The sequence below is a fragment of the Streptomyces sp. NPDC058665 genome, assembly GCF_042714995.1.
GTDB lineage: Bacteria > Actinomycetota > Actinomycetes > Streptomycetales > Streptomycetaceae > Streptomyces.
The window spans coordinates 1-110,147 of record NZ_JBHXRX010000014.1 but is presented as its reverse complement, the minus strand read 5'-3'; the positions used below and the strand labels follow the sequence as shown (position 1 = coordinate 110,147).

Sequence of the window (110,147 nt, the reverse complement as noted above, 5' to 3'; positions counted from 1 at the left end):
ACGATCCGACACGGCTTGCACTGGCCCACATAGATCCCCGAGTCCGCCCCGCCCGATGTGTGGGAGTCCTCGATGACACCGTTCTGCGCGGAGAACGCGTAGATGCCGTACAGACCGTTGCGGGTCGCGGTCACATGCGAGACCAGGAACGACTTCAGGAGCTTGACGGGTTCATCGCCGGTGTCGTAACCGCCGCTGCCCGGCAGCCCGGCGACCGCCGCCGCCGAACCGGTGACCAGCACCCCGTTCTGCGTGTTGCTCCGTACGGTCAGGTTCTCCACGGCCACGCCGGGCGCGGTGACGACCACCCCGTTCGGCCGCCGCAGCTGACCGTCGATGACCACCTTGGCCCGGGACTCGCCCCGCAGCGTGACGCGGGCCGTGTCGACTTTCACCGACTCGCGGTACACACCCGGAGCCACCAGCACCAGGTCACCGGGCTGGGCCAGGGACACCCCGGCCGAGATCGTCGGGGCGTCGCCGGGCACACGGATCGTCACTCGCGCACCGTCCGGCCGTCGGCCCTTGTCCGATCCGTCGTCGTCGCCACCGCTGCTACAGCCGGCCAGCAGAGTCTGTGCGCCCAGTAACGCCGCCATCACGCGAAGTGCTGATCGAGACATGATCCCAGTCTGGCACGACGGTGAATTCCCTGCCGGAACAAGGCGGTTGACCGGCGGACGCGAGGCGGGTGTGGCACTGTGCACATCATGGACCGCGCCGATCGCCCCCCGTCACGCCGCGCGTTCCTCGATGTCACCGGTGCCACGGTGGCCGCCGGTCTCGTCACCGCCGGGTGCTCATGGGACTCCGCCGAGCAGCCGGGTCGGCCCGCCCCTTCCGCGGCGGCCGTGTCCAAGGCGGTTCCGGCTACGGGCCGACATCAGGCGGGCGTCACGCTTCCCCGGTCGGCCCAGCGCAACCTGCTGGCCGTGGTGGCCGACCTTGGCGACGCGGTGTCGCCCGGCCCGTTACTGGCCGACCTCGGCGAGACCATCCGCACCCTCACCGCCGGGTCCGACCCGCGGCTGCTGGGCCTGTCTCCGGGTGACCTGACCGTGACTGTCGGCGTGGGTCCGCGGCTGGTTCGGACGGCGGGTGCCGCACTGCCCGGCGCGGTCGACCTTCCGCGCTTCTCCCGCGAGCGGATCGCTCCGCGGGCACGCGGCGGTGATCTGCTGTTACAGATCTGCGCCGACGACCCACTGCTCCTGCCGGTCACCGCCGCCGCGCTCCTGGACCAGGCCGGCGACCGCGTCCGCGAGCGGTGGCGGCAGTCCGGACGCCGCGGTACGGACGTGCCGGTCGCCAAGGGCCGCACCGCACCGCGCAACCTGCTCGGTTTCATCGACGGCATCGTGGGCCCGCACACGAACGCCGAGCGGGAACGCGACCTGTGGCTGTCCGGGCCCCGCGCGGTCGCCGGCGGCACCCTGGCGGTACTGCGTCGCATGGAACTCGACCTGACACGCTTCGCCGCCCTACCTGTCGCCGAGCAGGAGGCGGTCTTCGGACGCCGCCGGTCCAGCGGCGTACCCCTCTCCGGCGGCACGGTCGCCTCCGGCCCGGAACTGGGCGCCAAGACACCGGACGGGCGCTACCTCGTCCCCGTGGACGCCCACGTACGCAGGGCGAACCCCACCGCGGTAGGCGTCGGCCACATGCTCCGCCGCTCCTACAGCACCGACGAGCCGGCCCCCGGCCTGCTCTTCATCAGCTTCCAGAACGACCTGCGCACCTTCACCTCCACACTCACCCGCATGGACACCTCCGACGCCCTGCTCCCCTTCACCACCACGACGGCGAGCGCGACTTTCCTGATCCTCCCCGGCTTCACCGAACAACACCCACTAGGTTCCGCCCTGTTCACCTGACCCGCCCACGCCTTCCGCACACGCAAACGGCCCCGGACGAGAAGTCCGAGGCCGAGTGAAGCCCTTCCTGGGGTGGAAACCCCAGGCCAGAGAGGTAATACGGTGTGCCCCCGGCAGGATTCGAACCTGCGACACCCGCTTTAGGAGAGCGGCGCTATCCAGTAGGGGCGCACTTCCTAAACCGCCTCTGACCTGTTGCGATACCCCCGGCGGTTCCCGTTCCTGTCTTCCATGTAGATCAACTGGGAGCTGGATGGGAGCCGATCTTGGTTCTCGGGGTGTTTGACCAGGTCAACGCGTCCCCACAGGGTCGTCAGCCCGAGATTGCGCATCGCGCGCCCGAAGATCTCTTCCAGCCCATCGAGGCGTTCCTGCCGCATCTCCGGCGTCGGATGCTGGTACACGCCCTTGATGCCCGGCCGCTTATGGCCGGCCTGCTCGAACGCCAGCGAGGCCCTGACGCCGATCTGGTCCTGATACGAGTCTGCGGTGTGCCGCAGCGAACGCATCGTCATGCCCGGCGCCAGCGGTGCCCACGCCGCACGCGCAGACACGCCCTGCCGCTGCTCCCGCTCCTTCCGACCGTCCGCCGCCGGCCTCAAGACCTTCGTCCAGTTCGGTCGGCGCCACCACTTTCCGTTCACCGTGCTGAGCGGGAACTCATACGGCCAGTCGGCGAGGTGATAAGCCCAGAGCCGGGCGAGGAAAGGCGGGAGATCCAGATCGCGAACTCGCCATGCTGTCTTGACCGGTTCGAGCTGGAGGACAGTGCCGCGCTTCTTACCGTTCTCGTCGCGTTCCCGGTACTCCGATACCTCCTGCACCACACGCAGAACCGGGCATTCGAACCAGCCATTTCCCCAGCGCTGCTTACGCGTCAGCAGAGCATTGTCTTTATGAAGTCCCTGGCCCTCGCCCCAATTAATTCCCGTGACCCCCGCCGTGAGTATGTGCAGCCCATTCGCCGGGCCAAGACGGTTGGCCACCATAAGGATTTGCTCCGGCGTATGCGCGCGATCCTCTTCGCTTGTCCGAGGCACCACGACGGTAGGAGTGTGGACTACTGCCGTTGTGCGACGGCGCCCGTATAGCGGATTCACTTTCAGATAACGCGCATCGACCGCAGCCGTGAGCAGCGTCGACAAGAACGAAACTGTGTGTCCCTTGGTGACATCGTCGTACGGCAGCGTCATCTGCCACGAGTCGACATCGAACCAGCTGAGGCCTATCAGCGGGGTGTGCTCCCACTTCGGCAGGATCCGTTCTTCCAGGTGTTCCCACCGCTTATCCGCAGTCCGGCCCCGCTTCGGCCGCTCGGCCATGAACTTCCGGGCCCACACCCCGAGATGCGTGCGCATCAAGTCGGGGTCGATCCAGGTGCCGGCCCGGATCTCCGCCTCCTGGTCCTCGCCCCAGTCCTCAGCGGCCGACTTGAGGCGGAACCCCGGCTCCGAGCCGAGCGTGCCGTCAGGCTTTCTGTACCGCGACCTCCACGGCCGCTTGCCGGTGCCGCGCTTCTCGGCATAGGCCATCGGGTACCTCCGGTCAGCCGTGGCCCCTGCGCTGCTGTGCGGCGCGGGCACGCACGGCGTCGATGATCTCGATCCGATCCGACACCGAGAGATCTAGCGCCCAGACCGCCGCTTCCTTGGGGTCGTTCATGTCGGCGTACGGCGGCGCAAACGCTGGCCCCGTCGACTCGGCCGGTTCGAGGGGCGTGCCGTCTCGGTAAGCCGCGCTGATCGTGCCGGTCTTGAGCTGGAGAGCCCGCTCCCACAGCGCTCGTTTGCCGCGGCTGATGGTGGAGCGGCTGTTCTCGGCAGAGCTGATGCTCGTGACTGTGACGCCCACCAGGGACGCGAGTCCGCCCTGGGTCAGGTCCAGCGCTTCACGCCGCGCCTTGAGCTGTTCGCCGACGGGCATGGGGGTGTCCGGTGTCGGGCTCATGCGCAGACAGTTCCACAGCTTCTCTAAGAGGTCTACAAATTCGCTGTAAGAACAGTAGCGCAGAGAGGGCGCACAGGGGCGCATGAGACGTGCACAGCAGGATCTATTACACGTCACTTGTATAAGTCTTACACGTGTGCTTGTATCGAGCCATGCCACTCAGAAGCGATGGGGTGGAACTCCGCCGACGCCGTGAACTCCGGGGCCTGACTGCTACGGAGTTCGCCAAGAAGGCGGGCTACACCCTCACCCACGTAAGCCAGGTCGAACTCGGCAACAGCAACGCAGGGCCCCGCTACCTGCTGGCGGCGGCCAAGATCCTCGACTGCGAGATTGAAGAGATCACGGACGGCGCTATGCCGATCCGACCCCGAGTGGGGAGCGCGGCAGCGGCGGGTGCGGCGTGACTACGCCGTCTCTCGTCGGCATAGCGGGGCTGCCGCCGCTGCGCGATGACGTGCTCTATGACGCCGAGCAGGCGGGCCTCTACATCGGCCGTACTGCGATCTGGATGCAGCGTGCAGCTCGCGCGGACCAGATTCCCGCCCGTCGGGTCGGCCGCGTCTGGAAGTGGAGCGCCGCGAACATCCGTTCGATCGTCGCGGGTGAGCACGTCCCTCAGCGCCGTAAGCGCGCCCGCAGTTCCGCCTGATCCACCACGTAAGAGGGGCCGCCCGGTTGCGACCCGGAACGGCCCCGGCCCACCGAAAACCTCAGCGAAAGAGGCGAGCCATATGCCTGAGACTACCGATTCCCGTGCGGTGCCGGTGCCACCGGCGGCCGCGCTCCTGTCCCAGATGGAGCCCACCCCGACCGCCGTTCACCGAGTGCCGTCGGCCGAGCTGGACCAGCTCCGTAACGACAACACGGCGCTGGATGCCTTCCGCCAGGCTGTGATCGACCTGTGCGCCGGGCGCCCCGACACGCACCTGATGACCGTGGCCGAGCTGCGCGGCGCCGTGGGCGCTCCGCCCACCGCCTACGCCCTCCCGGTCACCTGGCCCGGGGACGTGATCGGTCCGGTCGGGAGCGGCCCGCGTGCGCGGACCATCCTTCCCCTCGCCACCAGCCACGGCACCCCCGCGATGCTGTCGCTCTCGGACGACGAGCGGGCACGCCTGGCCGGACGCCTGGCGGCGACCCTCCACCCGGCCGAGCCCTGCACCACCCCACGGTGCGGGGAGTCCGAGGGCGAGCTGGACCACTACGTCGACGACGACGCCCCGGCCAAGCTGGGCTGGATCGCCGTCCGCGTCTGCGGCGGGAGCGGTCCGATCCGCTGGTGGTGCTCTCCGGCCTGTGCGAACAGCGCGATCACGGCGGCCGGCGCGGACATCGCGGCCGCCGAGCGTACGGCCGCCGCCGTGCCGGTCCGGCCCGTGGCCGACCCTGGCCTGTGGCCGTCGGGTGCCGCGCCCGTGTATTACACGGACCGCATCACCGGCGGGGCTCTGACCCGGATGATGGCGACCGCCGCGGCGGCGGTCACGGCCGACGAGCCGATCCCGTACGACCTCGATGACCGGTTCGGGGATGGCGCCTCGGAGGAGTACGTCAGCCAGCTGGGCGAGGCCGCGGACGCGGCGGCCGCCGACGAGCGCGGCGACGTCGACGACGCTGCGGGCGGTGTGCGGTGACGACTGCTCTGGATACGTACCTGGGCTGGGACCTGCTCCAGCACGCCGACGGGTGCAAGCGCCCGAGCTGGGTGGTCGACATCAAGATGACCAACCAGTACGCCTCGCGCTCGTACTACCGAGACGAGGAGAAGCACTCGTGCCCGAACGAGGACTGCGGTCACCGCAGCTCGTTCGAGGAGACGACGGTCCGGGTCGTGTGCGGTTCCTGCAAGACGGCGTACGTGATCCGTGGCGAGGACGTCCGCCACCGCTCCGAGCCCCTGCGGCACCTCCGGTACGGGCTGCCGCCGCGCAAGCTGGCCGGGCTGTACCTGTGGCCGGCGCGTCCGTTCCTCGACTACGACCGCGTGGGGAGTGACGAGCCGGACGACTTCGTGGTGACCACGGCGAAGGTCGACCGGGTCACCGCCGCCGACGTCGTCGGAGTGATCCAGCAGGGGCGGGGCAAGCGCGGCGGCACCCTGTGGGCCGCCCTCGCGGTCCCGGACCCCAAGGGCCAGTACGGGCTCAGCTACACCGGCGTGAAGTTCGCCGCAGCTACGGATGCCCCGCGTACGGTCGCGGCGGCCGCGAAGTGGGTCGCCGCCCGTCTCGCCGACGCCCGGGGTGGTGAGGGCGCGTGAGCGCGACCACCAGCCCGCGCGCGGGCGCGCTGGCCGAGCAGCGTCACCTCCTGGACCCGCTGGACCGGATGATGCGGGCGCTGGCTCCGGGCGCCGAGAAGACCACCCCCGTTGGGGACTGCGGTCACTCGGCCACCGTGGCGCCGGCACTGGGGCGCGACGTGATCCGGGCGATCGCCCGTGACGGTCTGGTCCTGCCGCGTGCCCCGTACCCGGGGCAGAAGTGGCGGCCGACGACGTCGGCCGAGCGCCACTTGCTGGGCGAGGGTCGGCGGCTGGGCAGGAACTGTGAGCGGCTGCTGGCCGAGCTGGGGCGCATGCGGGAACAGCAGGCGGCGCGCCGGCGGCGCGCCGCGACCGAGGACCGTCCGGCCGGGGCGGCGGCGTTCCGTGAGTGTCTGACGGACTGCGACCTGGAGGCCCTGGCCGCCGCCGCGCTGGGTGAGACGGAGAGGCAGACGGCCGCGCGTCTGGGGCTGACGCTGTCTGCGGTGAAGGGCCGCCGCGAGTCAGCGGCCCACCGCGTCGGCGCCTCCACGTTCGCGCGGGCGCTCGTGATCGCCACGGCTGCCGGCGTCATCAGCCCCGGGGGTGCGTCGTGATCGCGCTGCTCCTGGTCCTCGTCGTCGCCGCTGTGGGGTGGGCCACCGTCTCGGGTGCTGATCCGGCGTGGGTGCTCGGCATCACCACGGTCCTCGCGGTCGCCGGCGTCGCCGCGATGGCGTGGATGGAGCTGGTCGATGAGCACCGCGACCGGGGCCGGGTGACGCAGGACGGACGCCCCGCCGCCCGTGTGCCGGAGCGCCTGAGCCTGACCCGGGCCCTGGCCTGGTGGCTGGCCGGCCGGTTGTGGTCCTCCGCCCGTACGCCCGCCCGCCCGGCGCCGGACCCGCTGGTCCGGCCTGAGGCGCCACCTTCCTGGGCGGTCACCCAGACCGCACCACACCACCATCGTGGGGACACACCACCGTGAGCGACACGTTCGACCTGATCGACGCCCTGTTCTCCTGGCTCGGGCTCTGGCTCGCCGTCACTCTCCTGATGGGCGTGGCCATGCAGCTGATCGCTCTGTGCGCGCTGGCCGTCGGGATCGGCCGTCGTACCGCCGGCATGGTCCGTACGGCGCGGGAGCTCCGCCGCGATCGCCTCGCGGCCGAGGCGGAGGCCTCCGACGACGGGGGCGAGTGGGCCATCGTCTCGCCGCCGGGCCAGTAACACGCCCGGCACCGACCCCCGGCGGGCGGGAGACCTCCGTGCCCCCGCCCGCCGGTGACAGACCGGCGGTCCGCCCGCCCACTTCCCCCCGGGGCGCCCCCGGGGCGGGCCGCCACCCCTTCCACGCACCCATCCCCTTTGAGGAGTTCATCCCGTGCGTCGTGACGTACAGCTCGGCATCATCACCTCGACCCTGACCAAGCTCATTCCCGGGGCCGTACCCGCGCACCTGTCGGTGTCGATCACCGAGCGCCTGCCCTCCGGCTATCCGGAGGGTGCCAAGCACACCTGGACCGGCGACGTCGACACTGTGGCGGAGCGGATCTTCACCGCCCTCTACGGCCGCCCCACCGCCCCGGGTGTCACGCCGCTGGCCGCGATCACTGAGGTCCTGCGCCGCCCGGTCGAGACGGCGGCCACCGCCGATTTCATCACCGGCGTCGACATCCGCCAGTGGGACCCCGATGCGACCGGCACGCCGAAGCCCTGGGCGATGCGGGCCGACACGCTCGCCCGTCTCGTCCACGACCGGCTGTTCGGCGCCCCGGGCACCGCGTCCGCGGAGTCGAGCCCGCTCGCCCGGGCCGAGGATGCCAAGCGCCGGCGCGACATCGGCGGTGAGATCGGCGCCCTCAGGAGCGGGGAGCGGGCGCTGAAGACGGCGCCCTGGTACCCCTCCCGCGCGGGGGACCTGGTCCACGTCCACTACGAGGGCATCGGTGACATCCGTGCGTGGGGTGAGACGTACGTGGTGGAGCCGGAGCCCGGGTTCGCCGACAGCCTGCGTCTGCGCCTGCTCCACCACACCGCGAAGGGCGACGCCGCCACGATGGCCGGCGTCTGGGCGACCAACAGCGGAGACCCGGACCCGCTGTTCGACATGTGGTTCGAGGCAGGCCCGGCCCGCATCACGGTCGTCCGTGACGGCCGCGTGATGCACCCCGTCCCCGCCGTACCCGGCCCGTGAACCCGGGCCGCCGCCGAGGGTGCGGAGTGGTGACCGGCCCGCACGCCTACGTCTACCCGCAGCCGTACCCCTGCGGCTGGCGCTGCCCCCTCCACACACCGAACGCGCTCGCCGGGCGGCCCGAGGCGCCGCCCGGCCCCGGCTGGCCCATCCACCGAATCGAACGTCTGACCGAAAGGGCTTCCGATGGAGTCCACGAACACGCCTGAGCCCGCATCCCGGCCGTCGCCGCGGCTGATGGCCGCACGCCCGCCGCGCCCCGGGCACACCGGGCTCCCGGCATCCGTCGCGCCGGCCCCGCCGGTCCGTGCGGCGCTGCGCCACGACCGCCCCGCCGTCCGGCCCGGCGGGTGGGACCGGGGCCGGTACGAACAGGCGCTGCGGCACAGCCAGTTGTCGCCGCCGGTCCGGCTCCTCGCCTGGACGCTGGCCCATTACGCGGCGAGGTCGAACGGGACCATCCCGCGTGATGACGTTCCCGGGACTCACCGCCTGGCCAAGGCCACCGGCCTCACGGAGCTGTCGGCCCGCAACAGCCTGCTGGTCCTGGAACGCGAAGGGTGGGTAACCCGCCAGGCGCCCCCTGAGGGGCAGGCCGGGCCGCCGCCGATGCAGCTCACGATCCCGGCCGGCACGCACCTGCCCCGCTGCCCCCGCCCCGGGCCCCACACCGGCGGCCACGACCACCACGCGCCATGACGGGCCATCAGTTATCGATCCTCCCCGGCGACGACGACGGCCAGGAGCCCGAGCCCCGGGCCGAGACCCGCCGCCGCTTCGGCCCGCCCAAGGTGCCCGTGACTCCGATCGCCACGTCCGGCCGGACCGAGTACACCGCGTCCTGCCCGCGCTGCTCCGCCGTCCACCGTCACACCCGCCCCGGCCCGCGTCAGGGGCCGTGCGGCGCCCGCTACACCGTCCCCGAGCACGACGAGACCGAGTAGGAGACCGCGCCCGTGCCGTACGCCGCAGACGCCGCGACTGCCCCCACGGGGGAGGCCGTTGGCGATCGCCGGCAGCGGCAGCGGGTGCGGTACCCGATGCGGATCGTCACCGGGGAGGCGTACGCGGACGTCGACACGAACGTGTACGGGAAGGTGGCTGCGCTCTCGCAGCGCGGCCGCGGTACCGCGTCGGTGGAGAAGATCGCCGCCTTCCTCGGACTCGGGACCTCGACGGTCAAGAAGGCGCTCGGCCGTCTCGCCCGCCCGGCGGGTGATGACGAGGTGGCCGAGGTCCTGGTGCGCCGCCGCACCCACCCGATATCCGGCACCGGGCAGACGGCCCAGCGCTGGGTGCGCCCCGTCGACGACCGCACGGAGCCGTGGGTGTGGGCGCCGATGCTCGCCGGCGACGTCCTGCGTCCCCGGCTGCACCGCCTCTACCTCGCGCTCCGGTACGCCGAGCGGACCCGGCACCAGGCGACGCTCGCCGAGCTCGGGCAGCTGCTGCGCCACCGCACCGGTGCGCGGGCCGGACAGCCCCTCCACGAGACCACCGTGTCCCGGCTCGTCGACGAGCTGGCGGCCGCCGGGTGGATCACCGTCGACCGGCGCGGCGGGTACCGCGGCCGCCACCTCATCGTCACGCACGATCACCCCGTCCACCCGTCCACCGCCCCCGAGTTGACCCCCTGCACTGAGGGTCCATCGGGTCCCGATCTTGAGGGCACATCCCCCGCGTATAAGGAACACCAAGAACTGACCGACCCTGAGAACACGAGCGCGCGTCTTCCTTCCCGCCGTAGGCGAGACACCAGTAGTAGAGCTGTGGATAACCCCGGCCGTGACACAGCGTCACCGGCATACACCGGGCCCGGACTTCAGCTCAGCCCCCGCGTCTGGGCCGTCCTCGCACCGGTCCGGCACCTGCTCCCCGCCATCAGCCCGTATCTGCTGCGCCGCGCCGTCCGGGAGATCGCGCAGCAGCTCGACACCTACGCCACCGTCGAACGCCTGTGCGCCCGCCTGATGGCCCGGAGCGCGGGCGTCATGACCGACGAGATCCGGACCCCCGGCGCGTGGCTCCTGGCGGCCGTCAGGCCCCGCCGCGAGTGCGGCCTCGTCGACTGCGAGGACGGCGTCCACTGGCTCACCCGCAAACGGTGCGAGACCTGCGACGAGCTGCGCGCCGACCGCCGCACCGGACACCCACCACATCCCGCCGTCCCGGCCTGGCCTCACGGCTACGCCCCACCCCCGCCCACCACCGCCCTGCCACCCACCGGCACCTGACCCGAGCAGAGCACCCGACACCAGAACCGAAAGGCCTTCCCGATGGCCAGTGAGCACCAGGTCGACCGGTGCGCGACGTGCGGCGCGCGGATCCGCTGGACCACCACCGCCCGAGGCGCCGCGCTGGCCGTCGACGCCGACCCCGACCCCACCGGCAACCAGGCCTGCTACACCGACGCCGCCGGCACCCTCCGCTCCCGAGGCATCAGCACCGAACGCCCGGTCGTCGAGCACGCCGAAGTGCTCTACCGGCCCCACGTCGCCTCTGGCCACACCCCCCGCGGTACCACCGGCGCACCCCAGCACCGGCGCACCGGCGTACGCCCCCCGCCATGGCGCCGTCCGTGACGCGCGCCCTCGGCCAGGTCCCCGCCGCCGCGGCCGCCGTCATCAAGGCCGAGCTCCTCGCCCACCTCAACGCCGACGACACGCCACGCCTCACCGAGGCCGACGCCACCGCCGCCGCGCGGGCCGTCGTCCTCGCCCTCCAAGCGGACGGCTGGCACATCACCGCCCCACCGCCCCGCCAGCGCCCATGAACCCCAGCCACCAACCACCCACGGAGACCCACCTCATGCGCAGGACCCTCATCACTCTCACCGCGCTCCTCGGCCTCGGCCTGGGCCTGGGCACCGCTGCCTGCACCGGCCCCGAGCCCGCCCCCAAGATCACCCTCGCTCCCGAGCCCACCCCGGCCGACACCCAGCCCACCACCGACGGCGGCACCGGCGAACAGCCCCCCGGCGACCGCGAGTTCACCAAGCAGTCGTTCGACATCGCCTGGGCCGCGTACACCGAGGACCAGCGCTACACCATGTGCACCGCGCTCATGCTCGGCACCGACGGCGCCACCGACTTCTACGCCGACGGCGTCCCCGACCAGGGCCTGGTCGACTGGCCGTACTTCACCGAGCTCGTCCAGGCCGAGTGCGACGCACGGTGACCCGTCCCACCCGCGCCCTCCAGGCCGCCTACGCCACCGGCGCACTCCTCGTCGGCGTCACCGCCCTCCGGTACGCCGCCGCCGGCCACTGGCCCCACGCCCTCGCGGCCGCCGCCCTCGCCACCCTCCTGTGCGAGGGCGCCGTACGCGAGGCCGAATACGCCCACACCCGCCGCCAGTTGCGCGAGGCCATCGAGGAGCAGACCCGCCGCGACACCCGCCTTGCCCACAGCACCGCCCTGAAAGGCCAGTTCGAGACCACCTGGCACGCCCTCCTCGCGACGTGCTGTCTCCGCGCCTGGGAGACACAGCACCGCGACCACGACCCCGCCACCTGCACCCGTAAGGAAACCCCGTGATCACCCCCGCGCGCCGCGCCGCCTCGTACCTCCCGGCCGCCGTCCTCGCCGCCGCCGCAACCGCCCTGAGCGCCTACGGCTGGTCACTGGCCGCCCTGATGTGCGCCGGCGTCTCCGGCATCACCTACGCCCACGCGCACCACCTCCGCACCACCCCCGTGCCCACACCCGTACCGGCGGCCGTCGACGGCCCCGGCCTGCGCGACACCGACGCCCGCACCCTCCACGCCCGCTACACCGACGCCATCGCCATCGAGCAGCACCGCCAGGCCGAAGCAGGCATCAGCCCCCAGAGCCCCGAGTCAGCCCAGTGCCTCGCCGCCGCGATCCTCGCCGACCGGGAAGCCGTCATGGAAACCCTCCTCAACGACCGCGCGGACGACGAAGCCCAGATCGACCGCCTCGCCGACGACCTCGCCAGCACCCGCAGCGCCATACGCCAGGCCCGGAACCACGCCGCCATGTGGGAGAACACGGTCGGCCCCGACGCCCCCGGCCTCAAACGCGCCAGCGCCGAACTCACCAAGGCCCTGGACACCAGCGCATGACCACCGCCGCCGACGCGTTCCCGCGAGCCTTCCGCCTCCACACCCGCGACGGCCGCATCATCCTCGGCGCCCAGTGGCCCGCCGGCCGCGTCGTCGTCGACGAGGACGGCCACGGCCTCATCACCGGCGCCCACAACCTCGGCGACCTCCACCACATCAACATCACCCGCATCGAATGGGCCGACACCCCCGCCACCTGCCAGGCATCCACCATCAGCGCCCTCGGCAACCCGCTCGGGCCCTGCGTGCTCCGCCCCCACACCGGCCCCGTCCACCAGGACGCCACCGGCGCCACCTGGTGGACCCGCACCGACCACCCGAAAGGCACCTGACCCCCATGGCACAGCGACTGAAAGCCCGCGCCGTCGACGACGTCCTCGGCGCCGCCGGGCACTCGTCCAGCGAGTTCGGCGCCGGCTACTGGGACCCCGGCTACCGCACTGCCCAGTCCGGCCCCCGCGTCGTCCACGTCTTCCACGACGGACCCGGCGAGAAACAGCAGATCAACGCCTACGCCACCACCCTCCAAACCCTCGGCTACGCCGTCCAGCACGAGCAGCAGACCGGCGGCCGCCGCCGACTCGTCATCACCCGCCCCTGACCCTCCCTACGCGTGCTCGCGCCTGCGGTTACCGCGCGCGCGAACGCAGGCGCGCGCGACACCCTCAACACCCCTTACCCGCCAGTACACATGGCGGCCCACCACCGTAGGGAGACCCCGATGGCCGACTACCCCGACCACCCCCGCATCGCCCAGACACTCCTCGACCAGCAAGCCCGGATCAACGACCTGGAGCAGCAACTCGCCCGCACCCGCGAGGAGATGCGCGCCGAACTCCGAGAGGCCCACGAAACGCTCAAGGACCTGCGCCGCGAGACCCGTGAGGCCCGCGAGCTGATCCCGCTCCTCACCGACGACCTGTTCAGCGCCGAGGTCAAGAAGCAGGTCGACGCTCTCGGCCGCGCGACAGAGGCGGCCATGGCTCAGAGCGTCGACCGGGTCACGCAGCAGTTCGACAAGCTCGCCGACACCTTCATGGGCCAGAGCCGCCAGCAGCGCCGCAAGGGCCAGCCGTCCATCCCCGAACTCATCGAGCAGGGCTTCGGCGCTACCGCCGCGGAAGCACGCGAGGCCGACCGTGAGTAGCTGCGCCGTCTGCCCGCGCGTGGCGCCGGACGAGGCGTACGCCTGCGCCACCTGCGTGCGCCAGCTGCGCCACTGGCTCAGCGACCTCCCCCACCAGATGAGCCACCTGCGCGCCGCTCTGGCCCCCGAGGGCCGCCCGCAGCAGGGCCGCGTCGGGGGAAGCGCCACCGCGCCGCTCCCGGTCAACCTGTCCGTGCTCAACCTCCTCGGCCCCGGGTGGCCGCTCCCGCCCGCCGACCCGTACGGCGACGCGACCGGCCCCGTCCCGATCGGCCCGCTCCTCGCCGGGTGGGCCGGCTACATCGCCTACGCCCACCCCGCCGTCTACCGCGACGGGCACGGCACGCAGCGCATCGTGCCGTGCTCCGGCGCGCACTCCCGCCACGGGACCAGCGTGGCGGGCTGGTGCCACTGGCTCACCGCCTACCTCCCCTACGCCGCCACCCGCCCCTGGATCCGCGACCTCCACCGCCAGATCGCCGACCTCATGTCGCGCGTGTACGACCTCACCCACGCCGAACCGCAGCGCCACCCCCAGGCCGCCCCCTGCCCCGCCTGCGCCGCGTTCGCCCTGGTCGCCGTCGACGGGCAGTGGGGCGTCGACTGCGGGGCCTGCGGCCATCACCTCGAACCCGAGCAGTACACCGCCCACGCCCAGACACTCATCGCCGCCCACCCGGCCCCCGGAGACACCCAGATGACCACCGACAAGACCACGGCCCGCCGCGCCGCCGTCCAGCGCCTCACCCAGCAGGACCCCACCCGCAGCGCCCGTTCCATCGCCGCCGACCTCGGCATCAGCAAAGACACCGTCCGCAGAGATCTCGCACACCTCACAGCCACCGAAACACCCGCAGCCCCGGAGCCCGAGCCGCCCGCCGAGCCGCCGGCCGCACCGGGGACCGCAGCCCATGCCCGCGCCGCCGTGCGCCAGCTCGCCCAAGCGGTCGCCGAGGTGGAGAACGCGCGCCCCGCCCACGTCAGCACCACCGACGAGGAAGCGAACCACTGGGCCGCACAGCTGCGCCAGCACACCGAGACACTGCGCCACGAGCGCCAGCTGCTCGCGGACCACTACCCCGGCGCGCTGATCGCGGGCGCCACCGTGAGCCACCGGCGCACACAGGACACGCCACCCGCGCCGCCGGTAAGCCCGCAGGACTCCATCGCACTCCTCACCACCGCCAACCCGCAACTCGCGGCAGACCTGGACACCCTCACACGCTGCGGCCGGCCGACCACCAGCGCGATCGCCCACGCCGTCAGCTTCATGGCCCGCGCCTACCGCAACGGCTGGAACGCAGGCCTCGTCCCCACCCACCTCGAACCCCTGATCGACGTCTACAAGATCGTCCCGTACACCGCCCCCGCCGACCGGAAGTCGACCGGTTCGCCTGCGCCCACCACACCGAAGACAGGACGATGACGAGGTCCGCACCCGGCTCGCCCCCTACGACAACACCTGAGTACGCCCCCCATCGGCCCCCTGTCGCACGCGCGTTCGGCAAGCCACTGGACAAGATCGTCGCTTAGCGTCACACTCTCAACAGCACCAGACGTGTGCCCAGACCACGTACCGGCCCCCGCCACGGCGGGGGCCGCACGCATGCCAGGGGGTGACCATGACCCTCTACACCGCCCCCGCGGCCGCCGCCCAGGCCACCCAGTGGCGCCGCCTCCTGTCCGCCGGCGCAGCAGAGGTCAAGCCGGCCACCATTCGCAAGTGGGCCAGCCGCGGCCACCTCGCACCCGTCGGCCTCGACGAGCACGACCGCCCGCTGTACGCCCTCACCGACCTCGCCGCCGCCGAGCTCGCCACCCGCGGCCGCGCGCTGCGCTTGGTGGGCTACAGCGCGACCGCACCGGACTGACTGAGGGTCACGAATCGGTCACCACCCGGCGAAGTCGCGTACGAATGGGACACGATGACCCCTTCATCCGTCCTTGGGGGGACCATGGCCGATCACAGCTACAGCGAGATCCAAAGCGCCGTGCGCGTCGAGAAGTTCAAGATCTGGGCCGCCTGGCTATGCGGCGGGATCCTCTGGCTCATGGTCACCAACGCAACCGCGAACATCGCCGTCGTCAGCGTCATCACCCAGGTACTCCTCATCGTGCTCGGAGTCCTCTCCACCATCGCCGCCGTCACCATGACCAACCGACTCAACCGCAAAGCGGACGCAGCACGCCGCGAGGTCCTCGGCGACCTGTGATAGGGGGTGGCGCCCTGTGTCCGGCATACGCAACGGGCGCCCCTACCGCCGCCTCTGCGCCACGCAACGGAGCTACCGGCTCCCGTGCTGGTGGTGCGGCCACGACATCCGGTACGACATCACCGGACCCGCGGCCAGCAAGCACCGCGACGCCTTCACCCTCGACCACCTGCTCCCCGTCAGCCTCCGCCCTGACCTCCTCCTCGACCCCGCCAACGCACGCAGCGCACACCGCCGCTGCAACAGCGCCCGCGGCAACCGGATCATCACCACGCCCATCACGACATCCCGGAGGTGGTGACCATGGCGCAAACGGACCGCGAGCGCATCGCCGACACCCTGCGCAACCTCGCACCCGGCCACCCCGTCGGGCGCATCTGGGGACGTCGCGAAGGCGCCGCACCCGACGAGGCCCAGGAGGGGAACGTCTGGGCCGCCGACGTAGACGACATTGCGACTCTCATTGCCGCAGTCCTCGCGGGGCAAGGCACAGTCGAAGAGATCATGGCCCGACGCAGGGGGTGACGCTGCGTGCTGTACGTCATCACCGGCCCGCCGGGTGCGGGCAAGAGCAGCTGGATCCGGGCGCACGCGGGCCCGGGGGACATCGTCATCGACCTGGACCTGATCGCCCTGGCCCTGGCCGGCCCGGGTGCTGACCACCACGCGCACAGTGACGCGCTGCTGAAGGTGGCTCACCGGGCACGTACCGCCGCCCTGCACCAGGCCGAGCAGCTGGTCGACCAGGCCGACGTCTACCTGATCCACACCATGCCGCAGGCCAAGGCACGCGCGCGCTACCGACGGCTCGGCGCCCGGATCGTGGTGGTCGATCCGGGCGAAGACGTGGTGAGGCAGCGCGTACGGGACATGAGGCAGCCCGGTATGGAGAGGGTGGTCACCCGGTGGTACCAGGAGCATCGGCGAGGTGGTTCGCGCCCCGTGACACCGCAGTCGTCCCGCGACTGGTGAACGAACCGATCAAGGATCGATTCGAGCTGAATCGATCATCGGCGAGACGCTGTCGCTCGTTCGACGGGGGTAGTGGGTCGAAAGTCGAGAGGTGAAGCGGGCGACCCAAACGCCCTTGGCTCCCGGCTCTCTCCCCGGCGCGAATCGCTAATCCCGAAACGCTGACATTCACCACATTAGTGACTCCCTGTCACCTCACCCTCTGTCACTGTTCGTGATCATTCACCTGTTACGGAGGGTGATGTCATGTTTGGTGACGATGTGTCACCACCTCGCAAGCTCCGGGCCGGTGCCGTCGCCAAGGCGACCAAGGCCGAGCTCAATCAGCTCGGGGTCGACCCCGCCGTCAACGCGGCGGCGGCCGCCGCTCTCCGGCTGGCGAAGGAGCTCGACTCGGCCCGCGACGCACGTGAAACGGCCCCGGCGGCACGCGAGCTGAGACAGGCGATGGGTGTTGTGCGGGCCCTGGCGCCGGTCAAGGAGCGGGGGGACACGGTCGATGAGCTTCTCAAGCGGCGTGAAGCCCGCGGTGCCTGAGTCGCTGCGCGGCTGCCAGACCCCCCGGATCATCTCCACCCCGCACTACCGGCGCATCCACACCGGCCGGTGGGACGGCATGGAGGACCTGGAGGCGCTCGACTTCCGTTCCCCGGCCGGCCAGGAGTGCATCGACCTGGCCCAGTCCTACGGCACGACCCTCGATCCCTGGCAGCGCCTCGCCTTCCATCACTCCCTCGCCGAGGACGACGCCGGCCTCTGGGCCGCGTTCGAAGTCGTGCTGGAGGTCTCCCGGCAGAACGGCAAGGGCGGCTACCTCGAATGGCGCCAGATCGGCGGCGTCCTGCTGTTCGGCGACAAGCTCGTCATCCACACCGCGCACCAGTTCAAGACCGCCGCCGAGTCCTTCATCCGCCTGGACGAGATCCTCGGCAGCTACGACGACCTCCGGCGCCGCGTCAGACGCATCATCAGGTCCCACGGGGACGAGGGATTCGAGTTCTTCAACGGCGCCCGTATCCGCTTCCTGGCCCGCTCGGACGCGTCCGGCCGTGGATTCAGCGGGGACACGGTGATCATGGATGAGGGGATGATGCTGCGGGCCGCGCCGATGGGAGCGCTGCTGCCGACCATGTCCGCCCGCCGTAACCCGCAGCTCATCTACACCGGGTCGTCGGGGGTGGGTGAGGAGTCCGAGCAGCTGGGCACGCTGCGCGCGCGGGCCCTGGCGGAGACCGAGGAGCCGGACCAGAGCCTGGTGTACCTGGGGTACGGGATCGACCCTCACGTCAAGGAGTGCCCGCGCGACGAGCGCGAGCGGATCGTCTGCCGGGACCACGACGACCGCGACGACCCGCGCAGCTTCGCCAGGGCCAACCCCGCCATGGGCATCCGGATCCGCGAGGCCCACATCTGGCGCGAGCACGCGACCATGCGCCCTGACCTCTTCGACCGCGAACGCCTCGGGGTGGGCACCTACCCGGTGGCCGTCGACGACGCGTGGAAGGTCGTCGCGAAGGAGACCTGGGAGGCCCTGACGGACACCTCGTCGGGCATGAAGGACCCGGTGGCGTTCGGGGTCGACGTGACTCCCGAGCGGTCGCACGCGGCGATCAGCGCGGCCGGTCACAACGGGCAGAGCACCGAGGCCGGCGACGTCACCCACCTGGAGGTCATCGACCACCGCCCCGGTACCGGCTGGACGGTCGACCGGCTGATGGAACTGGTGGAAAAGCACCGGCCGTGCGCGATCGTCATCGACACCTTCGGCCCGCCCGCCAGCCTGATCCCCGCGGTCAAGAAGCGGCTGGCCGCGCTCCTGGAGAAGACCCGCGACCTGTACTACGAGGACCTGCTCATCGAGGCCAAAGCGCGCGACGTCGCCAACGCGTACGGGCAGTTCATCGACCTCATCGAGGAGCAGCGCGCGGTGCACCTGGGCCAGGCGCCGCTCGCCACCGCCCTTGCCGGGGCCGACACGCGGCCGATCGGTGAGGGCAAGACGTGGGCGCGGCGTACGTCGTCGGTGGACATCAGCCCGCTGGTGGCCGCGACGAACGCGGCGTACGGCCATGCGGAGCGTAAGGACGTCGTACCGGAAGGGGCGCCGAACCTGTGGTGATGACCGTGCTGGAGATCCTGTTCGTCCTGGCCGCGCTCGTCGGTGTGGCGATGTGGTCGCTGCCGGCAGCGCTGATCCTGGCCGGTGTGCTCGGGGTCGTCGCCGTGGAACGGCACCAGGCCGAGCCCGCGCCCCCGAAGCCGAAGGAGGCGCGGGAGTGAAGGGACTGTTCGGGCTGTTCGACCGGCGGGGCCTGGAGGACCCGGGCGTTCCGCTTACCGATGCGTCACTGCTGAGCTGGCTGGGCGGCGCCGCGACCGACGCCGGCGTCTCCGTCAGCGAGCAGACGGCGCTCCGGATGCCGGCGGTGTGGCGCTCCGTGACCGTCATCGCCGGCGTCTCCTCCGCACTGCCGCTGCCCACCTTCAAGACGGGCACCCGGACACGGACAGTGAACGCCCTCTTGGAGGACCCGCACCCCGAGCTGACACGGCTGGAGGTCTGGCGCCTGGCGTACCTGTACCGGGTGCTGTGGGGCAACGCCTACATCCAGAAGATGCGGGCCCCCTCCGGGCAGGTCAAGGAGCTGTGGCCCGTCTCCTCCAGCCGCGTCCAGGTCGACCGCGAGCGCCCGACCCCGGACAACCCGACGGGCAAGTGGTTCTGGGCGACGGACGACTGGGGGGTGACGCACCGGCTCACTCCGCGCGACATCCTGCACATCCCCGGGATCGGGTACGACGGGCTGACCGGAGTGTCCCCGGTCCGCCTCGCCTCGCAGGGGATCGGCCTCGCACAGGCGGCGGAGAAGGGCGCGGCCCGCCTGTTCGGCTCGGGCAACATGGTCGGCGGCGTGCTCCAGACCGAGCAGCGCCTCAACGCCGAACAGGCCCTCCAGCTCAAGGAAGCCTGGCGAACGAAGATGGCCGGCGTCCACAACAGCCATGAGGTGGCCGTCCTCGACTCCGGAGCCAGCTTCGCGCCGGTGACGATGCCGAACGTCGACGCCCAGTTCCTGGAGTCCCGCGAGTTCCAGAACACCGAGATCGCGCGCATGTTCGGCGTGCCGCTGTTCCTCCTGATGGAGACGTCCAAGAGCACGTCTTGGGGGACGGGGCTGGAGCAACAGGCCACCGGGTGGGTCAAGTTCGACCTCGCCCCTACGTGGCTGGCACCGACCGAGCAGCGCATCACCAAGGAGCTGCTGCCCAAGACCGAGTACGCCAAGTACCAGGTGGCCGGTCTGCTGCGCGGCGACTCGGCCGCGCGGGCCACTTTCTACCGGGCGATGCGCGATACCGGCGTGATGTCCGCCAACGACATCAGGGAGCTGGAGGACCTGCCCCCGATCTCCGGGCCCGAGGGTGATGTCTACCTCCAGCCCACGTACATGGCCCCGCTCGGGTCCAACCCGCTGGCCCCCGACGACGCCGGGCCAGCCGCCGCGCGGGCCGCCTGGCACCTGGCCGAGGCCAAGCGTCTGCTCACCCCGACCGCTGCTGACACAGGAGGCGACGATGACCGTGATGATCGGGACTGAGGAGCGCCGGCGTCTGTCGCTGTCGGCGGCCGACGTGGTGATCCGCGCCGAAGGCACGGCCGCCAGGTTCGGCGGGTACGCCGCCAAGTTCAACTCCCGCACGTCCATCGGGAATCCGCTGCGCTGGGGGTTCTACGAGGAGATCGCCGACGGGGCGTTCACCAAGACCCTCACCGAGGGTGACGCTCGGATGCTGATCGACCACGACTCGTACTACGTCGTGTCACGGGTGTCCGCCGGATCGCTGCTGCTGGCCGAGGACGCGCACGGCCTGGCCGTCGACAGTGCGCTCGACAACGGCCTGTCCTACGTCTCCGACCTGCGGGCGAACGTCAACAACGGCAACATCACCGGGATGTCGTTCGGGTTCTACGTCATCAAGGACGAGTGGAACTCCGAGACCGTGGAGATCGAGGGCGCCGACCCGGTCCAGGTCGACGTCCGCATCATCCGGGAAGTCCGCCTGGTCGAAGTCAGCGCGGTCACCTTCCCCGCCTACACGGACACCGAGGCCGAACTCAAGGCCGTGGCCCGTGCCCTGGACCACCGCGGCGACCTCGCCGCCGTCGAAGCCCGCGCCGCCTACCGGCCCGAGCTCCTCGACCTGGTGCACATCGAGCGCGAGCCGGGAGAGTCCACTCGCGTCACACAGGAACCCGCTGAGCCGGCCGTGTCCACTCAGCCCCGGCACCTGGACGTCGATCTGCGCATGAGAGCGCTGGCTGCCCGCTACGGGCTCCCGCGCTGACCCACCTGACCATTGCCTTCCCCGGAGTCCCCGGGGCTGGCAGGCGTGCCGTGAAAGGACACAGACGCCATGCCCACACTGCTTGAGCGAGCGATCGAGACGCAGAACCGCACATGGTCGCGGATGAACGAGATCCGGGAGGCGGCCGAGCGCGACGGCCGCGACATGACCGAGGAGGAGCGGACCAACTGGGACGCCGCCGAGGCCGACCTCACCCGCGCGTCCAACGACATCGAGCGCCTCAACCGCATGGCCGCCCTGGACACCGTCGACCGGTCCGGCGCCGTCATCACCACCGGCGGGCAGGACGACCCCGCGGGCCGAGACCAGGAGGCCGACGCCCGCTACGCCGAGGCGTTCGGGCGGTACCTGCGCGGCGGTATGCGCCGCCTGAACGACGACCAGCGCTCGCTCCTGGAGCGCAGCTACAGCGAGATGTCCGACACCCGCGCCCAGGCCGCCGGGATCGACACCCTGGGCGGCTACCTGGTGCCCGATGGGTTCCTCACCACGATGACCGAGACCATGAAGGCGTACGGCGGGATCCTCGGTCTGGCGACGCCGATCAACACGGCCACCGGCAACGACCTGATGTGGCCGACGAACGACGACACCGGTAACGAGGGCGAGATCCTCGGGGAGAACGAGGAGGTCGGCGAGCGGGACGTCACCCTCGGGCAGCGCACCCTCAAGGCCCACATCTACAGCTCGCGCATGGTCAAGACCTCGCTCGCCCTGATCCAGGACTCCGCGTTCGACCTGGACACCTGGCTGCCCAGGAAGCTCGGTGAGCGCATCGGCCGGCGGGCGGCACGCTCCTTCACCACCGGCACCGGTGTGGACGAGCCGCAGGGCATCACCGTCGGCCTCGGCATCGGCAAGACCGGCGCCAACGGTCAGGTCACCTCGATCACGTACGACGACCTGATCGACCTTGAGCACTCCGTCGACCCGGCCTACCGCGAGGCCGGCCGCTGCCGGTTCGTCTACAACGACACCACGCTGGCCACGCTGCGCAAGCTCAAGGACGGCGAGGACCGCCCCCTGTGGGTCCCGGTCCCGGCCCCCGGCTTCGCGGCCACCATCAACGGCCAGCCGTACACGGTCGACAACAGCATGCCGGGCCCCGGCGCGAACAACGTCAGCATCGTGTTCGGGGACATCGCCGCCGGCTACATCGTGCGCCAGGTCCTCGCCGTGCAGACCATGCGCCTGACCGAGCGGTACGCCGAGAAGCTTCAGGTCGCGTTCCTGTCGTTCGCCCGCCTGGACGGGATGATCGACGACTACTCGGCGATCAAGGGCTACAAGCACCCCGCCGCCTGACCACCCCTCACCCGGGCGGTACGGCGGTGCCGCCCGGGTCCCGACCCCGGAAAGGGGACCCACGCCATGAACGACATCTACAGCAACTGCCTCGTCAAGGCCTCGCTGGTGCCGGCCGTACGGACCGCGACAGCGACCGGTACGGCCGTCGACCGCAACGAGGACGGCTCGATGTACCAGGACGCGCTCATCGTGGTCAGCACCGGTGTCATCACCGACGGCACCCACACGATCGAGGTCCAGGACTCCGCCGACAACAGCTCGTACGCCGCAGTGGCGAGCGAGTTCCTCCAGGGCACCGAGCCCGCCATCGTCGCGGCCAACGACAACACGACGTACGAGCTCGGCTACCTCGGGCGTAAGCGGTACCTGCGGGTCGTCAGCACCGTGGCCGGCGCCACGGACGGCGGCGCCCTGGCCGCGCTCGTCGTCCTCTCCGGCCCGCGCGTCGCCCCGGTGGTGCGCAACTGATGGCCCGCATCCTCATCCTGACCGGCATCAGCGGCCTCGGCTTCTCCTGGCGCAAGGGCGAGCTCGTCGACCTGGACGACGACGAGGCGGCCAAGTGGGCGGACGGCGTCCGGGCCGAGTACGCCGACACCCCGCCACCGCCCCCGCCCGCCGACGACGACCCGGCGGACCCTTTCGATCCGGTCCTCCATCCCAGCCGCGAGGTCTTCGCGTACCTGGACACCGTGGGCGAGAGCGAGGCGCTGCGCGTGTACGAGTTGGAGGCTGCCGGCGAGAACCGCGCCGGCATCAACAAGCAGAAGGAACGCGTTCTTGAGCGCGCTCGCGCACGCGACGCCGAGCTGGCTGCGGCGACCGGTCCGGCCGAGGTAGCGGCCGAGTCCTCGCGCGGCGGCGGCCGCGGCGACGGCCCGCCCGAAACCCGGTAGGGAGCCGCGCCGTGGGACTCCTCACGCTGGCCGAGGCGAAAGCCCAGCTGAACATCGTCACCGACACCAACGACACGGAGATCACCGCCTACATCGAGGCGGTCACCGAGGTCATCGAATGGCACGTCGGGCCGGTCGTCGAACGCATCGTGACCGAGGAGATCGACGGGAAGGGCCTGTACCTGCTCCTGCTGCATCCGCCGGTCCGGTCCCTCACCTCCCTGACCCCAGTCCTCGGAGGTACGGCCGTGGACGTGGCCGGGCTGCACGTGAACGGGGTGACCGGGGTGATCCGCCGCAAGGACGGCGGATCGTTCTCCGGCGGCCCATGGACAGCCGTCTACCCCGCCGGCCGTGACGCGGTGCCGCCGACGGTCAATCTGGCCGGACGGATCCTGCTTCAGCACCTGTGGCGCACCCAGCTCGGCCAGGCCCGCGGCGGCCTCGCCGGCGGCAACTCCGACTTCTCCGTAACCGAACCGGCCCCCGGCTTCGGCTACGCCGTGCCCAACCGCGTGCTCCAGCTCCTGGAGCCTTACAAGCAGCCCCCAGGAGTGGCGTGATGGCGTCTCGCGTACCTGAACTCATCGACGCTCTGGTCGCCCGGCTCACCCCGGACCCGGAGTTGACCGGCGTCGTGGTCGTCGACGGCCCGGAGATCAACGAGACGGACACGCCGGACTGGCTGATCGTCGGATGGTCCGGCGACCCTGACGGCGACTTCCAGGCCGCACAGACCCTGGGCGGCTGGTCCGATCTTGGCACTGGCCGTGAGGAACAGCTTCAGGTCACTGTCGCCGCGATCGCGGCCCGAGGCGACACCGATGTCCGGGCCGCCCGGGTCCGCGTGTTCGAGATCGCCGGCCGGGTCGAAGCCCTGTTGCGGGCGGACCCCAGCGTGGGGCTGAGCTCGCTGGAGGTCGCGATCGAGGCGACCCAGCTCGTGCAGGAACAGGACGACAACGGCGCACAAGCCACCCTGCTGCTAACCGTGGCCGGCCGCGCATTCACATAGATGAGGACCCCCGTGCGTACATCCATCCCGTTCGATCTGGTCGCAGCTTTTGTTCAACAACTCGGGGCCGACCTGAACGAGACCTCGTCTGTCGAGATCACCCATGACCGGGTGACCGTGACGCAGCACCGGCTCAACGAGCAAGGCGCGCGGTTCTCGGTCGGCAGCACCAGCGCGAAGGTCGTCACCGACATCCGTATCGAGAGGGAGAGCCGAGCATGGCTGCGTTGAGTACGTCTGTGGTGCCCCGGGGAGGTCTGGCCGTCGAACCGGTGGCGGCGGCCGGCGGCGGGGACACCTGCCAGACCGGCGCCGGTGTGGTGCTCCTGGTCCGCAACGGCGACGAGTCCAGCCACACGGTGACGCTGGTGACGCCGGGCACCGTCAACGGGCTGGCGATCGCCGACCGGGCGGTGACCGTCGCGGCAGGGGACGAGGTCCTCATCCCCGTAACGAGCGAGTACTACAACCCGTCGACCGGCCGGGCGAACATCACCTACGACGGGGTCACCGATCTGACCGTCGCGGTCATCCGGGTGCCGTCGTGAGCAGGGTGACGCTCAGTCATCCCGATCTTCCTGACCAGACGATCGAGGTGGACCAGGCGGCGGTGCCGCACTACCAGTCGTCCGGCTGGCAGCGCGTCGGGCCCGAGGCGGTCCCGGACCCGGAACCGAGCACGACTCCGAGCAGGGCGCCGCGGCGCCGGCAGAAGAAGGAAGGGGACCGCTGATGGCGACTCCGATCACTCCCAGCGTGCGGTACTACCGGCGCGGCACGACCAAGGTCCTGTGGATCCCGGCGATCGCGAACAAGAACGCGCCGACCCGGGACGAGATCAACGCCGGTACTGCCCTGGAGGGCGAGACCGGCGCGATGGCCGGGTGGCAGACCACCAGCGCCGTCCAGCCCGTAGCGGCACTCGGCAGCAGGTTCACACCCGTGGTCGGCGCCGAGATCACTGCCGCGGAAAGCTCGCTCACTTTCTGGGCGTCGAAGAACGGCGTGGACGTGCGGACGCTCCTCACCCGCGAGGCCGTGGGCTTCGTCGGCTGGATGGACGAGGGTGACGTCCCCGGTCAGACGATGGACGTCTACCCGGTGACCGTCACCTCCCAGGCCAAGGTGAGGGAGCTCGACAACGCCGCGCAGATCATGGCCCAGTTCGCCATCACCAGCGAGCCGGCCGAGAACGTCCTCATCCCGGCCGCCTGACATGGCGGGCTCGGTACAGATCCACGGCACCGGGCAGTTGCTGACGCTGTCCCGCCGTCTGCGGGCGGCGGGCGGCCCCCGCTTGCAGCAGAACTTCGCCCGCCGGATCCGGCGCACAGCGGAGCCGCTGCACCGCGACCTGACGTCCACGATCACGCGGCTGCCACTCCGGTCCGCCGGGCGCGGCGCGCGGCGGCGGGGCGGCCCCTCTCCGACACAGCGCCCCTTCCGGGCCACCCTTGCCGGCGCGGTACGGATCAGCGTCCGTACCGGCACCAACCCCGGCGCCAGGGTGTTCTTCGACCCGGCGCTGCTGCCGCCGGACATCTCGGCAGGCGTCCTGTACCAGCTGGACGCGGGCCGTCTCCGGCATCCGGTGTTCGGCAACCGGAAGCGCTGGGCGAACCAGACGACCCCCGCCGGCTGGTGGGGCCGGACCGTCAACCGTCACACGCCGCGCATGCGAGCAGAGGTCGAACGCGTCCTCACTGACGTGCGCCGCCAACTGGAATAGAGAGCCCCATGATCGTCACGCACACCCCGGCCGACGGCACGATAGAGCAGGTTTCCACGCTCGACCTCTCCGCGATCGAGTCGGCCGAGATCGAGGAGGTCCTGGGCGGCGTCGCATGGCGCGCGATCGAGGACCAGCTGAGGCAACAGAACCCCACCGCGATGCGCGCCGTCCTGTGGGCCGTACGCAAGCGCGCGGCTCCCGACCTGGCGTTCGCCTCGGTCGACGTGCCGAAATGGAAAATGCGGCTCAAGGCCCGTCTCGAACGCCACGAGATTGACGAGATCCTCACCAACATCATGAGCGAGGCGCTCGCCAAGTCCGAGGACGCAGCAATCGACGCGATGCTGCCGCACTTCCGCAAGCTCGCCCACGACCAGGGCGACATCGAGCCCGCGCTGGATGCGCTGGGAAAAGGCCACTTGGTTCCGGGCCGCCAGGCATCCGGGGACTGATTCTCGAATACCGGTGGCTCCTCGCGCACTACCTGCACATCCGCCCCTGGGAGATCCAGCGCATGAGCGCAGACGACCTGGAGTCGGCCGTCGCCTGGATCAACCGGCACATCTCATCGTGAGAGGGGTGACCGCGTGCCCCGCTTGACGTTCACCCTCGACGGCCGCGACGAACTGTCCCGTGTCCTCAACGGCACTGCGGACAGTGCCGATCACCTGCGGCTGCGTATGGCCGGCCTGACCACGGACGCCGACGGCAACCTGCGTGACCTGCAAGGCCGTTACGTGTCCGTCGCGGACGCGCAGCGCCGATTGGCGGGCGATACGGATGACACGGCCCGCCGGTTCCGTGGCCTGACGGACGCGTCGTCCAAGCTGGGCGACTCGCTCAAGTCGGGTCTGATCAGCCTGGCGCCGGCGGCGATCCCGCTGGTTGCCGGGCTCGGCGGCGCGGCGGCGGCCGTGGGAGCGCAGCTCGGCGCCGCAGGCGTGGCAGCCGGTGCTTTCGCGCTGGCGCTCGGCCCGCAGATCTCCGCCATCAGCAAGGCGCGCGACGCACAGAACAAGTACGAAGAGGCGGTCAAGACGTCCGGCCGGACGTCGCAGGCCGCCGCAGAGGCGGAGTCCGCCTACCGGCGGGAGCTGGCCCAGCTCCCGCCCGAGACGCGCAAGGCGGCCGTCGCTGTCGGCCTGCTGGCCGACGGCTTCAGCGAGTGGTCCGACAGCCTCAGCGGCGATGTGATGGCCCCGTTCATCAAGGGCGTAGGCGTCGCCAACACGTTGCTCCCGAAGACCACCGGCCTGGTCAAGGGCTCGTCCACCGAGCTGGACCGGCTGATCACGATGCTGGGCGGCGCGGTCGCCTCGCCCGGATTCGACGCGCTCAACGACAAGTTCACCGTCTTCGCGAACGACACGATGCGCAACGCGGTCGACGAGGTCGCGATGTTCTTCGACCGCCTCGAACGGGGCGAGGTCGACGACAGCGGGCTCCAGCGGTTCCTCGACTACTGCCGGGACAACGCACCTCTGGCCATCGAGACGCTGAACAACCTCGGTGACGCCGCCTTCAACCTGATCGAAGCCGGGTCCGGTGTCGGCGTAGGAATGCTGGATCTGATCAACTTCCTGGCCGGGGTCGCGTCCGCGGTTCCGCCGGGCGCGATCGCCACGCTGCTCCAGCTGGCGATCGCCGTCAAGGCCGTGAGGTTGGCAGCGGCCGGCAGCGCCGCCGCCGGGGCGGCCATGGCGGGCCTCGCCGGGCAGATCGCGCTCGCACGCGCGGCGGCGGCCGCCGCACCGGGGCCGCTCGCCGCCACCACGGCCGCGATCGGCGCCCTGTCCAGGACCGCGAAACTCGCGGTCGCGGGTACGGCGATCGGGCTGCTCCTGATCGGCCTGACCGAGCTGGCCTCCCGCGGGCAGAAGGCCGGCCCCGATGTGGACCGCCTGACCACCAGCCTCGGCCAGCTCGCCGTGAGCGGCAAAGTCTCCGGCGAAGCGGCGCGCGCGTACGGCAAGGATCTCGGAGGCCTCGCCGACAGCCTGCGTGAAGTGGCCCGTCCGTCGAACGTCGCGAGCTTCCAGCAGTGGGCCACGCAGCTCGTCGGCCTGGACTCGACCCCCGTCAAAGAAGCCAAGAAGGATCTCGACGGGATCGACAAGGCCCTGGCCAACATGGTGTCCAGCGGCAACGCGGACCAGGCGGAAGCAGCGTTCAATCACGTCGCCGCAGCGATGAAGAAGAAGGGCCTCACAACCGCTGAGCTGCGGGCCGAGCTGGGCGACTACAAGGCAGCCCTCGCCGGGGCCGCGTTCGAGGAGCAGCTCGCCGCAGAGAGCATGGGCCTGTTCGGCGCCCAGGCGATCGACGTCCAGGCCAAGCTCGACACCCAGAAGCAATCGGCGGACGGCTTGGCCCAGAGCATCCACGCCCTGAACAACTCCTACCTGACAGCCAGGGGCGGCGTACGCGGGATGGAGGCCGCGATCGACGCGGCGTCGGAGTCGCTCAAGAAGAACGGCGCCACCCTCGACAACAACACGGAGAAGGGCCGCGCGAACAACGCGGCGCTGGACGAGCTGGCGTCGGCAACGATGAAGGCCGCCGAGTCCTCGCGCGCCAACGGCGCGAGCTGGGACGAGGTCTCCGGGATCTACGACCGTGGCCGCGGGGCTTTCCTGCGGTCTGCCCAGGCCATGGGCCTGACGGAGACGCAGGCCCGGAAGCTCGCCGACCAGATCCTGAAGACCCCCAACAAGACGGCGTACTTGCGCGGTGACTTGGACGATCTGAGGGCGAAACTCGCCGACGCGAAGGAACGCCTGCGGAAAGCCCCCAGCTCGAAGACCGCCGCGATCAAGGGTGAGATCTCCGACCTGAAACGGAAGATCGCGGCGGCGGAGCGCGAGCTGGACCGACTGGACGGCAAGACGGCGTACACCTACGTCCGGACGGTCTACAGCCCGAAGGGCCACACCGGGCCGGGCGGTATCCCCGCCTTCGCGAGGGGCGGCCCGATCCAAGGTTTCCCGGGCGGCGGCCTCCTCCAGGGCCCCGGGACGTCGACGTCGGACAGCATCCTGCTGCGGGGTTCCAACGGCGAGTACATGGTCAACGCCATGTCGGTCCGGAAGTACGGCTTGGACTTCATGCACGCCATCAACGACGGCACCCTCCCCGCCGGCCGGGCCGCCGCCCCGGCCGGGCGCCCCGCGGCAGCGCTCACGCAGGCAGCGCCGGCAGGGGACCAGACCCGGGTGACGTACAACGTGTATCCCCGGCAGTCGGTGATCAGCGCGGAGGACCTGCTGCTGATCCAGCGGCAGGAAGAGGCACGGCAGCGTGTGGGGAGGCCCGGGTAAATGCCCTTGTTCACAGCGCCGTACGTGACGCCGGAGGAGCCGCCGGTTGTCCCGCCGGTCGACGTCCCCGGGGTTGGGTACGCGGCGATCACCTACATCTCACCGGACGGTGTCCGCTGGCCGATGACGGACCTGGCCGCGGACTGGTACGCGATGGCCGAGGGGGTGTCGGGTCTGGGGGCGGCGCCGTACACGCTGACGTCGGACCCGCACCCGCGCGGCGGCGCCCGGCTGCGGCACGTCCAGCCGCAGCCGCGGACCATCGTGTGGCCGGTCCACGTCAAGGGCGCCGACCACATGCGGTTCACGGAGAACTGGCGGGCCCTCGCTGACGCCTTCACCCGGACACTGCGACTCGGCCCGGACGGTCTCCGGACACCGGGGGTGCTGGAGGTCGCCCGGCCGAACGGCACCGTCCGGACGATCGAGGTGTACTACCAGTCCGGGTGGGACGGCCTGGGGCAGAAGGCGACCGGCATCACATGGGACAACGCTGTCGTCACCCTGTGGTGCGAGGACCCGTACTGGGTCGACACCGTCCCGGTGACCGTGCACCGGGAGACCGGCACCCAGGTCGACTACCTGGTGCCGTACCCCTCCGTCTCCAGCTCGCAGGTGCTGGGCGAGACCACCGTCAACAACCCAGGCGGCGTCGACGTCTGGCCGACGTGGACGGTGACCGGCCCCGCGACGGCGATCACCTTCACCCGCGACGACACCGGCGTCAGCTTCACCCTGACCATGGCCGACACCGTCCACGGTGACCTCCTGGCCGGCGAGACCGTGACGATCAGCACCGACCCGCCGCGCGTCCGCTCCGACACCGACGAGAACCTGCTCAAGGGGCTCGATTGGCCGGGCGCCGTCCTGTGGTCCCTGCCCCCCGGCGAGACACCGGTCACGTTCCAGCTCGACGGGGCCGAGGCCGGCAGCGCCGTCGACCTAACGTTCTACCCGAGGTACGAGACGGCATGATCCAACTGCTGGTCACCGACCGGAACCTGAACATCCTCGGCGACCCGCTTGACGGGTGGACCGCCCTCACATCCGAGCTGAACTTCATCGTCCCCGCCGCCGGATCGGTATCGCTGCCGGCGCACCCGGCCTACATGGAGCTGCTCCAGCCGGGCGCCCGCATGGTCGTGATCCGGGACGGTGAGGTCTGGTCCGCCGGTCCGCTGGAGCAGCCGCAGGACTACACCTGGGACCTGGCGGCCAACGCCGACGGCACGGTCAAGGTCACCTTCAGCGACGACCTGGCCCGGGTCGCGGGATACCTCACCTACCCCGAACCGGCGAAGGCCTTCAACGCGCAGACCACGACGTCCGACGTCACACGGAAGCTCACCGCGACGAACGCGGAGACGATCATCCGGACGCTGGTCAACGAGAACTGCGGGCCCGGCGCGATCACGGCCAGACGCATTGAGCGCCTGGTCCTCGACACCGTTGCCAGCGTCGGCAGCAACCGCACTGTGTCGACACGGTTCGAGCCGCTGCTCGACGCATGCCGTACGGCGGCCGCCGCGGACGGGCTCGGCTTCCACACCCGGCAGGTCGGTGACGAGATCCGCTTCGGGGTGTACGCCCCGGTCGACCGCTCGGGCACTGCGCGGTTCTCCGCAGGGCTCGGCAACCTGCGGTCCGTCAGCTTCACCATGGGGGCGCCGCTCGCCACCTCGGAGCTGGTGCAGGGCGGTGAGGACCCGGCGCAGCAGGTCGGGGAGGGAGATCCCGCGAACGAACGGGTGTACGTCGAGGTCGCCTCCGGTGCGGCAACGGACTGGTATCGGGTGGAGAAGCTGATCGAGCAGTCCGGCAAGGACGACGCTGACGGCGAACTCACCCAAGCCGGAGTGTTGGCGTTCGGCAACGACAACCCCCAAGCCAGCCTGGCGACGGTGACGGTCGACACCCCCGACCTGCGGGCCGGCCGTGACTACGGGCTGGGTGACCGGGTGACGGTGGAGCTCCCGACCGGACTGGAGGTCACCGACCTGGTGCGCACCATCCGGCTGGAGACGACGCCCGACGGCGGCGAGCTGGTCACCACGGTGATCGGCGACAGCGATAAGACCACGACCACGGCGACGGTTCGCGCGGTGCGCGACCTGGCCCGACGACTTGGCAGACTGGAGGCCAGATAGTGGCGCAGGACTCGTGGCCCAGCCCGGGGCACAACGACCGGGCGGTCACCGACTCGGAGTATGAGACGGTGGCCGCGCACTTCTCCGGTGACGGGGTGTACGGCGACCCCACCGAGACCGCGGTCGTCACCGCCGGCGTGGGTCTGACGGTCACCGTCGCGGCCAACGTGACCGGTTCCTTGCGTGGTCACGCCTGGACGTCGGGCACCAGCGACGTGACCCTCGCCGTCGCCGCCAACTCATCCGGCCAGACCCGCACTGACCGCGTGGTCCTGCGCCTCGACCGTGACGACTGGACGGTCCGCGCCGTCGTCAAGCAGGGCACCCCGGGCGCCGGCCCGCCGACACTGACGACGGGCGACGGCTTTACCAACTACGAGGCGCTCCTCGCGAACGTCACCATCCTGAATGGGGCGGGCTCCGTCACCGTGGCCCGCGGCGAGCGGTACGTCGGCTCCCGCATCCGGCCCTGCACATCAGCCTCGCTCACCGACCCCAACCCGCAGCTGGGGGACGTGACCTGGGAAGTTGATACCAAGCGGCTGCGCCTGTACGACGGGTCGACGAAGCACAGCATCTACTCCAACTCCGGCATCATCAGCGTCAACTCACCGCTGGCCGCATGGAGCAACGAGGTCCAGAGCGTGATCCAGGAACGCAACGGGGTCGTGTCGACCCGGTTCGGTTCCTTCCAGCGCACGGCGGGCACCTTGGCTGCGGGGAACGAGTCCCGGCTTCCGGTGCTGATCCCGGCCGCGTACCGGCACCCGAACCGTGACCAGTACGGCATCGCGATCGTGGGCACCGCCGCGTGCCGGTTCATCGTCCACGCCCAGTCGACCGACCGGGCTGGCCAGGTGTGGCTCGTCAACCACCCGAACATCGCTTCCGGCGCGTTCGTGCTGCCGATCTCCGGCATGAGTTGGGTGGTGGACTGACATGGCGCGCTTCCAGTTCGGCCGCGGTATCGCGGACTTCGTGGTCCGCCCGACGGACGGCCTGTGGGGAATCGGCGCCGGAACGGTCCTGACGTTCTGGTCCGCCGCCGACGCAGGCACCCAGTACACCGACCTCCTCAACGCCGCCAGTGAGCCGACCACCGAGATCGTCACCAACGAGCAGGGCGGCATCCCCACGTTCGCCGGGCCCGACGGCGTGACCGGCATGTGGGCCGACGCCGGTGGTACGGCCCGCGCGTGGATGGTGGCGCGCGACGCGGGCGACGACGACGTGGCCGCCGCCGGGTCGGTACGGGACTGGCTCAACGTGAAGGACTTCGGCGCAGCCGGGGACAACGTCACCGACGACACCGCGGCGATCCAGGCCGCGTTCGCCGCGTGCCCGATGGGCGGCGTCGTCTACCTCCCGGTCGGCGCGTACCGCACCAGCGTTCCCCTGACGATCCCGCCGGCCGTGACCCTGATGGGCACACACGCCAACCTGATGACCGTGGTCGGGCTCGTCGACCCGCCGTGCTACCTCAAGCCCCTCGCGAGCTTCGTGGGCGGCGCGGTGATCCTGTTCCTCGACGAGATCGACGGCGGCTACTCCACCATCTCGGCCGAGCACCGCATCCTGAACGTGATGATCGACGGGTCGGACCTTGAGGCCCCCGGCGTCGACGGGATCCGGGCCGCAGGCAACATCCAGAATGTCGGGCTCCGGGACGTGACGATCCGGCGGGTCACCGGCGCCGGCGTCCACACGGAGTTCAACGGCGGGTTCTTCCCGTACTCGTGGCGGCTGCACAGGGTGATGGTCGACAACGTTGGCTGGCACGGCTTCGCCGTTGAGGTGATGACCGACATCACCATGGTCGACTGCCAGGCCATCGGCAACGGAGCGAATGGTTTCGAGATCGCCAACGCGGCAAACAGCCACGCGATCGGCTGCCGTGCTGAGTGGAACGTGGGCAACGGCTTCCACCTGACCGGGGACTGGGCGACCGGCACCGGGTCCGGTGGCATGCTCCTCGGCGACTGCTCTACGGATCGCAACGGGAACAGCGGTGTCTTGATCGACGCGACCGGGAACCCGCCGATCCAGATCGAGAACCTCCTCACCAGGAGGGACGGCCGCAACGACGGTGCGGGCGGCGGCGGTTACGCGGGCCTCGCATGTGACGGCGCGGAACTGCCCGTCATCGTGGGCATGGTCACCTGCTACCCGGGCACCGACGATGACGGCACCCAGGAGAACTCCCCGCAGTACGGGGTGCGGGTCGCCGACTGCTCGTACGTCAGCGTGGCGGCCGGGTTCCTCCATGCGGACGAGGCTGGCTGGTCCGACGGCGGCGGCAACGCGGTTCTCCGGCGGGGACTGAACATCGCCGAACGCACCGGCACCACCGACGCCCCGGTCGATGTCTTCGCGGCCCCGTCCGCTGTGGGCGGGAACTTCACCGTCGGCGGCTACCTCGCCGCGGCCTCCGGTCAGTCCGATGGCCAGTGGAACATCTGGGCCAACCAGGCGAAGGCCCTCAACCTCGGGTCGGCCGGCGGCGGGATCGCGATCGCCGAAGGCGCCAACGCCCGCATGGGCGTGGCCACCCTGGCGACAGGCACGGTCACCGTCGCGAACACTTCCGTCACGGCCACCACCCGGGTCTTCCCCATCCGGCAGACGGCCGGCGGGACCCTTGGCCACCTCTCCGTCACGAAGGACCCCGGTGTCGGCTTCACGATCACGTCGAGCAGCAACACCGAGACGTCAACCGTCGTCTGGTTCTTGGTCGAGCCCGCATAGACGCAGACCCACCCGAGCCCCGCGCCGTTCCGGCCGAGGCTTCCTGCTTGCCCTGAGGAGGACGACATGGCTACACCCATGAGCGCCGCCCAGTTCGCCAAGTGCCTGCGCGACGAAGGCCTGACCGTGATTGAGGTCGGCGACTGGGAAACCCACAACCGCAACCACATGGGCCCGTGGGGCCCGGTGTACGGCGTGATGATGCACCACACCGTGACCAAGGGCACCGCGGCCACCGTCCGGATCTGCCAGCACGGGTACGCCGGTCTGCCGGGGCCGCTGTGCCACGGCGTGATCGCCAAGGACGGCAAGGTCCACCTCGTCGGCTACGGACGCGCGAACCACGCCGGCTCGGGGGACGACGACGTCCTTCGCGCGGTCATCGCAGAGAAGGCGCTGCCGGCGGACAACGAGACCAGCACGGACGGGAACCGGCACTTCTACGGATTCGAGTGCGAGAACCTGGGCGACGGCAAGGACCCGTGGCCGGCCGTCCAGGTGGCGGCCATGGAGAAGGCCGCCGCCGCCGTCTGCCGCGTCCACAAGTGGGGCGCCCCGTCGGTCATCCGCCACCTTGACTGGCAGCCCGGGAAGATCGACCCGCGCGGTGTCGACTGGCCCAAGATGCAGGCTGCGATCGGTGTACGGCTGAAGACCAAGCCCAAGCCCCCCGCGCCCGCGACGTACAAGGTCAAGGACGGCGACAGCCTGTGGGGCATCGCCGCCGCCAAGCTCGGGGACGGCTCCCGCTACATGGAGATCGCCGCCCTCAACCGGGCCGAGGTCCCCAACCCCAGCGAGCTGCGCATCGGCCTCGTGCTGACGCTCCCCAAAAAGTGAGGTAACTGCCATGGCTGCTGCACCCATAGAGAAGAAGGTCACCGCGGCGATCGCCGCAGCGTACGTCGGATCGACCGGACTCCTGGCGTCGCTCGCCGCCGTCCAGGACGACGCGCGCCTGATCAGCTCCCTGCCCGACGGGCTCACCCCGTTCGTGCTCGCCCTCATACCGGCCGCCATCACGGCCATCGCGGGCTGGAAGGCGAAGCACACCCCGAGGCCTCCGCGGTGACCACGCCACAGGATCCGGGTGTGTACATCAGCCCGGCACAGACCTACCAGGAGGTACAGAAGCTGGGGCGAGCCGTCGACCGGATCGAGCACAAGCTCGACACCGTCCTGGACGAGCAGAAGAACATCCGCGACGACGTCGCCGACCATGAAGAACGGCTCCGCACTCTGGAACGGGCCCGCTGGCCCCTGCCCACCGTCGCCGCCCTCGCCGGAGTAGCCGGCACCGCGACCGGCCTCATCGCCCTACTCCGCTGACGCAACGCCCCGCCGCCCCCGCCCCGACTTCGGTCGGAGCGGGGGCGGCTTCGTGCGTTCCGAACTCAGCCATACGTACGATCAGGTACATGATTCGAGCAGTCGTATTCGACGTCGGCGAGTGCCTGGTGGATGAGTCGAAGGAGTACGGGACCTGGGCCGACTGGCTCGGCGTCCCCCGACACACCTTCGCCGCGATGTTCGGCGCGGTCATCGCCCAGGGCCGCGACTATCGGGAGACGTTCCAGGAGTTCGCCCCCGGCTTTGACCTGTACGAGCAGCGCGAAGCCCGCGCAGCCGCCGGCCAGCCGGAGCACTTCGGCGAGGACGATCTGTATCCGGATGTCCGTCCCGCACTCGCCGAACTGCGCGCGGCAGGGCTGTGGCTGGGCATCGCGGGCAACCAGACCGTACGCGCCGGCGGCATCCTCCGAGAGCTGTTCACCAAGGACGTGGACCTGATCGGCACCTCGGACGACTGGGGCGCGAGCAAACCGGATCCGCTCTTCTTCGAGCGCGTCGCCGACGTCGTGCCCTACGGGCCGGGCGAGATCCTGTACGTCGGTGACCGGGTTGACAACGACCTCCGGCCCGGCGCCGCCGCCGGAATGCACACCGCGCTCGTCCGCCGAGGGCCGTGGGCGACCATCCAGTGGACAACGGAGGAGGCGGAGAAGCTCCCCACCTTTCGAGTGGAGAGCCTCCTCGAACTCCCCGGGGCAATCGCCAATTTCAACGCGTCAGAGCACTGACGGTCGTTGCCCACCCGTACAGCCGGTCGTCCAGCTCGCGCACGCACTGCTCGTGCTGGTGCGGCGCGAGCGCCCGCCGGACTTCCGTTACCCGATCCATGCCCATCGCGTACCAGGTGACCGCGAGCTGATCGAGCGCCAGAACCGCATAACGGCAAGCCGCTTCAGGGTCCCCGGCGGCGGCCTCGACTGCTGCGAGGTCGCCGAGGACCACAGACCGCTGCTTGTCCTCGGTGGCGGGCAACTCATCGAGGACGCCAAGGAGCGTGGTCCGCGCCTGCGGCAGATGCCCGGCCTTGACCTGCGTGTTGCCCTTGAACGCGGACAAGCGCACTGGGCTGAACCAGTCCAGCCAATCGGGGCTGTCGTACGGTCCACCTGCGGTGAGCAGATCCTCGCCGTGCCTGATCAGATGCAGCGCCGTTCTGGTATGCCCGCAACGCGTCTCACACTCGGCTTCCACCGCATCAAGCCACGCGAGGAGGCCGACGGGCGCCGCGCCGCGCCGCGCATAGGTTCGCGCAGCCACCATCCGCTCCACCGCAGCATCCCGTCGCCCTGCCCATGCCGGGACGAACGCCATGTGCGCGAGCACCGCCGACCCCAGCAGGGAGTCATCAGCCTCGCCCGCTGCCTGGAGCGCGCGCAGCAGGGTGGCCGTCGCACGGTCGGGTTCACGCATGTCGAAGAACTCGATGCGGGCCGCCAGTAGGTACGACTCCGCGACGGCTGCGGCCACGGCGCGGCGGGTCTGGCCGGCAGTCTCGGTGAGGAGGGCACAGCCGAGGGTGGCGTGCGCGAGTGCAGAAGGATGGAGGGTGGCCGGGGCGACCGACCAATAGAGTCGTCGGTGTGACCGGGTCACCGCTTCGAAGTCAGCCGCAACGGTGGCGGGTTGGACGACAGCCGGGGCCTGCGTGGGGATTGTGGCGTGCCCGGAAGGCGCGGAAAGAGCGGGGCGCCGCGAAGCACCGTCGGGGCGGTCGCGTCCGTCCGGGATGGTAAATCCGAGGTCGCCGAGATTCTGTCCGAGTGCTGTTGTGAGAGCCTGCTGAAGGTCGGGGTGGGGCCACGGCGGGGTGTCGGACTCCCACCGACGCACCTGCCGTACGCCGACCCCCAGCGCGGTCGCGAGTTCCTGCTGCGAGGCATACCCCGCCGCGATCCGGGCGGCCTTGAGACGTGGATTTCCTGTCGACTGCCTCACACTGCACCTCCATCGGTTCGAGATCAGTGTTGCAGCGGGCCCTCTCCTTGGCGAGCATTCACCCATACGACAGCGCAAAAGTCCGCATCTCGACCGGCAAAAGACCTCTGTAAGTCCTCGTGAACCACCTGCGATAGGGCCACTGTTGGTGGCTCAACCGACAGGTCGGTGCGCAGAGGAGCCGCGATGCCAGCCACACACACCCCCACGGACTGGGACGCGATCCGCGTACCTCGCTATCTGGGACTCACCGCCCTGGACATCCTGGGCTCCCGCTGCGGTGCCGTCGTCGATGACCCGGTCGAGATGGCGCTCTACTGGCTCATCCCCGTCGGCGCCGGGGAGAGTTGGGACGTCGCGACCACCCGTGTCGACACGGGGCATGTGACGATCCCGCCGCCACGTCGTACGCGGGGGCCGGGGCCGCACTGGCGGATGTGTCCTGGGGAAGATCGGTGGCTGACGGACGCGGATGCCCTGCGTGCCGCGCTCGAAGACGCGCTCGGACCGCAGCCGTCGGCGTCGGAGGTGGCCGTATGAGCGGCGAGCGCTGGGACCTTCACCCTGGCGGATCGGGTGCCGGCCGCATGCAGCGCGTCTCCGACCGGACCAGCACCGCGCGACGGATCAACGACGGGCCAGTCCAGGACGCGTACAACGCCTACCTCGACCACTTGGTGCGGGCCATCTGCGGCTGCCTCGAACTGCCGGAAGGCCGCTGTGAGAAGGGCCAAGCCCTGTGGGATACGTACAAGGAGACGATGCGCCCGTGATCTGCGCCCGATGCGACAAGCCCATTGCCGCTGGCCAGGGTGAAAGCCGCAGTGTCGAGCAGGGCTCCGGCGGAGGCGGCACGATCTGGCTCCACAAGGAGCTCTGCCAGAAGACACTGACCGGCCGCACCTACCCCCTGCCCCGCATCTGACCGCCCCCTGAGACTCCCTCGCCCGTGCCGCGGCGGCGCGGGCACGGGCGAGGGTCTTACGCCCCGGCCGGCGGCTGTCCCCCTGGCCGCCGGCCGGGGTCCCGACGGGCACGTCGAGCGCGGCCCGCGATGGGGAGCAGCTCGCCGAGCCGCAGTTCGCGTGCTTCGCTCACTCACGGCCGCCACCTCTGTCTGGAGGTGGCGGCTTCCGCCGTCACTTGGCGTGCGGAATATAACGGTCCAGGCGCAATATGCCTGTTGTTGCTGACACCACGCATATGCCGCGTCACGGTGAGCACATCGCCCTCACTCGCCCCACACACACCCCCCACCTCAAGAGCAAGCGCTTACCGAAGAGCGGAGAAGCGTTTCCGGTTGATCGCCGGGGCCGAGTCGGATGTCGGCACTGCGACGGCTGAACACCAGAAATCCCAGGCAATCGTACGAGGTTGGCAATGGACAGAAAGCGCACGCGGTTTCGGACGCTGGACCTTCAACTCGAAGCGATAGCTGACACCCTGGCAATGGCTCAGCGGGAGCCTTCACCGGAACGCCGCGCGCAACTCCTACTCGTGGTCGAGAGAGCTTTCGCCGTGTATCACCAGGAGCACAAGGCGGCGGTATCGGCACGGCCCCGTCTCCGTCTTTTACAAGGTGGAGCGGCGGTAGGCGCGCTGACCCACCCGGTGGATTGGTGGCGCGAGATGCATAGTGAGCAGCGGGCGGTCGCAATTGGCGTGGTCGCGGCGGCCATCGGAACGGGCGCCCTAGCGGTCGCAGTGTGGCCGGGCGGGGGCGGTGAGCGTCCGCCGCTGTCGGCCCCCACGGTGACCGTGTCGCAGACCGTTAGTCCGCCGCCGCGTGCGCCGTCGCCAGCGCCCCCGCATGTGCCGTCGCTAGCGCCGACGCGGGGCAGCGTCGCGCCTGCGCGCGGGCCGTCCGTATCTGAGGCGCCGTCGGCTACACCGCCGGCCCATAGCGAGGCCTCCATCTCGCCCTCCGGCGGACTCAGTTCCCAACCGCCGGAGGAGCCGTCCCCATCCGGGTCCCCGGATCCCGGGCCGAGTACGGGCCTTGAGTGGCCGCCAGGGGGCGGCGAGGACGGGGGTGACCAGGACCCGCCGGGGCAGCCCGAGCAGCCGGAGGAGCCGGACCGGTCGCGCTGTGTGCTGGACCTTGATGTGCCGCTGATCGACGTCAATGTCGGGCGCCTGCTGTGTCTGTAGGCACGGGAGTCCGCTCGCGCGTACGGCGGCGCTCACCAGGGATTACAGCAAGATCAAGTGGGAGCAGAATGGGAGCCGATCTTGGTTCCCGACCGTGCTCGAAGGTGCTCGAACGTCCCCCAACGTGCCTGAACGTTCGCGAGAACGTCCAGGTCGCGCGGGGGACAAGCGTGCCCCCGGCAGGATTCGAACCTGCGACACCCGCTTTAGGAGAGCGGTGCTCTATCCCCTGAGCTACGGAGGCGGGGATCTGCCGAAAGCTTGTGCAGAAGCTAGCCGACAGGCTGGCGGCGGCCTGGCCCACGAGGGGTGGACCACCGCGAACAGTGTAGCGGGTGAGCTGGCGCCGGTACCTCGGGTTCTTACGCGGGGCCCAGGGCACGCCTGTCCGTGTAACGGCGATATGCCGCCATTCCTGGTGGCATCGCGGCTGTGCCCGTCCTCAGACCGTGCCCGTGTCCACTCGGTAGACGATCTTCCCGTCGAACTCCGTGAACCCCAGCCTTTTGTAGAAGGCCCGTGCGCTCGGGTTGTCGTGATCCGTCATCCATTCGACGCGGCTGCACCCGGGCCGTGCTGCGGCCAAGGCGCGGAGTTCGGCCATGAGGCGTGCGCCGATGCCTTGGCGGCGAAGGGTGTCCCGGACGTAGAGCTCCTTCAGGAAGAGGGAGTGGGACGAGCCCGCAGCCGGCCAGAGGAACGAGTAGGCGGCGAGACCAACCAGATCGCCGTTCTCATCCTCCACCAGGAGTGCGGACGCCAGTGGTGGCGAGCCGAAGAGCGCTTCCTTCACCTGCGCGTGGCGTTCATCGAATGTCTGGATCTCGGCCGATCCGTAGAACCGTTCGATCTCCTCGATGAGTTGGGCCACGCCGATGACGTCTTGCTCTTCAGCGGGGCGGATCGACACGGTCATCAGCATCTCCAGTCGCTCCTTCAGCGCTTCATTCCTACGTTCCAACGCCTGATCCCGTCGCGGCGGCACGGCTCACGAGGGAGGGCCCGTCGGCGCGTGAGCGTCCCAGCCGTGCTGTGACAACGACCCCTGGACATGCCGGATGAGGAACTCCAGATCCGCGCAGTAGACCGAGGGGTTCCGATAGTTGCGAGCGGTGCTGAAGCGGTGCGGGAGGTAGCCACCTCCGCACACCTCCACCAGAGGGCAATTCTGGCACTGCTCGGCGAGTGCTGCCTTGCCGTACTGCCTGTGCAGGAGCTTCGGATGCCGAAGGACCTGATCGAAGGAGTGCTCGATGACGTCGAACCCCAGCCAGGACGCGCCCTCCTCGACAGACCGCAGAGTGTCCACGCCCTCGATCGATCCGTCGGACTCGATCACGACGCTTGTAGGCGGTGCAAGGCCGAGGGTTTCCACTGAGCCGCGCACGCCGGAACTCAGGGCCACGATGTCCTCCAGCATCCGCACGCTGTGCCGATGCTGCGGCCTGGTGAGCCAGGTGTCATAGACGCGGCTCATCCACAGCCCGTACTCGGGCACGGTCGGGTCGTCGCGCTGCGGCGGATCGTCGTGTGTCCCGTGCGGCAGGTTGAAATCGATCACCGGCGGCTCGAAAGACGCCAGGTAGTCGTGCACCACGACCGGGTCGTTGACCAGGTCCACCACCGCGAGAAGTCCGGCGAACAGGTGTGGCCGGGATCGAAGGAGTTCGATACCACGTACGGCCGACGCGACGCTCGATCGCGAGGTGTGGGTCAGCCGGTGCCGGTCGTTCGCATCCGGTGGTCCGTCGAGGCTGACGCCCACGACAACCTCGTACCGCTCGAAAAGGTCCAGCCAGGGATCCGTGAGAAGTGTGCCATTGGTCTGAAGCTCGAAGTGGATCTCCGTGCCGGCAGGCACTCCCTCTCGTACTGCGCAGAGCAACTCGCCCATGTGCCGAGGGCCGGCGAGCAGCGGTTCTCCACCATGCAGCACGACATGCACGCCGCGCAGGCCGTGCGCCGAGGCGTGCTCACCGATTCGCTGCCCCGCCTCCCGGGCCACACTCACACTCATCCGAGCGGGCAGGCCTCGCCACGCCTGGTCTGCGGAGTTGAAGACGTAGCAATAGTCGCAGTCGATATTGCAGCGGTTGGCGACTTTGAGAATGAATGTTCGGAAGGGGGTGTCGCCCTCGTGCGGCGTCATCGAGGAAGAGTGCTTACAGCGGCCAGGGCCAGATCAGCGACGCCGCGTGACCACCATCGCCGGTCTGGGTCGTCGCTGCCTGTTCGGCGGCCAGTCGCTGCCGTACACGCACGGCGATCCGGTCGAGGACAGCCGGCCCCTCTGTCGGTTGGATTCTGACGGGCGACGTGGCGTTCGGCGCGGTAAGTGATGTGTTCGACAGCATTCAACGCTCCTCGTGACATGGCGGCGGCGTTCGAAGCGAGAGGCCGGCCCCGCAACGTAGCAGTCTTACTACCCACGGTGGCCTGTGGAATCCGGCCATGTACGCGGTTCACGTATGCGGCTCACCCCACCCCTGTTGTCAACAGCCGCTCGACGGTGAGAGCCGCACTGTCCACACCCAATCGCCGGTAGATATCAAGTGATTCACGCAACGAGCTCTCCGCCCGCGCCCGCCCGCCGGCCATCCAGTCACAGCGGCCGATTCCCTCCAGCGCCCGCGCTTCCTCCAGCGGGCAGCTGATGACCCGAGCCAGTCCCAGTGCCTGCTCGAAGTGCCTGCGTGCGGCAGCCGGTTCGCCAGAGGAGCGCAGAAGGCTTCCCCAGTGGTTCAGGACCTCGGCCCTCCCGCATCGGTCTCCGAGCTCCGTCAGGATCTCCAGGCTTCGCCCGAACGCGTCGACCGCGCCTTCCCGCTCCCCGACGATCCCCCGGGCCACGCCCAACTCGCCCAGGCACACCGCCTCGCCACCGCGGCTGCCGAGCTCGCGATAAGAACTCAGTGCGTCCTCCAACACCGGGATCGCCTCGGCGGCGTTCCCTTCCACCCGGTCCAGCACCCCGAGGTGGCGGATGCTGTTCGTGCGGCCGAACCGTTCGCCGAGTTCGGTGTAGTGCTCCAGCGCCTGGGTGTACGCCTCGCGCGCGCCGGCGAGATCGCCGGTCAGGCGCTGTACGACTCCGAGCTCGTTCAGGGCGTAGGCCTGGTGGACCCGGTCGTCGAGTTCCTGGTAGATGTCGAACGCCGCGCGGTGTCGCCGCGTGGCCACGCCGTACTCACCTAAGAGGCAGTGCACGACGCCCAGATCTCGCAGAGAGTTTGCCTCTCCGTAGCGATCCCCCAGGCCACGGTAGATCGACAGGGCCTCGGTCTGCGTGTCCAAGGCCGCGTCCAGGCGGCTGGTCTGCCGGCGCACCATGCCGAGGTCCGCGAGCGCGTTCGCCTGGCCGAGCCTGTCGCCGAGTTCGCGGTAGAGGGAGAGAGCCTCGGTCTGGGCGCGGGCTGAGGCTTCGTTGTCCGCGACCATGTACCAGACAATGCCCGCCTGGTTCAACGCATCGGCCCTGCCACGCTTCTCGCCGACCGCTTCGTACTCCGCCGCCGCCTCGTTGAGCGCATCAATCGCCTCGGGGTAGGAGGCCATGAAGCGCCTCACCACTCCGAGTTCGGCAAGAGCACCGGCCAGCGCCCGCCGGTCGCCGGTGTGCCGGGCAGCCTCGACAGCCGTGCGGTGCAGCCCAACTGCCTGGTCCCAGGGGCCGGCCTGCCTCAGAAACGGAGCCATGGCCGCGGCCATGCGGATCACCAGTTCGTGTAGGGCGAGGCTGTTCGCCCGCCGGATGCAGGCCAGTACGTTGGCCCGCTCGTCCTCCAGCCAGCCCAGGGCCACCGTGCGCGATTCCATGGGTGGGACCTCCGCCGGGGGCACACCGTCGGGCGGTGCCGGTGCGAGGGCGCCACTGCGAAGGATATGCCTGTTCGCGACTGCCAGAGCGGTCAGGTAATAGGCGCACATACGCTGAACGGCTTGAAGGTGCTCCATGGTGCCTCCCTCGTCGGCGAGACCGCGGGCGTAGTCGCGGAGGAGGTCGTGAAGTCGGTAACGGCTTCCCGGATGTTCGTCGATCAGATGGGCGTCGTAGAGAGCGTCGAGGCGCTCACGCGCCGTCGCCACCGAGACGGAGGCGAGCGCGGCTCCGGCGTAGGAATCGAGATCGGTTCCAGGGTAGAAGCCGAGGCGTTGGAAGAATCGCCGCCGGTCCGGTTCGAGGTCGCGATAGGACAACTCGAACGCCGCGGCAACGGCGCGCTCCCCGGCCCGGAGTTCTCCGAGCCGATCGCCTGCCGCTACGAGCCGCGCCCGCAGGTCCTGGGCAGTCCATGACGGACGGTGGCGCAGCCGCGCGGCGAGAATCGATACCCCGAGTGGCAAGTATCCGCACAGTTCGGCCAGTTCCGCGAGCACTGCCTGGTCGAGTGAGCCGGGCGGCCGGGCGCTGAGCTGAACGAACAGATCGACCGCGTGCTCCGGCGGCAAGGCATCCACCGGCAGGACCACCTCCTCGTCCACCGCCAGCCGTTTCCGGCTGGTCACCAGTACAAGACAGCCATTGCCGCCCGGAATCAAGGGCTGGAGCTGCCGGTAACTGGCTGCGTTGTCGAGGATGAGCAGCGCCTTCTTTCCCGCGAGCCGACTTCGCCACATGGCGGCCCGCGCCTCGGTGACCGCACCTGTGTCCTCGCCAACGGGGATCTGTTGCGTCGGCACTCCGCTGGCCGCGAGCAACGAGGCCAGCGCCTCAGTGGACTGCACGGGAGTCCGGCCCGTTGTATGCCCGTTGAGGTTCACGAAGAGCTGTCCGTCCGGGAACCGGTCCGACAGCACATGTCCCGCGTGCACTGCGAACGTTGTCTTGCCGACCCCCGGCATTCCGTCGATCACATGCACGGGCAGCGCCGCGCCGCTCTCCTGCGACTCTCGCACGGAGCGCACCAGTGTCTCCAACTCGGCGTTGCGGTTGGTGAATGCGGTGGTGTCACGAGGCAGTGATCGCAGCACCAGAGCGGCTCCCGGCGGCTCCGGGCCGTCGTCCGGCAGGGGAAGTGGTTCGGGCCGCGTCGGCGTACGGGTCTCAGACAGCGCCGCGAGGAGCACGGTCAACCCGACCATGGCCACGCCCAGCATGACGAAGGAGAACCAGGCGTGCTGCTGCAACCACCCGAGCCAGCCCGGCCACCGCGACTCGGACACCGCGTTGGTGACGAGCCCCACGAGCATCGTCGTCACGGCGCCCCCGGCGGCCACGAGGGTGATGACGATCCCGCGCCGAAGCGTCATGCGGGGTCAGTCTCCGTCCTTGTGTCGGGGTAGGCCGAATCTGCTCTTACGCTTCCCGCGCGGCACAGCACACCACGAACCAACCTGGTCACGTAGACAACCCCCGAGCTCGACACCCCAACTGCCCAAGCGGAGCAGCCCTCATGAGAGCTGGTCAAGTTCCTTCCAGGTCATTGGCTGTCTTCCAGCCGCTGCCGAGGAGGTGCTCCATGCCTACGCGCACACCTGTGCTTTCTGCGGGTTCGACGGCGCACTTGGGCGCAAATCCGGTGGGTCTTGAAGCCGCACATGTGAAGTGGCACAGCCAGGATGGTCCCGAAGAAGCGAACAACGGCCTGGCGCTGTGTTCACTGCACCACGCGCTCTTCGACCTTGGAGCGCTGGGGGCTTCTGCCCGATCTGCGGATCCAGGTCTCTCGGCTGTATGTCGCGCGTAGCCGGGCCGGGCAGGCCATAGACGCCCTCCACGGGCAGTCGGTCGCGACGCCCAGACCCGGGCGACCGACTGTCGACCCGGTTCGTCCTCTGGCACGGTCACAAGGATCAATGTGGCGGCGCCCGCCAGGCGTCACACTGAGCACTCCGCATGGACCTTCTAGTAGAGGGGGATGCGCTTGCGTATGGTCGCGAAATGCTCATCGCCTCGTGTCGAGGAAAGCGTCCCACGTGACGGGCGTTGAGCCACGGCGACGCCAACTCCGAATCGATCCGCCTCACCTGCGTTCCCGTCGGCGAGGTGCCGTTCGAGGTGAACGACCACTCGTATGGGAACTCGACCTGGCCGAGGCCCCCGCTCTGGCGGGCCCGGCGCACTGCACCGGTACCGGGTTCTGGAGCGCCACGGGGGTATCACGGAGGCCTTGGCGCCGACCCGCGGACGGGCTGAGCCCGTCAGTGGGCCCACCAGGCATTTGTGGCTCGCCTCTCAAGATCGAGCCCTGTGTAAGGATGAGTCCGTCGCCCGGCAATGGGCCGCGCGGCCCGCATGACTCCCTCCACTGGATGGTCTTGGATGCAGAGCTCTCAGCGTCGTATCGTCCGAACCGCGCCTCTTCCCGTCGCAGATGAGTCCGTTTCGCGTCCACAGCACAGCGACCTCTTTCTGGAGGCGCACTACACCGTCGACCTTCCGCCTCTTGAGGACGACGCCGACCTCGACGGCCGGGGAGAGCGCCCGCATGCCGGCGGATGAGCGGGACCAGGACCCGGCGACGAGTGTCCTGCTCGACGGGCTGACCGTCGACGACCGGAACCCCGAGCGGCCCGTTCTGCTCGACAAGTCCGGTCGGCCGATGAAGACATGGCGGCAGAACTACCCGTACGCCGAGAAGATGCGCCGCCGTGAGTACGAGCGGACCAAGCGCAGGCTCCAGATCGAACTGCTCAAGTTCCAGCGCTGGGTGAAGGAGACCGGCCAGCGGGTGGTGGTGGTCTGTGAGGGGCGGGACGCGGCGGGCAAGGGCGGCACCATCCAGCGGTTCACCGAGCGGCTCAACCCGCGTGGCGCCCGCGTGGTGGCCCTGGAGAAGCCCACCGAGCGAGAAGCGGGGCAGTGGTACTTCCAGCGGTACGTGGCGCATCTGCCGTCCGCCGGGGAGATCGTCTTCTTCGACCGCTCCTGGTACAACCGGGCCGGTGTCGAGCGGGTGATGGGCTTCTGTACGGAGTACGAGTACGAGCACTTCCTGCGCCAGGCGCCCCAGTTCGAGCGGATGCTCACCGATGACGGCGTCCTGCTGGTGAAGTTCTGGTTCTCGGTCTCGCACGACGAGCAGCGCACGCGTTTCGCGATCCGCCAGATCGATCCCGTACGGCAGTGGAAGCTCTCGCCCACCGACCTCGCGTCGCTCGACCGCTGGGACGCGTACACGACGGCGAAGGTCGACATGTTCCGCGCCACCGACACCGCCCACGCGCCCTGGAGCGTGGTCAAGAACAACGACAAGAGGCGGGGCCGGCTGGAGGCCATGCGGAGTCTGCTGTGGCGGATGGACTACGACCAGAAGGACGAGGCGGCCCTCGGCGTGCCCGACCCGCTCATCGTGGGTCCGGCCGACACCCTGCTCGAAGCGGGGGAGGAGCGGACGGACCTCACCCCGACCCCGCTCGCTGCCCGCACGCACGGGCCAGGCGTCCACCCTGCGGACACGCGCCCGGAGCCGCACGCCCGCCCGGACCGGAACGAGAAGCCGAAGCCGAAGCCGAAGCGGAAGCACAGACCGAAGGGCTGATCATGGGGTCCGGTCGAGCCCTTCCGCAGCGCCGACTGCCGCCAGGAACTTCTCGATCAGCCCGACGTCCTTCACGCCCCGGCTGCTCTCCACCCCGCTCGACACGTCGACACCCCACGGCCGCAGCCCCGCCACGGCGTCTACGACGTTGTCCGGTGAGAGCCCGCCCGACAGGAGCCACGAACCCGTCGGCGGCTCGGGAAGCGAATCCGGTGACCAGCGTTCGCCGGAGCCGGGCCGGGGCGAGTCGATGATCAGGATGTCCTCGCCGTACGCGCCCGTGGCCAGCGGATGGCCCGACCGCGGCGAGGTGGCCCGGATGAGCCGGAAGCCGTCGGCGCGCAGCGCGGCGAACGCCTCGGGCGGTTCGCCGCCGTGCAGCTGGACCGTGTCGGCGCCCGCCTCGGCCGCAGCCCTGCGCACCTCCTCCAGCGGCTCGCCGCGGAAGACCGCGACCTTGGCGACACCGGGCGGCACGAGCGCGGCGAGCGGGCGGGCCTCGGCGGCGGTCAGCCGCCGGGGGCTCTCGGTCAGGATGAATCCGACGGCGGATGCCCCGCCGGCCACGGCGGCCTCGACCTCGCCGGGCTTCCGCAGCCCGCAGACCTTGACGTACAAGTGGTGCAACAGGAGCTCCTCGCTCGATGGACTCACCCAGAGAGTACGAAGAAAGCGAGACGTACGTTGCCGGACACCGCCGCTCTCACCGCCCCCGGGGCGCCTTTCGAGGTCGTACGCGCCGAGAACGGCTCGCTGATGTACGCGGACGGCCCGCGCACCTTGCGGGAGTTCGTGGAGACGACGTGGGCCTACGGGGAGCGGCCCTTCTTCGTAGGCGGCGACGGGACCGGCCTCCTTACATACGGTGAGTTCTTCGCCGCCGCGACGATGCTGGCCAACCGTTTCGTGGACACCTACGGCCTGCGGCCGGGCGACCGGGCCGCCCTCGTGATGGGCGACCGGCCCGACTGGCAGACGGCGTTCTGGGCCACGCAGCTCGCCGGTCTGGTCGCCGTACCGCTCGACGCGGGATGGAGCGCGGACGAGCTGGACCGCGTACTGGACCACTGCGCGCCCCGCGTACTGCTCGTGGACGGCGAACGGCTGCCGGCCGTCACGGGGTGGGCGGGGCGTGAGCGGGCGCGCGTCGTCGTCTTCGGGCCGGGAGAGGGCGACGGAGCGCTCACCGAGCGGTACGAGGACCTGCCGGCCCCCGATCCGTACGCCGCCCCGCCCGACATCGAGATCCGCGCGGAGGACGATGCCACCATCGAGTACGCGTCACCGGCGGACCCGCTCAGGGGCGCCGTCTCCACCCAGCTCGCGCAGGCGGGCGCGGCGATGGACGCCCGCTACCGCGCCGCCGCCGATGCACTCGGACGCGGCGAGCTGCCGGGTCTCGGCGCGCCCCCCGTCACCCGCCTCACGGCTCCCTTCTCCGGGCCCTTCGCGCTCTCCCAGGTGTACGGCGCGATGGCGGCGGGCGGCGCGCTGATGCTGGACGGACCGGCCGCACCGCCAAAGAAGTCCCCGCTCGTCGCCACGCCCGTCGTCGAGTCGCTCGCCACGCCCGTCGTCGAGTCGCGCGTGGCCCCCGACACCGGGGAGATGTGGCTGCGCGGCCAGTCCCTCCCGTACGCCTACTGGCGCGACGAGCGGGCCACCGCGGAGGCGTTCACCGCCGACGGCTGGGTCAGGACCGGCTGATCCGGACCCGGTAGCCGTCGTCCCCGGTCTTCCCGACCACCGCGACGCTGATGCCGCCCTCCCGGTCCCGGAACGTCTCGCCGGGCCCGTACGGCGCGTCCGACAGCTCCGCGTGCACGTTGGGCCGCCGCGTACAGCCGCCGCTGCGCTCCTCGCTGTCGGAGACGGTCACCGGACCGCGCCCCGTGTCGACGTCGGACTCGACCCGGTAGATCAGTACGCCCGGCTTGCAGACGGCCTCGTCGTTGCCCGCGCGGGTGCGGACCTCGACCGCGTACCCGGAGTCCTCGGAGAGCGGCACGAACGCCAGCTTGTGACCGCCCTCGGTGGCCAGCGGGGTGAGGTCGTGCTCGCTGCGGCCGGGGGTGGAGGCGCAGCCGATCTGCTCGTTGTCGAGCCAGCCGAGCTTCCACTTGTGCCAGCCCAGCAGGTCGTTGTTGGCCCCCCAGTCCTCGGACATGATGTCCCAGTGCCCGACCGCGCCGCCGCCGTCAAGGGTGTAGAGGTCGGGGAGGCCGAAGACATGGCCGTTCTCGTGCGGCAGGACGCGGTAGCCGGTGCGCGCGTACGACCCCGAGCCGTCGTCCTGGCGGCTGTAGACGAAGGACGTGTTGGCGAGGGGGACGCCGTCCGCCTCGGGGGCCTCACCGTTGCCGGAGAACGTCACGGACAGGACGGTGTCGAGCGCCGAGGGGCCCGCGTTGGGGGTGACGAGGATGTTGACCAGGTCGTACTCGCTGAAGTCGACCTCGGGGTCGGCCTCGCGCACGATGTCCTGGACGAGCCGCCGGTAGCCGGGTTCGTAAGGGGCGCCGCGTTCTATCCCGTAATCGGCGAACGGCAGCGGCATCCGCAGCCAGTCCTTCACCGGGGCCTCGGGCCGGTAGTCGAGCCGCCCGTAGGAGCTGGTACGGAACCACTGCGAGGTCTGCGGGAAGAACTCCGCGAGCCGGTCGGCGGCGCTCCCCGGACCCTCCGCGTCGGAGAAGTCGACCATCAGGTTGAGCGCGCGGACCGTGCCGGTGGAGCGGGTGTAGCCGGCGGGGGTGGGCATGCCCTCCGACATCTGGACGCCCACGGCGGCGGTGATACGGCACGGTACGAGCGTCGCGTCGTGCGTGGTGGAAACCGGCCCCGCGGAGGCCCGCGTCGGCAGCGGAAGGGTCGCGCTGGCGGTGGTGAGCGCGGCGAGGGTCAGGGTGGCGAGCGCGGCGAGGGTGCCGACCCGGCGGGGCCGGGCATGACTGCCGCGACCTGCGGTTCCGCGTATCCGACGGGAGTGCTTCATCGGCCGCCTTCGGGTCAGCGGCAGTCGTCCGTCCTGACTGCTCTCCGTTCGATCACCCTGCGTCGGGCGGCGTGTCGGCGCTCGTTGGGTGCGCCCGAACGTGGGGTTTTCCGGACCGGCGGGGAGCGGGCCACGATCCTGTGACCCAGTTCACAGGACCTGGCGAAATAACCGGGGATGGCTTCCCCGTTTGTACTCGTGTCAAGGAAACGGGGACGCGTTCCCCACTTGTGTGACCGAGGAAAGGACCCCGTCGTGACTGTCGTCGCCGAATCCGACACGCGCCGCGTTCCGCGTCCGCGTGCGGACGCGCTGCGCAACAGGGAGCGCATCGTGGTGGCGGCCCGGGAAATCCTCGTGGAGTCGGGCCCCGACGTGCCGCTCGACGAGATCGCCCGTCGCGCGGGTGTCGGCAACGCGACGCTTTATCGCCACTTTCCCGACCGCTCCGCGCTGATACTGGAGGTGGTGCACTCCGTCATGGCGCGCACCGCGGACCAGGCGCAGCGGGCCGCGGCCGAGGAGGCGGACGCGTTCGTGGCGCTCAGCCGCTTCGTACACGCGGCGGCCGACGAGCGGATCGGTGCCCTGTGCCCGCTCCTCTCCGGCAGCTTCAACGGAGACCTCCCTCATCTGCACGCGGAACGCGAGCGCCTGGAAGCGGCCGTCGAAGGCCTCATGGAGAAGGCGCGCGCGACCGGCAGGCTGCGCACCGACGTCGCGGTCGGTGACCTGATGGTCGCTCTCTCCCAGCTCACCCGTCCGCTGCCCGGTACCGGCTGTCTGAACATCGACCGCTTCACGCACCGGCATCTACAGCTGTTCCTGGACGGCCTGGAGGCGCCCGCGCGCTCCGAGCTGCCGGGTGCGGCGGCGACTCTGGAGGATCTGCGCCACCGTCGATGACGACGTGTGCCGCGCCCCCGGACCAAGAACTTCTGTCGACCACGCAGACCAAGCACGTTCAGAGGGTCGGCCATGCCCGAAGACCACTGAGCACCGACCAGTTTTGACGACCACGTACACCCGGTTTTGACGACCACGTACACACCCGGCGGCCGCGATCAGGCGGGCCGGATTCCCCGAACCAGTAACCCGTAACCCGCGCATGGGGCCGACCAGTGCGTCCCCGCGCCCGTTATGACCTCTTCGTACGCATAGGCGGCCACACCCATGTCAAAATCTGCCGAGACCCGGCTCCAGGACCCCAAGGTCCCCGAGTCGGCCCCTGATCCCAATCGCTGGAAAGCCCTGGTGTTCATCGCCCTGGCCCAGCTGATGGTCGTGCTCGACGCGACGATCGTGAATATCGCGCTGCCCTCCGCCCAGCAGGACCTGGGGATATCGGACGGCAACCGCCAGTGGGTCATCACCGCCTACGCGCTGGCCTTCGGTGGCCTGCTGCTCTTCGGCGGCCGTATCGCCGACCTCTGGGGACGTAAGCGCACCTTTGTCGTCGGTCTGCTCGGCTTCGCCGCCGCGTCCGCCGTCGGCGGCGCCGCGACCAGCGAGGCCATGCTGCTGGGCTCGCGTGCCCTCCAGGGTGCGTTCGGCGCGCTGCTCGCGCCCGCCGCGCTCTCCCTGCTCGCCGTGACGTTCGGCGACCCGAAGGAGCGCGCCAAGGCGTTCGGCATCTTCGGTGCGATCGCCGGTGGCGGTGGCGCCGTGGGTCTGATCCTCGGCGGATTCCTCACCGAGTACCTGGACTGGCGCTGGACCTTCTTCGTCAACATCCCCTTCGCGATCGTGGCCGCCGCCGGCGCCTACTTCGTGATCCGGGAGCCCGCGGGCGGCCGTAACCGCTCGCCGCTCGACATCCCCGGTGTCTTCCTGTCCACGCTGGGCCTGGTGGCGCTGGTGTACGGCTTCACGCGCGCCGAGTCCGAGGGCTGGTCCGACCCGACCACCATCGCCATGTTCGTCATCTCGGCCGTGCTGCTCGCCACGTTCGTCGCGGTCGAGGCCCGGGTGAAGTCCCCGCTGCTGCCGCTGCGCGTCCTGATGGAGCGCAACCGCGGCGGTGTCTACCTCTCGCTGGGCCTGGCCATCATCGGCATGTTCGGTCTGTTCCTCTTCCTGACCTACTACCTCCAGGTCGTGAAGGGCTACACGCCGGTCAGCACCGGCTTCGCCTTCCTGCCGATGATCGTGGGCATGATCACGGGCTCCACCCAGATCGGCGCCCGGCTGATGACCCGCGTCCCGCCGCGGCTGCTGATGGGCCCCGGCTTCCTGGTCGGCGCGACGGGCATGCTGCTGCTGACGCAGCTGGAGATCGGCTCCTCGTACCCGGCTCTGATCCTGCCGGCGCTGCTGCTGCTCGGCCTCGGCATGGGTACGGCGTTCATGCCGGCCATGTCGCTCGCGACGCACGGCATCGAGCCGCGTGACGCGGGCGTCGCCTCGGCGATGGTCAACACCTCGCAGCAGGTCGGCGGCGCGATCGGTACGGCGCTGCTGAACACCGTGGCCGCCTCCGCCACCACCGCGTACGTCGCGGCGAACTCGGCGGGTGCGAACAACCCGAAGCTCCTGGAGCTCCAGGCGATGGTGCACGGATACGCGAGCGCCATCTGGTGGGCGGTCGGCATCCTGGTCGTCGCCGCCGGAATCGCCTTCACCTTCATCAACACCGGCCGTCCGGGGAGCACCCAGGTGGCCAAGGGTGAGGATGCCGACGGTCTGGCGGAAGACGCCCAGATCCCGGTGGCCATGCACTGACCTGGCTGTGCGCCGGCGGTCCCTCCCGCGGATCATCTGCCCTGGCGTCGCTGTTCCTCAGCGGCGCCAGGGCAGATCCGCGTCCGTACCGTCCGGCTGGAGCCCGTGCGCCATCACCCGCATGATCTCCCCGAGCTGGGACACCTGCTCCGGCGTGAGCCGGTCGAAGATCGCCTGCCGTACGGCGGTGACATGGCCCGGCGCCGACCGCGTCAGCACCTCCTGGCCCTCGTCCGTCAGGATCGCGTTCTGCCCGCGCTTGTCGGACGGGCAGTCCTCGCGGCGCACCCAGCCGCTCTTCTCCAGCCTGGCCACCGCGTGCGAGAGCCGGGACCGGGTGATCTTGGCGTTCTTCGCCAGCTGGGTCATCCGCATCTGCCGGTGCGGCGCCCGGGACAGATGGACGAGCAGGGCGTAGTAGATGTGCGGCATCCCCGCGTCGCGCTGCAACTGACGGTCGAGATGGTCCTCCAGCAACGTGGTGGCCTGGAGGTACGCCTGCCAGACGCCCTGCTCCTCGGTGCTGAGCCAGCGTGGCTGTCCGTCGCTCTCCATGTCTCCCACGTCTCCCACCCTAAGCGCTTCTTGAAAGTTAAACTAGATAGTCGTAAGGTTGCACCGAGTGAGTGCTTTAAGGTTCAAGTAGATAGCTCCGAGGGTACCGCCCGGACCACCACAGGCAGGGAGACGCCATGACCAGCACAGCGGAGCGCATGCCCGCCCTCTATCTCTCCCACGGTGCTCCGCCCCTCGCCGACGACCCGGTCTGGCCCGGACAGCTCGCCGCCTGGTCCGCCGACCTGCCGCGCCCCCGGGCGATCTTGATGGTCTCAGCCCACTGGGAGGAGGCGCCGCTCGCCCTCGCCGCGACCGAGACCCGGCCGCTGGTCTACGACTTCTGGGGCTTCCCCGAGCACTACTACCAGGTCCGGTACGCCGCCCCGGGCGCCCCCGCGCTCGCCGACTCCGTCGAGAAGCTGCTGCGTGGCCCCGGCACCTCCGTACAGCGCGTCCCCGATCGAGGGCTCGACCACGGCGCGTATGTACCGCTCGTCGAGATGTTCCCCGACGCCGACGTTCCCGTCCTCCAGATCTCCCTGCCGACGCTCGACCCCCGCCAACTCCTCGCGATCGGCCGCAAACTGGCCCCGCTGCGGGACGAGGGAGTCCTCATCGTGGGCAGCGGCTTCTTCACTCACAACCTCGCCGCGCTGCGTCACCCGGGCGGCGGAGTGCCGGGCTGGTCCGCCGAGTTCGACGACTGGGGCCGGGAGGCGCTGGCCGCGCAGGACGTCGACGCGCTCCTCGACTTCACCCACAAGTCACCGGCCGGGGCGCTCGCCCATCCCCGTACCGAGCACTTCGCACCGCTCTTCGTGACACTCGGCGCCGCCGAGGACGAGTGGGGGAGCGTACGGAACGTCATCGACGGTTTCTGGATGGGTCTGGCCAAACGGTCGGTCCAGTTCGGCTGATCGCGACGTCCTGATACGCGGCAACCGCCCCCGTCCATCCGGCCCCGTCCCTTACGTGCCGTACTCCGCCAGTGGTACGCCCAATGGCAGACGGGTTCAGATAGGCAACGGTTCGACATCCCCCGGCCAATGGCACTTGACCGGGCATTCCGGCCTCCGTACGTTCCTGTGGTCTAGACATCCTGTTAGGGAGCGGCCATGCGGAAACATGTCATCGGGGCCCTTGTCGTCACCATGGCGCTCGGACTCTCTGCCTGTGGCAGTGGGGACTCGGGCGGGGACGGCGGCGAAACGTCGGGCAAGGGCAAGACCCTGACCGTATGGATCATGGAGGGGACCAACCCGGACCCCAAGCCCTTCTTCAACGAGGTCGCCGCGGCCTTCAAGAAGAAGACGGGCGCCACGGTCAAGGTCGAGTACCAGCAGTGGGCCACCGCGCAGAAGAAGTTCACCACCGCGATCGAGGGCGGACCGAGCCAGGTCCCCGACGTCGCCGAGGTCGGCACCACCTGGATCCCGCAGTTCGCCGAGACCGGCGGCCTCGTGGACGTGACCGACAAGGTGAAGGACTCCGGGCTGGGCGACGACCTGGTCGAGGGCCTGGCCGACGCGGGCACGCTGGACGGCAAGCAGTACGGCATGCCCTGGTACGCCGGTGTCCGCGGCCTCCTCTACCGCAAGGACATCTTCGAGAAGCACAACCTCAAGGCCCCCACCACCTGGAAGGAACTGCGCGACACCGCGCTGGTCCTGAAGGAGAAGGAGCCGGGCATGATCCCCTTCCCGGTCGCGGGCGGCGCGGAGATGTTCGCGACCCCGTTCGTCTGGGGCGCCGGCGGCGAACTCGCCATAGAAGAGGGCGGCAAGTGGAAGTCCGGCATCAACTCCCCGGAGTCGGTCAAGGGCATCACGTACTACACCGACCTCGCGAAGAAGGACAAGCTGTCCCCGGCGAAGGTCACCACCTGGACCGAGAAGGAGGTGGCGACCGACTTCCAGAAGGGGAAGATCGCCATGTCCCTCTCCGGCAACTGGACGCCCAAGGCGTTCGTCCAGGCCGCCCCCGACCTTGAGGGCAAGCTCGCCGCCGCGCCCATCCCCGGTGAGACCGGCGGCATGAGCAAGTCCTTCCTCGGCGGCTCCTACCTCTCCACCTTCAAGGGCGAGAACCAGGACCTGGCCTGGGAGTACGTCAAGCTGGTCACCACCGGCGAGTTCGCCACCAAGTGGGCCGAGCAGACGAACTACTTCCCCGGTCAGAACTCCCTCCTCAAGGAGGTCCAGGCGAAGAACGACCCGCTCGTCGCCCCCTTCGCCAAGCAGATGACCGAGGCCGGCGCGACCGTCCCGAAGACCCCCGCGTACGGCCAGATCCAGGCCACGCAGGTCGTCACGAAGATGGTGCAGTCCATCCTCACCGGCAAGCAGACCGTGCAGGAGGCCGCGGACCAGGCCGCCGAGGAGATGGACAAGATCTTTGCCTCCTGAGTCGCTCATCGAAGACTCGGCGCACGACGACGTGGCCGCGGCGGCTTCCCCTGTGAAGTCGCCGCGGCCACGCGGCGGGCGGCCGGGCCCGACGCTGCGCCGCAAGCAGCTCACCCGCACCACCCGCCCCTGGCTGCTCCTCCTGCCCTCCCTCGTGGTGCTGGCCGGGCTGCTCCTGTGGCCGCTGGTCAAGGTCGGCATCCTGTCCGTCCAGGACTACGAGGTGAAGTTCGGCGGCGGCGTCGGCACGTACACCGGCTTCGACCACTACAAGGACCTGCTCAGCGACGGTGATCTGTGGCGGACCGTCCTGCCCAACACCGCCTTCTTCGCGGTCGCCTGTGTGGCCCTCACCGTCGCGCTCGGCACCCTCGCCGCCCTGCTGCTCCAGCGGCTCGGCACCACCTGGCGGGTCATCTGCTCCACCGCGATCATGGCGGCCTGGGCGATGCCCGCCGTCACCGGCACCTATGTGTGGGTGTGGCTGTTCTCGGCGGGCGACGGAATGATGAGCCAGCTCGCCGGCTCGCTCGGGCTCATCGACCCCGAGACCACGAACTGGTTCACCGAGCGGCTGTCCTTCTACGCCATCGCCACCCTCAACGTGGTGCACCACGGCTTCCCGTTCGTCGCCATCACCGTGCTCGCGGGGCTGCTGACGATCCCCAAGGAGCTGTACGAGGCGGGGATGATCGACGGCGCGAACGCCTGGCAGCGGTTCTGGAAGATCACCGTGCCCACCATCAAGCCGATCTTCCTCGTCGTCACGATCCTGTCGACGATCTGGGACTTCAAGGTCTTCACCCAGATCTATCTGATGCCGGGCGGCGCGGGCAGCAACGAAGAGGTACTCAACCTGGGCGTGTGGTCCTACCAGCAGGCGTTCGCACTCAACGACTACGGCGCGGGAGCGGCCACCGCCGTACTCCTCACCCTGCTCCTGCTGCTGATCACCATCGTCTACATCCGAACCCTCTTCAAGGAGAGTGACGAGCTGTGACGCGCACGACGACCGCCGGGCGGATCGGGCTCGCTGTCGCGGTGTTCGCGCTGCTGGTCTTCACGCTGTTCCCGGTGTACTGGATGGTCAGCACCGCGCTCGACCCGAACGCGATCACCCGTGGCGCCGACGTCCTGCCGAGCGGGATCAGCGGCGAGCACTTCAGCTACATCTTCGACCGGGGCAACTTCGGCCAGTTCCTGACCAATTCGATGCTCGTCGGCCTCGGCACGATCCTGGTCTCCGGGCTGCTGGCGCTGTTCGCCGCCGTGGCCGTCGCGCGCTTCCGGTTCCGGTTCCGTACCTCCGTACTGATCATGGTGCTGATCGTGCAGATGGTGCCCCTGGAGGCGCTCGTCATCCCCCTCTTCCTACAGATGCGGGACTACGAGCTGCTCAACAGCCTCATCGGGCTGACCGTCGTCTACATCGCGCTGTCGCTGCCGTTCGCGATCTGGACGCTGCGCGGCTTCGTCGCGACGGTGCCCAAGGAGGTCGAGGAGGCCGCGTATCTGGACGGCTGCTCGTGGCCGCGGATGTTCTGGTCCGTACTGCTGCCGCTGGTCGCGCCGGGTCTCGTCGCCACCAGCGTGTTCGCCTTCATCACCGCGTGGAACGAGTTCGTCTTCGCGTACACCTTCATGAAGGACGGGTCCAAGTACACGGCCGCTGTGGGCCTGTTCCAGTTCTTCGGCGAGAACTCCACGTCCTGGGGCCCGGTCATGGCCGGCTCCACCCTCATCACCCTGCCGGTGCTGGTCTTCTTCATCATCGTGCAGCGCAGGCTGGCCTCCGGTCTCGCGGCCGGGGCGGTGAAGGGGTGAGCCGGACGCCTTCTTCTACGGAGGCGCGGCTCGTCAACGCCGTCCTGCTGCCCGGCTTCCACGGCACCGTGCCGCCCCCGTGGCTGCTCGACGCCGTCGACGCCGGGCTCGCGGGCGTCGTGTACTTCGCGCACAACGTGCCCGACCCGAAGACCGCGGCGGCGCTCTCCGCCGCCCTCCTCGCCCGCCGCGCGGACCTGATCGTCGCGAGCGACGAGGAGGGCGGAGACGTCACCCGCCTGGAGGCGGCGGCCGGCTCCTCGTACCCGGGCAACGGCGCCCTCGGCGAGGTCGACGACACCGGCATCACCGAACGGGTCGCCCGCGCCATCGGCCACGACCTGCGTACGGCGGGCATCGGGCTGAATCTCGCCCCCGACGTGGACGTCAACGCCGACCCGGACAACCCGGTGATCGGCGTACGGGCCTTCGGCGCGGACACCGCGCTGGTGGCCAGGCACTCCGCCGCGTACGTCACGGGGCTCCAGTCCGCGGGCGTCGCGGCCTGCGCCAAACACTTCCCCGGGCACGGAGACACGGCCGTCGACTCGCATCTGCGGGTGCCCCGGCTGGACGCCGACATGGACCTGCTGCGCCGGCGCGACCTGGTGCCTTTCGCCGCCGCGATCGAGGCCGGCAGCCGCTGCCTGATGACCGGGCACATCAGCGCCGGCCCCTTCGGCGAGGCACCGGCCTCACTGAATCCCGAGGCCGCCCGGCTGGCCAGGGAGGAGCTGGGCTTCACCGGCGCCATCGTCACGGACGCGCTCGACATGGGCGCCGTCCTCCTCGACCCCGGCTTCGGCCCCGCCTGCGTCCAGGCCGTGCTCGGCGGCGCCGATCTGCTCTGCCTGGGCAATCCCGACAGCCCGGAGGCCGCCGAGACCGCCTACCGGAGCGCGCGTGACGCCCTCCTCGACGCCGTGGCCACGGGCGTACTGCCCACCGACCGGCTCGCCGACGCCGGCCGCCGGGCGCGTGAGCTGGCCGGGTGGATCGGCCGGGCCCGCGACACGGCGCCGCCTCCCAAGGAGGACGGGCTGCCGCTCGCCGTCGCGCGCGCCGCACTGCGCGTACGCGGCAACGTGGCCCTCATCTCGCCGCCGTACGTGATCGACCTGCGACAGCGCGTCAACCACGCGTCCGGCAGCCGCGCACCGCACCTGAACCGGCTGCTCGCCGAGGCCATGCCCGGCCTGACCGCCACCGGCGTACCGGCCGAAGGACCGGCCCCCGCCCGCGCGGACACCGCGCTCCAGGGCTCCGCCGGCCGTCCCCTGGTCGTCATCGCCCGGGAGCCGCACCGGGACGCGGCGGAGACCGCGCTGCTGCGGGAGCTGGTCGCCCGCCGCCCGGACGCGGTCGTCGTCCTCACCGGCTGGCCGCACGCTGTGGACGCGCTGGCGGCCAACACGGTCGTGACGTACGGCTCGGCCCGCGTCAACGCGCAGGCGGCCGTGGAGCGCCTCCTGGGCGGCACCCCGCACGGCGGCTGACGACCACCCCCGAGCATTTGCCGCAGGCCCCGGACCGCATCGGTCCGGGGCCAGCGGCATTGAGGTCAGAACGGACATCCCGAGCAACCTTTGTGCGATGTGTTCCGTCTTTCGGGTAACAGAGCGGCCACGAGGCACGTTGTCAGGGTGTGAGAGCGACGGTGTGGCCCCTCGGTGGCGGGGCAGGGTACTGCATGATCACAAAAATCATTGCACGCCTGGGGAATTCTGTCCGGATTCCAGTCGTTGTTTCCAACGGATGCAGGACACCCGGGAGGGTGTCGCGACCGACTCAGTAAGGGAGCTCGCATGGCAACCCGTGCCGTCGCCCGTCGTACCACCACCACGGGTGGTGCGAAAGCGGCAAGCAGTGTTCGCGCCGTGGGCGGGGAGATCGCCGACCGCGACCTGGTCGGCATGTACCTCGACGAGATCGCGCGTACGCCGCTGCTCGACGCCGCAAAGGAAGTCGAGCTGTCCCAGACCATCGAAGCGGGTGTGTACGCACAGCAGATCCTCGACGGATCGGTGGAGAGCGAGGGCGCCGGTGCCCAGCGCGAGGAGCTCGAAGCCCTCGTCGCCGCCGGTGAGCGCGCGAAGGACATCTTCATACGTTCCAATCTCCGTCTCGTCGTCGCCGTGGCCCGGCGCTACCCGCGCAGTGGACTGCCCCTGCTCGACCTCATCCAGGAAGGCAACGCCGGCCTGGTCCGAGCGGTCGAGAAATTTGACTACGCCAAGGGATTCAAGTTCTCCACCTACGCGACCTGGTGGATCCGCCAGGCCATCACCCGGTCCATCGCGGACCAGTCTCGTACGATCCGGCTGCCCGTCCACCTCGTGGAGGAGCTCGGCCGTATCCGCAGGGTGCAGCGCGAGTTCAACCGTGAGCACGGGCGCGACCCGGAGCCTTCCGAGGTGGCGGCCGAGCTCGGCTCGAACGCCGCGCGTGTCACCGACGTCCTGGACTGGGCCCGTGACCCGGTCAGTCTGAACATGTCGGTGGACGACGACGGCGACACCCAGTTCGGCGATCTGCTGGAGGACACCTCGGCGGTCTCGCCCGAGCAGTCCGTCCTCACGCTGCTGCGCAGCGAGGAGCTGGAAGAGCTGATCGGCAAGCTCGACCACCGCACGGCCTCCATCATCAAGATGCGTTACGGCATCGAGGACGGCCGGGAGCGGACGCTCACCGAGGTGGGCAAGCAGCACGGCCTGACCCGTGAGCGGATCAGGCAGATCGAGAAGCACGCCCTTCTCGAACTGAAGAAGATGGCGCACGACGTGGGCTTCGACGCCGCGGCGTGAGGCCCCCGCCGTACGGAGCCCCGGCACCCAACCCACCCGGGTGCCGGGGTTCCTTCATGTACTCACCCGCTCCCGGCCTCCTGCCCGCCGCCCGCCGCGCGCGTCAGACGGCCGCCCAGCTCACTGACGTGCTCGACCAGCCGCGCCAGCGCATGGACCGTGAACTCGCAGTCCACCAGGGCCAGTCGGAGCGCCAGCCACTCCAGTGAGTCCGCCGCGCGCGCCCGCAGCCGGCAGCTGTCGGGGCCGGTCGGCTCCGCCACCCCGAGCGAGGCGGGCAGCCGCGCCGCCACGAAATGGGCCGGGGCCGCGAACGTCACGTCCACGTCCACCTGCGGCTGCGCCCGCGACATCGAGCTGGTCAGGAACTCCGCCGCGTCACCCGTCGGCAGCTCACGCGGCGTGAAGCGCGCCCCCGTCGGATAAGGATCGCCGACCCGGTCCACGCGGAACGTACGCCAGTCCTCGCGCCCGAGGTCGTACGCGACGAGATACCAGCGCCGGGCCGTCGACACCAGGCGGTACGGCTCGACCTGCCGTTTGCTCTCCGCGCCGTCCTTGGCGCGGTAGCCGAACCGCAGCCGTTCCGTGCCGGTGATCGCCGACGCGATGACCGTCAGCGTCCGCGGGTCCACGCTCGCGGCGTCCCCCCGGACGAGCAGCGGCACCGTCGCGGCCTGGAGCGTGGAGACGCGGTGGCGAAGCCGCGAGGGCAGCACCTGCTCCAACTTGGCCAGCGCCCGTACGGCCGCCTCCTCGACGCCCTCGATGGCATGCCCCGCGCCGGCCCGCAGCCCCACCGCGATGGCCACGGCCTCCTCGTCGTCCAGCAGCAGCGGCGGCATGGCGGCGCCCGCGACCAGGCGGTACCCGCCGACCGCGCCTCTGGTGGCCTCGACCGGATAGCCGAGATCGCGAAGGCGGTCGATGTCCCGGCGGATCGTGCGCGCGCTGACGTCGAGACGCTCGGCCAGCTCACTGCCCGGCCACTCGCGCGGTGTCTGGAGAAGCGACAGCAGATTCAGGAGTCGTGCCGGAGTGTCCGTCATACGAACCAGCGTGCCAGTCATCTAGGACATGACCTGACCTACATGGTCCCTAGCTTTCCCGCATGACTTCTCCGGCCGCCGTAGCCGATACGGCCATCGACACCACCACGACCTCATCGGGCGGGCCCGGCGACCGCCGGCGCTGGCTCGCGCTGGCCGTGGTCATGACCGCGGCCTTCATGGACCTGGTCGACGTCACCATCGTCAACATCGCCATCCCCAGCATCGAGCGGGATCTCTCCGCGAGCTTCGGCTCCATTCAGTGGATCACCGCGGGCTATGCGCTGGCCTTCGCCGCCGGGCTGATCACGGGCGGCAGGCTCGGTGACATCTACGGCCGCAAGCGGCTCTTCCTCATCGGCATCACCGGCTTCACCCTCGCCTCCGCGCTCTGCGGCTTCGCAGCGAACCCCGAGATGCTCGTCGCCTCCCGGCTCCTCCAGGGCGCGATGGCCGCGATGATGGTGCCTCAGGTGCTGGCGATCATCCATGTCACCTTCCCGGCACACGAACGCGGCAAGGTCTTCGGGATGTTCGGCGCGATCGTCGGCCTCGGTGCCGTCTCGGGACCGCTCCTCGGCGCGCTGCTCACCCAGTGGAACCTCTTCGGGCTCGAATGGCGCCCGATCTTCCTGATCAACCTGCCCGTCGGCATCGCGGGGGTGATCCTGGGCCGCAGGTTCATCACCGAGTCCAAGGCACCGCAGGCCCTGCGGCTCGACGTGGTCGGCGTCGTCCTGGTGACCGGCGCGCTGCTGATGCTGATCTACCCGCTCACCCGCGGGCGCGAGCTCGGCTGGCCGCTCTGGGGGCACCTGTGCATGGCGGGCAGCGTCCTCGTGTTCGCCGCGTTCGTGGCGTACGAGAGGGTGAAGACCCGCAAGGACGGGTCGCCGCTGGTGGAACTGTCCCTGTTCAAGGTGAAGAGCTTCGCCGCCGGCATCGCCGTACAGCTCACCTTCGGTGTCGCCCTGGGCGTCTTCTTCCTGGTCTGGACGCTCTACATGCAGATCGGCCTCGGCTGGAGCCCGCTGCACGCCGGGCTGACCGGGCTGCCGTTCTCGGTCGCCGTCTCCACGGCGGCGGGTCTCTCCGTACAGAAGCTGGTCCCGCGCTTCGGCCGCAAGGTCCTCCAGTGCGGCGCGCTGACGATGGCGACGGGCGTACTGCTCTACATCTGGGAGTCCGGGCGGTACGGGGCGGACATCACCTCCTGGCAGATGCTGCCGCCGCTGTTGGTGATGGGCGCGGGAATGGGGCTGATCGTGGCGCCCCTGACGGACGCGGTGCTGTCCGACGTCCCGCGCGAGCACTCAGGCTCGGCGTCGGGACTGATCAACACGGTGCAGCAGATGGGTACGGCGCTGGGTCTCGGGCTGGTGTCGGTGGTCTTCTTCGGCGTGGTCGACGACCGCGCGGCGACGACGCCGGACGCGGTGGCGAGGGCGTTCGAGGACGGGTTCCAGAACGCGCTGTTGTGGGTGGCGGCGGTGCTGGTGGCGATCTTCCTCCTGATGTTCGCGCTTCCGCGGCGACGGGTCTGAAGGTCAGGGGGCGGGGCCCGGCCCCCTGTGCCCGGGGCGGGAACGCCCCAGAGGGTACGGGGTTGTGCGGATCCCCCACCGGCGTGAGGGGGCGGGGTCGCAGGAGGGGTGTGTTCGGACACTCAGGCTGATTTGTGGCGCGTGAACAACAAGGGCACATCGGGTCCAACGAGCGTGGCACGCGCCGTAAATCACGCCGTCCGGACATACCCCTCCGGAGGCCCCGACCCCCGCCCCCGGCAACGAACAGCAACCCATTTGTGTTTACTTCAGCAGCGCGACCCCGTACTGTGGCCCTGAAACCACAGATTCGGGCATCGAACGGACCTAAAACAACATGTACGCACCAGAGCGCCAGCAAGAAATCCTGCGCCTCGCCCGCGAGGGCGGCCGCGTCGATGTGCTGTCGCTCGCCGAGGAGTTCCAGGTCACCGCCGAGACCGTACGGCGCGACCTCAAGGCGCTCGACCGCGCCGGCCTCGTCCGCCGGGTGCACGGCGGCGCCATCCCCGCCGGGCGCCTCGACTTCGAGCCCGACCTCGCCGAACGCGAGTCGACCGCCGCGGACGAGAAGGACCGGATCGCGCACGCCGCCCTCGCCGAACTGCCCCCGGCCGGCAGCGTGATCCTCGACGCGGGCTCCACCGTCGCGCGGCTCGCCACCGGGCTCCCGCTGGACAGCGAACTCACCGTCGTCACCCACGCGTTGCCCGTCGCCGCCCGGCTCGCCGACCACCCCGGCATCGACCTGCACCTCGTCGGCGGCCGGGTCAGGCACCGTACGCGCGCCGCCGTCGACGCCTGGGCGCTGCGCGCGTACGGCGAGATCCGCGCCGACGTCGTGTTCCTCGGCACCAACGGCTTCTCGCCGGACGGCGGCCTCACCACCCCCGACCTCGCCGAGGCGGCGGTCAAGCGCGCACTGGTCGCCGCCGCACGCCGCGTCGTACTGCTGGCGGATTCCGCCAAGCACGGCCAGGAACACTTCGCCCGCTTCGGCGGGCTCGCCGACGTCGACCTGCTGATCACGGACACCGGCCTCGCCCCCGACGCCCGCGCCGCGATCGAGGCGGCGGGGACGGAGGTGCTCAGTATCTAGCCACCCGACCGCCGTCACCCCGAAGGCACCCGCATGATCCTCACCGTCACCCCGAACCCGAGCCTGGACCGTACGTACGAGATCCCGGCCCTGGACCGCGGCGAAGTCCTGCGCGCGACCGTCGAGCGGATGGACCCCGGCGGCAAGGGCGTCAACGTCTCGCGGGCGGTCGCGGCGGCCGGTCACCGCACCGTCGCCGTACTGCCCCTCGGCGGCGCCCCCGGCGCGCTCGTCGCCCAACTCCTCGCCGGCCAGGGCATCGACGTCGCCCCCGTGCCGATCGCCGGCGCGACCCGCTCGAACATCGCCCTCGCCGAGCCGGACGGCACGCTGACGAAGATCAACGCGCCCGGCCCCGAACTGACCCCCGCCGAGTCCGAGGCGCTGCTCTCCGCGCTCCGCGCGCACGACGTGGGCGCCGCCGGGGACTGGATCGCCTGCTGCGGCAGCCTCCCGCGCGGGCTCGGCCCCCGCTGGTACGCCGAACTCGTCGCCCGCGCGCACGCCGTCGGCGCCCGCATCGCGCTCGACACCTCGGGCGCCTCGCTGCTGGCGGCGCTCAAGGAGCGCCCGGACGTCGTCAAGCCCAACGCCGAGGAGTTGGCCGCCGCCGTGGGCCGTCCGCTGGCCACCGTCGGCGACGCGCTGAAGGCGGCCGAGGAACTGCTCACGTACGGCGCCCGGTCCGTCCTCGCCAGCCTCGGCGCCGACGGCCAGCTCCTGGTCTCCGGTGCCGGCGCCCACTTCGGCTCGGCGCCCGTCGCGGCCGTCCGCAGCAACGTCGGCGCCGGCGACGCCTCGCTCGCCGGTTTCCTCGCGGCGGGCGGCACCGGTCCGGAGGCGCTCGCATCGGCCGTCGCCCACGGAGCGGCGGCCGTCCAACTGCCGGGCAGCGTGATGCCGTCGCCCGCGGATCTCGACCCGCGGGCGGTCACCGTGTCCGCCGACATCCCCCTGGACCGTCCCCTCTCGGAGCCCGCCTCATGACCTCTCCCCGCACGTCCCCCCGCACGTCCCCGAACAGCCCCGCACGAAGGAGCCCGCGATGAGCGAACTGATCACCGCGGACCTGGTCGACCTCGACCTGGCCGCAGAGACGAAGGAAGCCGCGGCCCGCTCGCTGGCCGAACGCATGGTGGCCCTGGGCCGGATAACCGACCTGGACGGATTCCTGGCCGATGTCGCCGCCCGCGAGGCGCAGATGCCCACCGGGCTCGACGGCGGGATCGGCATCCCGCACTGCCGCAGCGAGCATGTCACCGAGCCGACACTGGCGTTCGGCCGCCCGGCCGACGGCATCGACTTCGGGGCGCCCGACGGCCCAGCGGACCTGATCTTCCTGATCGCGGCCCCGGCGGGCGCCGACGACGCGCATCTGACGATCCTGTCGGCCCTGGCCCGCCGGCTGATGGACCCGGACTTCACGGCGGCGCTCCGCTCGGCGACGGACCCGGCGGCGACGGCGCGCCTGATCAACGGCGACACCGCCACCGACTCCGAGGCGCCCGCGCCGGAACCGCGAGCGGAAGCGGAACCGGTACCGGAACCGGACGCACCGTCAGCCGTTCCCGCCCCCGCCCCCGCCTTCCGTATCGTCGCCGTCACCTCCTGCCCCACCGGCATCGCGCACACCTACATGGCCGCCGAAGCCTTGGAAAAGGCCGGCCAGGCCGAAGGCGTCGAGGTGGTCGTCGAACCGCAGGGCTCCGCCGGGTTCACCCGGATCGACCCCGCCGTCATCGCCGCCGCCGACGGCGTGGTCTTCGCCCACGACGTACCGGTACGGGAGAAGGAACGCTTCGCGGGCAAGCCGACCGTCGACGTCGGCGTCAAGGCGGGCATCAACCGCCCCGCCGAACTCATCGCCGAGGTACGGGCCAAGGCCGCCCGCGGCGAGACCACCGCCCCCGCGGGCCCCGGCTCACCGGTCGACGCGACGGGCGACCCCGGCGAGGGCTACGGCACCAGGCTGCGCAAGTGGCTGATGTCCGGCGTCAGTTACATGGTCCCCTTCGTCGCGGCCGGCGGACTCCTCATCGCCCTCGGCTTCGCCATCGGCGGCTACACCGTTGACAAGGCGCCCTCCGTCGCCGAGCACTTCGTCTGGACGGAGTCCATGAGCTGGGCGGCTCTGCTGTTCCAGATCGGCGGCCTCGCCTTCAGCTTCCTCGTGCCGGTCCTGGCGGGCTACATCGCGTACGGGATGGCCGACCGCCCCGGTCTGGTCCCCGGCTTCGTCGGCGGCTCCATCGCGCTCACCATCAACGCCGGCTTCCTCGGCGGCCTGGCCGCCGGTCTGATCGCGGGCGGCACGGTCATGGCGGTCCAGCGGATCAAGGTGCCCGCCGCGCTGCGCGGCATCATGCCGGTGGTCGTCATCCCGCTGATCTCCTCCGCCGTCGTCGGCTTCCTGATGTTCCTGGTGGTCGGCAAGCCGATCGCCGAGCTCCAGAAGGCCCTCACGGACTGGCTGTCGGGGCTCTCCGGCACCAACGCGGTCATTCTCGGAGTCGTCCTCGGCCTGATGATGTGCTTCGACCTGGGCGGACCGCTCAACAAGGTCGCGTACGCCTTCGCGGTCGGCGGCCTCGCCAACCCCAACGACGGCAGCCTGAAGGTGATGGCGGCCGTGATGGCGGCAGGCATGGTGCCGCCGCTCGCCATGGCGCTGGCCACCGTCGTACGCGGTGCCCTCTTCGACCGCACCGAGCGCGAGAACGGCAAGGCCGCGTGGGTGCTCGGCGCCTCGTTCATCACCGAGGGCGCGATCCCCTTCGCCGCGGCCGACCCGCTGCGGGTCATCCCCTCGGCCATGGCGGGCGGCGCGGTCACGGGAGCGCTGTCGATGCTCTTCGAGTGCACCCTGCGGGCGCCGCACGGCGGGATCTTCGTGCTCCCGCTGATCGGCAACCCGGTGCTCTATCTGATCGCGATCCTGGCCGGTACGGCGGTCAGCGCCGCCCTGGTCATCCTGCTGAAGGGCATCGGCGGACGCGGCGCCAAGGACCCCGGGCGGGACGCCGTACCCGGTACGGAGACCGGGACCGCGCCCAAGGTCCCGGCGACCGTCTGAGCGCCCGCCTCAGCCACTCACCCGACCCCGCGCGCGGAGCTCCATGGCTTCGCGCGCGGCGCTCCGCTCGGCATACACCTCGCACATATGGCGGCCGTCCGGTGTCGCCGTGTGCTCGACCTCCCACAGGCTCGTCTCCGTGCCGTCCAGGAGCAGGAACGCGTGCTCGTAGAGCGTGAACCCCGCGTCCTTGCCCTCGGCGTGGCCGTGCCGCCCGAAGACCTGGGTGATCTGGTGGGCGAAGGCGGCACGCAGAGGTCTCGCGACCTCCTGGCCCGGCCGGTCCACGTTCTCCGCGCGCCGCAGCACCCGGCGCGCGTGGTCGGCGGAGTTGTCCGGGAGATACACCCGCGGCAGCGGTGTCTGCGGCGCCGTCAGCAGGCCGCTGAGCAGTTCGAGATCGGCCGCGAGGTCGGACTCGAAACTCGGATCGAGGCTGATACCGAGACCCGACTCGAAACGGGACTCGAACAGCGAATCGGAATCGGCGGTGGGATCGAAGGCGTCGATGGCGTCGAGGGAAGGGACGGCGGCCTCGTCGGCGCCGGCTCTCCGGTGGGGGCGGCGCAGCCGGGAGGCGGCGAGGCGCACCTCGTACTCGTCGGTGTAGAGCTCGTGCTGTTCGGCGCCGTCGCGCCCGGTGTTGTGGACCAGCTCCCAGAGGGTGAGGGCGGTGCTGTCGGCGAGCAGATACGTATGCCGGTAGGTCTCGCGGTGCAGTCCCGCACTGTGGTGCGATGACCGCAATGAACTGGCGTGCGCCAGAGCGGAGTCGAGCCGCTCGATCACGGTGTCGGGCAGATCGAAGGAGTTGAGTGCCCGACCCAGAAGACGCTCAAGATGCGTCTCGCTTGTCTCATACGGATCGTTCAAGGTGGGTCTCCAGGCCGTCGCCACATGTCACTTGGTGATTGCATAACGTAGCCCCTGGGACTGACATCGCGTCCCAAGTTCGGTAAAACGATTGGGGGCGCGCGAGAAGTTCCTCAAGCCCCCCTCAAGTCCCTTGCACCGTCTGTCAGTCCGTGCCGTACAGATCCCGGTACGCGGGGAACGTACCGCCCGGCCCTTCCACGCCCTCCGCCACCATCATCGCCCTTACGATCGCCCTGGTCACGGCGTCGGCCCCAGCCGCAAGGACTTCGTTGAGCGCCAGCGGGTTCCCAGCATCGAGCATGCGTTCCCCGGTGGCCATTGTGAAGACCGTGTCGCCGTCGTTGAGCAGATGGACGGGACGGACGGCGCGCGCGATACCGTCGTGCGCCGTCCCCGCGAGCTTCTGCGCCTGGGCCTTGGAGAGGTCGGCGTCGGTTGCTACGACGGCGAGCGTGGTGTTCAGCGGAGGCCGCCCCTCACGCTCGCGCACCTCGGCCAGACGCGCGAGAGCCGCCTCGTGCACATCGGCCGGCGGATAGCCGGGACGGCCCTGCAAGTACCGCCCGTACAGCACACCCGTCAGCGGATCGACCGCGGACCCCGCCGCGTTCGCGACGGCCAGCGCCGCGACCGTGATCCCGGACGGCAGCAGCACGCTCACCGTACCGACCCCGCCCTTGAGCTGCCCCACCACGGCCCCGGTCCCGGCACCGACCCCGCCCTCGGCGACGGGTGCCCCCGGCTCCGTACGGGCCGCCGCCTCGACCGCAGCCCGGCCCGTGGAGGCATCGGGGCGGGCCCGCCAGTCACCGCCGCGCCCGAGATCGAAGACGCAGGCGGCCGGGACGACCGGCACCACCTGGGCCGGGTCGGGCCCGACCCGCACACCCCGCCCCTGCTCCTCCAGCCACGCCACCACACCGGAGGCGGAGTCGAGCCCGAACGCGCTCCCGCCGGTGAGCACGACAGCCTCGACACGGCTCACCAGATTGCGCGGATCCAGCGCGTCGGTCTCCCGGGTACCCGGGCCACCGCCCCGTACGTCCACGGCGGTGACCGCCCCGCCCTCCGGCGCGAGAACGACCGTCGTACCGCTGAGCGCCCGGTCCCCGGCCACCCGCGCGTGGCCGACCCGAATCCCCGCCACATCCGTCAATGCGTCATTGAGTGCCATGGATCCCATGCGTACCACGACGCCGGACCCCACCGCGGCGCATCACCGAGTCCGCCGCTCCCACCCCCGTACCCTGGACGCATGAGCACCGCCCGCACCCCCGGACCGAGCGACCCCGAGACGGCCCCGGAACAGCCCGCTCCCCAGCGGCCGGCAACCCCCGAGCCGGCAGCCCCGAAGCAGGGCCCGCCGCGGCCGTCGCTCGTCTTCGACGATCCCCTGGACAGGCAGTCCTCGGACGACAGCGACACCGGCTGGGGCGACCGACCTGCCGCGAGCGGTGACAGCGCCACCGATCTGGCCCGCTTCCTCGACGAGAAGCCGCCCCACCACATCTGAGCGCTCCGAGCACCGGGAGCCCGACCGCCCCGCGCACCGACCGGACGGGTCCTATGAAGCGCTCTGCCCCTGTCCCTGTCCCTGTCCTTGTCCCGGCACCCGGTGCTGAGCGACCAGGGTGTCCCTGATCTCCTTCAGCACCTCCAGCTCGCTCACCTCGACGACCTCCTCCACCCTCTCCTTGGCGGCCTGCTGCCTGGCGCGCCTGGCGAGGTACTTCGCCATCGGCAGGACCATCAGGAAGTACACGACGGCGGCGGTGATCAGGAAGCTGAGCGTCGAGCTGAGCACCGTCCCCCACATGATCGGGATGCCCGACACCACGTCGCCGGCGGCGTTCGTCTCGCACGGAGACTTGAGACACGAGCTGTAGTGGTCCAGATCCTTGGTCCCGAACGCGCCGACCACCGGATTGATGACGCCCTTCACCAGCGAGTTCACCACGTTGGTGAAGGCGGCGCCGATGACCACCGCGACCGCGAGGTCGATCACGTTGCCACGCGTCAGGAAGGCCTTGAAGCCCTCCAGCACGCTCTCCTTCTCGTTGCTCACCAGTGAGCCCTTCGTTATGTGTGCCACGGGGACCGGGGCAGAGACAGCGGCGACGTCCGCCGTCCGCCCGGACACCATGGGCAACGCGCGCCCCGGCTGTCCAATCCGCCCATGCTTTGGTGTGACGAGTCTGCTCATCAGTACGACGGCGAAGAGCGCGGGTCGCCACCTCGCGGGTCAGCACAGCGTCAGCGCCAGCCGCGAGTTCGTGCTCGCACCCGCCAACTCAGCCGCCACGTCACGCGCGACGGTCAGCAGGACCAGCGCGCCACCCTCGACGGCGCTCTCCAACGCCCGTGGGACGGATTCCACCAGCACGCCCCTGGCGAGCACCCGGGCGTCCGATTCCCCGCCGCCGGGGGAGTGCGCGGCGGCGATCACATCGACCCGGTCCCCGGGACGCAGCAGCCGCACCGTCTCCACATCCGCGATCCGCACCGGAGCCGTGACCAACCGCACCTTGTCCACGCCCGGTTGAGCGCCCGCGCCCGCGCCGCCCGCGCCACCCGCCGCGGCGCGGGCCGCCGCCTCGGCGCGCTCCTCCGCTCCGGCCATCGCACCGGGACCGCCCCCACCCGACGCCGCCAACGCCGCCGCCGTCACGGCCAGTCCCGCCGCCATGGCACGCCGCCGCCGGTGCAGCGCCCTGCGCAGCCGATGCCCGCCGCCGCGCACCCGCAGCGGATCGAACGCGGGCACCCCGCACGGTGGGGGCGCTGCGGCCACCGGCGTGGGCGGGAAGAGAGGAGGAATCGAGGACGAGCGCGAGGAGGAACGCGAGGAGGAACGGGACATGGCAACCACCACCTGCCGTGAGGAGTTTCTGCTGGCCGCTCCTCACGATCCACGCCCGGCCGGAATCCCGCTGAAGCCTGTGGACAACTGCCCGAATGTGAATAACTCGGCCACCCGAACGAGGTCCTCCGCATGCGTTACGGCAGCTTGAGCCCCGTGTCGATGCCGTCCAGCGCGTGCGAGCACAGGCAGTCCCTCGTCTCGCCGTTCTGCAGCCCGCCCACCGTGTCGAACAGCACCGTCCTCAGCCGGTCCACGTTGGAGGCGAAAACCTTCAGCACCTCCTCGTGCGACACGCCCTCGCCCGTCTCCGCCCCGGCGTCAAGATCGGTCACGAGCGTCAACGACGTGTAGCAGAGCCCCAGTTCACGGGCGAGAACGGCCTCCGGATGACCCGTCATACCGACCACCGACCACCCCATCGACGCGTGCCACCGCGATTCGGCGCGGGTCGAGAAGCGCGGCCCCTCGACGACCACCAGCGTCCCGCCGTCCACCGGCTCCCACTCGCGCCCCCGCGCCGCGACGAGCGCCGCCTCACGCCCCTCCGGGCAGTAGGGATCGGCGAGCGAGATATGGACGACATTCGACTTCTCCCCGTCGGGCAGCGGCACACCGTCGTAGTAGGTCTGCGTGCGCGCCTTCGTACGGTCCACCAACTGGTCGGGTACGAGCAGCGTCCCCGGGCCGAATTCCTCACGCAGCCCGCCCACCGCGCACGGGCCGAGCACCTGCCGTACGCCGATGGACCGCAGCGCCCACAGATTGGCGCGGTAGTTGATGCGGTGCGGGGCGATGTCGTGCGCGCGCCCGTGACGGGGCAGGAACGCCACGCGCCTGCCCTCGACGTCGCCGAGGAAGAGCGAGTCGCTGGGCGGTCCGTAGGGGGTGTCGACGGTGACCTCGGTCACGTCGTCAAGGAATGAGTACAGGCCCGAGCCGCCGATGACGCCGATCTCCGCGGTCTCCGAGCCCTCTGCGTTCGCCTTGGTCACCATGACGATCACCCTAGGCCCTGCCCGGCGGATCTTTCGCGGGCCCTGGGCGTCTGGCACGGCACCCAGGGCCTGATCCAAACGACAGGACCTAGCCGGCGCCGCACGGCGTACGGGTGCGCGCGCACCCGGGAACGCCGAGGACCCCGCCGTACCGAACGGCGGGGTCCCGGAGGATGTATCGGTCGGTCAGGCGGCGGAGGAACCGCTGGAGCCGGAGCTGCCGCTCGCGGCGCCCGACTTCGAGCCGGAGCCCGAGGAGCCCGAGCCCGAGCTGGACGAGGAGCCGTTCGACGACGTGGACGCGGACGACGACTTCGAGTCCGACGACGAACCCGACGAGGAGGACGACTTGTCGCTCGAACCGCCCGAGTCACCCGAGCCGTTCGAGGCGCCCGCCTTGGCCGGCGTGCTGCTCGACGACGAGCCGCGGCTGTCGTTCCGGTAGAAACCGGAGCCCTTGAAAACGATGCCGACCGCCGAGAACACCTTCTTCAGGCGTCCTTGGCACGCGGGGCACACGGTGAGGGAATCGTCGGTGAACTTCTGCACCGCCTCAAGGCCCTCGCCACAGTCGGTGCACTGGTACTGATAGGTCGGCACTTTTCCTCCTGGCACTCTCACTCAATGAGTGCTAACGACGCTCCATAGTGACGTATTCCGCTGGATCAGTCCACTGCCACCGGCACGCGGTGACCCATTCCACGCGCCGCGACACGGCCCGACGCCTTCGGCGTCAGCCGCGAGCGCAGCGCGACAAGCGTGGCCAGAGCCAGTGCGGTGCCCACCAGGGGAACCACGAACCCGGCGCTCGCGCCATGGGCGTCCGCCAGCTGCCCGGCCGCCGTGACCGCGCCTGCCTGCCCGAGCGCGACCGCGCCCGTCAGCCAGGTGAAGGCCTCCGTACGCGCTCCGGCCGGGACCAGGGCCTCGATCAGGGTGTAGCCGCTGATCAGCGCGGGCGCGATGAAGAGCCCGACCAGCAGGCCGAGGCCGGCGAACAGCGGCACCGAGTGCACGGCCCACAGCCCGGAGGTGGCCAGGGTGAGGCCCAGATAACCGGTGATCAGCCGGCGGCGGGGCCCGCCCTTCCAGGCGATGGTGCCGTACGCGATACCCGCGAGCATGTTGCCGGCGGCGAAGACTCCGTACAGAAGGCCGTTCGCGCCGGGGTTCCCGATCTCCTCGGCGAACGCCGTGAGCGAGACCTGCATACCGCCGAAGACCGAACCGATACCGAGGAAGACCACGGCCAGGACGCGTACGCCGGGCACGGACAGCGCCGAGACCCGCGCCCCGCGCGAACCGCTCGCCGCGCCCGTATCGCGCCCAGCCGGCTTCGGCTGCGTCCTGCGCTGCGCGGCGAACAGCAGCCCGCCCGCCAGGGTCAGCACGCCCTCGGCGGCCAGTCCCGCCGCCGGGTGTACGGAGGTGCACAGCGCGGTCGCGAGGACGGGCCCGATCACGAAGGTGAACTCGTCCGTGACGGACTCGAAGGCGGCGGCCGTCGGCAGCAGCCGCGCGCGCTCGTCGGAGCCACCGAGCACGGCCGCCCAGCGCGCCCGCACCATCGGACTTACCTGCGGGATCGACGCGCCTGTCGGTACGGCGGCGACGAACAGCGCCCACAGGGGAGCGCCGGCCAGTGCGAGCGCGGTCAGGGCGGCCACGGACGCCGCGTGGAGCAGGACGCCGGGCACCAGCACCGCGCCCTGCCCGAACCGGTCGGCGAGCTTGCCGTTCTGCGGTGCGAAGAGCGCCATGGAGACACCGGTGACGGCGGCGACCATACCGGCGCGACCGTACGAACCGGACGTGTGCTGGACAAGCAGGACGATGCCGATCGTCAGCATCGCGAAGGGCTGCCGGGCGGCGAAGCCGGGAAGCAGGAACGTCCAGGCGCCGGGCGTACGCAGCAACTGCCCGTAACCGGGGCGGCGCGGGGCCGTTCCCCCGGAGGCGCCGGCGGTGGTGTCGACCGTGTCGGACACGGTCCTTGCCTTTCTGCCGCCTGGTGACACCCCCGGACGTACGGGGGCTGCCGAGAGCTGTCCTCTTGCGCGGAACTGCGGTAGATACCCGGGTCCACTGGAGGGGACACCACGGCCGCCATACGGTCGCGCCAGCTCTGCGTCAGGCAGAGTTGGTCGATCAAGTCTGTGCGTCGAGGCCTGTGCGTCACGTCCTTGACGCGACAGGCACGGGCCTCATCCTACCTGTGAAATACCAGGAAGATCCCGGCCCGTACCTGTGATTGACGCCTCCGGGCGTCAAGGCCTTCGATTCCCAGGCCCCGCCGCCCGTACAACCCCCGTCCGCCCCAGCGCCGAGGTCCGTCCCCAGCGCCGACGCCCGCCGTCAGCGGTGTCCCGGCCCGAAGCCGCTGCCCCCACCGACCCCGCTCCCCGGCTTTCCGTGCCCTCCCGGCCTCCGAGCCGACCCACCGCCCGGCCCGCGCCCACCGTTCGCGCCCAGCCAGTCGGCCAGCTTTCCGCCCTGCCCGACGGCCCGCAGACGCCGCTCGGCCGCGTCCCGTACCGGATCGGTCGCCACCACCAGCAGCTCGTCCCCGTGCCGCAGCACGGTCGACGGCCCCGGCACGAAGCTCTTGTCCTCCCGTACGACCAGCGTGACCGCCGACCCCGGCGGCAGCCGCAGCTCACCCACCTCGACGCCGTGCATCTTCGACCGGTCCGGGATCGCCACGGACAGCAGATGACCGCGCAGCCGCTCCAGCGGCGCCGACTCGATCCCGAGGTCGGCCGCCTCGGAGGGGTCGCCGAGGTGCAGCTTCCCGGCCACCCAGGGCAGCGTCGGCCCCTGCACGATCGTGTAGACGACGACCAGCACGAAGACGATGTTGAAGATCCGGTCGCTGCCCTCGACCTCCGAGACCATCGGGATCGTCGCCATGACGATGGGTACGGCGCCACGCAGCCCCGCCCACGACATCAGCGCCTTCTCCTGCCAGGGGATGCGGAACGGCGCCAGGCTGACCAGTACGGACACGGGCCGCGCCACCGCCGTCAGCACCAGACCCACTATCACCGCGGGCCAGATGTCGTCGCCCAGTTCGTGCGGCGTCACCAGCAGTCCCAGCAGGACGAACATGCCGATCTGCGCGAGCCAGCCGAGCCCCTCCGCGAAACCACGGGTCGCGGGCGCGTGCGGCAGTTTGGAGTTCCCCAGCAGCATGGACGCCAGGTACACGGCGAGGAATCCGCTGCCGTGGGCCATGGCCCCGGCCGCGTACGCGACGACGGCGATGGCCATCACGGCGATCGGATACAGACCGGAGGCGGGCAGCGCCACATGCCGGAGCCCGAAGGCGCCCAGCCAGCCGACCGCGATCCCGATGGCGGCGCCGATGGCCAGTTCCAGGAAAATCTCGCCGACCAGTATGTACCAGTGCTCCACCGGTCCGACCCTCGACAGCGCGACCACCATGATCACCACGGGGGCGTCGTTGAAGCCCGACTCCGCCTCCAGCGCACCCGTCACCCTCGACGGCAGCGGAATCTTCCTCAGTACGGAGAAGACGGCGGCGGCGTCCGTGGACGAGACGACGGCGCCGATGATCAGTGACTGCCGCCAGTCGAGGCCGACCAGGAAGTACGCGGCGGTCCCGGTCACGCCCACGCTCACGGCCACACCGACGGTCGACAGGGCGACGGCGGCCGGCAGCGCGGGTTTCGCCTCTTTCCACTTCGCGGCGAGACCGCCCTCGGCGAGGATCACGACCAGGGCGGCGTAGCCGATCACCTGGGTCAACTCGGCGTTGTCGAACTTGACGTTGAAGATGCCGTCCTGGCCTATGACGACGCCGATCCCGAGGTAGAGCAACAAGCTGGGCAGCCCGCTCCGGGACGAGATCCGCACCGCGGCGACCGCGATCAGCAGCACGAGCGAGCAGATGAGCAGGAGTTCATTGAGCTGGTGGACAGTCAGCGGCCGATCCTTCCCCTCACGCACACCGGATCGTTTTCCCGGCAGTCGGCACTTCGTTACCTTACCTAATCTTTAACGTTTTCTTGACGCGATCGATCGTTCGTGCGATCGATCGCGTGATTTCCTGTGTGATCGTCCGAGGAGTCCCGACGGGTCGTACTAGTGACACCGCGTCGGAGCGGGTGAACGGCTGCGCCTATGGTTGCTGCAGCATTCCAGGACCACCCTGCCCCTCGAAGGACAGCGATGCCCGCCAACTCAACGCCCCCTGCCACCAAAAAGAAGGGGCGACGCGCCCGCCTTGTCGTGATCGTCCTGGTGCTGGCTCTGGTAGCAGGCGTTGGGTACGGCGCCTACTGGGGTGTCAGCACCGTGCGTGCCTCGCTCCCGCAGACCACCGGCACCATCACGATGCCGGGTCTCGACGGCCGGGTGGAGGTCAAGCGCGACAGTTACGGCGTCCCGCAGATCTACGCCAACACCGACCGGGACCTGTTCCGCGCGCAGGGCTACGTCCAGGCGCAGGACCGCTTCTGGGAGATGGACGTCCGGCGCCACATGACCTCGGGGCGGCTCTCCGAGATGTTCGGCAAGGGGCAGGTCGAGACGGACGAATTCCTGCGCACGCTGGGCTGGCGGCAGGTGGCGCAGGAGGAGTACGACAGCAAGCTCTCCGACGAGACGAAGAAGAACCTCCAGTCGTACGCGGACGGGGTCAACGACTACCTCGAAGGCCGCGACGGCAAGGACATCTCCGTCGAGTACGCGGCGCTGAAGTTCACCAACGACTACAAGCCCGCGAAGTGGACCCCCGTCGACTCGGTGGCGTGGCTCAAGGCGATGGCGTGGGACCTGCGCTCCAACATGCAGGACGAGATAGACCGTTCGCTGCTCACGAGCAGGATGGACGAGAAGCAGATCGAGGACCTTTATCCGTCGTATCCGTACGACAGGAACAAGCCGATCGTCAGCGAGGGCGCCGTCGATCCGCTCGCGGAGGAGTACGACCCCAAGGCCGAGCCGGGTGACGTGTCGGCGAACGGTACAGGCACAGGTACGGGCACGGGGACGGGGACCGGCACAGGGACCGGCACAGGCATAGACACCGGTACTGGCACCGGCGCCGGCGGCGGCGCCGTCACCGACGGTCTGGAGTCCCAGCTCGACTCCCTCTCCGCCACCCTCGACGAGATCCCCGCCCTCCTCGGCCCCAGCGGCAGCGGCATCGGATCCAACTCGTGGGTCGTCTCCGGCCAGTACACGACGACCGGCAGCCCGCTGCTCGCCAACGACCCGCACCTCGCGCCCCAGCTGCCCTCCGTCTGGTACCAGATGGGTCTGCACTGCCGTAGCTCCACCAAGGACTGCCAGTACGACGTCGCCGGCTACACCTTCGCCGGCATGCCGGGCGTGATCATCGGCCACAACAAGGACATCGCCTGGGGTATGACCAACCTCGGCGCGGACGTGACCGACCTCTATCTGGAGAAGGTCAACGGCGACACCTACCAGTACGGGAACGAACAGAAGAAGTTCACGACCCGTCAGGAAACGATCAAGATCGCCGGTGCCAAGAGCCAGACCATCACGGTCCGCTCCACCGAACACGGCCCGGTCGTCTCCGACCGCGACGCCGAACTGCGCAGGGTCGGAGACAAGGCCCCCGTCAACAACGCGGCCCCGGACCGCGGCGAGGGATACGCGGTCTCCCTCCAGTGGACCGCCCTGGAGCCCGGCAAATCCATGGACGCGGTCTTCCAGCTCAACAAGGCCAAGAACTTCGCGGAGTTCCGCAGGGCGGCGCAGAGCTTCGAGGTCCCCTCGCAGAACCTGATCTACGCCGACGCGAAGGGCAACATCGGCTACCAGGCGCCCGGCCGGATCCCGATCCGCGCCAAGGGTGACGGCTCAGTGCCGGCCCCGGGCTGGGACCCGTCGTACCGCTGGGAGGACTACATCCCCTTCGACGAGCTTCCTTACGAGGAGAACCCGAAGCGCGGCTACATCGTCACCGCCAACCAGGCCGTCATCGACAAGGACGACTATCCGTACGCACTGACGGAGGACTGGGGCTACGGCGCCCGCAGCGAGCGGATCAACGACCTCATCAAGTCGAAGATCAAGGACGGCGGCAAGATCTCCACCGACGACATGCGCACGATGCAGACGGACAACCGCAGCGAGATCGCCACGCAGCTCATGCCGTACCTGCTGAAGATCGATGTCGCGGACCCCGCCATCCGCGAGGCCCAGAAGCTCCTCGAAGGCTGGGACTACACCCAGGAACCGGACTCGGCGGCAGCCGCGTACTTCAACGCCGTCTGGCGCAACGTCCTCAAGCTCGCCTTCGGGAACAAGCTTCCCAAGGAGATGCGCGTCGAGGGCGAGTGCCTCAGCGTGCGCCCCGCCGACAGCACGGGCCCGGCCGACGACCTCGCGGAGCTCGTACGGGAGTGTGGCCGGCGGTCGGAGGACTCGGCGCAGCCGGACGGCGGCGACCGCTGGTTCGAGATCACCCGCAAGATCCTCAAGGACGAGGACAACGAGTGGTGGCAGTCCCCGAAGACACGTACGGAGAAGGCCACCGACACCCGTGACGAACTTCTGCTCCGCGCCCTCACGGACGCGCGCTGGGAGCTGACCGCCAAGCTCGGCAAGGACGTCTCCACGTGGAGCTGGGGCCGACTGCACCAGCTGAACCTGGAGAACCAGACCCTCGGTACGGAGGGTCCCGGCATCGTGAAGACCCTGCTCAACCGCGGCCCGTGGAATCTGGGCGGCGGCGAGGCCGCGGTCAACGCAACCGGCTGGAACGCGGCGAGCGGCTACGACGTCATGTGGGTGCCGTCGATGCGGATGGTGGTCAACGTCGGTGACTGGGACAAGTCCCGCTGGATCAATCTGACGGGCGCCTCCGGGCACGCGTACAGCCCGAACTACACAGACCAGACGGAAAAGTGGGCCAAGGGCGAGCTGATCGACTGGTCGTTCAGCAGCAGAGCGGTGGAGGAGAGTACGGGGGACACCCTGACGCTCGCGCCGTAGGCACTCCCGCCGTAAGCATCCGCGGCAAGCACCCGCGTGCGGCTCCGGCGGGCCCCTCAGACGCTCCCGAAGCGCCTGGTCCCGCCAGGGGTCACCACCACGTGCACGGGACGGTCGTGCGGCTCCTCAGGGACCCGCCCGACCACCTCGTGGTCGTACAGCAGCACCGCGAGAACGGCTCCCGCGTCAGCCCCCGCCCCCTCCAGCCGGCCCAGGACCCGGTCGTACGACCCGCCGCCCCGCCCCAGCCGCATCCCGCGCCCGTCAACCGCGAGCCCGGGAAGCAGCACCACCCGTGCGTCCAGCACCGCGTCCACACCCAGCCGGGCACCCTCCGGCTCCAGCAGCCCCCGCTCCGCGCGCGCCAGCCGCTCCGCCCCCTCGTACGCCGCCCAATCCAGATCGTTGTCAGGCAACAGCACCGGCAGGAGGACCCGCGCCCCCCGCTCCCACAGCGTGTCGAGCAACGCGCGCGTGCCCGGCTCGCGCCCCACCGAGACATACGCGGCGACGGTCCCGGCCTTCGCCAGTTCGGGAAGCTCCAGCGCCCGCCGCGCGAGAACCGCGGAAGCCTCCCGGACGTCGTCTTCGGACAGCAGGCGCCGCGCGCGAAGGAGCTCCTGCCGCAGAGCGGTCTTTCCTGGCAAGTCGGAGTTCATCGGACTTCGCAAATCTCTCGTATGTATACGTATGGAGAGAAAGTTAACCGGAGCAACATCTTCCTCTCATCCGCGGCAGATAGGCTGCGCGCCATGACTCAGTCGCCCCCCAGGATCAGCAAGGCTGTCATCCCCGCCGCAGGGCTGGGAACCCGCTTCCTGCCTGTCACCAAGGCCACTCCCAAGGAGATGCTGCCTGTCGTCGACAAGCCCGCGATCCAGTACGTGGTCGAGGAAGCCGTGATGGCAGGGCTCTCCGACGTTCTCATGGTCACCGGACGCAACAAGCGTCCCCTGGAAGACCACTTCGACCGCAACTACGAACTGGAGGAGGCGCTCACCCGCAAGGGAGACACCGAACGCCTCGCCAAGGTGCAGGAGTCCAGCGACCTGGCGACGATGCACTACGTCCGGCAGGGTGATCCCAAGGGACTCGGCCACGCAGTCCTGTGCGCCGCCCCGCACGTCGGAGACCAGCCCTTCGCGGTGCTCCTCGGAGACGACCTCATCGACCCGCGCGACCCGCTGCTGTCCCGCATGGTCGAGATCCAGGAGAACGAGGGCGGCAGCGTCATCGCCCTGATGGAGGTCGAGCCCGACCAGATCCACCTCTACGGATGCGCCGCCGTCGAGCCCACCCCGTACGGCGACGTGGTCAAGGTGCACGACCTGGTCGAGAAGCCCGACAGGGCGGACGCGCCCAGCAACTACGCCATCATCGGCCGATACGTCCTGGACCCGGCCGTCTTCGACATACTGCGTCAGACCGAGCCCGGCCGCGGCGGCGAGATCCAGCTGACCGACGCGCTCCAGCAGCTCTCGGCCGACGAGAAGATCGGCGGCCCGGTGCACGGCGTCGTCTTCAAGGGACGCCGCTATGACACGGGTGACCGCGGCGACTATCTGCGTGCCATTGTCAGACTCGCGTGCGAACGTGAAGACCTGGGACCGGACTTCCGGACCTGGCTGCGCAGTTACGTCAACGAGGAGATGTAAGACCTTGAGCAGTACGGCGACACCGGCACCGGCGCCTGCCTCGGGCCAGGGACGGCTCTGGACGGTGGACGAGCACCTGGCGGACATCCTCGCCACGGTCCGCCCGCTCGACCCGATCGAGCTGCAACTGCCCGACGCCCAGGGCTGCGTCCTCGTCGAGGACGTCACGGTGCCGGTGGCGCTGCCGCCGTTCGACAACAGCTCCATGGACGGCTACGCGGTCCGCACGGCCGACGTGTCCGGCGCCGACGAGGAGTTCCCGGCCGTCCTGACCGTCATCGGCGATGTCGCGGCGGGCGGTGAGGCCCTGCCGCGCGTCGGTCCCGGGGAGGCGGCCCGGATCATGACCGGCGCACCGCTGCCGCCCGGCGCCGAGGCGGTCATCCCGGTCGAGTGGACCGACGGCGGTACGGGCGGCGGGGCCGCCACCTCCATGCGGCCGGCCGGCTCCGCGCCCGAGGGCGCGAGCGGCGAGGTCAGGGTCTACCGGCCCGTCGAGCCCCGCGCCCACGTCCGCGCGCGCGGCAGCGATGTCCAGGCCGGGGATCTCGCCCTGGAGGCCGGCACGATCCTGGGACCGCCGCAGATCGGCCTGCTCTCCGCCATCGGCCGCTCCACCGTCCGGGTCCACCCGCGCCCGCGCGTGGTCGTCCTGTCGACCGGCAGCGAACTGGTCCAGCCGGGCGAGGCGTTGGGCCAGGGCCAGATCTACGACTCCAACAGTTTCGCGCTCACCGCAGCCGCGCGGGACGCGGGCGCCATCGCCTACCGGGTCGGCGCGGTGACCGACGACGCGGACACCCTCCGGGCCACGATCGAGGACCAGCTGATTCGCGCGGACATGATCGTGACGACCGGCGGTGTCAGCGTCGGGGCGTACGACGTGGTCAAGGAGGCGCTGTCCTCCGTAGGAGACGAGGACGAGCCGGGCAGCGGCATCGACTTCCGCAAGCTCGCGATGCAGCCGGGCAAGCCCCAGGGCTTCGGCTCGATCGGCCCCGAGCACACCCCGCTGCTCGCCCTCCCCGGCAACCCCGTGTCCAGTTACGTCTCCTTCGAGTTGTTCGTGCGCCCCGCGATCCGGGCGCTCATGGGCCGCCAGGACGTCCACCGCCGGACGGTCCGCGCGACCCTGAAGAGCGACGAGACGCTGAAGTCCCCGGCGGGCCGACGCCAGTTCCTGCGCGGGATGTACGACGCCGAGGCGGGCTCGGTCGTCCCGGTCGGCGGCGTCGGCTCCCATCTCGTCGCCGCCCTCGCGCACGCCGACGCGCTGATCGTGGTCCCCGAGGAGGCGGTCTCGGCGGAGCCGGGGAGCGAGGTCGACGTGGTGCTGCTCGGCTGACGGAGTGGCGGTGGCGGTAGCGTGTCCTGCCAGACAGGCCCCGCCGGGCCCGGACCGGGAGCGCCACAGCGATGACTGCGTTTACCCGGGGGGAGACCCCCGGACCTTCTCCACAAGGCCACCTGACGCATATCGACGAGGCGGGCGCGGCCCGCATGGTCGACGTCTCCGCCAAGGAGGTCACCGCGCGCACCGCCAGCGCGAGCGGCCGGGTGCTGGTCTCGCCGCGCGTGGTCGAACTGCTGCGGGGCGAGGGGATGCCCAAGGGCGACGCTCTGGCCACCGCCCGTATCGCGGGCATCATGGGCGCGAAACGCACCCCCGAGCTGATCCCGCTCTGCCATCCCCTGGCGCTCTCGGGAGTCACGCTCGACCTCGCCGTCACGGACGACGCGGTGGAGATCCTGGCGACCGTGAAGACCACGGACCGCACGGGCGTGGAGATGGAGGCCCTGACCGCGGTGTCCGTCGCGGCGCTGACGGTGGTCGACATGGTGAAGGCCGTCGACAAGGGCGCGGTCATCACGGACGTACGGGTCGAGGAGAAGACCGGCGGGAAGTCGGGCCGCTACTCCCGCCGGGCTCCCGAGCCGGACGGACGGCCGCAGACGAACGGGACCCCGGAGAGGGGCACGGCATGAACGATTCCGCCGAGAGCGGCACCGTGCCCCGGGAGCCGTACCGCGCGCTCGTCGTCACCGCGTCCAACCGCGCGGCGGCCGGTGTCTACGCGGACACCGGGGGCCCGATCATCGCGAGCGCCCTCACGGAGCTCGGTTTCTCGGTCGAGGGCCCGCTGGTCGTGCCCGACGGTGACCCGGTCGAGCGTGCCCTGCGCGACGGGGTGGCCGCGTCGTACGCCGTCATCCTCACCACCGGCGGCACCGGCGTCTCGCCCACCGACCGCACCCCCGAGGCCACCCGCCGCGTCCTGGACCACGAGATCCCCGGCATCCCCGAGGCGATCCGCGCCGAGGGCGCCCGGAAGGTCCCGACCGCCGCGCTGTCGCGGGGCCTCGCGGGTGTCGCAGGCCGGACCCTGATCGTCAATCTGCCGGGCTCCTCCGGCGGTGTACGGGACGGGCTAGCCGTCGTGAACAGGCTGCTCGTCCACGCCGTCGACCAGATCCACGGCGGCGACCACCCCCGTACCGACGGATGAACTCCTTCTGGCCCGTGGCGCTGGTGGACGGCGATGTCGTCCTCCGGCCCATAAAGTCGCGCGACCAACGGGCCTGGCGCGAGGTGAACCGGCGCAACCGCGAGTGGCTGCGGCCGTGGGAGGCGACGATCCCGCCCGCGCCGCCCGGCGCCCCGGTCGCCCAGCGCCCGACGTACCGGCAGATGGTGCGTCATCTGCGCGCCGAGGCGAACGCGGGGCGGATGCTGCCCTTCGTCATCGAGTACCAGGGACGTCTGGTCGGCCAGTTGACCGTCGCCGGGATCACCTGGGGCTCGATGTGCTCGGGGCATGTCGGCTACTGGGTGGACCGCGACGTGGCGGGCCGCGGTGTCGTGCCGACGGCCGTGGCCCTCGCCGTCGACCACTGTTTCCGGCTGGTGGGGCTGCACCGGATCGAGGTCTGCATTCGGCCCGAGAACGGGCCGAGCCGCCGGGTCGTGGAGAAACTCGGATTCCGTGAGGAAGGCACCCGGCCCCGTTATCTGCACATCGACGGGGCGTGGCGGGACCATCTGGTCTTCGCGCTGACGGCCGAGGAAGTGCCGGAAGGACTCCTGTACCGCTGGCACCAGGCGCGACCTGGGGCGCCACAGAAATGAAATAAGTGTTCGATAATGGTCGCCATCCGACCATCAAGTGATCCGAACAATCACAAAAAAAGTCCGTGATATCAGCCAGATCGTGCGACACACCGGCTCAATTGGCGGATCCCGTCGCGCGAACACCTCTACGGTGTGAACCGTGAGCAGCAGCGGCCTCATCTACGCAGTCATCGTCGGGGCCTGGGCCGCCTACTTGGTACCGATGTGGCTCCGCAGGCAGGACGAGCTCAACGAAGCCCGTCCGACGGAACGCTTCAGCACCGCCATCCGGCTGCTGTCCGGACGGGCGGCGATGGAGCGCCGGTACACCAGGGAGCTGCGGGACCGCACCACCGAGGAGGCCGGGCCCGACGGTGAGCCGGACGTGGCGGCGGAGCCGACGAGCTCTGTCGACGTCCGGGCCTTCTCCGCGCCCCCGGCCCATACGGAAGTCCGCCTGGAACTCCCGGCACCGGCACCGGCACCGTCGCCCCCGCGGCGCGAGGCCCCGTCCGGCGCGGCGGCCGAACGCGCCCGCCGCGCCCAGCGGTCCCAGGTCCTCGCCCGTCGCCGGCGCACCACCGTGGTGCTCTTCCTCGCCTTCACGGTGGGCGCGGTCGTCGCGGGCGTCCAGGGGCTCGCCTTCCTGTGGGCGCCGGGCGTTCCCGCCGTACTCCTCAGCGTCTACATCGTGCATCTGCGCGCCCAGGAGCGGCGCCGCTTCGTCTTCACGATGGACCGCCGCAGGGCCGAGATCGCCGCGCAGCGCCTGCGCGAGAACCGCCCCCGCCGCCACCAGGCCCCGGCCCCGGCCGAGCCGGACGAGGAGCCCGAACCCCGCACCGCCCCGGAACCGGCCGCCTCGGTCTCCCCCCAGGAGGCCGGCCGCCGCGCCCTGGTCGAGCAGACGGACCACGCGGAGTGGGTCGACCAGCAGCGCGACCGCGGCCCGGCCCGCGGCGACAGCTGGGAACCGGTCCCGGTCCCGCTCCCCACGTACGTGACGGCCCCGGTCGCCCCGCGCGCCACGGGCGGCGTCAACGTCAGCGACCCGGAGACCTGGAGCGCGGCCCGCTCCTCCACGGCCGAACCGACCCCACCGGAACCCGCCCCCGCCGACCCCCCGCCCCACCGCCGCCCCCGCGACCGCAGCCGCACCCCCCTCTTCGACCAGTTCGACAACGACGACCGCCCCCGCGCGGCCAACGAGTGACCGGCGAGGAACGGATTTCCAAGCACCCCGACGGTGGTGCTAAAGTTTCACTCGTCGCAAGGGCCTGTGGCGCAGTCTGGTAGCGCACCTCGTTCGCATCGAGGGGGTCTGGGGTTCAAATCCCCACAGGTCCACGGCAGGGCCGTTTACGAGCTGGCTCGTAAGCGGTTCACGAATCCCGTCCGATCACTTTGATCGGGCGGGATTTCGTCGTTTCCAGGGCTCGATTGCCGGGGTGCGGGCACTAGAAGCGGTCTGGGCGGCAACCTGACAGAGCCGACTCAACGGTTCCGTCGACCAACTCCCGTGCGACCAGGCGGCCCACAGCCGCGGCGAGCGTGACCGCCGAGTGCATCACTGCCACGTAGAGGCCGGGGACCTCGGCGACCGGGCCGACGATCGGCTCACCGTCGACCGGCATTGGACGCACTCCGATTCGGGTGCTGAGCAGCTCGACGCTCCCGGCGCCATGGAAAGTGGACCGGACGGCGGCAAGGGTCCGTTCTGGCGAGTCCGCGGCGGCGATCAGCCGGTCCGCGGCGACCTGCCGAAGATCGAAGTCCTCGGTGTTGACCACGGTGCGGACCAGACCGGCCGGGGCGCTGAGCCGGAACAGCGGACACGGCGACGGTTCGACCGGGACGCGTACGCCGAGCGGCTCGGCCAGCTCGGCCGTGGCAACTCCGGCCGCCAGCACCACCGTCGCACCGGAGAGGGGTCCTGCTGCCGTCTCAACCCCGGCGATCCGGCCCTCTGGACCCCGGCGGACCGCGGTGACCGGCGTGTCCAGACTTACCCGGGCTCCATGGGCGCGAGCGCCCGCGACCAGCCGCTCGGTCACGCCCACCGAGTCGACAGCGCCGTCGTCCGGCACCCAGACAGCCCACTCCGGAGGCTGCCGAAGAGTGGGCTCAAGTGTCGCCACGGTGGCCGCGTCCACGATCGTCTGCCCGGGTCCGGCGTCCGGCGCACCGCCCTCCCTAGCCCAGCTCAGCGAGCCGGACCAGGTCACCGGGAGCCCCGGCAACTCGGCCCCGAGCCGGTGGTACTCCGCCGTCGCGGTGGCCCGCAGCCCGGCGGCCGGACCTTTCCGCACGCCGGACGCGCCGATCCAGGCGAACGAGTCCGCCGTCACGCCGGCGCCTGGCCGCCCGGCATCGACCAACGTCACGTCGGCGCCCGCCCGAGCGGCGTGATAAGCCACCGATGCACCGACAATTCCGGCGCCGACGACGACCAAGTCCCTGCTCCCCGATGGCCTCAACATGTCCAGGACCCTAGCGTTCGCCCGCGCGGACCGGTGGGTCTATTTCCGCGGACCGAAGACTGCCCGTAGAACGAGATCCAGGCGCGGAACACTGGTCGGTCACGCACGCGTTGCAGAGCCCTCGGCCATCGTCACCTCGTGACCCTCTTCGCGCGTACGCTTCCCTTCCCGTAGGGAAGAAGAGCCGGCTAAGGACCGGCAAGGCGCGGAGGAGTGGCGGGGTGCGGCGGATCGATGTGACGGAGCGGCGGGCCCGGCTCGGTGTACGGCATCGGCTGGCGGTCGCCGCCCGCGCGGACGGGCCCGTCGAGGTGGCGCGTGACCTCGTCGCCCTGCACAGCACCGATCCGTCCTCCGTGTATGTCGCCATCTGGGCGCGGACGAACGGCGGTTCGGTACGGGAGGTGGAGCGCGTCCTGTACGAGGACCGCACCCTCATCCGGCTGCTGGGCATGCGCCGTACCGTCTTCGTCACCCCCCTCGATGTGGCCCCCGTGCTCCAGGCCGCCTGCTCGGACGCCGTGGCCGCGCGCGAGCGCCGCAAGCTGCTCGGGTTCCTGGCCGCGTCGAAGGTCGCTGACGACGAGGCGGGTGTACGGGCGTGGCTGGCCGAGACCGAGGACATCGCCGTACGCGCGCTCGCCGCCCGCGGTGAGTCGACGGCCGCCGAACTCGCGGGCGACGACGCCCGCCTCCGTACGGAGGTCGTCCTCTCGGCAGGCAAGGCCTACGAGGGCACCCAGAAGGTCGCGAGCAGACTGCTGCTCCTGCTCGCCGCCGAGGGCCGGGTGGTACGCGGCCGGCCACGCGGCTCGTGGACCTCGCACCAGTACCGCTGGGCGCCGCTGACCGACTGGTTCCCCGGCGGCCTCGCGCACGGGGACACCCACCGCGCGGAGGAGGAGCTGGCCCGGCTCTGGCTGCGGGCGTTCGGCCCGGCCACGGCCGACGATCTGCGCTGGTGGGCGGGGTGGACGAAGACGCAGGTCAAGCGGGTGCTGACGGAAGTGAGGCCGGTCGAGGTCGACCTCGGCGGCGGGGCGACCGGGCTGCTCCTGCCCGACGACCTGGAAGAGACCGTGCCGCCGGAGCCGTGGGCCGCGCTGCTGCCGGCCCTCGACTCCACGCCGATGGGGTGGCACGAGCGCGGCTGGTTCCTCGGCGAGCACGGGCCGCGCCTCTTCGACAGGGTTGGGAACATCGGTCCTTCGCTGTGGTGGGACGGCCGCGTCGTCGGCGGCTGGGCGCAGGACAGGAGCGGTGAGATCGTGTGCCGCTTCCTGGAGGATGTCGGCGCCGACGCGGAGGCGGCGGTACGGCGCGAGGCCGAGCGCCTCGCCGTGCCCCTGGGTGAGGTCAGGCTCAGCCCCCGCACGCGCGGGCGCACCTGGCTGGAGGACGAACTGGCGGGCTGACACCCGGCAGCGCGTACCTGCACGGCGGTCATCGGCCGGGCGGTCGGCGCTCTCCCGCGAACGCGCACGGCATCGAGCGGACCCGGTTGTCGAAGTTCGACGGCACCAGCACCGGCGCGCCCACGGAGCGCAGTTCGGGCGATCTCGTCAGCAACTCCCGGAAGAGCGCCTTCATTTCCTGCTTCGCCAGGAACGTGCCCAGGCAGTAGTGCGGACCCCCGCCGCCGTACCCCACATGCGGGTTGGGGCTCCGGGTGATGTCGAAGCGGTCCGGGTCGGTGAAGACCGACTCGTCGCGGTTGGCGGAGGCGTAGAACAGCACCACCCGGTCGCCCCGCCGGAAGTCGTGACCGTTTATCCGGTGGTCCTGGATCAGTCTGCGCCGGAACTGGATGATCGGCGTCGAGTGCCGCACGATCTCCTCGACGGCGCCCTCCTCGTACCGGTCGAAGTCACTGAGCAGCAGGGCCCGTTGGTCGGAGTGATCGGTCAGCAGGGACAGGCCGTGCGCGATCGCGTTACGTGTGGTCTCGACCCCGGCGACCATCAACAGCGAGAAGAACGAGCCCAGTTGGCGGCCGTTCAGCGACTGGCCGTCGATATCCGCGTTCACGAGCGCGGAGATGAGATCCCCGGTCGGATTCCTACGCCGCTGCCGCCCGAGGTCCGCGACCATTCCCTGCATGGCGGCCAGTGCGCGAAGTCCCTTTCCCGGTACGCGAATTCGCTGCCGTACCGTCCGCGCGACGCCCACTTCCGCGGACGCCCGATTCACCTGGGCGAGGATCGACGGACGCTCCTTCTCGGGAATGCCCATCAGATTGCAGATGATTTCGAACGGCATACGTGACGCGACGGCGGTGACGAAATCCTTCGGCCGTTCCCGGAGCAGGTCGTCCACAATGCGCTTCGCCACCGAGCGGACATCCTCCTCCGTCGCGGCGAGAATGCGGGGGGTGAAAGCGCGGGAGACGATCCGCCGCAGCTGGGTGTGTTGCGGGTCGTCGAGATTGACCAGTGACTCCCCGAACACCGCCCGCACCCAGCGGGCCGGCTCGGGGGTGGTGACGCCGGGCGCGCTGCCGAACACCTCCGCGTTCCGGCTGGCCTCCACCACGTCCGCGTGCCTGACCAGCGCGTAGAAGCCCCGCTCCGGCCGTAGCCGGCCTCCCGGCCGCTCCACGAAGTACCGCGGCGGTCCGGCGGCGCGGAGCCGGGCGAAGCCCTCCAGCCTTTCGGAATGCGGCAGTTGCCAGAATGAGGGATCGGCGAGATTCGGCGTCATGTGTCCATTCCTTCCGTGGCTTCGAGCTTCCCACGCCGGACGTGACATCAGCGTGCGCCGGACGTAGGGCAGACGGGGGTATCCGTGAGCTGTTCTCGCACACGGGGGCGACTACTCCGCCACTCGGGTGACGCGAACTCACCTCCCGTGCCCGCGGGCCGCTACTGTGCCGGAGCATGACCTTCTCCAACACCGCGCAGGGAAGCCTGCAATACGCCCCTCTGCTCGGCACCCTCACGGTAATTCCCTGGACGGGTGAGCAGTCCGACGACGAGCGCAACCCGCCTTTCCTGCTGGCCTATTCACTCGGCGACGGCTGTGACGGCGCGGAGGCCGGTCAAGAGGCGATGCGTGCCGTCATCAAGGAGGTCGGTCTCAGGACCGGCCCGGGGCTGACCGATGTCGCCGCGTCGCCCGCCATCCCGATCACGCTGCTGGTGCAGGCCGGGCGGGCCGTGCTGACCATGCCGTATCTGAAGGCCCAGTGCGCCGTCCCCCCGGAGTGGGAGGAGGACGCCCGCCTGACGGGCGCGGTGTACTTCATCCTCGCCACCCAGCCGTGGCCCGAGGGCATCCCCGGCAGGCCGGTGAGCGAGGAGGCGCTGCGCGCCTTCGTCGGCGACGAGGCGGTGCTGACCGGTGCCGCGCACAGCCTGGTGCCGGTGAGCACCCTGCGCGGCTGACGCGCGGCCCCGGCTCACAGCCCCTTCTGACCGGGCCCTCCGGTGGCGGGGAGCGTACGTCCCGCCTCGTCCCACTCCCGTACCAGAGCGGTGTAGATGGGGGTGGGGATCGGCGCGGCGGTGGGGGGAGGCGGGGTCGGCGGAGGGGGCGGGACCGCTTCGGCACGATGCTTGGGCACCGCTGTGAGGCGCTGCCATCGGGGTGCTTGAACGGAGTTCATGCTCTGGCAAACGCCGTAATCGCCCCCTGAGTCACTGTGCCCGGCGTGTTGAGGGGGACAGCTGAAACGCTACTTCGAATGCGTGACCGAATCGGTGGAGCAGACACCATGACAACAGCAGTGAGCGACAAGGCGCCGGCGTCCGGCGCGCACAGGTACGGGGACGAGCCCGCGCGGGAGGGACGGCACAGCGCCCCGGGGGTTTTCGGTGCGGGGCGGGTGCTGGCGTGGTTGTTGGTGGTGTCGGGTGCGGCGGGTGTGCTGGCGTCGTGGGTGATCACGATCGACAAGTTCAGGCTGCTGGAGGATCCGGCTTTTCAGCCGGGATGCAGCCTGAACCCGGTGGTGTCGTGCGGGAACATCATGAAGAGCGACCAAGCGTCGGTCTTCGGGTTCCCGAACCCGATGCTGGGGCTGGCGGCCTACGCGGTCGTGGTGTGCGTGGGGGCGGGGCTGCTCGCGGGGGCGCGCTACCGGCGGTGGTTCTGGCTGGGGCTGAACGCGGGGATGCTCTTCGGTGTCGGGTTCTGTACGTGGCTCCAGTACCAGTCGCTCTACAGCATCGGCTCCCTCTGCCTCTGGTGCTCACTGGCCTGGGTCGCGACGATCGTGATGTTCTCCTACGTGACGACGTACAACGTCACGCACCGGATCCTGCCCGCGCCCGCCGGACTGCGCACCGCGCTGGGGGAGTTCCACTGGGTGCTGCCGGTGCTGTGGATCGGGATCATCGGGATGCTGATCCTGACGCGCTGGTGGGACTTCTGGACCAGCTGACCCGCGCCCGCGAGCCCCGCGAGCCCGCACGAGCCCTCACGACGAAGCGGCCGCACGAAGCGCGCACTCGCGTGCGCCTGTTCGTGCGGCCGCCGGTGGTACGGCAGTTGGCCCACCTGGGCGGGACCGCGGGCCTACTGACCGAGCGGGATCCCACCGAGCATCGCCCCGCCCTTGCCGCCCTTACCCCCCTTGCTTCCCTTACCGCCCTTGGCGCCGCCCAGCCCCTTCGCCACGTCTCCCAGGCTGCTGACGAGCGAGCCGTCGTTCTTCGGGTCCAGCGCGTTCGTGTTCACCACCTGGGCGTCGAGCGACTCCTGGTTGGTGACCGTCTCCAGGGCCCCGCCGAGTCCGCCGTTCAGGCTCATCGGGACGCTCCCGGCGGCGAACGCCGGGGCGCCGGCGCCCAGTGCCAGCACGGAACCGGCGAGGACCGCGGCGACCTTCACAGGCTTCATGGGCTTCGTGGGCTTCATGGTGAGTCCTTCTTTCGACGGGAGTCTCGCTTGCCTGATCTCGACCTCATCAACGATTTCCGACCGCGCCGGACACGACGAACGGCCGTACGGGCCCCGCGTTGACGGGGCCGGTACGACCGTTCTGGCGCTGCGTGGTGCTACGGAAGCTGCGGCGTCGACGGCACGCCCGGAAGCTCCGGAGCCGGCGCGGGAACGTCGGCCTCGGGCAGCTGCGGCAGCTCGGGCAGACCCGGCAGGTTCGGGGCCGGCAGGCCACCGTTCATGACGAGCGCGGTGGTGAGGTTGACCAGCGCGGTCACGACGGCCTTCGACTGGGTGGCGACGGCGTTCGCGTCCCTGGCGGTCGTCGCCCTGAGGAGCGCGTCGGTGGCCCGCCGCACGGAGTCGACGGCCTCGGCCCTCAGGTCGGCGGCGGCCTGGGCCTTGTCGTCGGCGCCCATGCCGTTCGTCGCGTCCATGTGGCCCATGTGGCCCGCCGGCTTGGCGGGGGCGGCAGGCGCGGCGTTCTGCACGGCGTTCAGGGCCTTCCTGATCGCCTTCTGGTGCCTCTGGACGTCGGCGGCGGAGATCTGGCCGTTGTCCGCGGCGATGACGGAGTCGAGGAGGTCGGTGACCGGCTTGATGGCGCCGGACAGCGAACTCAGCGTCTGCGTCTGCTGCTTGAGGGCCTCGGCGTCGGCGATCGGGGCGACGGCCCTGGCGCCGACACCCACCGGCGTCTCCTGGACGGTGACGGCGGCGGCGGTACCGGCGGTACCCATGACGAGTACGGCGCAGACGACGGCGGCTGCGGCGCGGGATGAGACGTGGGAACGCATGAAAAGGTCCTTTCAGGACACTAGAGGGGGTTTCGTCTTCACCGTGGGTCGCGGGGCCGCCGCCCGCAACCGATCCGGAGCCCCGCCCCGTGTCCGCCATCCGGCCGCTTCGTCCCCGCTGACCTGCGCCGGGGCGCCGGGGAATCTCACTCGTCCGGGATGCGTGTCGCAGCCGAAAGGGTGGGCGCACCCGTCCCCGTACAGCGGAAGAGCCGCCCACCCCGGGACGGGGGAGCGGCTCTTGCCGTGGGTGACGGCACTCGTGCTGCGGTCTGATTCAGGCGTTGACGCAGGTGTTGCCGAAGGCCGGGTTGAGCAGGCCGATGATGCCGACGGTGTTGCCGCAGACGTTCACGGGCACGTGCACCGGGATCTGGGCGGCGTTGCCGGAGAGGAACCCCGGGGAACCGACAGCCGCGCCCTGGGCGCCGCTGTCGGCGATGGCGGCACCGGAGGCGCCGACGACGGCGGCTGCCGCCGCGGAGGACAGGACAACAGCCTTGGCGATACGCGACATGGGGATGAGCTCCTCGGTCGTATGGGAGTGGGGGGTACGGGCGCGGTCGCCCGACTTACCGATCAACGCGGGGGGTGCTGATCGGTTGCGGCCCGAATGAGTGAAGAAACCGGCCCGTTCCCGCGGCGGACGGTCGGAACCGTCGTGGGTCAGGCGTTGACGCAGGTGTTGCCGAAGGTCGGGTTGAGCAGGCCGGCGAGGCCGGCCGTGTTGCCGCAGAGGTTGACCGGGACGTGGACCGGGATCTGGAGCAGATTGCCGGAGAGGACACCGGGGGAGTTGGCGGCGACTCCCTCGGCGGAGGCGCCGCTTGAACCGCCTGAGCCGTGACCGCCGTGACCGGTGGCCGACGCCATACCGGCACCGGCGAGGAGGAGGGCGGCGCTCGACGCTGCCATGACTACGGACTTGGCGACTCGGTTCATGACCATTTCCTTTCGATTTGCCAATGCTGCGACAGACTCAACGACCGGCGGCCCTCCGGGAAACGCGAGTTGGCCCGAAGAGTTCGAATGGCGGCGCGTGCTGGTTTGAGCACGGCCCTATTCCGGGAAAGCGATTGTGCCTTCGGTTCGGTCCTGCGCGGCTCACGTGATTTTCATTCCGCGCTCTGTGAGGGTGCACTGGCGTTTCGTTCTTCCGGTCGGAGAGTCCCTATGCGCGATTGCGTGGTTCATGCTGTAAGGAGGGGTCTGCTGTTCGCCGTGACGGCGACGGTGACGGCGACCGCCGTCGCAGTGACTCCGGCCCCGGTTTCGTCGGCAACTGCCGTGGCGGCGCCGGGAGTTTCGGAGGTCGCGGAGGATTCCGCGGACGGGTTCGCGGACGAGGCGCCCCGCATTCCGTTCGGCGAGCGTTATCACGCCGTCCAGCACGGTGGCATCGTCCGGGTCGCCAACTCGGCCATCACCTGCCGCACCACGGGCCGGTTCACCCCGGTCACCCCCGTAGCCGCATCGGCCTGCGAAGCCGCGCGGGACAGCGCCACGGCGGCCAACGACCAGTACGACATGTTCTACACGGACCTCGACGAGGACCCGAACACCTACAACTCGACCCGGGGCGAACTGCGCGTACCGGCCGGCGGGAAGGTGAGCTACGCGCGGCTCTACTGGGGCGGCAACCTCCGTGTCGGTGAGCAGAAGCCGCCGGAGGACAACGGCCGCGTGCTGATCGCCGAACCCGGCGGCGCGTACAAGGAAGTCCTGTCCGACACGCTGATCGGCCGCCGTTCGGCCGGCGGCGCCGATGCCTACCAGGCGTCGGCGGACATCACACCGCTGGTGCGGTTCGCCGGTTCGGGCATGTACACGGTGGCGCAGATCAATGTCGCCATGGGCCGGACGGCGGCAGGCGCGTGGGGCGGCTGGACGATGGTCGTCGCGTACGAGAGGGCCGAGGACCCGCTGCGTCATCTGGTGGTGTGGGACGGCTTCGAGGCGCTCGACGCGGAGCATCCGCAGGTGCGGGCCGGGCTCGGGAAGCTGCCTACGCCGGCCGGCGCGGAGGGCGCCATCGGGGTCGTCTCGTACGACGGTGACTCCGGGGCGGGCGGTGAATCACTGACCGTCGGGACAGGGCGCGGGAATGCTCGTTCGATCGGCGACAGGGTCAATCCGGCGGGCGATGTGATGAATTCAAGCATCGCAGATGACGGTATCAATCAGATTAAACGAAAACCCGCTTACAAGAACACTCTCGGATATGACTCAGATATCTTCGACCTGCGCGAAGCGCTGGTCCCGGGAGGCGACACTATGAACGTCAGTTACCGGACCGGGCGAGACTCGGTCTGGCTCGGCGCGTTTTTCGTCGCGGTGGACGCGCGGCGCTGAGCCGGCTCGCGCGTCCGTGTTTCAGCGGCGCTTTCTGACTTACCGGATTGTCCGACCTCATGACACCTGAGTCCACGAACGGAGTGAGTTACGCGTGCGCCCACCAACGCACAGACCCGGTTCCGGCTTTACGGTGCTCCATCTCGTCCAGCCGGTCGACGGAGGAGTGGGCCGCGTCGTCGCGGATCTCGTCCAGGCACAGGTCACCGCCGGAATGCGGGTCGTCGTCGCCTGCCCCGAACGGGGGCGACTCGGGCCCGACGCCGCCGCGCTGGGCGCCGAGACCGAGATCTGGGACGCCACCCGCGACCCCGGCTTCGGACTGCCCGCCGAGATCCGCCGGGTCGCCGAACTGGTCGGACGGATCCGGCCCGACGTGGTGCACGCGCACAGCGCGAAGGCGGGCTTCGCCGGGCGCCTGGCCGTACGGGGACGCGTCCCGACCGTGTTCCAGCCGCACGCCTGGTCGTTCGAGGCCGTCAGCGGTACGACCGCGGCCCTCGCCCGGGGCTGGGAGCGGCTGGCCGCCCGCTGGACCGCGCGCGTCGTCTGTGTGAGCGAGGCCGAACGGGGCCGGGGCGAGCGCGCCGGGGTACGGGCGCCCTGGTCCGTCGTCCACAACGGCGTCGACGCCGACCGCTTCCGCCCGGCCGGTACCGCCGGCCCCCTCGCATCGACGGCCGCCGCCCGCGCCGCGCTTCCCCGACTCGCCGAACTCCCCCCGGACACACCCCTCGTCGCGTGCGTCGGCCGGATCTGCCGCCAGAAGGGGCAGGACATCCTGCTACGGGCCTGGTCACTGGTCCTCGACACGGTGCCGGAGGCCCGCCTCGTGCTCGTCGGCGACGGCCCCGACGCCGAGCGGCTGCGCGCGGGCGCCCCGCCGTCGGTGCTCTTCGCCGGGGCCGTACGGGACACCGCGCCCTGGTACCGCGCCGCCGACCTCGTCGTACTGCCCTCCCGCTGGGAGGGCATGGCGGTCGCGCCGCTCGAAGCCATGGCCAGCGGGCGCGCCGTACTGCTCAGCGACGTGGACGGGGCCCGCGAGAGCCTGCCGCCCGCCCAGCGGGCGCACTGTCTGACCCCGCCCGAGGACCACACCGCCACCGCGAAGGCGATCACCGCGCTGCTGCGCGACCGGGCGCTGCGGGAGGACTTCGGCCGCCAGGGCCACGAGCACGTACGCAGCACCTACGACCTACGGCAGACCACCAAGGCCATCGCGGACGTGTACCGCGACGTCGCCGCCGTGCCGTGTTCCGAGCGCAGGGAGGCGATCTCCCAGTGACCACGGAAAGCACCAGCGTCCCCGCACCCTCCGGGCGCGGACAGACAGGCCACCCGGCGGCGGCGGGCGCCGGACCGCTGAGCAAGGAACCCGGCAGCCCCGGCCCCGGCACGCTCACAGGACCGGCCGAGCCCGTCGGGGTGACCTTCACCGCCACCGGCCTGCGGCCGCTCGGGTTCGTCCCGATGGGACCGCAGCAGGACGGGTCCGACCGTGTCGCGCTCCCGCACCGCCGCCGTACGGCCGCGCCCCTGCGCTTCGCGCTGCCGCTCATCGCCGCCGACTGGACGGGGGCCCTGCTGGGCACCGCCGTACTCGACTCAGCACAGCATCACCTGGCGCTGATCGTGCCGCTCATGGCGTGCGTCGCCGTTCTCAACACGTACGCCGGGCTCTACCGCCGGTGGGAACCGCGCACCGCACTGGACGAACTCCCCGCGCTGGGCGCGCGCATCCTCATCGCGTGGTGCACCGCCGCCGCACTGCTGGCCGCGCTCTTCCCCGGGCACACGCTGAGCCTCACCGCTCTCGTGGCCGGCAGTACCACCCAGTTAGTCGTCGCCTGCTTCGGCCGGGCCCTCGTCCACGGCTACCGGCGGCACACGGCGCGCAGCCGGCTCACCTCCGCGCTGGTCGTGGGCACAGGGCCGGCGGCACGGCGGCTCGCGGGGCTGCTCGCCCGGCACCCCGTCTACGGCCTGGCGCCCGTCGGCATCGTCGCCCCCGCCCGCGGCGAGCGGACCGGCGACGGGACCACTGACCCGCAAGGCGAGGAGTACCCCTCCGAGGAGTACCCCTCCGAGGAGTACCCGTCCGAGGCCGACACCGACGCCGACATTCTCGTTCCCGTGCTCCCCGTACTGAGCACCATCGAGGAGATCCACCGCGCCGTCATCCAGAACGGCGTCCGGCACGCGGTGTTCCTCGACGACACCAGGGGCGGCACTATCCCCGGCGCCGAGGCCGACCGGACCGGGCTCGTCGCGCTCTTCCACGAGTACGGCTGCGCCACCTGGTTCATCGGCGGAATCGGTGGAGCCGGGGTCGGCGGCGCCATGTCGCAGCACCTCTGGGGCTTCACCTGCCGCCGCGTCCCCGCGCCCACCGCGCGCCGCGGCACCCTCGCCAAGCGGCTGCTCGACATCGCCGTCGCGGCCCCCATCCTGCTCGCGATCTCACCTGTGCTGCTGGCGTGCGCGCTCGCCGTACGGTTCCTCGACGGCCCCGGGGTGCTGTTCCGCCAGGAACGCATCGGACAGCACGGCCGCCCCTTCACCCTGCTGAAGTTCCGCACCCTGCGCCCGGCCGACGACCACGAGGCGGCCACCCGCTGGTCCGTCGCCAACGACCGGCGGATGAGCCCGGTGGGCCATCTCCTGCGCCGTACGTCGATGGACGAACTGCCGCAGATCTGGAACGTCCTGCGGGGCGACATGAGCCTCGTCGGCCCCCGCCCCGAACGCCCCTTCTTCGTCGCCAACTTCAGCAAGACCCATCCGGGCTACGCGGCACGCCACCGGATGCCCGTCGGTATCACCGGTCTCGCGCAGGTCCACGGGCTGCGCGGGGACACCTCCATCGAGGACCGCTCCCGATTCGACAACCACTACATCGACCACTGGTCGTTGTGGCAGGACGTGTGCATCATCATCCGAACCGCCCTCTCCCTCGTACGCCCGGCGGGGAGCTGACGTGGCCGACGCCCGAGGCACGCTGCTCCTCGCCCCCCGTACCGAATCCGATCCTCTTCCCCTCACCGCCTCCGCCGAACGCGACTGGCGCGGGGCGCTGCGCCGGGCCGCTCCGGTGCTGCCCGTCCTCGTGGTGGTCGCGCTCGTCGCCGTGCCGGTGGCCGGTCCCGCCGGGGACGGCGCGGCCGGCTCCGGGACGGTGGCCGACGCCGCTTCCGCGCTGCTGGTTCTCTTCTGTCTCGTACGGGTGCTGCGCGAGCGCGCCCGGCCGCTGACCCGAACGGCCGCGCTGGTACTGGGACTTCCCGTGTTCGGCGTGTGCGTCGCCGCGATCACGTCGTACGACCCCGTGTCCAGCCTGCCGGGCGTGGCGCGCTACCTCCAGATCTTCGTGCTGGTCCCCGGCGCGCTGCTGCTGCTGATCAGGGACCGCCGGGACTTCCGGCTCATCGCCTGGTCGATGGTGGTCCTCGCGCTGGTGCAGGGGGTCGTCGGCGTCGTCCAGTACCTGACCGGCACCGGCGCCTCGTACATGGGCGAGGACGTCCGCGCCGTCGGCACGTTCGGACCCACCGACGTCATGGGCATGGCCACGGTCGTGTCGTACGGCCTGGTCGCCGCCGTCGGCCTGGCCCTTGGCGCGGGAGCCGAACCCGGCCAGGGCGGCGGGCGTGACGTGCCGCGCCGGCAGCGGGCCGTCGCGCTCGGCTGCGCCGCACTGCTCTTCCTGCCGCTCGTGGTCTCCTTCAGCCGGGGCGCGTGGATCGCGACCGCCGTGACCGTCACGCTGCAACTCGCGCTCTCCGGGCTGCGCCGCGCGGCCCGGGTCGCCCTCGTGGTGGCTGCGTTCGGTGTCGTACTCGTCGGCGGACTCGGCATCGGCTCGCAGATGGTCTCCGAACGGCTCGGCAGCATCACCGAGGTCACCGAGGCGCCCGACAGGTCGGTCACCGACCGGTACACGATGTGGGCGGCGGCGGCCGGGATGTGGCGCACCGATCCGGTCACCGGCGTCGGGCTGAAGGGCTTCCCCGCCTACCGCGACAGCCACTCCTCGGTCGCCCTCTCGTCGGGCAGCGACACGGCCGGCGCGGGCAAGGCGTTCGAGCGTCAGCCGCTGCTCTCGCCGCACAACATGTATCTGCTGGTCCTGAGCGAACAGGGGATCGTCGGTCTGCTGGCGCTGGCCGGGAGCTGGGCCGCGCTGCTCGTCCTCGTGCTGCGGCGGCTGCCCGGCGCACGGCGCGGACACACGGGCTTCGACTGCGCGCTGGTCGCCGCGGGGCTCCTCATCTGGCAGCTGGTGGACTTCGGTTACGCGGACATCGGCGGGCCTTCGACGGTGCTGACGGCCGTCGTGCTCGGTCTGGCCGCGTGGTGGGCGCTCGACCGCCGGGCGAACCACCGCGAGGACGGCGGAGCCGTCGGAGCCGTCCAGGAATCCGGTGCGGCGTGAGCGATCTGACCGACGCGACGCAGCCCAGGACGGAGCCCGCCGGAGCGGGCGCGCCCGCCGAATCCGCTCCGGCCGCCCAGCAGCCCGCCGTTCCCAGCCGCAGGCCGCCGCCCCCCTCGATCTCGCTGTCCAAGCGGACCGACGCGGACAACGACGCCGACACGGGCGCGGACACCGGCGCGGACGCCGCCGATCCGGGCGGCGGGGGTGCCCATCTCTCCGGCCGTTTCCTCGCCCGCGCGGCGCTGGTGACCGCCGTCCTCACCGCAGCCGGAGCCCTGCTCGGTCTCGTACGCGACCAGACCATCGCCCACCTCTACGGGGCGGGCCCCGACACCGACGCGTTCCTCGTCGCCTGGACCGTCCCCGAAGTCGCGTCGACGCTGCTCATCGAGGACGCGATGGCGCTCATCCTGGTGCCCGCCTTCAGCCTCGCGCTCGCGCGCAGGGCGGCGCGTCAGCCGCTCCTGCCCGGCCCACCGCCCGACCTCGCTCCCGACCTCGACACCGGCCTCGATCCCGACCGTGACCGCGATCGTGACCCCGTGCACGCCCTGCTGCGTACGACCCTGCCGGTCCTGCTGCTCGCGCTCAGCGCGGGCGCCGTCCTGCTGATCCTGGCCGCGCCCTGGGTGGTCGCCGTCCTGGCCCCCGGCCTCCCCGACACCCGACTGGCCGTCGACTGCACCCGGTTGACGGCCACTTGCGCGTTCAGCTTCGGCGTCGCCGGGTACTGCAGCGCCGTCCTGCGGGCGCATGGCAGCTTCGTACCGCCCGCGATGATCTACGTCGCGTACAACGTCGGCATCATCGCCACGATGCTGGTCCTCAGCGACCGGCTCGGGGTGCGCGCCGCGGCCGTCGGAGTCGCACTCGGCGGCGTCCTGATGGTCCTCGTCCAGGCGCCGGTCGTCTGGCGCCGGCTGCGCGAACGCCGCGCGGCCGGGCCTGCGCACGAGCCGGCCCACGAGCCGTCCGGCGAACAGCCCGGCACCGGCCGGCCGCTCGTCGTCATCGGACTGCTCGCCCCCGTCGTCGTCTTCGCCCTCACGCGCCAGTCCCAGGTCCTCATCGAACGCTTCCTGGCCGCGCCCCTGCCCGCCGGCGCCATCTCGCATCTCAACTACGCGCAGAAGGTCGCGCAGATGCCGATGGTGCTGTCCCTCATGCTCTGCACGGTCACCTTCCCCGTCGTCGCGCGCGCCATGGCGGCCGGGGATACCGACCGGGCCAGGCGGCGCGTCGAACGCGACCTCGCGCTCGCCGGTGTCATCGTGCTCGTGGGCGCCGCGACCGTCGTCGCGTGCGCACCGCAGATCATCGAAATCCTCTTCCAGCGCGGTGCTTTCGACCGGGCGGACACGGCGGCCACCGCCACCGTGATGCGTGTCTACGCACTGGGGCTGCTCGGCCACACCCTCGTCGGGGCCCTCGTCCGCTGCTACTTCTCCGCCGCGCGCCCCCTGTGGTTCCCGGCGCTCGCCATGCTCACCGGCCTCGCCCTCACCACCGCGGGCGGCGCCCTGCTGGTCGGCACCTGGGGCGTCCTCGGGATCGCGGCGGGCAACGCGCTGGGCATCACCGTCACCGCCGCCCTCCTGCTCCACGGTGTCGCCCGGCACAGCGTTCCGGTGCGGGTCCGCCACATGACCGGAGGGCTCGTCAAACTCAGCGCCGCCGCCGCTGCCGCCACCGGCTCCGGATGGCTCTGCGGCGCCCTCGTCCCCGCCCCCGTACCGGCGGCGGCCCTCGCCGGTCTGGTGGTCGCCGCGGTGTTCCTCGTGATCGCACGCGCCCTCCAGGTGCCCGAGATCGACTCCCTCGTCCGCTCCGCCACACGAAAGCTCATCGATGTCCGCTGACACGGTCTCCGCAGGCCCCCTGTGGGCAGCCATGTACCACTCGATCACCGACTCGGCCGACGACCCCTACCAGGTGACCGTCTCGCCCGACCGGCTCGACCGGCAGCTGCGCTGGCTGCGCCGCCGCGGGCTCACCGGCGTGAGCATGGAGCGCCTGCTGGTCGCCCGCGCGCGGGGCCGCGACGCCGGACTCGTCGGCCTGACCTTCGACGACGGTTACGCCGACTTCCTGACCAACGCCGTGCCGCTGCTGCACCGGTACGAGTTCACCGCCACCGTCTATGTGCTCCCCGGCCGGCTCGGCGGCAGCAACGAATGGGACAGCCTCGGCCCGCGCAAGCCCCTCCTCACGGCCGACGGCATCCGCGAGGCGGCGGCGGCCGGCATGGAGATCGGCTCGCACGGGCTGCGCCACACCGATCTCACCGCCGCCGACGACGCGCTGCTGACCGAGGAGACACGCGGCAGCCGCGAGGCGCTGTCCGCGCTCACGGGCGGCGAGGTGACCGGGTTCTGCTATCCGTACGGCACGGTCGACGAACGCGCCATGACCGCCGTACGGGAGGCCGGTTACCGGTACGCGGTCGGCATCAGCCCCGGCCCGCTCACCGGCCTGTTCGCACTGCCGCGGGTGCACATCGGCCAGGAGGACACCGCTTTCCGGCTCTTCCTGAAGCGCGCCCTGCACGGCCGGCGCCGGGAACCGGTTCCCTACGTCCCGTACGGCCCCGCCTCCCTGCCCGCCGAGGCCGCGACCACGGGTGAGGGCGGCGGCGCATGAAGGTGCTGCATGTCATCACCGGTCTCGGCATCGGCGGCGCGGAACAGCAACTGCGCCTGCTGCTACGCCAGTTGCCCACCGACAGCGCCGTCGTCACGCTCACCAACCCGGGTGCTGTCGCACGCGGGATCACCGCCGACGGCTGCCCGGTCACCAACCTCGATATAAGAGGCAACCGTGACCTCGGCGCACTGCCCCGCCTGACAGGGCTGATCAGGGACGGCCGGTACGACCTGGTCCACACCCACCTCTACCGCGCCTGTGTGTACGGACGCCTCGCCGCGCGCCTCGCGGGCGTACGGACCGTCGTCGCCACCGAGCACTCCCTCGGCGCCACCCAGATCGAGGGCCGCCCCCTGACCGCCGGCGCCCGCGCCCTCTACCTCGGCACCGAACGCCTCGGCTCGGCGACGGTCGCCGTCTCGACCACCGTCGCGCACCGCCTGCGCCGCTGGGGCGTACGCCGGGACCGTATCCATGTCGTGCCCAACGGCATCGACGTGCCGCGCTTCGGCTACGACGAGACGGCCCGGCACAAGGCCCGCGCCGAACTCGGCCTGCCCGCCGACGCGTTCGTCGTCGGCGGAGTCGGCAGGCTCAGTCCGGGCAAGCGCTTCGACACGCTCGTCCGCGCCGTCGCCGCCCTGCCCGGCGCCCGCCTCCTGCTCGTCGGCGAGGGCCCCGAGCGCGACCGACTGTGCTCCCTGGCAACGGAGTTGGGCGCATCCGACCGGATCCTGATGCCCGGCGCGTGCGAGGACCCACCGCCGAATCCGGCCGCCGACGAGGGACCTGACCTGCCGTCACTTCTCGCCGCCATGGACCTTTTCGTGTCCACGTCCGAGGACGAGGCCTTCGGGCTCGCGATGGTCGAGGGCCTGGCCGCCGGGCTGCCCGTCCTGCACGTCACCTGCCCCGCCCTGACGGACCTGCCCCCCGACGCGGCACCGGGCGCGCGCCAGATCAGCGGGACGGTCTCCGACCTCGTCACCGAACTGGCCGAATTCCAGAGGCGGTTCACCTCCGGCGACGGCCCCCGCCGACTGCCGGTACCGCCCGCGGCCCGCCACTACGACATCTCCCGCAGCGCCGAACAGCTGATGTCCGTCTACGACCACGCCCTGCGGGGGAACGGCGGCCCGTCCGCGCGCCCCGTCCGCCGCCCGGCCACCCCCGAGGAGTGAGTGCCCGATGACGAAGACCGAGAAAGAGAGCGGCAAGCGCCGCGAGGGCTCCTGGCCCGGCCGGGTCCTGGCGAGGACCAAAGCCCTGTTCGTCTGGTGGATCGTGCCGGTCTGCGTCCTGATCGGGGCGTTCGCGGGCGGTGCGTACGGCACGCTCCGTACGCCGCAGTACTCCGCCACCAGCTACGTACTCGTCGTACCGACCGACAAGACCGACCCCGCCGCCGCGCTCGGCTTCGCGCAGGCATACGGGCGGGTCGCCTCGCAGGTCGCCGTCACCGGCGACGCCCAGGTGTGGGCCGGGGTCTCCCGGAAGGTCCTCAAGGAGAACGTCACCACGGTCACCTCGCCCGACGCCCCGATGATCTCGGTGACCGCCACCTCCAGCGGCCGGCAGAGGGCCGTCAGCATGGCCGACGGCGTCGCGCGCTCGCTGGTGCTCAACGGCACGCAGATGCAGGGCAGTACGAACGTCCGGGTGGTCCAGTTCGCCCGTGCGGTCAAGCCCACCAGCCCCGTGTCACCGTCGGTGCCGCTGGCCGCGCTCGTCGGCGCCGCCGCGGGCGGCCTCCTCGGCGGCCTCCTCGTACTGGTGCGCCCGAAGCGGCGGCCCGGCGAGGTGCACGCGCCGGTACCCGGTCCGTCGGCCGCGCCCGTGCCCCAGACGGAGAGTGTGTGATGGCGCCGGAATCGACCACCAAGCGAGGCCGGCGGGCGGGCGCGGCAGCCCCGGCCAGGACCGTCGGCAGAGGCACCTTCACGGCACTGACCTCCGAGATCTGCCGGGACCCCGACCGGTTCGGCGCCCTCGCCGCCGAGTGGACCGCGCTCCACCGCCGCTCCGGCGCCGCCACCCCCTTCCAGAGCCACGCGTGGCTGCACTCCTGGTGGCTGTCGTACGGCACCCGCGGCCGGCTCCGCGTCGTCCTCCTGCGCCGGGACGGCGCGCTCGTCGGCGCCGCGCCGCTGATGCTGGTCCACCGGCCGTTCCCCGTACTGGTCCAACTCGGCGGCTCCATCTCCGACTTCTCCGACGTCCTGCTCGACGACGACTGCGCCGACAGCGCGGCCCCCGCCCTCGCGAAGGCCCTCGCCAACGCCGCGCGCACCGCCGTGATCGACCTCCGGGAGGTACGGCCCGGCGCCGCCGTCGAACGGGTCTACGAGTGCTGGGACGGCCCGCGCGACACGCTGCCCGACTCGCCCTGCCTCGAACTGCCCGCCGTCCCCATGGACGAGCTGCTCGGCCGTCTCCAGTCCTCCCGCGCCCAGCGCGTCAGGGCCAAGATCCGCAAGATCGACTCGGCCGGCATCGAGGAACGCGAGGTGCCGGGCGACGAGATCCCGACCGCCGTCGAACGGCTCCTCCATCTCCACCGGCTCCAGTGGGAGGGACGCGGCGTCACCCAGGAACACCTCAGCGCCCGTTTCGCCCAGCATCTGACCCGCTCGGTGCGGGCGATGGTCGAGTGCGGCGACGCGCGGATCACCGAGTTCCTGCTCGGGGGCGAGGTGGTGGCCGCCGACCTCACCCTGATGTCACCGCGGCTCGCGGGCGGTTATCTGTACGGCGCCGACCCGATGCTGCGCGAGCGGAAGGTCGACGTCGCCACGATGCTGCTGCGCGACAGCGCCCGGCGGATCAGCGCCGACGGCCGCTCCACGCTGAGCATGCTGCGCGGCAACGAACCGTACAAGCACCACTGGCGCCCGGAGACCGTCTGCAACCAGCGGCTGCTGATGGCGCGCCGCCTGGCGGCCCCCTCGCTGCGCATGGTCGCCGCCCACGCCGCCGCGCGCGGCCGGGCCGCCGTCCTGGTCAACGAGCGGCTGCCGGTGATGAAGGCAAGGCTGGGCCCCGTCTTCAAAGGAGCGTCGTCCGCCGGCAGGGCGGACCGGACGGGATCTTGAAGACAGGGCCCGGTGAGGTGTGAGGCGCACACGCCGAGGCGGCGGCAAGGGATGACCGTGCCGCCGCCGGGGTGACGGACCTCAGCTCAGGTCAGCCAGCGTTCCCACCCGCTGAAGCGAAGGCAGATCTTCTTGCCGAGGACGGTCTCGATCCACGAACTGAGCGTCAGCGTCTTGCAGTTCGCCGGTGTCTCGGGTTTCGCCGGGGCGCTGGGATCCGGCTGGGGCTCGGCGGGTGTGACCGGCGGGACGCTCGGTTCCGCCTGGGGCCGCTGCCCGTACAGCATCGAACGGAACACCTTCGAGGACCGCGGATTCTCGCGGCACTGATATACGCCGTGCGGGCAGTAATCGGTGACCGTGTTGTACAGCGGCCGGTGATCCTTGATCCACTTGAGCATGCCCCGCATGTATTCGGGATTGTCGCCGTTGCGGAAGAGGCCCCACTCCGGATAGGAGATAACCTTTCCATGCCGAGCGGCGAAATTCACATGGTGATGGAGCCCGTACGGCTCATTGACCTGCTCCTCGAACGTCCGCCCCGGCGGCTGGTCGTAGGAGTCCATCCCCACGATGTCCACGACGTCGTCGCCCGGATAGCAATCGGTCCAGGGAATGGCGTCCCTTCCGCGGTTCGGAGCGAAATCGAAACGGAATTTCTGGCCGGGTACCGCGCGCATGGCGCCGACAATCCGCTTCCAGTACGCCTTCCAGGCCCGCGGGTCGGGGGCGCAACGATGGGTGTACGTGGTGCCGTTCATCTCCCAGCCGAGCACGACGACCGTGTCCGGCACGCCGAGGGAGACCAGCCGCTCGGCCAGGACCCGGAAGTGCCGGTCGTACTCGCCCAGGGCGCCCCGGCGCAGTTCCTTGCGGACATCCGCGTCACCGACCCGGCCCTCGGTCCGTTCGAGCATCGGGACGTTGAGCACGAACATGCGGTCGGCGCGGGCCTTCTTCCAGTCGGCCCAGTCCTTCAGGAAGCTCGGGCTGCCCTCGATGTTGGACCAGACGTCACCGGGGAGATACGAGTGCCCGACCCGCAGTTCCGTACCCCCGAGCCATTTCTCCATTGCGGCGATACGGCGGACGCCCTCGGGACCGAAATCGAGGTACGCCCCCATCGCAGGCGATTTCACTTCCGGCGGTTCGGGAATGCCGCGGGCATCGGGGCCGGCGGCGTGACTCGCCATCGGCAGCGCGGAACCCGAGCAAAGGAGGCCGGTCATGATGACACCAAGCCAGGTGCTGATCAGCCGTCGAAATCGATAGGACATGTGTGCTCCTCATGAGGGGAGGCGTTCCGTATCGCACAGCTCCAAAACTATTTCTGGCAGGCCGATCGGGAACCCGGTCCGCCCTTTTACTAGACCGTCCGTGGATTTCACCCCCCGCATGGGTCATCGAAAATGAAGGACACCACCGTGGCGAGCTTTGACACCAGCGTCCCCGCCGTGCTCGTGCGGCTCGACCGGAATCCCTTCCACCACGGAACGCTCGGCGCGGTCAGATCACTCGGCCGCGCGGGAATCACGGTCCATGCCGTGATCGAGTCCGCGCGCAGCCCCGTCGCCAGATCCCGGTATCTGCACACCGGCCATCCGCGTCCCGACAACCGGGTCCCGGACGACGGGCCGCGGGCCACGGCGGCCGACGAGAGGGAGGAACTGCACGGACTGCTGCTGCGGATCTCGGAGCGGCTCGGCGCCCCCGCCGTCCTCGTCCCCCTCGACGATCTGAGCGCTATCTCCGTCGCTCGGCTGAGGCCCCGCCTGGCCGGCCGCTATCTCCTGCCCGAACAGCCGTCAGGCCTGCCCGAGCGGGTCGCCGACAAGGCGGAGCTGGCCGAGATCTGCGCCACCCTCGGGCTGCCGCACCCCCGTACGGCCGTCCCCGGTGACAGCGCGGAGGCCGCGCGGGCGGCCTGGACATTGGGGCTGCCGGTGGTCGCGAAGTGGAGCCGCCCATGGCTGCTGCCCCAGGGCTCCGGGCTGCGCAGCACCGTCGTGGTGCGCTCGCCGCGCGAGGCCAGGGAACTGTTCGGGCGCGGCGCGGAGGCGGGAAGCCGGCTGCTGCTCCAGGAGATGCTGCCGCGCGGACGCGATCTGGACTGGTTCTTCCACGGCTACAGCGGCGGCGACGGCACGCTCCTGGGCGCGACCGGACGCAAGGAACGGTCGTGGCCGGTGGCCGCCGGGCTGACGGCGGTCGGCCGGTGGCTGCCCAACCCCACCGTGGAACGGCTGGCGGGCGAGGTGATCGCCGCGCTCGGCTACCGGGGCATCGTCGACCTCGACTTCCGGCTCGACGCCGCCACCGGCGCGTACCACCTGCTCGACTTCAACCCCCGGCCCGGCGCCCAGTTCCGGCTCTTCACCGACCCGGCGGGCACGGACGTCGTACGGGCGCTGCATCTGGACCTCACCGGGCGCCCCGTTCCCCCTCTGGTCCCGGCGCACGGGCGGACCTTCGTGGTCGAGCAGTACGCGCTGCTGTCCGCCCTGTCCTCGGCCGGGCGCCGGAAGCGGGGGCACGCGAAGGCCCGGCGGATCCGGCCGGCCGGCACGGAGGCGGCGTGGTTCGCGCGGGACGATCCGCGTCCCGCGTACGCCATGACCGCGGCCTGGCTCCTGCACGCGGCGCGTGGCAGCGTACGCCGGCTCCGCCTCCGGGCCCGGCCGTCCGCCGGGCTGCCGGGGGACGAGCGGGCGCCGCGGTCGCTCCTGTCCGGCGTACGCCAGCGCCGGCGCGCCCCGGAGCCCGCCGCCGACAGCACCACCCCGCCCGTCCCGCGCTGACCCCGATCCCACGAGAGAAAGAGAGCGGCGAACTCGTATGCAGGACTTGGTAGTTGTGGGTGCCGGCCCCTACGGGCTGTCCATCGCGTCGCACGCGGCGGCGGCCGGTCTCCAGCCCCGGGTGTTCGGGCGGCCGATGGCGGCCTGGCGGGACGGGATGCCGCCCGGCATGTTCCTGAAGTCGGAGCCGTGGGCGTCGAACCTCTCCGACCCCAAGGGCGAGTACGGGCTCGCGGCCTACGCGGCGACCCAGGGGGTGCGGACCCCGCACGGGGTCCCGCTGCCGGTCGGCCTCTTCGCCTCGTACGGCCTGTGGTTCGCCGCCAAGGCCGCGCCGCCGGTGGAGGAACGAACCGTGACCGCCGTACGAGCCCGCGCCGGGGGTGGCTTCGAGGTCGCCGTCGACGACCCCGCGACCGGCACCGACGGCGAGACGGTCCTGGCCCGCACAGTGGTGCTCGCCGTCGGCGTCCGCCCCTTCGCCGACATCCCAGGACCGCTGCGGGCCCTCCCGCCCGAGCGGGTGTCGCACAGCGTCGACCACGCGGACCTCACGCGCTTCAAGGGCATGGACGTGACGGTCGTCGGGGCGGGCCAGGCCGCGCTGGAGACCGCGACGCTCCTCGCCGAACAGGGCACGGCCGTACGCGTGGTCGCCCGGTCCGAGCGGCTGAACTGGAACACCCTCCCGCCGCCCCTCGAACGCCCCATGGGCGAGGCCGCCCGCACCCCGCACACGGGCCTGGGCTGCGGCTGGAAGAACTGGCTCTACGCCCGTACCCCCGGGCTCTTCCACCGGCTGCCCGCGTCGACCCGCACGCGTGTCTTCACCTCGGCGCTCGGACCCGCCGGTGCCTGGTGGCTGCGTGAGCGGTTCGAGCGGGCCGTGGACCTCCGGCTGGGCGAGAACGTGGTCGCCGCCGCTCCCGCCAAGGGCCGGATCCGGCTCGACCTGCTATCCGGCCGCGGATCCGACGCGGTCACGACCGACCATGTCATCGCGGCCACGGGCTTCACCCCCGGCCTGGACAGGACCGGACTGCTCGACGAGCGGCTGCGCCGCAGGCTGCGCACCGTGGGCGCGAGCGGCGCCCCCGAGACGGACGCCTCCTTCGAGACGTCGCACCCCGGTCTGTTCGTGGCCGGTCTGCTGAGCGCGCCGTCGTTCGGCCCGTCGATGCGCTTCGTGTACGGCGCGACGTACACGGCGGGGCGGGTCGTACGCGGGGTGCGACGGCGGCTGGGAACGGGCTCACGGCACGTACAGCCGGGAGAGCCGCACGAGAGGCTTGCGGCCGGTGCGGCGCAGCCGAACTGGATGGAGCGGTTCTGACCGGAACCGCCGCCGGACGCGCAGCGTGGGCGCTGTGTCCGGCGGCGGGAGAGGGTCAGCGGCGGGCGGCCGTCCTGCTGCGGCGGTAGAGGATGCCGCCGCTGATCAGCAGGCCGGTGCTCATCGCGGCCGACGCCAGCAGGTTCGTGTTCGATCCGGTCGTGGCCAACTGGTCGACGAAGTCGCCCTCTTCGACGGGTCGCGGCTGCTCCGGGATCATCGGGACGTGGTTGTCCGGTACGACCGGGGGCTCCGCGGGGGGCCTCGGGGGGTTGCGGGGGTCGATCGGTTCGCCCGGGTGGTGCGGGGTCTTCGGGGGCGCCACGTCCGAGCCGTTCACGCAGGCGTTGCCGAAGGCCGGGTTCAGCACACCGACCAGGTCGACGCTGTTGCCGCAGATGTTCAGCGGGATGTCGAGCGGGGCCTGGACGAGGTTGCCCGAGAGCAGCCCCGGTGAGTTGGCCGTGGCGCCGGACGCCGACGAGCCGCCGTGGTCCGGGCGCTCGGAGTGACCGGCGGGGCCCGTGTGGGCTCCCTGGTCAGGACGGTGCCCGGGTCTGACCGGTGCGGAACTCCCGCCGTTCTCACCCGGCTTGGCGGCGTGCGTCGAACTCGCGTGGGTGTCGTGGGTGCTGTGGGTGCCCTGGGCGGGCACCCTGTGGGGTGCCGGCTTGGCGTGCGGGGCCTGCTGCTGCGCGTGGTGGTCGGGCCGGGGCTTGGAGGACCCTTGGCCGCCGGAGGAGTTGGCGCAGCTGTTGCCGAAGGACGGGTTGCCCGCGCCGACCGGGTTCACCGTGTTGCCGCAGAGGTTGACCGGGATCTCGACAGGGGCCTGGACGCTGTTGCCCGACAGCAGTCCCGGGGACCCGGTGGCGGCTGCCTCGCCGTTGGTGGCCTGGGCGTATCCACCGCTCAGGGACAGTACGCTCGACGCCGCCGCGGCGGTGAGCAGTCCTTTGCCGATGAGTTCTCGCATCTGGTTCTCCTGTGTGGCCGGTGTGTGTCGCCGGTGCTTCGTGGGTCTGTGCTGTGTTGACCGGGGCCGGCCCCGACGCGCGTATCGCTGTACGCGGTCGGGACCGGCCCCGGGGTGCGCCCCGGGGGCGCGTGTGCGCTCACGCGCACGTTGGTGCGGGTCAGGCGTTGACGCAGGTGTTGCCGGCCGTCGGGTTCAGCAGCGCGAACGCGTTGAGGCTGTTGCCGCACGCGTTGATGGGCACGTGCACGGGGATCTGGACGACGTTGCCGGACAGGAAGCCCGGCGAGTTCAGCGCGGCACCCTGCGCGCCCGAGTCGGCGACGGCCGGCCCCGCGGCACCGACGGCCAGGAGAACACCCGCCACAAGAGTGGCCGCTTTCTTCGCATTCATGGTTGAGCCCTTTCCGCAACGGGTCGCGTGCACGGCTCTCGTGCCACGCGAGCACGGATTTTCAGCCGCACCGCCGCTGCGGGAATCCCAACGAGTACGCGCTATTTAGGAAACTCCCCCGACATACGATACTGAGCCGGGGGGGGGGGATTAGCCCCCACCCGCGCAGTTAGCCCGGGAATGGGGGGCGGAGCGGCGCTGGGTGTCGGCCGGTGGCCGCCCCCGTGGGCGAGAGGGCCGGGGTGTGGTTTTGGTCAGTGTCTTATAAACAAC

General features: G+C 70.7%; 120 protein-coding genes, 3 tRNA genes and 1 pseudogene (1 of these 124 running past the window's edge). 92 read left to right on the top strand and 32 right to left on the bottom strand.

All coding sequences use genetic code 11. The annotated features are described in order from the left end of the window. Nucleotides 1-623, bottom strand: partial view of a nitrous oxide reductase family maturation protein NosD gene (locus tag ACFWV8_RS11915; RefSeq protein WP_384200083.1) — the 5' end (the start) only. The gene continues 721 nt to the left of window position 1, outside the view; the window shows 623 of its 1,344 coding nt (coding positions 1-623); its start codon is at nucleotides 621-623; the stop codon falls past the left edge of the window. A gap of 87 nt (nucleotides 624-710) precedes the next feature. On the opposite strand from ACFWV8_RS11915, the gene ACFWV8_RS11910 reads away from it, so the two are divergent. Next, nucleotides 711-1,874, top strand: a complete 1,164-nt coding sequence (locus ACFWV8_RS11910) for a Dyp-type peroxidase (protein WP_384200081.1) — start codon at nucleotides 711-713, stop codon at nucleotides 1,872-1,874. 105 nt (nucleotides 1,875-1,979) lie between these two features. Here ACFWV8_RS11910 and ACFWV8_RS11905 read toward each other — a convergent pair. From ACFWV8_RS11905 to ACFWV8_RS11895, 3 genes are all read right to left on the bottom strand, one after another. Further along, nucleotides 1,980-2,043, bottom strand: a tRNA-Ser gene (locus ACFWV8_RS11905). 7 nt (nucleotides 2,044-2,050) lie between these two features. Next, a complete protein-coding gene (locus ACFWV8_RS11900) occupies nucleotides 2,051-3,406 on the bottom strand; it encodes a hypothetical protein (RefSeq protein ID WP_384200079.1) in 1,356 nt (451 codons plus the stop codon). A gap of 13 nt (nucleotides 3,407-3,419) precedes the next feature. Continuing rightward, complete coding sequence (locus ACFWV8_RS11895) at nucleotides 3,420-3,821, bottom strand: helix-turn-helix transcriptional regulator (RefSeq protein ID WP_384200077.1); 402 nt, start codon at nucleotides 3,819-3,821, stop codon at nucleotides 3,420-3,422. A gap of 152 nt (nucleotides 3,822-3,973) precedes the next feature. Here ACFWV8_RS11895 and ACFWV8_RS11890 point away from each other — a divergent pair, with 152 nt between their 5' ends. The 50 genes from ACFWV8_RS11890 to ACFWV8_RS11645 all read left to right on the top strand — a co-directional run bounded on the left by ACFWV8_RS11890 (nucleotide 3,974) and on the right by ACFWV8_RS11645 (nucleotide 36,291). Then, on the top strand, nucleotides 3,974-4,228 hold the full coding sequence (locus tag ACFWV8_RS11890) for a helix-turn-helix domain-containing protein (RefSeq protein ID WP_384200075.1): 255 nt from the start codon (nucleotides 3,974-3,976) through the stop codon (nucleotides 4,226-4,228). Further along, the gene (locus ACFWV8_RS11885) at nucleotides 4,225-4,473 is read left to right on the top strand and encodes a hypothetical protein (RefSeq protein ID WP_384200073.1); all 249 of its coding nucleotides are present in this window, start codon (nucleotides 4,225-4,227) and stop codon (nucleotides 4,471-4,473) included. Before ACFWV8_RS11890 ends, ACFWV8_RS11885 begins: the two co-directional genes overlap by 4 nt. A gap of 82 nt (nucleotides 4,474-4,555) precedes the next feature. Next, nucleotides 4,556-5,458 (top strand): hypothetical protein, encoded by a 903-nt coding sequence (locus ACFWV8_RS11880; protein ID WP_384200071.1) that lies wholly within the window; start codon nucleotides 4,556-4,558, stop codon nucleotides 5,456-5,458. Beyond that, the gene (locus tag ACFWV8_RS11875) at nucleotides 5,455-6,084 is read left to right on the top strand and encodes a hypothetical protein (RefSeq protein WP_384200069.1); all 630 of its coding nucleotides are present in this window, start codon (nucleotides 5,455-5,457) and stop codon (nucleotides 6,082-6,084) included. Before ACFWV8_RS11880 ends, ACFWV8_RS11875 begins: the two co-directional genes overlap by 4 nt. Beyond that, nucleotides 6,081-6,686, top strand: a complete 606-nt coding sequence (locus ACFWV8_RS11870) for a hypothetical protein (protein WP_384200067.1) — start codon at nucleotides 6,081-6,083, stop codon at nucleotides 6,684-6,686. Before ACFWV8_RS11875 ends, ACFWV8_RS11870 begins: the two co-directional genes overlap by 4 nt. Continuing rightward, complete coding sequence (locus tag ACFWV8_RS11865; protein WP_384200066.1) at nucleotides 6,683-7,057, top strand: hypothetical protein; 375 nt, start codon at nucleotides 6,683-6,685, stop codon at nucleotides 7,055-7,057. Before ACFWV8_RS11870 ends, ACFWV8_RS11865 begins: the two co-directional genes overlap by 4 nt. Further along, nucleotides 7,054-7,299, top strand: a complete 246-nt coding sequence (locus ACFWV8_RS11860; protein WP_384200064.1) for a hypothetical protein — start codon at nucleotides 7,054-7,056, stop codon at nucleotides 7,297-7,299. Before ACFWV8_RS11865 ends, ACFWV8_RS11860 begins: the two co-directional genes overlap by 4 nt. Before the next feature lie 154 nt (nucleotides 7,300-7,453). After that, nucleotides 7,454-8,266 carry a hypothetical protein gene (locus ACFWV8_RS11855; protein WP_384200062.1) on the top strand — a complete coding sequence of 271 codons (813 nt, stop codon included), beginning with the start codon at nucleotides 7,454-7,456 and terminating at the stop codon, nucleotides 8,264-8,266. Nucleotides 8,267-8,452: 186 nt separating this feature from the next. Then, nucleotides 8,453-8,965: a hypothetical protein gene (locus ACFWV8_RS11850; protein ID WP_384200060.1), complete on the top strand. Its 513-nt coding sequence runs from the start codon at nucleotides 8,453-8,455 to the stop codon at nucleotides 8,963-8,965. Next, nucleotides 8,962-9,210: a hypothetical protein gene (locus tag ACFWV8_RS11845; protein ID WP_384200058.1), complete on the top strand. Its 249-nt coding sequence runs from the start codon at nucleotides 8,962-8,964 to the stop codon at nucleotides 9,208-9,210. The genes ACFWV8_RS11850 and ACFWV8_RS11845 overlap by 4 nt, the downstream gene beginning before the upstream one ends. Before the next feature lie 12 nt (nucleotides 9,211-9,222). Continuing rightward, on the top strand, nucleotides 9,223-10,500 hold the full coding sequence (locus tag ACFWV8_RS11840) for a hypothetical protein (protein ID WP_384200056.1): 1,278 nt from the start codon (nucleotides 9,223-9,225) through the stop codon (nucleotides 10,498-10,500). 42 nt (nucleotides 10,501-10,542) lie between these two features. Beyond that, nucleotides 10,543-10,848 carry a hypothetical protein gene (locus tag ACFWV8_RS11835; protein WP_384200054.1) on the top strand — a complete coding sequence of 102 codons (306 nt, stop codon included), beginning with the start codon at nucleotides 10,543-10,545 and terminating at the stop codon, nucleotides 10,846-10,848. Next, the gene (locus tag ACFWV8_RS11830; protein ID WP_384200052.1) at nucleotides 10,833-11,039 is read left to right on the top strand and encodes a hypothetical protein; all 207 of its coding nucleotides are present in this window, start codon (nucleotides 10,833-10,835) and stop codon (nucleotides 11,037-11,039) included. Before ACFWV8_RS11835 ends, ACFWV8_RS11830 begins: the two co-directional genes overlap by 16 nt. A gap of 35 nt (nucleotides 11,040-11,074) precedes the next feature. Further along, nucleotides 11,075-11,443 (top strand): hypothetical protein, encoded by a 369-nt coding sequence (locus ACFWV8_RS11825; protein ID WP_384200050.1) that lies wholly within the window; start codon nucleotides 11,075-11,077, stop codon nucleotides 11,441-11,443. Next, complete coding sequence (locus ACFWV8_RS11820) at nucleotides 11,440-11,802, top strand: hypothetical protein (protein ID WP_384200049.1); 363 nt, start codon at nucleotides 11,440-11,442, stop codon at nucleotides 11,800-11,802. The genes ACFWV8_RS11825 and ACFWV8_RS11820 overlap by 4 nt, the downstream gene beginning before the upstream one ends. After that, complete coding sequence (locus ACFWV8_RS11815) at nucleotides 11,799-12,350, top strand: hypothetical protein (protein WP_384200047.1); 552 nt, start codon at nucleotides 11,799-11,801, stop codon at nucleotides 12,348-12,350. Before ACFWV8_RS11820 ends, ACFWV8_RS11815 begins: the two co-directional genes overlap by 4 nt. Next, nucleotides 12,347-12,682: a hypothetical protein gene (locus ACFWV8_RS11810; protein WP_384200045.1), complete on the top strand. Its 336-nt coding sequence runs from the start codon at nucleotides 12,347-12,349 to the stop codon at nucleotides 12,680-12,682. Before ACFWV8_RS11815 ends, ACFWV8_RS11810 begins: the two co-directional genes overlap by 4 nt. 5 nt (nucleotides 12,683-12,687) lie before the next feature. Further along, the gene (locus tag ACFWV8_RS11805; RefSeq protein ID WP_384200043.1) at nucleotides 12,688-12,951 is read left to right on the top strand and encodes a hypothetical protein; all 264 of its coding nucleotides are present in this window, start codon (nucleotides 12,688-12,690) and stop codon (nucleotides 12,949-12,951) included. Nucleotides 12,952-13,071: 120 nt separating this feature from the next. After that, nucleotides 13,072-13,497 carry a hypothetical protein gene (locus ACFWV8_RS11800; protein WP_384200041.1) on the top strand — a complete coding sequence of 142 codons (426 nt, stop codon included), beginning with the start codon at nucleotides 13,072-13,074 and terminating at the stop codon, nucleotides 13,495-13,497. Continuing rightward, nucleotides 13,490-14,923, top strand: a complete 1,434-nt coding sequence (locus tag ACFWV8_RS11795) for an HTH domain-containing protein (RefSeq protein WP_384200039.1) — start codon at nucleotides 13,490-13,492, stop codon at nucleotides 14,921-14,923. Before ACFWV8_RS11800 ends, ACFWV8_RS11795 begins: the two co-directional genes overlap by 8 nt. A 196-nt stretch (nucleotides 14,924-15,119) precedes the next feature. Beyond that, nucleotides 15,120-15,368, top strand: coding sequence for a MerR family transcriptional regulator (locus ACFWV8_RS11790; RefSeq protein ID WP_384200037.1), 249 nt, complete (start codon nucleotides 15,120-15,122; stop codon nucleotides 15,366-15,368). An 84-nt stretch (nucleotides 15,369-15,452) separates the two neighbouring features. After that, nucleotides 15,453-15,710: a hypothetical protein gene (locus tag ACFWV8_RS11785; RefSeq protein ID WP_384200035.1), complete on the top strand. Its 258-nt coding sequence runs from the start codon at nucleotides 15,453-15,455 to the stop codon at nucleotides 15,708-15,710. A gap of 16 nt (nucleotides 15,711-15,726) precedes the next feature. Then, nucleotides 15,727-16,011 (top strand): HNH endonuclease, encoded by a 285-nt coding sequence (locus ACFWV8_RS11780; RefSeq protein ID WP_384200033.1) that lies wholly within the window; start codon nucleotides 15,727-15,729, stop codon nucleotides 16,009-16,011. Between the two features lie 2 nt (nucleotides 16,012-16,013). Next, the gene (locus tag ACFWV8_RS11775; RefSeq protein ID WP_384200031.1) at nucleotides 16,014-16,235 is read left to right on the top strand and encodes a hypothetical protein; all 222 of its coding nucleotides are present in this window, start codon (nucleotides 16,014-16,016) and stop codon (nucleotides 16,233-16,235) included. Nucleotides 16,236-16,241: 6 nt separating this feature from the next. Next, nucleotides 16,242-16,682: an AAA family ATPase gene (locus ACFWV8_RS11770; RefSeq protein WP_384200029.1), complete on the top strand. Its 441-nt coding sequence runs from the start codon at nucleotides 16,242-16,244 to the stop codon at nucleotides 16,680-16,682. A 246-nt stretch (nucleotides 16,683-16,928) separates the two neighbouring features. Beyond that, complete coding sequence (locus ACFWV8_RS11765; RefSeq protein ID WP_384200027.1) at nucleotides 16,929-17,219, top strand: hypothetical protein; 291 nt, start codon at nucleotides 16,929-16,931, stop codon at nucleotides 17,217-17,219. Beyond that, complete coding sequence (locus ACFWV8_RS11760) at nucleotides 17,182-18,801, top strand: terminase (protein WP_384200025.1); 1,620 nt, start codon at nucleotides 17,182-17,184, stop codon at nucleotides 18,799-18,801. The genes ACFWV8_RS11765 and ACFWV8_RS11760 overlap by 38 nt, the downstream gene beginning before the upstream one ends. Further along, on the top strand, nucleotides 18,801-18,962 hold the full coding sequence (locus tag ACFWV8_RS11755) for a hypothetical protein (protein ID WP_384200023.1): 162 nt from the start codon (nucleotides 18,801-18,803) through the stop codon (nucleotides 18,960-18,962). Before ACFWV8_RS11760 ends, ACFWV8_RS11755 begins: the two co-directional genes overlap by 1 nt. After that, a complete protein-coding gene (locus ACFWV8_RS11750) occupies nucleotides 18,959-20,281 on the top strand; it encodes a phage portal protein (protein WP_384200021.1) in 1,323 nt (440 codons plus the stop codon). Before ACFWV8_RS11755 ends, ACFWV8_RS11750 begins: the two co-directional genes overlap by 4 nt. Next, complete coding sequence (locus ACFWV8_RS11745) at nucleotides 20,268-21,029, top strand: HK97 family phage prohead protease (RefSeq protein WP_384200019.1); 762 nt, start codon at nucleotides 20,268-20,270, stop codon at nucleotides 21,027-21,029. The genes ACFWV8_RS11750 and ACFWV8_RS11745 overlap by 14 nt, the downstream gene beginning before the upstream one ends. Nucleotides 21,030-21,098: 69 nt before the next feature. Further along, nucleotides 21,099-22,355 (top strand): phage major capsid protein, encoded by a 1,257-nt coding sequence (locus ACFWV8_RS11740; protein WP_384200017.1) that lies wholly within the window; start codon nucleotides 21,099-21,101, stop codon nucleotides 22,353-22,355. 66 nt (nucleotides 22,356-22,421) lie between these two features. Further along, nucleotides 22,422-22,826: a hypothetical protein gene (locus tag ACFWV8_RS11735; RefSeq protein ID WP_384200015.1), complete on the top strand. Its 405-nt coding sequence runs from the start codon at nucleotides 22,422-22,424 to the stop codon at nucleotides 22,824-22,826. Beyond that, nucleotides 22,826-23,254, top strand: a complete 429-nt coding sequence (locus ACFWV8_RS11730) for a hypothetical protein (protein WP_384200013.1) — start codon at nucleotides 22,826-22,828, stop codon at nucleotides 23,252-23,254. The genes ACFWV8_RS11735 and ACFWV8_RS11730 overlap by 1 nt, the downstream gene beginning before the upstream one ends. An 11-nt stretch (nucleotides 23,255-23,265) precedes the next feature. Continuing rightward, nucleotides 23,266-23,817: a head-tail connector protein gene (locus ACFWV8_RS11725; RefSeq protein WP_384200011.1), complete on the top strand. Its 552-nt coding sequence runs from the start codon at nucleotides 23,266-23,268 to the stop codon at nucleotides 23,815-23,817. Next, entirely contained in the window at nucleotides 23,817-24,269 is a 453-nt protein-coding gene (locus tag ACFWV8_RS11720; RefSeq protein WP_384200009.1) for a hypothetical protein, read from the top strand. The genes ACFWV8_RS11725 and ACFWV8_RS11720 overlap by 1 nt, the downstream gene beginning before the upstream one ends. A 12-nt stretch (nucleotides 24,270-24,281) precedes the next feature. Continuing rightward, nucleotides 24,282-24,500, top strand: a complete 219-nt coding sequence (locus ACFWV8_RS11715; protein WP_384200007.1) for a hypothetical protein — start codon at nucleotides 24,282-24,284, stop codon at nucleotides 24,498-24,500. Then, nucleotides 24,488-24,817 (top strand): hypothetical protein, encoded by a 330-nt coding sequence (locus ACFWV8_RS11710; RefSeq protein WP_384200006.1) that lies wholly within the window; start codon nucleotides 24,488-24,490, stop codon nucleotides 24,815-24,817. Before ACFWV8_RS11715 ends, ACFWV8_RS11710 begins: the two co-directional genes overlap by 13 nt. Beyond that, on the top strand, nucleotides 24,814-25,002 hold the full coding sequence (locus ACFWV8_RS11705) for a hypothetical protein (protein ID WP_384200004.1): 189 nt from the start codon (nucleotides 24,814-24,816) through the stop codon (nucleotides 25,000-25,002). Before ACFWV8_RS11710 ends, ACFWV8_RS11705 begins: the two co-directional genes overlap by 4 nt. Further along, nucleotides 25,002-25,484 (top strand): hypothetical protein, encoded by a 483-nt coding sequence (locus ACFWV8_RS11700; protein ID WP_384200002.1) that lies wholly within the window; start codon nucleotides 25,002-25,004, stop codon nucleotides 25,482-25,484. Before ACFWV8_RS11705 ends, ACFWV8_RS11700 begins: the two co-directional genes overlap by 1 nt. Nucleotide 25,485: 1 nt before the next feature. Then, nucleotides 25,486-25,998 (top strand): hypothetical protein, encoded by a 513-nt coding sequence (locus ACFWV8_RS11695; protein WP_384200000.1) that lies wholly within the window; start codon nucleotides 25,486-25,488, stop codon nucleotides 25,996-25,998. An 8-nt stretch (nucleotides 25,999-26,006) separates the two neighbouring features. Then, a complete protein-coding gene (locus ACFWV8_RS11690) occupies nucleotides 26,007-26,453 on the top strand; it encodes a hypothetical protein (protein ID WP_384199998.1) in 447 nt (148 codons plus the stop codon). Between the two features lie 135 nt (nucleotides 26,454-26,588). Then, on the top strand, nucleotides 26,589-29,318 hold the full coding sequence (locus ACFWV8_RS11685; protein WP_384199996.1) for a hypothetical protein: 2,730 nt from the start codon (nucleotides 26,589-26,591) through the stop codon (nucleotides 29,316-29,318). Further along, nucleotides 29,319-30,293, top strand: coding sequence for a phage tail protein (locus tag ACFWV8_RS11680; RefSeq protein ID WP_384199994.1), 975 nt, complete (start codon nucleotides 29,319-29,321; stop codon nucleotides 30,291-30,293). It begins immediately after the preceding gene. After that, nucleotides 30,290-31,465 (top strand): siphovirus ReqiPepy6 Gp37-like family protein, encoded by a 1,176-nt coding sequence (locus ACFWV8_RS11675; RefSeq protein ID WP_384199991.1) that lies wholly within the window; start codon nucleotides 30,290-30,292, stop codon nucleotides 31,463-31,465. Before ACFWV8_RS11680 ends, ACFWV8_RS11675 begins: the two co-directional genes overlap by 4 nt. Further along, entirely contained in the window at nucleotides 31,465-32,403 is a 939-nt protein-coding gene (locus tag ACFWV8_RS11670) for a hypothetical protein (RefSeq protein WP_384199989.1), read from the top strand. Before ACFWV8_RS11675 ends, ACFWV8_RS11670 begins: the two co-directional genes overlap by 1 nt. Before the next feature lies 1 nt (nucleotide 32,404). Continuing rightward, nucleotides 32,405-34,210: a glycosyl hydrolase family 28-related protein gene (locus tag ACFWV8_RS11665; protein WP_384199987.1), complete on the top strand. Its 1,806-nt coding sequence runs from the start codon at nucleotides 32,405-32,407 to the stop codon at nucleotides 34,208-34,210. Nucleotides 34,211-34,276: 66 nt separating this feature from the next. Beyond that, a complete protein-coding gene (locus ACFWV8_RS11660; protein ID WP_384199984.1) occupies nucleotides 34,277-35,050 on the top strand; it encodes an N-acetylmuramoyl-L-alanine amidase in 774 nt (257 codons plus the stop codon). Between the two features lie 10 nt (nucleotides 35,051-35,060). Further along, complete coding sequence (locus ACFWV8_RS11655) at nucleotides 35,061-35,282, top strand: holin (RefSeq protein ID WP_384199982.1); 222 nt, start codon at nucleotides 35,061-35,063, stop codon at nucleotides 35,280-35,282. A gap of 20 nt (nucleotides 35,283-35,302) precedes the next feature. After that, on the top strand, nucleotides 35,303-35,539 hold the full coding sequence (locus tag ACFWV8_RS11650; protein WP_384199980.1) for a hypothetical protein: 237 nt from the start codon (nucleotides 35,303-35,305) through the stop codon (nucleotides 35,537-35,539). Between the two features lie 89 nt (nucleotides 35,540-35,628). Further along, nucleotides 35,629-36,291 (top strand): HAD family hydrolase, encoded by a 663-nt coding sequence (locus ACFWV8_RS11645; RefSeq protein WP_384199978.1) that lies wholly within the window; start codon nucleotides 35,629-35,631, stop codon nucleotides 36,289-36,291. Here the strand turns inward: ACFWV8_RS11645 and ACFWV8_RS11640 are convergent. Beyond that, the gene (locus ACFWV8_RS11640; RefSeq protein WP_384199976.1) at nucleotides 36,272-37,498 is read right to left on the bottom strand and encodes a multiprotein-bridging factor 1 family protein; all 1,227 of its coding nucleotides are present in this window, start codon (nucleotides 37,496-37,498) and stop codon (nucleotides 36,272-36,274) included. The genes ACFWV8_RS11645 and ACFWV8_RS11640 overlap by 20 nt on opposite strands. Before the next feature lie 186 nt (nucleotides 37,499-37,684). Here ACFWV8_RS11640 and ACFWV8_RS11635 point away from each other — a divergent pair, with 186 nt between their 5' ends. From ACFWV8_RS11635 to ACFWV8_RS11625, 3 genes are read left to right on the top strand one after another with little or no spacing between them, the layout of a single operon-like run. Then, entirely contained in the window at nucleotides 37,685-38,038 is a 354-nt protein-coding gene (locus tag ACFWV8_RS11635; protein WP_384199974.1) for a hypothetical protein, read from the top strand. Next, entirely contained in the window at nucleotides 38,035-38,271 is a 237-nt protein-coding gene (locus ACFWV8_RS11630; protein ID WP_384199972.1) for a hypothetical protein, read from the top strand. The genes ACFWV8_RS11635 and ACFWV8_RS11630 overlap by 4 nt, the downstream gene beginning before the upstream one ends. Then, complete coding sequence (locus ACFWV8_RS11625; protein ID WP_384199970.1) at nucleotides 38,268-38,423, top strand: hypothetical protein; 156 nt, start codon at nucleotides 38,268-38,270, stop codon at nucleotides 38,421-38,423. The genes ACFWV8_RS11630 and ACFWV8_RS11625 overlap by 4 nt, the downstream gene beginning before the upstream one ends. A gap of 1,397 nt (nucleotides 38,424-39,820) precedes the next feature. On the opposite strand, the gene ACFWV8_RS11620 is transcribed toward ACFWV8_RS11625, so the two are convergent. The 5 genes from ACFWV8_RS11620 to haaT all read right to left on the bottom strand — a co-directional run bounded on the left by ACFWV8_RS11620 (nucleotide 39,821) and on the right by haaT (nucleotide 44,899). Next, nucleotides 39,821-39,893, bottom strand: a tRNA-Arg gene (locus ACFWV8_RS11620). A gap of 198 nt (nucleotides 39,894-40,091) precedes the next feature. Continuing rightward, complete coding sequence (haaN, locus tag ACFWV8_RS11615; RefSeq protein ID WP_384199968.1) at nucleotides 40,092-40,571, bottom strand: cyclophane-containing RiPP N-acetyltransferase HaaN; 480 nt, start codon at nucleotides 40,569-40,571, stop codon at nucleotides 40,092-40,094. Between the two features lie 66 nt (nucleotides 40,572-40,637). Then, nucleotides 40,638-41,798: an FxsB family cyclophane-forming radical SAM/SPASM peptide maturase gene (locus ACFWV8_RS11610; protein WP_384199965.1), complete on the bottom strand. Its 1,161-nt coding sequence runs from the start codon at nucleotides 41,796-41,798 to the stop codon at nucleotides 40,638-40,640. A 13-nt stretch (nucleotides 41,799-41,811) separates the two neighbouring features. Continuing rightward, nucleotides 41,812-42,003: a HaaA family cyclophane-containing RiPP peptide gene (gene haaA / locus ACFWV8_RS11605; protein WP_384199963.1), complete on the bottom strand. Its 192-nt coding sequence runs from the start codon at nucleotides 42,001-42,003 to the stop codon at nucleotides 41,812-41,814. Nucleotides 42,004-42,124: 121 nt separating this feature from the next. Then, nucleotides 42,125-44,899, bottom strand: a complete 2,775-nt coding sequence (gene haaT / locus ACFWV8_RS11600; protein WP_384199961.1) for a cyclophane-containing RiPP biosynthesis TPR protein HaaT — start codon at nucleotides 44,897-44,899, stop codon at nucleotides 42,125-42,127. A 193-nt stretch (nucleotides 44,900-45,092) separates the two neighbouring features. Between haaT and ACFWV8_RS11595 the strand changes: the two are divergent. After that, a pseudogene (locus ACFWV8_RS11595) lies at nucleotides 45,093-45,476 on the top strand (HNH endonuclease); the annotation flags it as partial. Between the two features lie 601 nt (nucleotides 45,477-46,077). Further along, nucleotides 46,078-47,130: a polyphosphate kinase 2 gene (gene ppk2 / locus ACFWV8_RS11590; RefSeq protein WP_384199959.1), complete on the top strand. Its 1,053-nt coding sequence runs from the start codon at nucleotides 46,078-46,080 to the stop codon at nucleotides 47,128-47,130. Here ppk2 and ACFWV8_RS11585 read toward each other — a convergent pair whose 3' ends face one another. Further along, nucleotides 47,131-47,784 (bottom strand): phosphoribosylanthranilate isomerase, encoded by a 654-nt coding sequence (locus ACFWV8_RS11585; protein ID WP_384199957.1) that lies wholly within the window; start codon nucleotides 47,782-47,784, stop codon nucleotides 47,131-47,133. Nucleotides 47,785-47,814: 30 nt separating this feature from the next. Between ACFWV8_RS11585 and ACFWV8_RS11580 the strand changes: the two genes are divergently transcribed. Continuing rightward, entirely contained in the window at nucleotides 47,815-48,837 is a 1,023-nt protein-coding gene (locus ACFWV8_RS11580; RefSeq protein WP_384199955.1) for an AMP-binding protein, read from the top strand. On the opposite strand, the gene ACFWV8_RS11575 is transcribed toward ACFWV8_RS11580, so the two are convergent. Next, nucleotides 48,824-50,125: a M6 family metalloprotease domain-containing protein gene (locus ACFWV8_RS11575; protein WP_384199953.1), complete on the bottom strand. Its 1,302-nt coding sequence runs from the start codon at nucleotides 50,123-50,125 to the stop codon at nucleotides 48,824-48,826. The genes ACFWV8_RS11580 and ACFWV8_RS11575 overlap by 14 nt on opposite strands. A 255-nt stretch (nucleotides 50,126-50,380) precedes the next feature. On the opposite strand from ACFWV8_RS11575, the gene ACFWV8_RS11570 reads away from it, so the two are divergent. Next, a complete protein-coding gene (locus ACFWV8_RS11570) occupies nucleotides 50,381-51,031 on the top strand; it encodes a TetR/AcrR family transcriptional regulator (RefSeq protein ID WP_384199951.1) in 651 nt (216 codons plus the stop codon). Between the two features lie 267 nt (nucleotides 51,032-51,298). Continuing rightward, nucleotides 51,299-52,846 carry an MFS transporter gene (locus ACFWV8_RS11565; protein WP_384199949.1) on the top strand — a complete coding sequence of 516 codons (1,548 nt, stop codon included), beginning with the start codon at nucleotides 51,299-51,301 and terminating at the stop codon, nucleotides 52,844-52,846. 57 nt (nucleotides 52,847-52,903) lie between these two features. Here ACFWV8_RS11565 and ACFWV8_RS11560 read toward each other — a convergent pair whose 3' ends face one another. Beyond that, nucleotides 52,904-53,401, bottom strand: a complete 498-nt coding sequence (locus ACFWV8_RS11560; protein WP_384200143.1) for a MarR family winged helix-turn-helix transcriptional regulator — start codon at nucleotides 53,399-53,401, stop codon at nucleotides 52,904-52,906. A 137-nt stretch (nucleotides 53,402-53,538) separates the two neighbouring features. On the opposite strand from ACFWV8_RS11560, the gene ACFWV8_RS11555 reads away from it, so the two are divergent. From ACFWV8_RS11555 to ACFWV8_RS11530, 6 genes are all read left to right on the top strand, one after another. Then, nucleotides 53,539-54,321, top strand: a complete 783-nt coding sequence (locus ACFWV8_RS11555; RefSeq protein ID WP_384199947.1) for a dioxygenase — start codon at nucleotides 53,539-53,541, stop codon at nucleotides 54,319-54,321. A gap of 198 nt (nucleotides 54,322-54,519) precedes the next feature. After that, nucleotides 54,520-55,809: a sugar ABC transporter substrate-binding protein gene (locus ACFWV8_RS11550; RefSeq protein ID WP_329386492.1), complete on the top strand. Its 1,290-nt coding sequence runs from the start codon at nucleotides 54,520-54,522 to the stop codon at nucleotides 55,807-55,809. Nucleotides 55,810-55,861: 52 nt separating this feature from the next. Beyond that, nucleotides 55,862-56,809, top strand: coding sequence for a carbohydrate ABC transporter permease (locus ACFWV8_RS11545; protein ID WP_384200141.1), 948 nt, complete (start codon nucleotides 55,862-55,864; stop codon nucleotides 56,807-56,809). Further along, complete coding sequence (locus ACFWV8_RS11540; RefSeq protein WP_329386494.1) at nucleotides 56,806-57,633, top strand: carbohydrate ABC transporter permease; 828 nt, start codon at nucleotides 56,806-56,808, stop codon at nucleotides 57,631-57,633. The genes ACFWV8_RS11545 and ACFWV8_RS11540 overlap by 4 nt, the downstream gene beginning before the upstream one ends. Further along, on the top strand, nucleotides 57,630-59,129 hold the full coding sequence (locus ACFWV8_RS11535) for a glycoside hydrolase family 3 protein (RefSeq protein ID WP_384199944.1): 1,500 nt from the start codon (nucleotides 57,630-57,632) through the stop codon (nucleotides 59,127-59,129). The genes ACFWV8_RS11540 and ACFWV8_RS11535 overlap by 4 nt, the downstream gene beginning before the upstream one ends. Before the next feature lie 309 nt (nucleotides 59,130-59,438). Further along, complete coding sequence (locus ACFWV8_RS11530) at nucleotides 59,439-60,437, top strand: sigma-70 family RNA polymerase sigma factor (RefSeq protein ID WP_329386498.1); 999 nt, start codon at nucleotides 59,439-59,441, stop codon at nucleotides 60,435-60,437. A gap of 62 nt (nucleotides 60,438-60,499) precedes the next feature. On the opposite strand, the gene ACFWV8_RS11525 is transcribed toward ACFWV8_RS11530, so the two are convergent. Further along, a complete protein-coding gene (locus ACFWV8_RS11525) occupies nucleotides 60,500-61,486 on the bottom strand; it encodes a helix-turn-helix transcriptional regulator (protein WP_384199941.1) in 987 nt (328 codons plus the stop codon). A gap of 62 nt (nucleotides 61,487-61,548) precedes the next feature. On the opposite strand from ACFWV8_RS11525, the gene ACFWV8_RS11520 reads away from it, so the two are divergent. The 4 genes from ACFWV8_RS11520 to ACFWV8_RS11505 all read left to right on the top strand — a co-directional run bounded on the left by ACFWV8_RS11520 (nucleotide 61,549) and on the right by ACFWV8_RS11505 (nucleotide 67,202). Next, nucleotides 61,549-63,030, top strand: a complete 1,482-nt coding sequence (locus ACFWV8_RS11520; RefSeq protein ID WP_384199939.1) for an MFS transporter — start codon at nucleotides 61,549-61,551, stop codon at nucleotides 63,028-63,030. Between the two features lie 337 nt (nucleotides 63,031-63,367). Beyond that, nucleotides 63,368-64,129: a DeoR/GlpR family DNA-binding transcription regulator gene (locus ACFWV8_RS11515; protein ID WP_384199938.1), complete on the top strand. Its 762-nt coding sequence runs from the start codon at nucleotides 63,368-63,370 to the stop codon at nucleotides 64,127-64,129. A 33-nt stretch (nucleotides 64,130-64,162) separates the two neighbouring features. Beyond that, the gene (gene pfkB, locus ACFWV8_RS11510) at nucleotides 64,163-65,116 is read left to right on the top strand and encodes a 1-phosphofructokinase (protein ID WP_384199936.1); all 954 of its coding nucleotides are present in this window, start codon (nucleotides 64,163-64,165) and stop codon (nucleotides 65,114-65,116) included. A 58-nt stretch (nucleotides 65,117-65,174) separates the two neighbouring features. After that, entirely contained in the window at nucleotides 65,175-67,202 is a 2,028-nt protein-coding gene (locus ACFWV8_RS11505) for a fructose-specific PTS transporter subunit EIIC (RefSeq protein WP_384199934.1), read from the top strand. A gap of 9 nt (nucleotides 67,203-67,211) precedes the next feature. Here ACFWV8_RS11505 and ACFWV8_RS11500 read toward each other — a convergent pair whose 3' ends face one another. Both ACFWV8_RS11500 and ACFWV8_RS11495 read right to left on the bottom strand, forming a co-directional pair. Further along, nucleotides 67,212-68,075, bottom strand: a complete 864-nt coding sequence (locus ACFWV8_RS11500) for a DUF6227 family protein (RefSeq protein WP_384199932.1) — start codon at nucleotides 68,073-68,075, stop codon at nucleotides 67,212-67,214. A 145-nt stretch (nucleotides 68,076-68,220) separates the two neighbouring features. After that, nucleotides 68,221-69,252: a P1 family peptidase gene (locus ACFWV8_RS11495; protein ID WP_384199930.1), complete on the bottom strand. Its 1,032-nt coding sequence runs from the start codon at nucleotides 69,250-69,252 to the stop codon at nucleotides 68,221-68,223. An 81-nt stretch (nucleotides 69,253-69,333) separates the two neighbouring features. Here ACFWV8_RS11495 and ACFWV8_RS11490 point away from each other — a divergent pair, with 81 nt between their 5' ends. Continuing rightward, complete coding sequence (locus ACFWV8_RS11490; protein WP_384199928.1) at nucleotides 69,334-69,591, top strand: hypothetical protein; 258 nt, start codon at nucleotides 69,334-69,336, stop codon at nucleotides 69,589-69,591. 51 nt (nucleotides 69,592-69,642) lie between these two features. Here ACFWV8_RS11490 and ACFWV8_RS11485 read toward each other — a convergent pair whose 3' ends face one another. The 6 genes from ACFWV8_RS11485 to ACFWV8_RS11460 all read right to left on the bottom strand — a co-directional run bounded on the left by ACFWV8_RS11485 (nucleotide 69,643) and on the right by ACFWV8_RS11460 (nucleotide 75,854). After that, entirely contained in the window at nucleotides 69,643-70,143 is a 501-nt protein-coding gene (locus ACFWV8_RS11485) for an MscL family protein (protein ID WP_384199926.1), read from the bottom strand. 177 nt (nucleotides 70,144-70,320) lie between these two features. Then, the gene (locus tag ACFWV8_RS11480; RefSeq protein WP_384199923.1) at nucleotides 70,321-70,938 is read right to left on the bottom strand and encodes a hypothetical protein; all 618 of its coding nucleotides are present in this window, start codon (nucleotides 70,936-70,938) and stop codon (nucleotides 70,321-70,323) included. A 137-nt stretch (nucleotides 70,939-71,075) separates the two neighbouring features. Next, a complete protein-coding gene (locus ACFWV8_RS11475) occupies nucleotides 71,076-71,936 on the bottom strand; it encodes an S-methyl-5'-thioadenosine phosphorylase (RefSeq protein WP_384199921.1) in 861 nt (286 codons plus the stop codon). Nucleotides 71,937-72,122: 186 nt separating this feature from the next. Next, nucleotides 72,123-72,536: an FmdB family zinc ribbon protein gene (locus ACFWV8_RS11470; RefSeq protein ID WP_384199919.1), complete on the bottom strand. Its 414-nt coding sequence runs from the start codon at nucleotides 72,534-72,536 to the stop codon at nucleotides 72,123-72,125. A gap of 65 nt (nucleotides 72,537-72,601) precedes the next feature. Next, entirely contained in the window at nucleotides 72,602-73,924 is a 1,323-nt protein-coding gene (locus tag ACFWV8_RS11465; RefSeq protein WP_384199917.1) for an MFS transporter, read from the bottom strand. A gap of 367 nt (nucleotides 73,925-74,291) precedes the next feature. Further along, complete coding sequence (locus ACFWV8_RS11460; protein ID WP_384200140.1) at nucleotides 74,292-75,854, bottom strand: potassium/proton antiporter; 1,563 nt, start codon at nucleotides 75,852-75,854, stop codon at nucleotides 74,292-74,294. A 273-nt stretch (nucleotides 75,855-76,127) separates the two neighbouring features. Between ACFWV8_RS11460 and ACFWV8_RS11455 the strand changes: the two genes are divergently transcribed. Next, complete coding sequence (locus ACFWV8_RS11455) at nucleotides 76,128-78,926, top strand: penicillin acylase family protein (RefSeq protein ID WP_384199915.1); 2,799 nt, start codon at nucleotides 76,128-76,130, stop codon at nucleotides 78,924-78,926. A 56-nt stretch (nucleotides 78,927-78,982) separates the two neighbouring features. Here the strand turns inward: ACFWV8_RS11455 and ACFWV8_RS11450 are convergent, their stop codons facing one another. Then, entirely contained in the window at nucleotides 78,983-79,585 is a 603-nt protein-coding gene (locus ACFWV8_RS11450) for a 5-formyltetrahydrofolate cyclo-ligase (protein WP_384199913.1), read from the bottom strand. A 93-nt stretch (nucleotides 79,586-79,678) separates the two neighbouring features. On the opposite strand from ACFWV8_RS11450, the gene galU reads away from it, so the two are divergent. The 7 genes from galU (at nucleotide 79,679) to ACFWV8_RS11415 (ending at nucleotide 85,037) form a co-directional block, all read left to right on the top strand. After that, nucleotides 79,679-80,581 carry a UTP--glucose-1-phosphate uridylyltransferase GalU gene (gene galU / locus ACFWV8_RS11445; protein ID WP_329386530.1) on the top strand — a complete coding sequence of 301 codons (903 nt, stop codon included), beginning with the start codon at nucleotides 79,679-79,681 and terminating at the stop codon, nucleotides 80,579-80,581. A 4-nt stretch (nucleotides 80,582-80,585) separates the two neighbouring features. Next, nucleotides 80,586-81,926, top strand: a complete 1,341-nt coding sequence (gene glp, locus ACFWV8_RS11440; RefSeq protein WP_384199911.1) for a gephyrin-like molybdotransferase Glp — start codon at nucleotides 80,586-80,588, stop codon at nucleotides 81,924-81,926. A gap of 71 nt (nucleotides 81,927-81,997) precedes the next feature. Further along, nucleotides 81,998-82,567 (top strand): cyclic pyranopterin monophosphate synthase MoaC, encoded by a 570-nt coding sequence (gene moaC / locus ACFWV8_RS11435; protein ID WP_384199909.1) that lies wholly within the window; start codon nucleotides 81,998-82,000, stop codon nucleotides 82,565-82,567. After that, the gene (locus ACFWV8_RS11430) at nucleotides 82,564-83,088 is read left to right on the top strand and encodes a molybdenum cofactor biosynthesis protein B (protein ID WP_384199907.1); all 525 of its coding nucleotides are present in this window, start codon (nucleotides 82,564-82,566) and stop codon (nucleotides 83,086-83,088) included. The genes moaC and ACFWV8_RS11430 overlap by 4 nt, the downstream gene beginning before the upstream one ends. Further along, entirely contained in the window at nucleotides 83,085-83,708 is a 624-nt protein-coding gene (locus ACFWV8_RS11425; RefSeq protein WP_384199904.1) for a GNAT family N-acetyltransferase, read from the top strand. Before ACFWV8_RS11430 ends, ACFWV8_RS11425 begins: the two co-directional genes overlap by 4 nt. A 142-nt stretch (nucleotides 83,709-83,850) precedes the next feature. Continuing rightward, nucleotides 83,851-84,903: a gephyrin-like molybdotransferase receptor GlpR gene (glpR, locus tag ACFWV8_RS11420; protein WP_384199902.1), complete on the top strand. Its 1,053-nt coding sequence runs from the start codon at nucleotides 83,851-83,853 to the stop codon at nucleotides 84,901-84,903. Nucleotides 84,904-84,963: 60 nt separating this feature from the next. Continuing rightward, nucleotides 84,964-85,037 (top strand) — tRNA-Ala (locus ACFWV8_RS11415). Between the two features lie 110 nt (nucleotides 85,038-85,147). Here ACFWV8_RS11415 and ACFWV8_RS11410 read toward each other — a convergent pair. Beyond that, entirely contained in the window at nucleotides 85,148-86,170 is a 1,023-nt protein-coding gene (locus ACFWV8_RS11410; RefSeq protein WP_384199900.1) for an NAD(P)/FAD-dependent oxidoreductase, read from the bottom strand. A 221-nt stretch (nucleotides 86,171-86,391) separates the two neighbouring features. On the opposite strand from ACFWV8_RS11410, the gene ACFWV8_RS11405 reads away from it, so the two are divergent. Further along, nucleotides 86,392-87,585, top strand: a complete 1,194-nt coding sequence (locus ACFWV8_RS11405; RefSeq protein ID WP_384199898.1) for a winged helix DNA-binding domain-containing protein — start codon at nucleotides 86,392-86,394, stop codon at nucleotides 87,583-87,585. Between the two features lie 28 nt (nucleotides 87,586-87,613). Here ACFWV8_RS11405 and ACFWV8_RS11400 read toward each other — a convergent pair whose 3' ends face one another. Next, nucleotides 87,614-88,870 carry a cytochrome P450 gene (locus ACFWV8_RS11400; protein ID WP_384199896.1) on the bottom strand — a complete coding sequence of 419 codons (1,257 nt, stop codon included), beginning with the start codon at nucleotides 88,868-88,870 and terminating at the stop codon, nucleotides 87,614-87,616. Between the two features lie 176 nt (nucleotides 88,871-89,046). Between ACFWV8_RS11400 and ACFWV8_RS11395 the strand changes: the two genes are divergently transcribed. Both ACFWV8_RS11395 and ACFWV8_RS11390 read left to right on the top strand, forming a co-directional pair. Further along, nucleotides 89,047-89,553 carry a DUF5949 family protein gene (locus ACFWV8_RS11395; RefSeq protein WP_384199894.1) on the top strand — a complete coding sequence of 169 codons (507 nt, stop codon included), beginning with the start codon at nucleotides 89,047-89,049 and terminating at the stop codon, nucleotides 89,551-89,553. A 329-nt stretch (nucleotides 89,554-89,882) separates the two neighbouring features. Then, on the top strand, nucleotides 89,883-90,551 hold the full coding sequence (locus ACFWV8_RS11390) for a vitamin K epoxide reductase family protein (RefSeq protein ID WP_384199892.1): 669 nt from the start codon (nucleotides 89,883-89,885) through the stop codon (nucleotides 90,549-90,551). A 134-nt stretch (nucleotides 90,552-90,685) separates the two neighbouring features. Here the strand turns inward: ACFWV8_RS11390 and ACFWV8_RS11385 are convergent, their stop codons facing one another. The 4 genes from ACFWV8_RS11385 to ACFWV8_RS11370 all read right to left on the bottom strand — a co-directional run bounded on the left by ACFWV8_RS11385 (nucleotide 90,686) and on the right by ACFWV8_RS11370 (nucleotide 92,790). Further along, nucleotides 90,686-91,027 (bottom strand): hypothetical protein, encoded by a 342-nt coding sequence (locus ACFWV8_RS11385; RefSeq protein WP_384199890.1) that lies wholly within the window; start codon nucleotides 91,025-91,027, stop codon nucleotides 90,686-90,688. 140 nt (nucleotides 91,028-91,167) lie between these two features. Further along, on the bottom strand, nucleotides 91,168-91,848 hold the full coding sequence (locus tag ACFWV8_RS11380) for a hypothetical protein (protein WP_384199888.1): 681 nt from the start codon (nucleotides 91,846-91,848) through the stop codon (nucleotides 91,168-91,170). A 277-nt stretch (nucleotides 91,849-92,125) separates the two neighbouring features. Then, nucleotides 92,126-92,365, bottom strand: coding sequence for a chaplin (locus ACFWV8_RS11375; RefSeq protein WP_329386554.1), 240 nt, complete (start codon nucleotides 92,363-92,365; stop codon nucleotides 92,126-92,128). Nucleotides 92,366-92,514: 149 nt separating this feature from the next. Further along, nucleotides 92,515-92,790 carry a chaplin gene (locus ACFWV8_RS11370; RefSeq protein ID WP_384199886.1) on the bottom strand — a complete coding sequence of 92 codons (276 nt, stop codon included), beginning with the start codon at nucleotides 92,788-92,790 and terminating at the stop codon, nucleotides 92,515-92,517. Nucleotides 92,791-92,877: 87 nt separating this feature from the next. Between ACFWV8_RS11370 and ACFWV8_RS11365 the strand changes: the two genes are divergently transcribed. From ACFWV8_RS11365 to ACFWV8_RS11325, 9 genes are all read left to right on the top strand, one after another. Next, on the top strand, nucleotides 92,878-94,200 hold the full coding sequence (locus tag ACFWV8_RS11365) for a DUF3344 domain-containing protein (RefSeq protein ID WP_384199884.1): 1,323 nt from the start codon (nucleotides 92,878-92,880) through the stop codon (nucleotides 94,198-94,200). A 94-nt stretch (nucleotides 94,201-94,294) separates the two neighbouring features. Continuing rightward, a complete protein-coding gene (locus ACFWV8_RS11360; RefSeq protein ID WP_384199882.1) occupies nucleotides 94,295-95,488 on the top strand; it encodes a glycosyltransferase in 1,194 nt (397 codons plus the stop codon). Next, nucleotides 95,485-97,179: a sugar transferase gene (locus ACFWV8_RS11355; RefSeq protein WP_384199880.1), complete on the top strand. Its 1,695-nt coding sequence runs from the start codon at nucleotides 95,485-95,487 to the stop codon at nucleotides 97,177-97,179. Before ACFWV8_RS11360 ends, ACFWV8_RS11355 begins: the two co-directional genes overlap by 4 nt. 97 nt (nucleotides 97,180-97,276) lie before the next feature. Then, the gene (locus tag ACFWV8_RS11350; RefSeq protein WP_384200138.1) at nucleotides 97,277-98,635 is read left to right on the top strand and encodes an O-antigen ligase family protein; all 1,359 of its coding nucleotides are present in this window, start codon (nucleotides 97,277-97,279) and stop codon (nucleotides 98,633-98,635) included. Continuing rightward, a complete protein-coding gene (locus ACFWV8_RS11345) occupies nucleotides 98,632-100,497 on the top strand; it encodes a lipid II flippase MurJ (protein ID WP_384199878.1) in 1,866 nt (621 codons plus the stop codon). Before ACFWV8_RS11350 ends, ACFWV8_RS11345 begins: the two co-directional genes overlap by 4 nt. Continuing rightward, entirely contained in the window at nucleotides 100,487-101,278 is a 792-nt protein-coding gene (locus tag ACFWV8_RS11340; protein ID WP_384199876.1) for a polysaccharide deacetylase family protein, read from the top strand. The genes ACFWV8_RS11345 and ACFWV8_RS11340 overlap by 11 nt, the downstream gene beginning before the upstream one ends. Beyond that, entirely contained in the window at nucleotides 101,275-102,462 is a 1,188-nt protein-coding gene (locus ACFWV8_RS11335; protein ID WP_384199874.1) for a glycosyltransferase, read from the top strand. The genes ACFWV8_RS11340 and ACFWV8_RS11335 overlap by 4 nt, the downstream gene beginning before the upstream one ends. A gap of 7 nt (nucleotides 102,463-102,469) precedes the next feature. After that, nucleotides 102,470-103,141 carry a lipopolysaccharide biosynthesis protein gene (locus ACFWV8_RS11330; RefSeq protein WP_384199872.1) on the top strand — a complete coding sequence of 224 codons (672 nt, stop codon included), beginning with the start codon at nucleotides 102,470-102,472 and terminating at the stop codon, nucleotides 103,139-103,141. Further along, nucleotides 103,141-104,373 carry a GNAT family N-acetyltransferase gene (locus tag ACFWV8_RS11325; protein ID WP_384199870.1) on the top strand — a complete coding sequence of 411 codons (1,233 nt, stop codon included), beginning with the start codon at nucleotides 103,141-103,143 and terminating at the stop codon, nucleotides 104,371-104,373. The genes ACFWV8_RS11330 and ACFWV8_RS11325 overlap by 1 nt, the downstream gene beginning before the upstream one ends. Nucleotides 104,374-104,459: 86 nt before the next feature. On the opposite strand, the gene ACFWV8_RS11320 is transcribed toward ACFWV8_RS11325, so the two are convergent. Next, nucleotides 104,460-105,650 carry a glycoside hydrolase family 26 protein gene (locus tag ACFWV8_RS11320; RefSeq protein WP_384199868.1) on the bottom strand — a complete coding sequence of 397 codons (1,191 nt, stop codon included), beginning with the start codon at nucleotides 105,648-105,650 and terminating at the stop codon, nucleotides 104,460-104,462. A gap of 147 nt (nucleotides 105,651-105,797) precedes the next feature. Between ACFWV8_RS11320 and ACFWV8_RS11315 the strand changes: the two genes are divergently transcribed. Together ACFWV8_RS11315 and ACFWV8_RS11310 are read left to right on the top strand one after the other, a co-directional pair. Continuing rightward, nucleotides 105,798-107,171 (top strand): ATP-grasp domain-containing protein, encoded by a 1,374-nt coding sequence (locus tag ACFWV8_RS11315; protein WP_384199866.1) that lies wholly within the window; start codon nucleotides 105,798-105,800, stop codon nucleotides 107,169-107,171. A gap of 37 nt (nucleotides 107,172-107,208) precedes the next feature. Continuing rightward, the gene (locus ACFWV8_RS11310) at nucleotides 107,209-108,504 is read left to right on the top strand and encodes an FAD-dependent oxidoreductase (protein WP_384199864.1); all 1,296 of its coding nucleotides are present in this window, start codon (nucleotides 107,209-107,211) and stop codon (nucleotides 108,502-108,504) included. A gap of 55 nt (nucleotides 108,505-108,559) precedes the next feature. On the opposite strand, the gene ACFWV8_RS11305 is transcribed toward ACFWV8_RS11310, so the two are convergent. Continuing rightward, nucleotides 108,560-109,480, bottom strand: coding sequence for a chaplin (locus tag ACFWV8_RS11305; protein ID WP_384199862.1), 921 nt, complete (start codon nucleotides 109,478-109,480; stop codon nucleotides 108,560-108,562). A 160-nt stretch (nucleotides 109,481-109,640) separates the two neighbouring features. After that, nucleotides 109,641-109,874 (bottom strand): chaplin, encoded by a 234-nt coding sequence (locus tag ACFWV8_RS11300; protein ID WP_384199860.1) that lies wholly within the window; start codon nucleotides 109,872-109,874, stop codon nucleotides 109,641-109,643. Nucleotides 109,875-110,147: the final 273 nt, after the last annotated feature.

Bases quoted from the DNA above. Each gene is read 5' to 3' on its own strand.
- ACFWV8_RS11910 (WP_384200081.1), top strand. From the start codon at position 711: ATGGACCGCGCCGATCGCCCCCCGTCACGCCGCGCGTTCCTCGATGTC.
- ACFWV8_RS11900 (WP_384200079.1), bottom strand. From the start codon at position 3,406: ATGGCCTATGCCGAGAAGCGCGGCACCGGCAAGCGGCCGTGGAGGTCG.
- ACFWV8_RS11895 (WP_384200077.1), bottom strand. From the start codon at position 3,821: ATGAGCCCGACACCGGACACCCCCATGCCCGTCGGCGAACAGCTCAAG.
- ACFWV8_RS11890 (WP_384200075.1), top strand. From the start codon at position 3,974: ATGCCACTCAGAAGCGATGGGGTGGAACTCCGCCGACGCCGTGAACTC.
- ACFWV8_RS11880 (WP_384200071.1), top strand. From the start codon at position 4,556: ATGCCTGAGACTACCGATTCCCGTGCGGTGCCGGTGCCACCGGCGGCC.
- ACFWV8_RS11850 (WP_384200060.1), top strand. From the start codon at position 8,453: ATGGAGTCCACGAACACGCCTGAGCCCGCATCCCGGCCGTCGCCGCGG.
- ACFWV8_RS11845 (WP_384200058.1), top strand. From the start codon at position 8,962: ATGACGGGCCATCAGTTATCGATCCTCCCCGGCGACGACGACGGCCAG.
- ACFWV8_RS11835 (WP_384200054.1), top strand. From the start codon at position 10,543: ATGGCCAGTGAGCACCAGGTCGACCGGTGCGCGACGTGCGGCGCGCGG.
- ACFWV8_RS11830 (WP_384200052.1), top strand. From the start codon at position 10,833: ATGGCGCCGTCCGTGACGCGCGCCCTCGGCCAGGTCCCCGCCGCCGCG.
- ACFWV8_RS11825 (WP_384200050.1), top strand. From the start codon at position 11,075: ATGCGCAGGACCCTCATCACTCTCACCGCGCTCCTCGGCCTCGGCCTG.
- ACFWV8_RS11810 (WP_384200045.1), top strand. From the start codon at position 12,347: ATGACCACCGCCGCCGACGCGTTCCCGCGAGCCTTCCGCCTCCACACC.
- ACFWV8_RS11805 (WP_384200043.1), top strand. From the start codon at position 12,688: ATGGCACAGCGACTGAAAGCCCGCGCCGTCGACGACGTCCTCGGCGCC.
- ACFWV8_RS11800 (WP_384200041.1), top strand. From the start codon at position 13,072: ATGGCCGACTACCCCGACCACCCCCGCATCGCCCAGACACTCCTCGAC.
- ACFWV8_RS11790 (WP_384200037.1), top strand. From the start codon at position 15,120: ATGACCCTCTACACCGCCCCCGCGGCCGCCGCCCAGGCCACCCAGTGG.
- ACFWV8_RS11785 (WP_384200035.1), top strand. From the start codon at position 15,453: ATGGCCGATCACAGCTACAGCGAGATCCAAAGCGCCGTGCGCGTCGAG.
- ACFWV8_RS11775 (WP_384200031.1), top strand. From the start codon at position 16,014: ATGGCGCAAACGGACCGCGAGCGCATCGCCGACACCCTGCGCAACCTC.
- ACFWV8_RS11765 (WP_384200027.1), top strand. From the start codon at position 16,929: ATGTTTGGTGACGATGTGTCACCACCTCGCAAGCTCCGGGCCGGTGCC.
- ACFWV8_RS11760 (WP_384200025.1), top strand. From the start codon at position 17,182: ATGAGCTTCTCAAGCGGCGTGAAGCCCGCGGTGCCTGAGTCGCTGCGC.
- ACFWV8_RS11755 (WP_384200023.1), top strand. From the start codon at position 18,801: ATGACCGTGCTGGAGATCCTGTTCGTCCTGGCCGCGCTCGTCGGTGTG.
- ACFWV8_RS11745 (WP_384200019.1), top strand. From the start codon at position 20,268: ATGATCGGGACTGAGGAGCGCCGGCGTCTGTCGCTGTCGGCGGCCGAC.
- ACFWV8_RS11740 (WP_384200017.1), top strand. From the start codon at position 21,099: ATGCCCACACTGCTTGAGCGAGCGATCGAGACGCAGAACCGCACATGG.
- ACFWV8_RS11735 (WP_384200015.1), top strand. From the start codon at position 22,422: ATGAACGACATCTACAGCAACTGCCTCGTCAAGGCCTCGCTGGTGCCG.
- ACFWV8_RS11730 (WP_384200013.1), top strand. From the start codon at position 22,826: ATGGCCCGCATCCTCATCCTGACCGGCATCAGCGGCCTCGGCTTCTCC.
- ACFWV8_RS11720 (WP_384200009.1), top strand. From the start codon at position 23,817: ATGGCGTCTCGCGTACCTGAACTCATCGACGCTCTGGTCGCCCGGCTC.
- ACFWV8_RS11710 (WP_384200006.1), top strand. From the start codon at position 24,488: ATGGCTGCGTTGAGTACGTCTGTGGTGCCCCGGGGAGGTCTGGCCGTC.
- ACFWV8_RS11700 (WP_384200002.1), top strand. From the start codon at position 25,002: ATGGCGACTCCGATCACTCCCAGCGTGCGGTACTACCGGCGCGGCACG.
- ACFWV8_RS11695 (WP_384200000.1), top strand. From the start codon at position 25,486: ATGGCGGGCTCGGTACAGATCCACGGCACCGGGCAGTTGCTGACGCTG.
- ACFWV8_RS11690 (WP_384199998.1), top strand. From the start codon at position 26,007: ATGATCGTCACGCACACCCCGGCCGACGGCACGATAGAGCAGGTTTCC.
- ACFWV8_RS11680 (WP_384199994.1), top strand. From the start codon at position 29,319: ATGCCCTTGTTCACAGCGCCGTACGTGACGCCGGAGGAGCCGCCGGTT.
- ACFWV8_RS11675 (WP_384199991.1), top strand. From the start codon at position 30,290: ATGATCCAACTGCTGGTCACCGACCGGAACCTGAACATCCTCGGCGAC.
- ACFWV8_RS11665 (WP_384199987.1), top strand. From the start codon at position 32,405: ATGGCGCGCTTCCAGTTCGGCCGCGGTATCGCGGACTTCGTGGTCCGC.
- ACFWV8_RS11660 (WP_384199984.1), top strand. From the start codon at position 34,277: ATGGCTACACCCATGAGCGCCGCCCAGTTCGCCAAGTGCCTGCGCGAC.
- ACFWV8_RS11655 (WP_384199982.1), top strand. From the start codon at position 35,061: ATGGCTGCTGCACCCATAGAGAAGAAGGTCACCGCGGCGATCGCCGCA.
- ACFWV8_RS11645 (WP_384199978.1), top strand. From the start codon at position 35,629: ATGATTCGAGCAGTCGTATTCGACGTCGGCGAGTGCCTGGTGGATGAG.
- ACFWV8_RS11635 (WP_384199974.1), top strand. From the start codon at position 37,685: ATGCCAGCCACACACACCCCCACGGACTGGGACGCGATCCGCGTACCT.
- ACFWV8_RS11630 (WP_384199972.1), top strand. From the start codon at position 38,035: ATGAGCGGCGAGCGCTGGGACCTTCACCCTGGCGGATCGGGTGCCGGC.
- haaN (WP_384199968.1), bottom strand. From the start codon at position 40,571: ATGCTGATGACCGTGTCGATCCGCCCCGCTGAAGAGCAAGACGTCATC.
- ACFWV8_RS11610 (WP_384199965.1), bottom strand. From the start codon at position 41,798: ATGACGCCGCACGAGGGCGACACCCCCTTCCGAACATTCATTCTCAAA.
- haaA (WP_384199963.1), bottom strand. From the start codon at position 42,003: ATGCTGTCGAACACATCACTTACCGCGCCGAACGCCACGTCGCCCGTC.
- haaT (WP_384199961.1), bottom strand. From the start codon at position 44,899: ATGACGCTTCGGCGCGGGATCGTCATCACCCTCGTGGCCGCCGGGGGC.
- ppk2 (WP_384199959.1), top strand. From the start codon at position 46,078: ATGCCGGCGGATGAGCGGGACCAGGACCCGGCGACGAGTGTCCTGCTC.
- ACFWV8_RS11575 (WP_384199953.1), bottom strand. From the start codon at position 50,125: ATGAAGCACTCCCGTCGGATACGCGGAACCGCAGGTCGCGGCAGTCAT.
- ACFWV8_RS11565 (WP_384199949.1), top strand. From the start codon at position 51,299: ATGTCAAAATCTGCCGAGACCCGGCTCCAGGACCCCAAGGTCCCCGAG.
- ACFWV8_RS11560 (WP_384200143.1), bottom strand. From the start codon at position 53,401: ATGGAGAGCGACGGACAGCCACGCTGGCTCAGCACCGAGGAGCAGGGC.
- ACFWV8_RS11555 (WP_384199947.1), top strand. From the start codon at position 53,539: ATGACCAGCACAGCGGAGCGCATGCCCGCCCTCTATCTCTCCCACGGT.
- ACFWV8_RS11550 (WP_329386492.1), top strand. From the start codon at position 54,520: ATGCGGAAACATGTCATCGGGGCCCTTGTCGTCACCATGGCGCTCGGA.
- ACFWV8_RS11530 (WP_329386498.1), top strand. From the start codon at position 59,439: ATGGCAACCCGTGCCGTCGCCCGTCGTACCACCACCACGGGTGGTGCG.
- ACFWV8_RS11525 (WP_384199941.1), bottom strand. From the start codon at position 61,486: ATGACGGACACTCCGGCACGACTCCTGAATCTGCTGTCGCTTCTCCAG.
- ACFWV8_RS11520 (WP_384199939.1), top strand. From the start codon at position 61,549: ATGACTTCTCCGGCCGCCGTAGCCGATACGGCCATCGACACCACCACG.
- ACFWV8_RS11515 (WP_384199938.1), top strand. From the start codon at position 63,368: ATGTACGCACCAGAGCGCCAGCAAGAAATCCTGCGCCTCGCCCGCGAG.
- pfkB (WP_384199936.1), top strand. From the start codon at position 64,163: ATGATCCTCACCGTCACCCCGAACCCGAGCCTGGACCGTACGTACGAG.
- ACFWV8_RS11505 (WP_384199934.1), top strand. From the start codon at position 65,175: ATGAGCGAACTGATCACCGCGGACCTGGTCGACCTCGACCTGGCCGCA.
- ACFWV8_RS11495 (WP_384199930.1), bottom strand. From the start codon at position 69,252: ATGGCACTCAATGACGCATTGACGGATGTGGCGGGGATTCGGGTCGGC.
- ACFWV8_RS11490 (WP_384199928.1), top strand. From the start codon at position 69,334: ATGAGCACCGCCCGCACCCCCGGACCGAGCGACCCCGAGACGGCCCCG.
- ACFWV8_RS11480 (WP_384199923.1), bottom strand. From the start codon at position 70,938: ATGTCCCGTTCCTCCTCGCGTTCCTCCTCGCGCTCGTCCTCGATTCCT.
- ACFWV8_RS11475 (WP_384199921.1), bottom strand. From the start codon at position 71,936: ATGGTGACCAAGGCGAACGCAGAGGGCTCGGAGACCGCGGAGATCGGC.
- ACFWV8_RS11455 (WP_384199915.1), top strand. From the start codon at position 76,128: ATGCCCGCCAACTCAACGCCCCCTGCCACCAAAAAGAAGGGGCGACGC.
- ACFWV8_RS11450 (WP_384199913.1), bottom strand. From the start codon at position 79,585: ATGAACTCCGACTTGCCAGGAAAGACCGCTCTGCGGCAGGAGCTCCTT.
- galU (WP_329386530.1), top strand. From the start codon at position 79,679: ATGACTCAGTCGCCCCCCAGGATCAGCAAGGCTGTCATCCCCGCCGCA.
- moaC (WP_384199909.1), top strand. From the start codon at position 81,998: ATGACTGCGTTTACCCGGGGGGAGACCCCCGGACCTTCTCCACAAGGC.
- ACFWV8_RS11430 (WP_384199907.1), top strand. From the start codon at position 82,564: ATGAACGATTCCGCCGAGAGCGGCACCGTGCCCCGGGAGCCGTACCGC.
- ACFWV8_RS11425 (WP_384199904.1), top strand. From the start codon at position 83,085: ATGAACTCCTTCTGGCCCGTGGCGCTGGTGGACGGCGATGTCGTCCTC.
- ACFWV8_RS11410 (WP_384199900.1), bottom strand. From the start codon at position 86,170: ATGTTGAGGCCATCGGGGAGCAGGGACTTGGTCGTCGTCGGCGCCGGA.
- ACFWV8_RS11400 (WP_384199896.1), bottom strand. From the start codon at position 88,870: ATGACGCCGAATCTCGCCGATCCCTCATTCTGGCAACTGCCGCATTCC.
- ACFWV8_RS11395 (WP_384199894.1), top strand. From the start codon at position 89,047: ATGACCTTCTCCAACACCGCGCAGGGAAGCCTGCAATACGCCCCTCTG.
- ACFWV8_RS11390 (WP_384199892.1), top strand. From the start codon at position 89,883: ATGACAACAGCAGTGAGCGACAAGGCGCCGGCGTCCGGCGCGCACAGG.
- ACFWV8_RS11385 (WP_384199890.1), bottom strand. From the start codon at position 91,027: ATGAAGCCCACGAAGCCCATGAAGCCTGTGAAGGTCGCCGCGGTCCTC.
- ACFWV8_RS11380 (WP_384199888.1), bottom strand. From the start codon at position 91,848: ATGCGTTCCCACGTCTCATCCCGCGCCGCAGCCGCCGTCGTCTGCGCC.
- ACFWV8_RS11375 (WP_329386554.1), bottom strand. From the start codon at position 92,365: ATGTCGCGTATCGCCAAGGCTGTTGTCCTGTCCTCCGCGGCGGCAGCC.
- ACFWV8_RS11370 (WP_384199886.1), bottom strand. From the start codon at position 92,790: ATGAACCGAGTCGCCAAGTCCGTAGTCATGGCAGCGTCGAGCGCCGCC.
- ACFWV8_RS11365 (WP_384199884.1), top strand. From the start codon at position 92,878: ATGGCGGCGCGTGCTGGTTTGAGCACGGCCCTATTCCGGGAAAGCGAT.
- ACFWV8_RS11340 (WP_384199876.1), top strand. From the start codon at position 100,487: ATGTCCGCTGACACGGTCTCCGCAGGCCCCCTGTGGGCAGCCATGTAC.
- ACFWV8_RS11335 (WP_384199874.1), top strand. From the start codon at position 101,275: ATGAAGGTGCTGCATGTCATCACCGGTCTCGGCATCGGCGGCGCGGAA.
- ACFWV8_RS11330 (WP_384199872.1), top strand. From the start codon at position 102,470: ATGACGAAGACCGAGAAAGAGAGCGGCAAGCGCCGCGAGGGCTCCTGG.
- ACFWV8_RS11325 (WP_384199870.1), top strand. From the start codon at position 103,141: ATGGCGCCGGAATCGACCACCAAGCGAGGCCGGCGGGCGGGCGCGGCA.
- ACFWV8_RS11320 (WP_384199868.1), bottom strand. From the start codon at position 105,650: ATGTCCTATCGATTTCGACGGCTGATCAGCACCTGGCTTGGTGTCATC.
- ACFWV8_RS11310 (WP_384199864.1), top strand. From the start codon at position 107,209: ATGCAGGACTTGGTAGTTGTGGGTGCCGGCCCCTACGGGCTGTCCATC.
- ACFWV8_RS11305 (WP_384199862.1), bottom strand. From the start codon at position 109,480: ATGCGAGAACTCATCGGCAAAGGACTGCTCACCGCCGCGGCGGCGTCG.
- ACFWV8_RS11300 (WP_384199860.1), bottom strand. From the start codon at position 109,874: ATGAATGCGAAGAAAGCGGCCACTCTTGTGGCGGGTGTTCTCCTGGCC.